Below are 115,343 nucleotides of genomic sequence, written 5' to 3' on the forward strand. Positions count from 1 at the left end.
GCTGGTGCTGGTGCTGGTGCTGGTGCTGGTGCTGGTGCTGGTGCTGGTGCTGGTGCTGGTGCTGGTGCTGGTGCTGGTGCTGGACTTGGACGGGGCGTCGGTGCTGGTGCCGGTGTCGGTGCCGGTGCCGGTGCAGGTGCTGGTGCCGGACTTGGGGAAGGAGCTTGACTAATTGCGCAGGAACCTAAATTAGCCTCGTTGTTGGGATATCCGGTAGCTATATACCCTTTTACGGGAGCGGTAATTTGAATCCAGAGGCGGCCGTCGGAGGCTTTAACAGAACTAGCGCCTTGGAACAGCGTTACCTGAGTATTCATTGCTACACCGCCAACTCTCGCGGATTTGGGGTCTGGGTTCTGGCGAACGGTCAAACCTTCTTTGGGAGTGACTTTGCGGCAAAGGGTCTCAGCTTGGGCTATTTGAAAGGTGGCGCTATTTTGAAAGGAAATATTTTCAGCATCCTGACTGGTAGTGGATGTTGGTGGGGTCGCAACACCGATCGCAGTCGCCTGCACACTTCCGGCTACGATCGCGATCGCGCCCAGCAATGCAGCGGGTTTGTTCCAGCAATTCAAATTTTTCATCCGTTCAACTCCTCATCTAATCAAAACCATTATCTTTATTGCAGGTCAATATAGCAAAAAAATCGATTTGTCTTCCAGAAAAACTCTTATTACACGATATTGCCTGTGCGTCAAGTATTATTTATATAACTTAATGCTTCGTGAGATTTAAGCGAGGAAAAATTAAGCTCCTACGCCTGTAAATTGCTCGTTATGGTAGAGCGGGGGAGGGTGGGAGAGTCAACAGTCAACAGTCAACAGTTGAAATGCGTGACAGTCGATCGACATAACTTAAAATTATAGTTTCAACATATTCTCTTGAATGCAAGCGCTCCCGACATCAACCTCAACTTGGAAAATACCAGAGTTTTGCTTTTTTCTCAACCTCGTACTCTATTGAAAAATCGGCTTGCTCCCGTAAATTTTACAGTGACAATTCACAAAAGTTAAAGCCCCCTCAACGCGACTGTGGATTCAAATCTAAAATCTAAAATCTAAAATCTAAAATCGACTGACGTTTTTTGTTTCAATCTATCAAAAGACGGATTTTTTTTTACCGCTCGTCGCTGGATAACCTCTATCTAGAGAATGGTTCAGCCGATCGCGCAAATCGAGTAAAAATAGAATGTCATATCTCATTTGGTATTCTATGAAACTGAATTATTTTACCAAACGGCTTTCGACTGTCGGGCGCTGGATGGCTGCAACTGTTCTTTGCTTGTCAGCGATGGTCTTCGTTTGGTCTGGTGCATTTTTCTCGAACACCGCAGCGATGGCCTCTCCTGCTGTAAACTCGATCGCAGCAGCAGATATGGGCGATGGGGTTCAAGAAAAAGCTAGCAAAGATGCTGGACGAGCCAAGAACTTCATCCGAGATACAGAAGAGAAGGTTAAGGAAACAGCCAAGACAAACGCTGCTAAAGTCGATCGAGCATCAGAAGATGGTAGTGTAGTCGAGCGCAAAGCCAAGAAAGATGCCGCTACAATCGAGAAAAGAGCAGAGGAAGATTCAGCTCGCACTCAGAAAGCAGTAGATAACACAAAGAATGCCGTCGAGCGGACTGTTGACAGCATCAAGGGTGCTTTTAGCAAGTAGAAAATAAATCATACCAAGTAGGTTTGATCGTTCGGACTTTAGTCGTTCTTTTCCCGAGGACTAAAGTCCGAACGATCAAACTAATTTTTTTACAGGTTTGATCGTTCGGACTTTAGTCGTTCTTTTCCCGAGGACTAAAGTCCGAACGATCAAACCAAGATTAGCACGCTCGATCTCTTCGGACAGGATATTAGGTTTTTTTGCCCTTGTCTGCTCGATCGAAACTCAAAACATCGATCGACATTAACCAAAACCTCTAGACAGAGCGTGAAACCGACCCCAAGCCCTTCTTTAAAATTGTCGCAAAAAGCGCAAATCGCTAGCATAAACCCGGCGAATATCGTCAATTTCATAAAGTACCATTGCGAACCGCTCCACACCAAAACCGGCCGCAAATCCAGTATACTTTTCTGGATCTAAACCGACTCCTTTAAGAACGTTCGGATCGACCGTACCGCAGCCCAAAACTTCCAGCCATTTGCCGTTCCACTGCAAATCAACTTCAGCAGAAGGTTCTGTAAACGGAAAATAGCTCGTGCGGAAACGGATCGGCAAATCTTGCCCGAACATTTGCCGCAAAAACTCTTTAATCGTGCCTTTCAAGTCAGTAAATGTCAGCCCTTCATCAATTGCTAAAAGTTCAATTTGGTGGAAGACTGCCGCGTGAGTAGCATCGACAGTATCGCGGCGGTAAACGCGGCCGGGTGAGACAATCCGAATCGGCGGTTTGTGCTGTTCCATGTAGCGAATTTGCACCGATGATGTCTGAGTCCGCAGCAAGTCGCCACCGGGCAGGTAAAATGTATCTTGCATATCCCGCGCCGGGTGATCGGGCGGAGTGTTGAGCGCCTCGAAGTTGTAATAATCTGTTTCCATTTCCGGGCCGTTGGCGACGGTGTAGCCGAGCCCGACAAAGATATCGAGAGCGCGGTCTATGACGGCGTTTAAGGGGTGAACGCGGCCTTGGGGGCGAAAAATCCCCGGCATGGTGACATCGAGGGTTTCTGAGGCTAATTTGGCTTTAATTTGGGCGGTTTGGAGGGCGGCGCGCTTGTCTTCTAAGTCGGCTTGCAGGGCTTCTTTTACAGTATTGGCGATCGCGCCTACTTTTGGCCGCTGGTCTGGCGGCAGTTTGCCCATCATGCCTAAAATTTGAGAGAGTTGGCCTTTTTTGCCGAGGTAGCCGACGCGCAACTGTTCGAGTTGTTCGAGGGTATTGGCAGTTGCGATCGCACTTTTGGACTCTTGGCCGAGGGTTTCTAGTTGAGTTTCAATGTCGCTTAGTTGGACAGTCATCTTGATTTTAGATTTTAGATTTTAGATTTTAGATTGATGGCGGTTTTGGGCCAAGCTGAGTGTAGCGCAATTTGGGCTCGACTGACTTGTAGATTTTTGATTTTAGAACGAACAGGGGAGGATCGGCACTGCGGGCGATCGTTGCTACTGTTTGTACCGAGAGCATTTTGGCGATCGATCGGGCGATCGCTAAATTTGAGAACGCTCGCTCATCAAGATTCCGGCTAAAATAATGAACTGCATTTATATCCAAGCTTTTCCAAATTTTTCCAATTCATCAACTCAATAGTTTCCAACTCAGAAAAACTCAACTCATATTGCCAAGCATTAATTCCCTTTACCCCAACAGGCTCTAGAGTATGTGGATGCCACATTATTTGACTGGGCGGAACCAAACCTTCAGCAGCATTTTTTTGATAAAAATCCAGCATCGCTTCCTGAAAATCCACCCCCAACCACTTGCAAATTTCAGCCAACTGTGCTGACGGCTCCCTCACCAAATCTTCGTAAGAAACCAAATAAAACTGCTCCCATTTTTGATGGTATTTGTCAATAATTTTAACAACTTGATTCCACTGGTGCGTCAGTCCCGCTACCGTTTTTATCCCCGGCCACACTTCCCCCCTTTCCTGCTCTTTTGCCACTAACTTTTTTACCGAACTGTAACAAGCCCGAAAATCTCGCACAATCAGAATCACCTTAACTCCCGGAAAATATCTCCTGATTTTCCCTAATTGATAAATGTGAAAAGGATTCTTATCTCCCCAAATCGAAGCTGTCGGGTCAAACTGCTGGCGGTAAGTTTGATAAACTGTAGAAACAGCTCTCTGGTAACTCAACTGCTGGTTGTTTGTCAAGTTATTTAATAAAAGCTGTCGATCGACATTCCACTCCCCAAACCTGTGAAAATCGTTATTGTAAAGGTCATTTAAAAAATCTTCGATTTGAGGCAGCAAGTCGCTGACAGCGCCGTATTTAGACTCTAGGGCAACAAAGAAAAGACTTTCAGGGGGAATGCAGATAGCTGGATGCGCTGTTAGCATTAAGCGCAGGAGGGTTGTCCCAGAACGTTCGGCCCCGAGGATAAAAATCGGACTTGATGCGGTTGATGGGTTGCTGTGTCGATTTGTGCGATCGCCCGAAAATGTGATATTATCTATTTTGCGATCGACCTGCTTTGGACGCAAGCGAAATTGACCGACAAGTTCCACTCCCAACTCCAATTTATCATCAAGTTTGCGACGCACGAGCGCCTGTTCGACAGCGGTGCGGCACAATAATATCTGCTCTGCCCGATGCTGGCGAGAAAAATTCTGCTGGTGGATGCGATAATAGTAAAGCGGTTTGTTGAGTTTTCTAATTTCTGAAACTTCACTCAGTCGCAGGCACAATTCGTAATCAAAAGCACTGGCAAATTTGGGGTCAACACCGCCACAACTATTGTAAGCCGAACGGCGGATGAGCCGGAAGTGAAAAACGATCGGATATACTAACAGTTGCTCTGGCGAATAGGGGATTTTGCAGAGTTCACCTTCGCCGCCAACGCAGTCATTTTCGTCGATGGTTAAATAGTTAGTGTAAACAACTCCAACTTGAGGATTTGCATCTAAAATAGGAACTGTTTCTGCTAGTGCTTTCGGCGCAAGCAAATCGTCGCTATCCACGCAGCCGAAGTAGGGAAATGCGGTTTCTCTAATCGCGGCCATCAGGGAATAGCTGACTCCTCGGTGTTCGGCGGCGAGGGCCTTGATTCTGGAGTCGTGTTTGGCGTAGCTGCGGGCTATGTTGAGAGAGTTGTCTGTGGAACCGTCGTCCCAAATTATGAGTTCAAAGTTGGGATAAGTTTGGGCGAGAACGCTTTCTATGGCAGCTTTGAGGTAGCGTTCTCGGTTGTAGACAGTCATGACAATGGAGATGGGAGTCATGTGTAATAGTTGAGAGTTGAGAGTTGAGAGTTAGCGAGGGGTTAAGGAAGTTGTCTAGATTGTTTTGATATTCGATCGCTCGTTTTGAGAGTTGGTCGCTCGTTCCGAGGTTCGGTATATCATTTTGATATGCGATCGCTCGTTTTGAGAGTTGGTCGCTCGTTCCGAGGTTCGGTATATCATTTTGATATGCGATCGCTTGTTTTGAGAGTTGGTCGCTCGTTCCGAGGTTCGGTATATCATTTTGATATGCGATCGAGCGTTTTGAGAGTTGGTCGCTCGTTCCAGGAGTCCGACAGGGGTTGAAAACCCCTGTCTCATAGCTAAAGTCCTCTAAAAGAGGACTAAAATACATCAGAATTTCTCTCGTAATTAACAGTCGTCTTCAGACGACTTTCGCTATGAGGCAGGGGTTTAAACCCCTGCCGGACTGTTGGACTGCGGGTTGAATGTCCGACTGCGGGTTAAATCTCTTTACAGGTACAGGCAGGGATTTTTCAGCTTGTCTTAGCAAAGTTAATATTTTACCAAAAAATAGGGTTGTTAGATTAGCCCCGCCTCCGACATCCCAAAGTTTTTTTATGGCGATGTTTAAATCCACATCTTTTTCAGCGAACATCAGCCAACCGGAGAGGGAAAAATTACCAATTAGATAAAAATGAAACAGTAAACTACCAACCTGTATGCTATCAACTATCAACTATCAACTATTTTCTGCTGGCGTTTATACAGAAAAAACCGACTGACGATATCTACTTCTAACTCAAATCTATCACTCAATCCGCGCCTGTGAATTGCTTGTGCAATAGCTGACTGAGATTCAACAATTTGAGCGAGTTGCTGTTCGACTGTATGCTGGGAATGTTTGCGGTAATAGTAAAGGGGTTTGTTGAGGTGATAGAATTGGGTAATTTCTGAAAGTCGCAAACAGAAATCGTAATCTTCCGCACGGTTGTATTCGGAATTGATGCCACCTATCCTATCGTACAATTGATAGCGAAATAGGCGGAAGTGAAAGGTCATAAAATCTACTAACAGTCTGTCTGGAGAGTAGGGTATTTGGCTGCGGTGTCCCAGTCCTTTTACTTGGTTTTTTTCATTAATCATTAAATAGTCGGTGTAGACTGCGCCAATTTCTGGCCGTGCGTCCAATACGGCTGCGGTTTCTTCGAGGGCGGTGGGTGCGAGCAAGTCGTCGCTGTCGAGCCAGCCGATATATGTTCCTTTGCAGGCTTTGTGAGCGTTTTTGAGGGCGATACCTCGGCCTTGGTGGGGGGCGGCGATTACTTGAATTCGCGTGTCTTGCTGTGCGTATTTGCGGGCGATGGTGAGGCTTTGGTCGATCGAGCCATCGTCCCAAATTATCAGTTCAAAGTTGGGGTAGGTTTGGGCGAGAACGCTTTCTATGGCGGCGCTGAGGTATTGTTCTCGGTTGTAGGTGGTGGTAATTATGGAGATTGGGGAGGTCATTGGGGATTTCCAAGCCGTCGGGCGATCGAACTAGAGGTAAAATGTTTTGATATTTTGATGCGGAAGTTTTAAGGCAGATTTTAGGGTTAAATAAATGTTAGCACTTGTTGAGAGAAATTGATTGTGCGATCCAGTGCGAAAAAAACTGGGACTGGTATAATTAAAGGAAGTGCGATCGCCTTACTCGTATTGAAATTCCCTAGCAGATGACATTATGGCTGATAACACCTCTCTCACAAACAATATTCAAGAACCACAAAATATTCCGTTTTTAGTTCAGCAGTTGCGCGCCACTGAGGATAGCACAGTTCTCAAACAAACTGCTAAACTTTTAGGGGCGATCGGTGCGGGCAATTCGGATGCTATTAATACCTTAATTCACCTAGTCCGCACTACGCCTGACGAACCAACTCGTTGGGTAGGAATTCAAAGTTTGGGTGAAATTGGTACTGGCAATAATGAGGCAATCCAAACTTTAATCGAACAACTCAGTATTGTTCGCGTACCTACTCGCAGGATAATTGCTCAAAGCTTGGTAAAAATTGCTGTTGGGAACCGACAAGCAATTACTACTCTAGGTAATTTAGAGAAAAGCACCTCAGACGAAATTACTCGCGAAGCAGTTGCTTGGACTTTGGGTCGAATTGGTAAAGGCGAGAATGATGCAGTTAAAGCTTTAATTGATGCAATATACCGCAGTTGTGATGATTATACTCGCCGCATATCTATTGTTAGTTTAGGGCGCACCGAAGATAGAAGCCAAGATACTATTAATGCTCTACTTCATGTTGTACAAACCGCAAAAAGTCATGAAACTAGGAGTGTAGCCCTTAATGTTTTGGAACGAATTGCCACCGGCAATACCGAAGCAGTTCATAAATTAACGGCAATGTTGGAGTCGGGAAAGTTCGACGACCATCGCAGTGATTACTCAATTGCCATAACTCTCGCTAAACTTGATGCTAATACTATAATTAAGCTGGCAGAATACAGCCAGAATAAACATTTGTGTCAGGTTGTTGCTGAGAGTTTAGGCTATGTTGATGTCGGCAATGCAGGTGCAATTAACGCACTCATTAAGCTGCTGCATAGAAGTCAAGATGAAGCAATACTACTGATACCAGCTATCTCCAGCTTAGAGAAAATTGCTGTTGGCAATCCTGATGCGATCGCCACTTTAATGGAAATGCTGCCAAACAAGCAGATTTGGGACTGTGCGGCTGTTATTCGAGGCTTAAGTAGAATTGGTGGCGATCGCCCGGATGTTCTGAATGCTTTAATTGATTTAGCTTGCACGAGTCAGGATTTAGAAGAATGTCGTGCTGTAGCTGAAGCTTTTGGAGAAATGACCGTTACTAATTTACAGGTTATTAATGCTTTGATTTATTTACTGCGAACTTATGACGACTTCAATTTACGGTACTTTGCAACAGAAAGTATGAAGGTATTAGGTATTAGTAATGAATGTAAAGTTGAGGCTATCGTTGCAGTGTTACCCACTTTGAAAAATAGGGATTGTTATTGGGACATAGTTAAAATATTAGGAGAAATTGGTGTCGGTAATTCCCAGGCTATGGGTGTTATTACAAAAATTTTACAAGACTGCCAGGATGAAAATTGCTGTCTTTTAGTTACCAATTTTTTGAAATAAATAGCATCAAATTAAACATAGATGTGTCTAGATAGGAAATTCTAAAGTGCTGAATATTAATTGCTCCATCATTTCTGCAAATGAACGATATCGAAAGATACCGAAAGCCGTTGAAAAATTACAACACCAAGCTTCCCATTCGCCGGATTGTAAAATAATTCGAGGATTGAGTAAAAAGACCACACCGTTGTCTTCACAACTAATCTGTAACGCTGTTTGTAGATATTCTGGACGAAATTTCAAATCGTATTGAATCTCACTGGCATAAACAAAATATTCTTCGTCTGTTACTGGTTCAGGAAAGATTTCTATGATTTCATCTACAAACTCCGGCGCGGTCAGAACATACCAGTCTACCTCTTCAGTTGGATAAAATTCAAAGTAAAAGCCATTGTTGGATGGAGAATGTAATCCATTAGAATTTGTGAGAAACTGTCGGTAAGAAGGCGGGAAAGTCACGCCCAAACGAGCTTCAGCCGCAATAATTTGCTCTTCAGTCGCCCCTGGATAGCCTAAATAGCCTGATTCAATAATTTCTGGAGGTAACTCTTCTTTTTCTGACTCAGTGAGGCATTCTATCCGTTTGCAACTCCATTCTCGAATCTGGCTTTCCCAGTCAAAAGTTTTCATGGCCTGCAATTTGTTGTATATTTTCGTTTCTCTCAAATTCACCCATTAAATAAAACAGTTAAGTCTAGTCAAAGGAAGGGTCTGTATACCATTTCTCCATATTTTCGTACCATTGCCGTGCTTGCTGGTATTCCTCAATTAACTCAGGGCTGGCTCCTTCTTTTTGGTAATCTAGGTACGAATCATTGTGCTGAAATTCACAACTAACGTGATAGCCTTCCGGTAAAGTCTTCCAATAAGTTGCTTCCCAGGGTTTGAGGACATTCCATTTTTCGGTTCCTGGGATGTGTCGCTCCTTAAAAATCAAGTGGTCTAAACTCAACAATTGCTCTATAATTTCTCTCTGGGTACTGAGAATTCCATATTCATAATAAGGGAACGCCCCACGAAAATTCACAATAAAAAACTTATTCCAATCAGGATGAGCCATTGCTTCCCATCTAGCACCACCTTGAGGAGTTAAATAGTAGCTTGCTACCAGTCTTCCAATTAAGTGGTCTTGAATTCCTGCCCTGGTTAAGACAACATCTGAAGCTGGTTCGGTGTCGTATTCATCGGTAAGCACCATTGCTTTAATGTCCCCTCTCTGAAACAAAGAATCCGCTGCAAGAACTACTTCAGCCTGAGATAGATGCTCTGAGTGTGCAAAACTGATTAGTGCCTCCCATTTGCATATTACAAACTTAAGCATCAAGTATTCGATTTTGAGATTCGGACTTTTTGCTAATGCTGTGGAATAGTTAAGTTCTGCTTCACACTGCTTAAAGTAGTTTGTATACCATATTCTAGTGCTAGAATACCAGTTATTTGCTTGTTTTTCTTGTTCAATTAACTTAGGATCGCGCTTAGCAGATTCATCAAATTCAACGCTTCTACTTTCATACCGAACTTCGTAACCAATAGGAAGTGTTTTCCAATAAGTAGCTTGCCAAGGAGTCAATATTTCCCATGATTCAGTGTCAGGGATAATATAGGCACGGGTATTTCCATGATCTATTAAATGGTATAAGGCTAAATATGCTTCTAATAATTTACGGTCAGCGCAGCCAAGGAAACCATTATATCCTGTCCAATACAAATTCCAATTAGGATGAGAGACAGATTCCCATTTGTTCCCTCCTTGACTTGTCAAAAAGTAGAAGAGATTTATTTTTTGGTGAATAGCCAAGTCAATTTCAGATTTTGAAGGGATAAAACCTCTATTAACGCCGTACTCATCCAAATCTGATGGAGTAATTGCTAGCAAGTCTCCTTTTTGAAAGAGACCGTTTAATACATCAGTAATTTCGGCTACGGTGAGATTGAGGGGTGCGCGATTGATGGCCAGGTATCCGTATTGCTCATCAGGAACAATCCAACTGAAACCAATCACTTCTGTAACAGCAGTATCTAGGAACCAATACTCTAATTTGTTCATTAGAACCCTCGATTGTAATATTTATTACCTGCTTTATCTTTAATGTTCAGAATAGCAAATCGGTTTACTAAGTCGGGAGGATTTCCTTCTTTACAACATTTACATTCAGCTATAGAGCCAGCACTTTTCTTTGGGAGAAGGTCTTTGATGTAAACGTTGTAATGATTAGAACCTGTAGGATTTTTACATTTAAACTTATCCGCTGGGTCGCCTTTTCCCTCTTGACGCTCAAGCTCTCTATAATCTTTGATCAGAGGATGCTTTCCTCTAAAGTTCTGCATAGCTTGAACAGCAGAGTTAATAGTTGTATCTTTATACCCTCCAAAAGGCAAATCATTTGTCACCAAATCACTACACTTATCATATGAGCTGAATGGGGGATCGTCACAGGTTGGACAATTGCTACCTTTCTTTTTGGGTGTTCTAGTTGGAGAGGCTGACTTTGGTGCTGACGCAGGGGCTGGCGCAGGGGCTGTCTCATCGGGTCGTGTGGGCCTAGGATTAAGCACAGGATTAGGCTGAGTTTGTCCCTGAGGCCGAATCAACCCCCTGCGCAGCCTCTCCTGAAACAGTCGATCGTCCTGACCAGCAGGAAGAGGATTAAGCAACCCACCACCACCAGGAGGCGCAAGTAATATACCTGCACCACCCAAACCTCTCAAAAACGGAATCAAACCTCCCGCAGGTGGCGCAGCCACAGGCGGTGCAGCCACAGGTATCGCTGTAGGTATCAACTGTCCCGACGGGTCTGTATAATTCGTAGGACTATTCCCCACATACCGATACAAATTAGCATCCCCACCCCCAAATCCGATCGTATCCTCACTAATAAACCTCCCCACCTGCGGGTCATAATACCTCGAATTATAATAATAATTCCCCGTCTCAGAATCCAACTCCCGGCCCGTAAAACCAAAACGGAAACCCACACTCGAATTAGTTTGACTCCTCACCTTCCCAAAACTATCGTAACCAATCCGATTCTGAATCGCCCCACTAGCATCAACCAAATCCCGCACAGTTCCCAAATTATCAGTCAGCGGCCACAACACGCTACCGCCAGCACTTTCATCCGCTAAAATTTCGTCGGTTTGCACCCCATACAAATAACGATGCGTTTGATTTCCACTCCCATCAAACGTCAAAGCAATCTGCTGTCCGTCGTAAACCAAACGATCGAATTGAGACACCGCACTACCAGCACCATCCGCATCAACCTCCTTAACAATGCGGCGATTCAAACCATCATAACTATACTTAGCCGACTTAATTACAGAACCGCCACCATTCTTACCAACAACCTGAGTTAAACGATTGCGATAATCCCAACTGTACTCAGTCACCTCACCCGTCACAATATCAGTCCGCTTCGTGAGATTACCCTCACCATCGTACTGATAATTATAAACACCATCAGACTGCAACTGATTGTTACTTCCAGTCTGATAACCAGAACTATTCCGAGTCCCATTATCATCATAACTGTAACTCTCATCACTCCCAGAACTGTAATCTGCCCCAGTCAACTGGTCTCGCTTATCGTAACTGTAACTAATGTTGCCCGACGGCGAAGTCAATCCAGTCACCCGATTGGCAAAATCGTAAGTCCAAGCATAATTAGCTAAGATTGTATTCCCCTTACCGTGACTCAACTGAGTTAAACGACCACCACGGTCATAAAAATACTCACTTTTTGCCACCAAACCAGTCCCTGACAAATCGCTGTAACGATTCATATCCTTAACTTGACCCGCAGCATCGTAACCCATATCCACCCGCTTGGAACTGACTCCATTTCCGCTTTGAGTAATTCGAGTCACCCGATTCGCATCATCATAAGTAAAAGACTTAGTTCCCCGCAACTGACCGTTAACTGTATCGGTCACAGAAATCGGATTATTAACATTATTGTATGCGTACTTCAACAAGACATTTGGCACATTTGGAGTTCCTAAATTATCAACCGTCTCCAAATTCCCAGCCAAATCGTAAGTCAAAGCATAACTTGCATCCGGGTCGTTAATATTTTTAAGTTGACCTGCTGCATCGTAAGTATTGCTAATCGTGCGAATCGGAGTGTTAGCTGAATTCAGCCATTGTTCCTCTTTGGGACGGTTAAGTTGGTCGTAAACAAACTTGCGAGTGCGGTTATTGCCATCTTTGGCAGTTAGCAAATTACCTACGGGGTCGTAAGTGTAGCTGCGAGTTCTGTTCAGAGGTAGATTAGTCTCAGTTTTACGGCGATTTAATTCATCGTAGCTGAAACTCGTTTTGTTATTTAAGGGGTCAGTAACTGAAGCAATGTTGCCGACATTATCGTAAGCGGTAGTCGTGGTTTTATTGAGAGCATCAGTAGCTGTAGTTTGACGGTTTAAAGCATCGTAACCGTAGCGAGTGGTATTGCCCAAACCCTCAGTGACAGCACTAACATTGCCGTTAGCATCGTATTCTGTAGAAACTGTGTTACCTACGGGGTCTACAACCGAAGTAGTTCGGTCTTTTTTATCGTAAGTATATTTGGTTTGTTCTGCCAATTCGTTAGTGAATGTGAGGAGGTTGCTGTTGGCGTCGTAGGTAGATTTTGTGGTGTGATTGAGAGCGTCAGTGGTGCCAGTTTGGCGATTTAGACCGTCGTAGGTGTATTCGATGGAGTGATTGAGAGCATCGGTAACTTTGGTTTTATTGCCTGCTTTGTCGTAGGTGTAGGTAGTAGTATTGAGTTTGGGGTCGGTGACGGTTTTTTGGCGGTTTAAAGAGTCGTAGGTAAAGGATGTTTTGCGGAGTAGCGGGTCGGTAACTGCTTTGAGATTGCCAGTGGGAGTATATTCAAAGTTGGTAACTCCGTTTAAGGCATCGGTGATTTTGGTTTGACGATTCCTGGCATCGTAAACATACTGAGTCTTGTTATTATTCCCATCAATTTCAGCAGTAACGTTGCCAACCTTATCGTACTCAGTCTTGCTCGTGCTGGCAACAGTCGATGTTGCTCCCTCAATTACAGTATTTCGTCTTCCCAACTCATCATACTTGTACTCAGTCCGATTATTATTCGCATCAACTTGAGCCTTTAATTGATTGGCGGCATCATACTCAAAACGAGTAACTTTATCGGTAGGGTCAACCTCCCGAATTAACCGACCCCGCGCGTCGTAAACCTTATTTGTCCGATTCCCTTTGGCATCTAAACTCGCAGTCTGATTATTATCCGCATCATACCGCATCTTCTCCACAGTACCGTCAGGATTCACCGTCTCAACCAACCGATTCCGACTGTCATACCGATACTCAGTCCTCCTACCCAACGGGTCAAGCATCCACACCTGATTCCCATTCTTATCGTAACCGTAACTCGTCACCGGAGAACTCAGCGGCCCGCTGCCATCCGGGTCGGGTGCAATCTGTTTTACGAGATGATTCATCACATCATACTGAGACTCAGTTCGGTTCCCTTTCTCATCAATAACCGCCGTCTGATTCCCATCACCATCATACTCAAAACTTTGTGATGCCTCATCTGTTGTTCCCTTCGCAAAAGTAGTCTTTTTCAAGAGATTCATCGCATCGTACTCGGACTCAGTGCGGATGTTATTTTCATCAATTACCGCCGACTGATTGCCCGCAGCATCGTACTCGAACTGCTGCACAGCTTCATCCACAGTTCCCTTAGCAACAGTGATTTTAATTAACTGGTCTTGAGCGTTATAATCGTAATCTGTCACCCGTCCGTTGGGGTCAGTTTCAGTGTCAATTAGATTCTTGTTGGTGTAGGTATAGCTAGTAACCACATCATCAGTGCCGCCAACAGCGCCTACTACTTGCGTCATCTTTCTGCGATTCCCAGTAATCGGGTCAATTTCGTAAAGAGTTTGGCGACCTAATTCGTCAGTTTCACTTGTTACTTGATTGAACACTGGGTCGTAAGTATAACTGCGCTTGCCAGTACCGCCTCCCTGTTCGTTTCTCACTGTATTATTGAGACTGACAGAAACGTTATAATTACCCAAGACCATATCCAAGTCGCCATCTAAGTCAAGGTCTTCTAATGCGACAGATGGCTGGTAGTCGGAGTACCAAGAGCGATTATCAGTGGGACTTGATAGCATACCACTGCCATTATTTAACATGATACTTTCTGAACCGTAACCGCTGCCAGAAACAACTACATCTAAATCGCCATCTAAATCCAAGTCCCCTATAGCTATGGATTCAGGATAAATATTAGACCTAAGTGGGTAATCAGTCGCCGCAGCGAAAGAACGATTGCTATTACCCAATAATACAGATGCAACAGAGCCGTTTCCGCTGCCTGAACTAGCCGTAACGATATCATTTCTGCCATCTTTATTGATATCTCCTACAGCTACACTCTTCGCCCCATAACCTACTGCATAATTAGTTTGAGCAGCAAAAGTGCCATTACTATTACCCAATAATACTGACACACTGCCATTGGAATTAGTCCCCTAGCGACTTATAGTAATAATATCTAAGTTGCCATCCTTATCTAAATCGTTCAAAATTATAGCTTCCGGCCCAGAATTTGCAGAATTTAGCGGTATATCGGTTCGGGAAAAAGAGCCGCTGCTGTTACTCAAAAGCACTGATATATTGTTGCTGCTATAAGAATTTGCCGTGACGATATCATTTTTACCATCCTTATTGATATCTCCCACGGCTACAGATACGGCTCCATAACCTACTGTATAATTGGTTTGAGTACCGAAATTACCACTGCCATCGCCTAATAATACTGATACTCTACCGGTGTAGGGACTCGTATTCCCACCATCATAAGGACTGGCAGTAACGATATCGTTTTTGCCGTCGCCATTTACATCACCTACAGCTACAGATTGTGACTGGTTTGCCACTGGGTAATCTTTTTGGGTAGCAAAAGTACCGTCGCCATTTCCAGGTATTACTGATACATTACTATTATAATTGGCAATAATAATATCGGGAATTGCATCATCATTGACATCTTTGATTGTTAGTGCTGCACCATAATATGCTTGATAGTAAGTCTTAGCAGTAAACAACTGACCGTTGTTAATTGGGGGTGTTTGAGGTGTTCCAGAAAGGGAATCAGAAATGCTTTTGACATTACCCTTAGCATCGTACTCGTAAGAAGTAGTATTTCCCCGCGCGTCAGTTCTTTTCGTCACCAACAAATTCTGATTTCGCTCAAAAGCAGGCTTATTTCCCCCTGCATCTTTTGCCGAAACAACTTGCCCAGTTTGGTCGAGAATCTGAGTAACTACCCCACCGCTACCATCAGCATAACTCGCTTCTACCGCACCTAAAGGCTTAGCTACAGGCGCATTCAAAGGATTAGTTGTATCCTGTTCCCGATAAAGTCCTTGCACCTGTACCGGTGCCACCTGCAACTGCGAACCGTCGGAGCGAATTCCCCCTGTTGCCCTACCCGCAAAGTCGTATAATGTTTGTTCGGAAAATCCCCGTTTGTCTATCTCTTTTGTGATGTGACGCTGCGCGTCGTAGCTAAACGTCCGCGCTTTGGTATCCGGGTCAACAATCTTTTGTAGGTTGCCCGCAGCGTCATATTCTAACTTTGTCAACCGTCCGGCTGGGTCTTCTATTTGACTTACTTTGCCGTTGGCATAGGTCAACTTGGTAATCAACCCTGCTACGTCGATGATTTGGGACAACTCACCTGATGAATTGTAAATATATTTGGTCTCGTTGCCGTTAGCTTCTTTGACTGAAACCAGGCGTTTGCCAGTATTGAAACTGTAAACAGTTTTGTCATTTAACGTGCGGCTAAATGTGCCGTCTGCCAGTTTCTCGAATTTGGAGAAATCCCCGGGAGGAGATACGTACCCGGACCCTGCTGCTGGGGATTTGTCGAATACTAATTCGCTGCCGTCTCCGTCAATCAGCAATAATGAAGAGTCGGAGTTTTCTACTAATTCTTGCCATCCAGCAATCCCCCAACCGCTGCCGAAAGGACTGTTGATTGTATTGACTGAAATCAACTTATCCTTCGTATCGGTTGATGAACCGGCAAATATACTGCCTGTAAATCGGCGGATGCCGCTGTTAATAGTATAGTCGTACTGACCGGAAGGCAAGGCACTCATATCGACTTGCAACGCGGCGTCAATTGAACCTCCATTCGAGGGCATTGACCAGAAGTGTTCGCCTCCCGTTAAACCGTATTGGTTGCCGGAATATCCGGGTATTTGATACTGAAATTTTCCTGCGTCTACGGTGAGTTTAGCGACTAATTTTTGGGCTGTATCGGCGGGCGCGTTATTGTAGCCGAAGTGGACGATCGGTCTGGGGTCTGCCCTGAGAGAATCGTAGGTTAGGGTTAAACTGTGGCTTTCTCCCATCGATTGATAGGGTACGAGGTTGTGAGTTTCGATTACTGCCCCGGAGTGCATTTCTACTTCAGAGGTTAAGCCTCCTTTGGCTTTGCATTCGTTGCATTTGTCTTTGGGGTTGCGGGGGTCTTGACCCGGATTTTTTGGCGCAGGCGCAGGCGGGGCGAAGAAGTGCCAACTGCTGTTGCGGATGCCTCCTGAAACCGTTTCGATGGCGGTGCCGTCGGCGCTGACTTTGCCGGTACCTACGTTGTCGAAGAAGCCTGTGGTGGGGTTAATCGACCACAAGTCCATTGTGGTAGCAGGTGCGTATCCGGCGCGGTTGGGCAAGGAGAGTGGTGCCGGAGTAGTAAACACCATATCCCCGGGCTGGATGGTAACTACCAAATCGGTGTGTAAATTGGGCGGCAGGGCGGCGGGAGTTAATTCGGTGGGAACTTCGGTGATGCTGAGGTTTTCGGTGTAGGGGTTGCCTTCGGTGTCTTTGATGGTACCTGCTTTGACGAATACTGATGCTTTGGGTATGGCTGCTGTGGTTACTGTGGTGTCGGCTGCTGGGTTGATGGTTTTGCCGTTGGCGGTGTCGATCGGCGGCAGGTAAATCGGACGGGTGATAACATTATTAACGTTGGAGTAAACTTCGTGTCCCAACAACAGCGGCAGTTTTTCGGCAATGTAGGGATAGTTGTCTTCTCCTGTAATGCCGTCTCCGTAAATTTGTAGGGTGTTTGGCGGCACTATGTCGGGAAGCCCCACCGCAGCTAAACCGGGAAATTCCAGCCGCAGAATTTCAAAGGAACCGTCGGCGGCGGTTATTTCCCGCGCATCGCCGAGTCCTACCAAAACACCTGCTAGGGGTTCTTGGTTGGTGTTTTTAATCACTCCTGAAATGCGGGTGCGGCCGGGAGTCGAAGGGGTGACATTAACTGTAACCGATCGAGTTGTTTCTAACTCTCCGTCGCTGGCAACCAACGTAAAGTTGTAAGTGCCTATTTCTTCGGGAGTGGGAGAAATTTCTAAAGTACCGTTGCCGGTGATTTTGCCCGTGGGTAAGGCAGCGGACGATTTGACAGCAAAGCTGATGGGGTCGCCGTCGGAGTCGGTGCCGGTGAGGGGCAGTTTGAAAGTTTCTCCGACTTTGACGTTGATGGTTTGAACCGCCGATAAGCTGGGGGCTTGATTTGCCCCACCGGCAAGGGCGGTGGCGGTGAGGGAAAATTTCTGGAAGTTGGGGTTGTTGATGGTGATTTCTACGGAGTCTGAAATCGCCCCGGCATCCAATCCTCCGGCGGGAATTGCACGGCGTAAATTGATGTAGGGTTTGCCGCTGCTGTCAGTGCCGCTGGGATTTTGCAGGGTTACTCCGGCTGGCAAATTCGGGAAAACTACTGCGACGCTGCGGCTGACTGGGTTGCCGTTATTTTGTACCCGTACAGATGCTTTGTAGCTGCCCGTGGCGGGGTCGAACTGTACCTGAGAGAAGTTTACTTTTAAATCGGAGGCTGCTGTCAGGTTGCTGGTATCGAGGCTGCCACCGCTGGTGGCTTTGTTCTGCGCTGCAACAAAAACCGGACTGGTAGTACCTTCTTCATCGACGGTATTGGTAAGGTTCTTGACTTCTACACTACTGCCAGTATCAGTGTCGCTGTCAATTAACTTAAACAGCAAATTGCCGCTGCTGCTGTTCGTCACGCCAGTCAAATCGATTTCTACGATGTCGCCGCTGTACCGCACCCGTCCGGGTACGAATTCGGCTTTGCTGCCGGCTAGGGAAAATAGCGGTGTTCCGGGGCTTCCTCCATCCAGTAGGGTTTGGCTGGGATTGTTTGGGGAAACTAGGTAAATTTGGAACAAGTCTTCAATTGCCGATGCTGTATCTGTTTTGTCGAAGTCGGCTTTGAGTTGGAACCGCAGGGTGCGGCTGCCTTTGGCTTGCCCTAATTGCACGGGAACTACGGCTTGGACGAGTTTGCTGTTGCGTTCGGCCAAAAGTACGGTGTTTGTTGATGTTGCTGCCCAGCCCGTACTGCCATTGGGGGTGACGGTGAAGTTGCTGGCGACGGAGAAGTTGGCAGTTTGAGATATTTGGTTGCCGGCGGTATCTGTTGCTGTAATGGCAGCGGTGTGGCTGCCGGTTGCTAGTGGCGAGTTGGGAGGCGGGGAGTCGAACTTGCCATCGGTTCCAGGAGTCAAAGTGTTGGGGCTGCTGCCATCGACGGAGGATTGCAGGTTGGACAGATTTGTCCCGGTGTCGGTTGCGGTGCCGATGAGTCGGACTGTATTGCTGTGGTTGCCTCCGGGAATTGGCGTCACCAAGGCGGTTTGGGGTGCGGCGGTGTCGAGGGTAAAGCTGAGGTTGAAGGTGCTGGATGTGTTGCCGGCGGTGTCGGCGGCAATCAGGCGGAGAGTGTAGTTGCCGTCTCTGAGGGGATTGCGGCGGATGGTTTCGAGTTGGGCGCGACTGAGGGTGAAGCTGCCGTTGTTCAGGAGGGAGGTAATGTCGGTAAATTCGGCTGTGGGGGTGTCGTCGAATCCGGCGCGGAAGCTGGCGATGCTGCTGCTGTCGGTGACGGTACCGCCGATCGCAGGATTGTTTGTGATACGATCGCCATTAGATATTCCAGTATCGTTGGTTAAGGTGGCTGCAATAACAGGCGCTGTCGTATCGTTGGGAACTAAGCTGTTGGCGTAGTCAATAATTTGCTGGCCCAGAGGGGTGGTGCGCCATTCTTTTGCTGGGTTGATGGCGGTGCCGATTGCGGGGGCATTGCCGCTTGCGCCGGTGAAAGTGAAGATTAAATCGTTGTAGTCGCCGTCTGCTTGAGCCGCCGGCACGTCTTCTATTGCTATAGTGTTGCCTGTTCCTGTAACATCTGCGATCGGCATTTGGTACTTGCTGTTTGCAGAATTAGCTGGCACGATGGAGAACATGGGCCGGTGTTCGGGGAATAAATCCCACAGCCACTGGTTGTTGTAGGATATCTGTACCGTGCCGTTGGGAACCAGCATGACTCCAAAAGTATCTCCCGGTGTCATGGTGAAGGTTTTGGCACCAGTGTAGGGCCCGGAGCCCCAATTGTATTCTCCCGGCATCGAACCGCTAAATTTTGCGCCTTCAGTAGAGTCGCGGAGTACGACGTAGCCTAAGGTGGAGTTGGTAAGAGCCCTGCGGGATGCTTCCAGGACGAAGGCTTCCGAACCGGGGACTAAAGCGGACATCCCCGAGAGGCTGAAAACGGCTAGTTCGCCTTGGTAGTAGCCACCGTCAAACAGGTAGTCCGCACTGACTTGCCCGCTTGCACCGACTTGGAAAACTCCGATGGGCAAATTGCTGTTTTTTGCCTGCCGAGCGGGGGCAGATGTGTCGGGAAGCTGGCTGGCAGCAATAGTGCCCGTTTGTGTTGCTATTTTTTCGCCGGTTAAGGTGTCGCTGTTTGTGGAGGCTGAGGGCGAGGTGTTTGGGACTGCACCCAAGAACTGCGGTTGTATTAAAAATTGTGCAAAACTCTTGCTCTCTTCAACTTTTTGTGATGTGAAAAAATTGCCCCCTGCTGTTTGTGAAATTGGGGCGGGAATGCTGTTGGAATTGCCAGCGGTACGGCCCGAAGTGAATAATTTTTCCGGCGCTAACGGGTTCGTTGCGGTCTTCTCTGAGTGAATTTCAAATGGCTTTTTCAGAGGCAACAAATTGTCTTGAAAATTATTCATATCCCCTCACACTTTTTGACAGTACACCCGATGGCAATGAGTTTTAGTTTGAATTCACCTGCGATGATAATTCGCCTGCAATTAGAATTTCTTGCGATGAGAATTCCCTGTTCGTAGTGTGGAATGCGAGTCCGCTATTTTTTGCGGACTCGCATTCCACACTACAAACCGTTTTTGTTATTGTATTTGGTATAAGAGCGCGATCGATCGTTTGCCCGCAATGACTGTGCTTTTACAGCAAGATTTGTTGGCATTTTATTAAGGACGATCGATCGGACGCGCTCTAACTCATTGTTCGATTCGATTTTTATACCGCAAATTCTCTCACGTTTTTGTGTTGTTTGTTCGCGCCATTTGTTAATTTTTTTTGAAGTATATTATTTATTTTTGTTAATCAATCTTAAATTATGTATGTTACGCGCTCTCAAATCGCCATTGGGGTGAAAATCGTTGGAAAATAACGAACAACTGGCAACCAAAGTGAAATAATTAAGCCGAACGAATCAATCAATCAATCAATCCCGGACACAAAAAGAGGCTTGACACGCTACTTGTAGCGGTAAGGTGTGCGCTGCCCTAAACAAGCTGTCAACTTTCTCTTGTCCGCTGTCAACTCTAAAAACGGAGATTTAAATCCAACTACTAACTGTTAACTGTCCGCTGTAAACCGTTAACACGGGGATTTAAACCCAACTATCAACTATCAACTGTCAACTATCAACTATATGACTGCGACTCTAGTTTCTACAAACTCGGCTGGTGAAATTGCAAATGCTGCTTCTTTGTTTCTCTCTATCTCTCCCAACGGACGGTTTGTAGCGTTTGATTCAGCCGCCACCAATCTCGTAACAGGTGATACGAATAACACAGCAGACATTTTTGCTCGCGACTTGTCAAGCAATACCACAACTCGCCTTTCTCTTTCGGGAACTGGCGAACAGGGAAACGGTATTTCTTCGCTACCTGCTATTTCTAATAACGGACAATTTGTAGCTTTTCAATCCTTAGCATCCAACCTCGTAACGGGCGATACGAATAATCGGGCTGACATTTTCTTGCGGAATGTACAAGCCAATACTACTACTCGCGTTTCTGTTTCTGGGACAGGAGAACAAGGAAATGGAAATTATGTTTCTGCCCCTGCTATTTCTGGCACTGGGCGATTTGTGGCTTTTGTTTCAGATAGTTCCAATTTAGTGCCGGGGGATGCGAACAATCTGCCTGATGTTTTCGTGCGGGATTTGCAAGCGAATACTACGAATCGCGCTTCTGTTTCTGCCAGCGGCGGAGGTACTGATTCTTTTGAGGTTCCTGCTATTTCTGCTAGCGGGCGATTTGTGGCTTTTGAGTCGGGAGTCTCCAGCTTAGTACCGGGGGATGGAAATAGTGTCAGCGATATTTTCGTGCGGGATTTGCAAGCAAATATTACAAATCGCGTATCTGTGTCTGCGACAGGGAGTGAGAGAAATGCTGGTTCTTTTAGTCCAACGATATCTGCTAGTGGCAGGTTTGTTGCTTTTGAGTCTGCTGCTTCTAATTTAGTAGCGGGAGACGGGAATAATAGTCGGGATATTTTTGTGCGGGATTTGTCTGAGAATACTACTGTACTTGTTTCTGTGTCCGCAACGGGCGATCGCGCTAACGGCGATTCCAAGCGTCCCTCTATTTCTGATGACGGCAGGTTTGTGGCGTTTTCTTCTGAAGCTTCTAACTGGAGTTTAGACTAAAAAATTACGATCGCACGTGGCTAATTACGATCACCCCAGCAAACTCGAAGGGGTTAGAGAGTGGACAACAGAGAAAAAAATACCGGGTCAGCTCATGCCTGAGTTGACCCGGATGACGGAAAATGGGGGAAGTATCACCAACCCCGATCGACCGCTATGAATGTTGTCACTCAATTGCAAGAGTTTCGTCAAGCAATCTACAAGAATCTATGTGTATTGCGCAAGATGCTACCTTTGAATTAATGGATGCACTCTTGCTCACGAGAAAAGCTCAAAGTTTAGCTGATTTATCGTCCAGATTGCGTCTTTCGTCGCCAATGGTCGAGCGTTTACGAAGCACTGCAAGATACTCGTCCCGATCGACAACAGTTAATGAAGCTCTACATCGCACAAATCCCTCAATCAGAACCAATTGTACTCGCAGGCGATCGCACGAGTTGGTCGAGGCCGTTTGCTAAAACCCTTCAAGAACGCACCTACGAACATTCCCCATCGCAATTGGGAGGTCGTCCGGTGACGCCAGGGATATGGCTACAGTACCTTGGCATGGATACCTGAAGCACAGGGGAGTTGGGCAGTGCCACTGTTACACGAAAGAATTACCAGTTGGGACAGTCCGATTTCTCAAGCAGTCCAGCAATTATCGAGTGTGAGTGCTCACTTGCCATCAAGAGCGCTATCGTTGTGGGACAGTGAATACGGTTGTGCACCCTTCATCAATCAAACAGCAGAGCTTCCTGTAGATAAACTGATGCGTCTGCGCTCAAATTTATGTTTGTGGGGTACACCTGCTGCCTACGGTGGTCGGGGTAGACCCAAAGTTCACGGCGATAAATTCAAACTCAACGACCCTACAACTTGGAGAAACCCAGCACAAAAAATTGAGGTAAATGACCCTGATTTGGGTCAATTGCGGGTGCGGGTTTGGCACAATTACCATTTTCGTTTGTCCCCCTCTCATCCGATGTCTGTTCTACTGGTAGAACGACTGACTCCTGATGGTTGTCCCAAAATTTCCAAGCCGATGTGGTTGGCATTTGTGGGATTAAAAATGCCTCCTGCCTGTGAAGTTTGGCGGCTCTATTTGCGACGATTTGCGATTGACCACTGGTATCGTTTTGCCAAGAATCGTCGACCTTGGACTGTTCCTGTGTTAAGTACACCTGTTCAATGCGATCGCTGGAGTGATTTAATGCCGATCGTCACTTGGCAATTATGGTTGGCTCGTCAGCTTGTGGTACAGCGTCCTCTGCCTTGGCAGAAATCTCAGGTCAAACTTACCCCTGGACGGGTAGCTCAATCGTTTGGAAGTATTTTAGCCGTGTTAGGTACACCAGCTCGACCTCCTAAACTGCGAGGTAAATCTCCCGGTTGGATTAGAGGGAAACAACGACGACGTAGAATTCGATATCCCGTCGTCAAAAAAGGGTTTTCTAGAGCGAGAAAACCCGACAAAAAGTCCCCTTAAGAAGAATTTTTTGAGTGAGCATTTTTGAGTGCATTCAATTTACAGTAATGCACCTTTTTCTTCTGTCTTAGTCTAAACTCCAGTTCTAACTTGGTTCCGGGGGATACGAACAACCGCAGCGATATTTTTGTGCGGGATTTGCAAGCTAATACTATTACTCGCGTGTCTGCGGATGCTGCGGGGGAGGTTGCTAACGGTATTTCCCTACTTCCTGCTATTTCTAATGATGGCAAGCGAGTGGCGTTTTTTTCGCTGGCTAGCAATTTGGTGCCGGGGGATACGAATAATGTTTCTGATATTTTTGTTTTTGACTTTGACAGCGGTTCTAATACTGTCACCGGTACTCCCAATAATGATACTTTGACTGGCAGCAATGACAGCGATATTATCAACGGTTTTGGTGGCGATGATGTGTTGGCTGGTTTGCAAGGCAATGATGTTTTAAATGGGGGTGCGGGCAACGATATTTTATCGGGCGGCAGGGGGAATGATTTTCTCAGGGGCGGGGCTGGAAATGATACTCTCTTTCTTAGGGGCTGGCAGGGATACTTTTGTGTTGGGTTTGGGGCTGGGGGTTGATACGATTGTTGATTTTACTAACGCTCAAGATTCGATTCAATTAGCTAGCGGTTTGAATTTTGGCAAGCTTTCCATAGCAGCCGGAAATAATGCTACGTTAATTAGGTTGGCGAGCAACAATCAATTGTTGGCTGCGATCAATGGGGTTGAACCTAGGGCTCTGGGGCCTAAAGATTTTAATTCAGTTGAGTTGTGAGGTGTAAAAATTATTTTTTTGAGGTGGTAAGTGTTGGGAAAACCGGATCAAAGAAGAGAACCCATTTAATATATATGATGACTAGCTACGCTCAGAAACAAATGCTATTAAATTTACGAAAAAAGTGGTTTGATATGCTCTTATAGCGGTAACGTACTCGGTGCGCAACCAGCCAGCTCAAGCGCAATCAACCTATTTGCCTGATTGTAGGCCTTGTTCGTTGAGAACTGCTATATTTATAGCTAATCGTCGATCGCGCGCCAGAAGATTTATCGCCCTTACGCGATGACAAGCAACTTGAAAACCTTGCTATACAAGAGTTAACGGGACTCAAATATTTTCTAGCCCCTAAAGTGGCCCAAAACCTCTCTGGAAGAATGTACAGAGGTCGATGCCCGAAAAATGCCTGAAACTATGCGTAAATACTGGATTAATGCCAATTAGAGCTAAAAGTCTCTCTCGGTCTGGGTTTTAAGCCTTTTTCGTCTCATTTTTTGTTTGAGTCCGGTTAAACCATTGTCTGCAGAATTGATGTTTAAAGGCTTCGCGATCGCCCTACTTGAATCTAGTTTAAGATTATTCTCAGGCCTCTAAAAATTTCAATGAAACTTTTAATTAGCAACGACGACGGCATCTTTGCCCAAGGCATCCGCAGCCTCGCCAACGCTCTCACCGCCGCCGGCCACTCTGTGAGCGTAGTTTGTCCCGACAGAGAGCGCTCCGCTACCGGCCACGGCCTTACACTGCACCAACCCATCCGCGCCGAAATTGTCGAATCTGTTTTTGACCCCGCCGTCACAGCTTGGGCTTGTTCGGGTACTCCCGCCGACTGCGTGAAACTAGCTTTGTGGGCTTTACTTGACAAACCGCCAGATTTTGTCCTTTCCGGCGTCAACCACGGGCCGAATTTAGGCACGGACATCCTCTGTTCGGGCACGGTTTCAGCGGCGATGGAAGGAATCATGGAAGGCATTCCCAGCATTGCTTTCAGCCTCGCCAGCTATACTTCCCAGGAATTTGGGCCGGCGGTGGATTTCGCTGTCACCTTGCTGCGACAGTTGGAAAAACAGCCAATGGCCAAACCGACGCTGTTGAATGTCAACATACCACCAGTCTCACAAGCAGAAATTACCGGAGTTGCGATCGCCCGTCAAGGCATTCGCCGCTATTTCGACATATTTCAAAAGCGCACCGATCCGCGCGGCAAAACTTATTATTGGCTGGCTGGGGAATTGTTAGAAGATGTGGAAGAAACCTCCGAATCGGCAGTGCCGCATGATATTCCTACAGATGTACAGGCTATTGGCGACAACAAGATAACCGTTACTCCGCTGCAATACAATCTCACCTGTGCTCCCGACTTGCACTCGTTGCGAGATTGGCAATTTGAAGGTTTTCCCAAGCAGTGAGCTCCGATCGACCCGATCGCCGCTGTAAACTAGGAATTAAGGATAAAGTGCCTATGAAGGTATATGCCCTAGGCGTTAACGCAGGCTCTCAATTGGTTGTTGGTTTTTTTACTCTAGAAAAGCAGTTATGAACGCTCCCACCTATAACACTCATTCTGTCACTTGCCCGATTTGCCACCGTTCCAGCGTCGTGGGCCCAGTCGGAATGGTCAGCGGACTATTCACCTGTCCCCACTGCCATTCCCATATGGTAATTAGCTGGAGCGGTCATTTTGTCCGCGATCCTTTTAGTCTCAAACAACTCACGGTGGGAAAGATGCTCAGGCGCGAGAGCAGGCCGCTAGCTCGCCTCCAGCGGGACTTTGGGCGGGGCTTGCATTTCCCGCTGCTGGCGATTTTGGGAAGCGTGGTGTTTTTGGGATGTGCGATCGCCGCTACGGAACAATCGCTGCCCCGACAGAATTCAGTTCAAGGATTTTTAGAGTGGGTGAGCGGAACAGGCAATTCCCCAGATGTCTCGCGTTAACATTTCTCAACATAAATTGTGACAGATATTCCGTGCAAATATCTATTCCTTTAGGTAGAGATAACAATAGTTTAGCTTGCTCCCATCTCGATCGGCGGGTAAAAACTTAGTTATTGTAGGATACGAGCAAGGGCAGATATGTCTGGCGCGAGCCGGGAAACAATGAGTGGGGCGGGCTTCGACGCCGCCCGACAAGTTAAATTTAAATGCCGCAACAGCTTATTAAATGGAAAAAAGCCGATCGAGCGATAGACTTATTGCATAAATCTTTGGTAATTGCGGAAGCGGATGTCAGGCAGATGCAACGCACAGAAACGCAGATAATTTCATCAAGAGCGAGGGAATGCCTGCAATCTCGATCTAATTGAGAAATTCCGCAATTTTTCTAACTGCTGTTTCCAAAATTTCTGGCGGCTCGACTAAGGCAAATCGCACGTAGCCTTCTCCTGATTTCCCGAAACCGGCACCGGGGGAAGCTGCGACTCCTGTACTCTGTACTAGCTGAGTGCAAAATTTCACCGAATCCGAGGCCCAAGGTGCCTGCAGTTTCGCCCAGACGTACATCGTGGCAGGGGGTACGGGTACTTGCCAACCGATGCCCTGCAGCGCGTTTACAAAGGCATCCCGCCGTTTTCTGAAGGTTTCTACACTGGTGGTGACGGTATCTTGGGGGCCTGTTAATGCGGAGATCGCTCCGTTCAAAATCCCTAGATATTGGTTGAAGTCCACTGCGGCTTTTACTTGTCGCAGGGCTGCAATTAGTTCGGGATTGCCGATCGCGTATCCGACTCGAAAGCCTCCCATGCTGTAGGATTTGGATAGGGTGAAAAACTCGATCGCCACGTTTTTTTCTCGATCGGCTTGAAAGATTGACGGCGCCATCAATTTGCGGTTTTCCTCGATATCTGAGGGCCCGCACGGGGACACCGCCCCTACGGAATTGCCAAACACCAAATCCACATAAGGGAAATCGTGCACTAAAACGAGCTGATGTTCCCGACAAAAAGCCACAGCTTTCTCGAAAAAAGCCAGCGGGGCGATCGCAGTTGTAGGATTGTGAGGATAGCTCAAAACCATCATCTTCGACTGAGCCAGCACCGGCAGGGGAATATTTTCAAATACTGGCAAAAACGCATTTTCTGCTAATAGCGGCATCGGATAAATTTGACCGCCCGCCAGATAGACACCGCCCGCGTGGGAAGGATAGCCCGGATCGAGCAGCAAAGCAAAATCTCCGGGGTTGAGCACGGCTAAAGGCATATGCGCCGTGCCTTCTTGGGAACCAATTAACGGCAGCACTTCTGTTTCTGGATCGACTGAAATTCCAAATTTTTGCTCGTACCAGCAAGCTGCCGCTTCCCGAAAATTTCTTGTCCCGTTAAACAGCAAATAGCCGTGGGTGCTGGAGTCAGACAAAGAACGGGCGATCGCATCTGTAATGTGAGCAGCCGCCGGCAAATCGGAAGAACCTAGAGACAAGTCTATCACATTTTGTCCGGCGGCCCTGGCGAGGGATTTTGCTCGATCCATATCGGCAAATACATTAAATTTCAGGGGTTCTAAACGTTTGGCAAATTGCATATTTTTTGTATTTTTTTTGATATTAATCAATTATTTTAAATTGCTTAAGACTGATTATTTTTGATGTTTTCCAGAGATTTTTTTAACCGCAGAGAGCGCAGAGGGCGCAAAGGAAGAGAGAGATTGAAGAGAAAGGAGAGATGTTGAAAATTTATTGGGATGGCTCTAGTTGTGAGTGGGGAGTTGGAAACTCCCGAATCATTTCAAAATTTTATAAGTGACCTTCTAGCAAACCGAGCAATGTTTGTTTGGTAATAGCTCCTTCGTGGGAAAGGACTACTTCGCCATTTTTAAACAGTCTGAGTGCTGGGACTCCTTCGACTTTATACTGCTTGACAGTATTAGGATTGGGGTCAATTTCCATTTTAACCACTTTCAGGTGGCTGTAGTTGGCCGCCACCCAGTCTACCGAAGGCGCGATCAGTTTGCAAGGCCCGCACCAAGTAGCCCAAAAATAAGCAAGCACTGGTTGCTCTGCTTTCAGCACTTCTGTTTCAAATTTTTCGTCGTTGATGACAATTACACTGTTGCTCATGATTTTACGATGATTTTTCCTGATTATTTATAAAGCACGGGCGCGCTTGAAACTTGCACTAACTTAGAAGGCAGGCACAAAAAACTGTTACTAATTTTAAAACATTCTGCGAATTATTGACTAGAAACTGAGGACTGGGGACTGATGGCTAATTCTGTTTGGCGTTTAATTCCGCTGCTGTCGGCGTCTGGTAAGGTGCAGATGGCGATCGACCAATGGCTGCTGCAACAGCATCTAGCGGGGAAAAATCCCCCAACTCTGCGATTTTACACCTGGCAACCGGCGGCGATTTCCTTGGGCTACCACCAGCGCCGGTGGCCGGAGTTTTGGCAGCAGCTATCTTGGCAGGGAAAGCCTGTGGAGTTGGTGAGACGCCCCAGCGGCGGGCGCGCTGTGCTCCACCAAGGGGATTTGACTTATGCAGTTGTGGCGTCGGGATTTGGCGGCAGCCGCCTGAAAGCTTATCACACTATATGCGAGTTTTTGATTGAGGGTTGGCGGGCGATCGGTGTGGATTTGCACTACGGGGAAGCTGGGCGCGGTTACATTCACAATCCCAATTGTTTTGGTACGGCGACGGGTGCGGATTTAGTGACTGCTGATGGCTGCAAGTTAATTGGTAGCGCGCAATTGCGCCGGGGCGATGCTATTTTGCAGCACGGTTCGATGCGTTTGCAGCCGAATGTTGGTTTGTTTTCTCAGGTTTTTGGGGAGGAATTAATTCCTGTGAAATTACCTTTATCTGAAGGTGGAGATGATTTGATTGCAACTGTAATTGATGCTTTGAGTGCGGCGGCTTGTCGCTGTTTTGATATTGATTTGGAGGTGCGGCCGCTTTCGGAGGAGGAATGGGAGGAGATTTGGGAATTGACTAGAAAAACTTCTATTTGTAGGTAGGCCCTGCCAAGTATATCAAGGTAGTGCGATCGATCTTTGGTGATTGTGGCTGGTATCATATTGACAACGTTGGGTGTTCGTGGTTGGATAAGAAGTAATGCGAAAACTTGCTGTCTTGTAGTTCGTATTCAAATACGCTAAACTACCCCGTTGGGTTGGATCTCCTAACAAGAAGGAATGAATGGCTAGAAGCATCTCTACAGTCGATATATTTTGTGGCGCTGGAGGACTAACGCATGGGTTTGAGCAAGCAGGTCTGACCGTTAAAGCTGGATATGATATAGATCCCGCGTGTCAGTTTCCCTACGAACACAACAACAAGGCAAAATTTGTATTGCAAGATGTGGAAAATATCAGCGGTTTTGATTTAGCAGAACATTTTTCTGGAAACAGTATTAACGTATTAGCAGGATGCGCTCCTTGTCAGCCATTTTCAAGTTATTCAAGACGTTATAACGATCGACAGTCAAAGTGGAAACTCTTGCAAGATTTTGCTCGTCTGATTTTAGAATGCGAACCAGAAATTATTTCAATGGAAAATGTAATTCAGTTAAAACATCATGCAGTTTTTGAGGAATTTATCGCCCCGTTGAAAAAGTTAAACTATTGTTTTGAGTCTTATGAGGTTAACTGCTTGGAGTATGGAATCCCTCAATCTCGAAAGCGCTTAGTCTTACTTGCTTCAAAATTTGGCAAAATTAGCCTGATTTCACCAACACATAACCCAAATAATTATCAAACAGTTAGACAAAGTATTGAAAATCTAGAACTCCTGTCAGCAGGGCAATCTTCCAAAACAGATTGGCTGCATAGATGTAGTAAGCTTTCGGATCTCAATCTGCGCCGCATTCGTGCTTCCCAACCTGGAGGAACTTGGCGAGATTGGCCTAAAGACTTAATTGCGAAATGTCACTTAAAAAAGAGCGGTAAAACCTATCCAGGAGTGTATGGTAGAATGGAATGGGATAAACCTAGTCCAACTATTACTACTCAATGTTTTGGTTTTGGTAATGGTCGGTTTGGTCATCCCGAACAAGACAGGGCTATTTCTCTGAGAGAAGCAGCTTTATTACAAACTTTTCCAGCAGCATATCAGTTTGTAGCCTCTGATGAACCAGTAGCGATCGATATAGTAGGGCGATTAATTGGGAATGCTGTTCCTGTCAAACTAGGTCAAGTAATTGCTCGTAGTATACTAAATCATATTGAACAGTTTAGTCAAGGAGTTCCCGATGTGGCTGAATCTAAGTAGTCTTGATTTGATAAATATTGTTCAATATTTTGCAGTATTTGCCTTAAATATCTGACTGTCTTATTCTTAATTGCGAATAACTCATCTGCTGTTTTATCTTTTCCTACCTCTGCGAAAGATTTAACGCCGTGTGCTAAATCATTCCTATTTGACTTAATTATCAGCAAATCGTTTCCATCACCTGTTTTGGCATAGTCAGTCAGATGTGAAAATCCATACTCAGTTGCCGTCGTTCTTATTTTTCTACCGTCCAGGTTTCCCGAAAAAAGATCTTCTTTATCAAACCCAGCATTAATAATATCGATAGAAATAGCTGTTATACTTGACAATATTTTGTCAGGATCTCGCTTTTTGAAGTTTTTGAGGACAATTTTCTTGAGTTCGGGTCTAATTTCGTCGTAGCCAATACCTTGACCTCGTAGTTCATCAAATATTGCTTGAATCGCGTTTCGCATTGTTGATTCAACTAGGTTATAGAGCAACAGAAAACCACTAGCTTTTAACGTCTTGAATAACTCAGCATCAATTTCTTTTATTTTGGGTACTCCTCCCGTAGCATCCATAGTTAATTTGGTAGTTCCCTGTTCCAAACTCTTCAAAAACATAAAATATTTGCTCACTTCCCTAGAGCGTTCATTGAAGTCATGAAATAATGGGCTAGTCATGATTTACCGAGAAGTTGATCGCGAACATATTCGATACGACGAATTACTTTAGGTTTAGAATTGCTTGCATCTGAGGTAGTATAGTCCTTGAATTCTGGCGAGTCGAGCCACTTGATTGACTTTGGTTCAAGATCGCTCTTTTTCCTTAAAGCAAGGGCCACACCTACAGAAATTGCCTCAAATCGAATTCGAGGTGTTTTTACATGACCTTTTGCTTTACTAAATCCATTGGGGAAGTATTTCTCAACAAAGTCTAGCATTTTGTGAAATTCAGAGCGCATATCATTTTGGTTAATTCCATCATGATTATGTTTTTCCAGATATTCATTGAGAAACTCATTGACCCGTTTCCCAAAGTTCTGATAGTTGTTTAAGTATGCAAAAAAACGTAACACAAACTCTTCTGGTTCGCGTTTGCGGACAAATGGATCTGGTAAGGGGCATAGTTTAATAAATTTGGGAGTTTTGGCAAGTTCTTCAAGAAGATCGACAAACGGGCCAGGAGATATGCCTCTACGCTTCTCCATGTCATTTAGTTCGACGCTACCCGTATTGATGCGTTCAAACATATCCCGTCGCGTTTCTTCATCAGCTTTCTCAGTCAGCACAATCATGCGAATGGTGGCACGGTTGAATCGTCTCTATCTTGCTAGCGGCAAATCGCTGAATTTGAAGTTGTTAAGCTTCTTGAGTTTTTCTAGTCCACATAACTTTAAATCGTTATGGATAAATCTGTCTAAAGTGCGGATACGTTGAGTTCCATCAACAATTTCTAACCGAGCTAAATCATCCTCATCATCTTCTTGCTTGGGTCGCAAATCAGCAACAAAAATAAAGGGTATAGGTAGTCCTAGCAAAAGAGATTCAATAAACTTTGACTGCCGGGTTTCTTCCCAAATCATATCTCGTTGATAGTCGGGTATATACAACTCACTGGTGTCTTCATCCAACCCATCTCTGTATTTCTGGACAAGCACTTCCACTGGATATTCTTTTGTGTCATAGTCAACGGTTTTTTGTTTTTCCCGAATTTCGGCTTCTGCAGCTTCTCTTTGTTCATCTGCAATCTCGGATTGCGGTGGTATTTTTGGGGCTTTTGCCATTTTAATCTCCTGTTCTGAGAGAATAAGTGTAATAGAATTACAGAATAGTCAAAGCACAGTACAAAGATATAGCAGTTCTCAGAAAGATAAGGTACGTTGTTGGGATGAGAGCCCTCTAAAGATTTGTTATATAGCAAGGTATGCGCCTAACAACTCCATTTACAGTCATACCTCATCTATCCGATCGAGGCTATATATTTTATAGCACTAGATTAAAAATAAAGCATCTCATCAGAAATGCGATCTACAGTCTGCTACACCTCTTGGAGCAATTATGGCCGATCTAAAAGTGATGCAGGCAAGAGCAGGTTTAGGGTACAATATCAAATAAACGTTGGTAGCCCTCGCACTTGGGGATAGAAGCCCGATCGCCATTATAGAACGATCGCTTTCCAGGAGCTATGCGCGAGCGTATCCAGTATATTCTCGTACTTCGGGAGGATGAAAAGCCAGGACAATGCAATCTTTAGGTACTCCAGCAGCAACAAGTTCACCCGTAATCCCATCTTCAATTCCGTCATAGTGAATCCAGATTTTGTCATGGCGAATTTGGGCATGGACGATACAGCCATGAACTCGCAGGTTATTTTCCCAGCCTTCATCTACCAGCATAAAATGGTTGCGATCGCGGCTGACAATAAAATAAGTGTTCACCTCACCATAACTATAAGGAAGATCTGCATAATATTGGAGAATTTTCTCCATAATTTCACGCCATTCGTCTAGGGGTTGATTTGCGGTTTCCATTGAATTATTTCCTCACTTATGAAGTCAAAAACTATCAGGCTAAAATCAGGTTCTTCTAACAGAAGTTGTCCAGCTTCCTCTTGGAATAAAGTCTCAAAGATGTTGCGGCTGACGGCTAGATAGAGACGACGCTCTGGATCTTTTTTTCGGAGTGCTCTAGCGTACAGAAAGAACTGTCCCCAAGCATTTTCGAGGTCATTGATGGGAGAAGGACTAAGAAAGCTTTTGATTTCGACGGCGATTTTTTCCGAATCTCGTTCAGCAGCAATGAGTTTTTCAGCCCCCAGATCGACAAATGTGGATCGTTTTCCTATCTTGAGGATAAGCGGGTCATCAGTAATTGTCCAACCGTCTTTGATGAGGGCAGTGCGGACGGTATTATGATAGAGGTCTTTGGCGGGCATACTGTTAATCTAGGAGAGTTGGTGAGCGATGCAGTAAAACGTCAAGAATATAATGCACGATCGCATTACCCAATTCCCTCGGATCGGTGCTTATGCAATCTCTCCCCATACACGCGCCCCTCACCCATCAGTGTCTCATCATCCATGCGATCGCCTTCCCTATTTAAACTACGCTAAAAGATATATTTTCTAGCACTACATTAGGGATATTTCCTGCACCTAAAACCTGTGTAGCATCTAAAACTTCTATCCCTACTAATAACTCATTTTCACCCATATTTAAAGCAATTTCATCAGTTAACTGTAAACTGCGACACTGATGCTTACCTTCTACAAGTCTAATGTAGAGAGCATCAACTTCTGAATCATAACTAATCTTCATAAAGTTTTACCTCAACAATAAAAAGTATAGACCGTGATAACGACTAACTCAGTATCAGTTTCGGCAACAATTGGTGCTACTTTCTTGAGAGAGTAGAACTTACCCTGCCTATCATTATTATACTGAAAGGTGGCTTGATATTTGTATCTACCATTTTTAGCAGGTTGTCGATTACCTGTAAGAATGGTATCAACAATTTATGCGACCTTTGTACCTCTTTCAATCGCTTGTTCTTGGGCATGATTAGTTAATCTAATGGGTTTCACTTTTGCTTGTCCAATAAATTAATCGATCGCAGCCGACTCTTGACCGCTAAAATGAGAGCGATCGCTACTTTTTTCTGATTCTACGATTTTAGATCGCAGTTAGATACTTTGTTAACGAGAGACACAATTTCTGTTATTTTTACTGAAACAATGAGTGGGCGGGCAGACAAACCCGCCTAAAAAGTTAAATGAAAATGCAGTACAGCTTATGGTTGCGGCTGAATTTGGACGATCGGCTCTTTAGCAATTTTGCCCAATTTCACTGAATCCAGCAAGCTTTCCCAATCAGCCTGCAGCACTGCATCCGAGGGCTTAGCGCGGCGAGCGGCAGCTAGATTGCTGAGGGCATCTTGCCAAATCCCATTTTCAGCATAAATAAAGGTTTTCTGGCGCGGATCTGCCTGCTCTAATTGACGGAGGATATCTGCACTTAGTTCAACTCGCTGTACAGTACCGGTTTCGAGCTGATCGGCCGATCTGTCTTGAGGGTTGCAAATCACTGTAAAACTCCAACTGTAACTTTTTCCTGCTTCCAAGGGAGGCACATTTTTGTTAGCGGGGATACTAACGCCGATCACCCCTGATAAATTGGTAACTGTGAGAGTCTGTTGATAAATCTGGTTGCCGCTTTTGTCTAGTAGGATAAATTCGGCTAATTTCGCTTCTGTCGCTTGTGTCGCTTGTGTCGCCTCTGTGGCTTCTGTCGCTTCTATTTCAGGCAAGTAGAAAAAGAAGGTTGGATAGTCGGAAACAGTCTGTCCGATTTTATTTTGAGGGACTAAGGCTGTGAGATTTATTGGATTTAGCGGATTGTTTTTGGTGCAACTGCCGCGGATCGTTCTGGGCGCTGCACTGGGCGGCCGATCGATATCTTCAGGAGGCTGAACGAAGCGCGGCCCTCCCGACTCACTGCGCGGCTTGCCCCTGCCCCCCAACCCACTTGGCAGATCCTGTCCCAGACCTACAAATTGGCAAGTGTTAAATGCTCCTATCAATAATATGGAACCAAATGCGATCGCTTTTAGCCGAAATTTAATCATTTTTCCCATCGGAGTTACCTAATTTTTTCAAGTTATTGTGTGTCTTTTTACTTTGCCAATATTTCTCCTCCCAAGACGCGGTAGACATTAACTTTTTGCTGCCTCCCTTTTAAGGGTAAAGCTCCCCAAGATTCTACCTCAAATTTCCCTTCCAGATGCACTAAAGTTTCTTCGGCAATCAAGATCCGGCAGGTGTCCTCTTGCCGATCTTTTTCGCAGCTTTCCAGGCGAGAAGCGATATTTACACTATCGCCGATTACTCCATATTCTAAACGGGTTTTACCGCCCAAACTGCCCACCACTATCGGCCCTGTAAAAATTCCGACTCGCATTTTTGCCGACGGTAAACCGCGAGCGAGCCAATTTTGATTCAGGGCTGGCAAGCGCGAACTTATAGCTAGAGCGCAAGATACTGCAAGGCGAGCATCTTCGGCAATTTCTTGGGGAGTTGTGCGGGGAATGGGCACGCCAAATACTGCCAGCATTCCATCTCCGGTAAATTTATTAATCACGCCTTGATGTTTTTGCACTTCCTGGGCCATTGCTGATAAATATTCATTTAACCAAGGCATTACTACTTCTGGCGGTAGTTGTTCGGAAATCGTGCTAAAACCCTGCAAGTCAGTCATTATCATTGTAGCAGTCACTCTTTGCCCGGGCAATAGCCCCGACTGGAGGAGATGGACGCGCTCTTTCCACAGGGCATTGGCGATCGCCGGTGAAGTTTGCTGTCCTAACAGTTTCATGACAATTTCTTGCTGCTGCTTTGACTGTTGGTACTTGTATGTGATAATAACTGCCGGAGCGATCGAAAATGCCAGAGTCGGGGCACTCAGAGATATCCAGCCCTGTTGAGTAAATAAAAAAAATGTGAATCCCCATAATATGCCACCAAGTGCGATCGCGCTGACCATGAAACCGAGCGTATTTTCTAGCCGCCAAGCTAAACAGCCGCCAACTCCTGCCCAAACAGCGATCCAAAGGATTTCTTGCCATTCATCCCAAAACCAAAATAGCTTTTTGCCGTCTAAAACTGCGCTGAGAATTTGGCTAGTTGCCGTTGCGTGAATCAATACCCCAGGCATGAGGCGGTTATCGCTGGCAGTAGCGCTGTAAGGAGTAGAAAAGATATCTTTTACAGTTCGGGCTGTAATCCCGACGAGCACTATTTTATCCTTCACCAATTTGGGGTCAAGTTTTCCCTCCAAAACTTGAGTTAGTGTCACGGTTTTTGCGATATTTTCAGCAGAGCGGTAATTCAGCATGATTTGATAGCCTCGAGCATCAATTGTCTGATACCCTCCTGAGTTCGCTCGCAGTAGCGGAAAGACTGTTTCTCCTAGCTGAATTTCTTTATTTTGTGTGACTTTTGTTGGCGTTTTTTGGGCCGCCAAATATTTAAAAGCTAGCAGCATAGCAAATGAGTTAGGAGTCGATTCTTCATCGGGAATAAACATCATCTGTCGTCGAATTGTGCCGTCTGGATCGAGGAATAAATCGTTAAATCCTATCTGTTTTTTGGGTATGTTGGGAGGTGGGGGAGCTCGATCGTACTCAGAGTTTCCGATGAAGGTAATGGCGATGACTTTGGGGTTTTTAAATTGAGCAGCCAATTCTGCGTTTCCCGGTTCGTAGGGGATATCGCGAACGATATCCAGGCCAATAGCGACGGGTTCGAGACGCGCTATGGAGGCGATCGCACGAGCTAAAACGCGATCGGAAATTGGCCATTTCTTAAAAGCATGAATGTCCTGTTCTGTGATTGTGACTACCAGCAACCTCGGGTCAGCACCCGGATCGGGGCGCAACTGTACCATCAGGTCAAAAGCCTTTAATTCCAATGGCTGCAACCAGCCTAAATGTCGGACTCCTAATAGAGTTCCCGTCACGACAAGCCAGGTAATAGCCAGAGGTTGCAAGTCAGCCAAGGGGAAGGAATAAGTTAAGTTTTTCCAACTCCAACGTTTCTCCCCCAGTTTGTTATAAATTATCTTAAACAATTTGGGCATAATTCTTGTTTGAAGCTTCCTTGAAATTTGTGCGCAAGCTTTTGTAGTGCGAGCGTCCCCGCTCGCTTTCGGTTAGACAACACTGGCGAGCGGGGACAGCACTCAAACAAAAACGCTTTTTACACTCCCCAGAGATGCTCCCGTCTGCTACATCTTAACTTGTCAGTAATCCGGATTGCGGTGCCCAATGTTTAATTTTCCTGTGCGGTTTTGGCGATCGCACTTAACTGCAATCCCTGCGGATAAATGTTTTCTTCTTTGCTGCGCTTGATGTCGGCGTCGGAAATCTTGGGTTTGAGGTATTTTGCCAAAACTTTCACCACGTCGCCCCGATCGATCGTCCCTACGACTGAACCAATGGGCGAGAGCACGATGATTCGCGGGAGTTGGCGGGCTTCCATGCTGTTAATTACTTCTGCGATGGATGCTTTTTCTGAGACTGTGGGGGTTTTTCCCAGGGGTTTCAAAATGTTGTGCAAAGTTTGGAGTTGCCACTGACTGCGCTCTGTGCAGCGGATATCGTCGATCGACACTAACCCCAAATCCCGCCCGTTGGTCGCAGCAATGTAAAATGGAAACGGATTGACTTCTAACAAATAGCGATCGGCAAATTCTCGCAGACTCAAATCTGCATCTACCACTCGAAACTCGCGGCTCATCGCATCGGCGGCTTTTGTTTTTAGCAGGGCTTCTTGCAACGAAGTAAAGCGGCTGTATGCGCTAGCATTCCGAATCGCAAAAGAGCCGATCAGCGCAATCCACAAGCCGCCGTACTGGCGCGCTAACAAACATAAACTTACACCGAAAGCAACGGCCAACCAACCCAAAACTTGTCCTGTTTTTGCCGCCCAGCGCACGCCGGCAAATCGAGAGCCGGTGATTTTCCAAATAGCTGCTTTTAAAACTTGTCCTCCGTCCAAAGGCAGACCGGGAATTAAGTTAAATAATCCCAAAACAAGATTGATTACTGCTACCTTTTCGGTGACAATTGCCAGCAAACTTGTCGGGGGGAAAACTTGAGAACCCAAACCGAGGATTAAAAACAGCGCCAAGCTGACGAGAGGGCCGGCAATGGCTACTTGAAAAGCTTGACCGGGAGTTTTTGATTCCGAGTCGATCGATGCAACTCCGCCAAATAAGAATAGAGTAATAGAATTAACTTTAATGCCTTGCGATATGGCCGCCAAGCTGTGTCCGAGTTCGTGCAAGAGTACGGAAGCAAACAGCAGCAGAGCTATGGCCAACCCGGCACTCCACGAGAGCGCTGGTCCCCACAAGCGGTAACTGCTGGCGTATTCGCGCGTTGCGAGGGCTAAAATAATAAACCACGAATAATCTATCAGTAGCGGGATGCCAAATAAAGAGCCGATTCGCCAACCTGTCTGCATGAAATTTTCCTGGGAAAGGAGAGCAAGAAAGAGTTTCTATTATATCTTTTCTGACCCTTGCCTTTCCCCTTGCCCTGATTTCTAAAGAACTCCGGCGTTACCCAAGCCCAAGATTACTCCAGCCCCGAGCAAGTGGCCGAAGCTGGTTGTGGCCAGCAATTCTGGGATGCCGAAGCCTTTGAACATTCCAGGGACTGCAACGGGTAAAGCTGGGCCTTTGCCTCGGTTTTGCTTGTTTATGCCGTAGTAGCCGATCGCGATCGCCAGCAAATTGCATAAAATCATTGTCAGTCCTACCAGTGGCGACCACTCAGGCGTTGAGGGAGCGGTAGCTTGTACGGCTAACAGCAAAGATGAGTTAATCACGTTTATATGCTCCTGATTTCACAGATTAATTGATTTAGAAAATTATAAAAAGTATTTTGCATTAAACTAAGATTTGTTTTAATAGTTAACAATTCGTTGATATTTTGATACAAATTCAGCACAGAGGAAAAAGAGTGCGGGTAAAAATTTGCGGAATCACTAAATTAGACCAGTCCAGGGCGATCGCCCGTTTGGGAGCCCAAGCTTTGGGGTTTATCTGCGTGCCGGCTTCCCCGCGCTATGTCAGCCCCGACACAATTCGCCTGATTGTCGAGCAGTTGCCGGAAAATGTCGATCGCATCGGAGTTTTTGCAAATACCACAATAGAAAATATCTGTCAAGTAACGGCCGAGTCAAATTTAACTGGGGTGCAGTTGCACGGAGATGAAACACCGGAATATTGCGATCGGCTGCGCGAGTTTTTGCCGGGAATTGAAATTATCAAAGCTTTGAGAGTTAAGACTCCTGAAACTTTAGCAACCGCTGCTATTTACGCTGTTCGCGTCGATACTTTACTGCTGGATGCTTACCATCGAGAGCAACTCGGCGGTACTGGCAAAACTATAGACTGGATGATGTTAGCAGAGTTTAAACCGCCGTGTCCTTGGCTGCTGGCGGGCGGCTTAACACCCGATAATATTTTAAATGCAATTGATAGCGCGATCGGCCCTAACTTCAGCGGTGTTGACCTTTCTAGCGGCGTAGAAATAGCGCCGGGAGATAAAGATTTGACCAAAGTTGCTCAGTTGTTTGCTAACTTAAGTCTACTTACTAATCCTAGGTAATTGGTAATTGGGAAAAAGGTAATTGGGAAAAAGGTAATATCATGTCCGGTCGAGCACCCTAACAAAAACGGTTCGTAGTGCGCCCGAAAGTCTGCAGCCGGAGCGGACTTCAGTCCGCACTACAAACCAATATTATTGTGGTCAATTCACGCCTACATGATATAATTGGTAATTGGTAATTGGTCATTGGTAATACAGATTTCGTGCTTTTTATTCCTTTGATTCTTTAGTCCGCTTGGAGTGGACGAAAGTTTGTGTAGTGGGGTTTCAAGATCCGATTCCCATCTACTAATATCTGTTAAAAACTTTTAATGCTAAATTTGATTATGTTAAATTTTAGTGCGATCGCACTGTTGGAGTTACTCGCGCGCCGCCTCACCCACGCTTTTTCAACTATTCCCGATTTCACCGATTGGCTGGTTGCAGCCATGCTCGCGCTAGTTTACAGTGCGATCGCGCTTCCCGTCGGTTTTTGGTCGGGATTTCTGAAAGTAGACGTGCCAACCTCTCGGCGTACAATTGCGGCAGTGCTGATTGGCTGTTTGTTAAGTCCCGGTATCACCGAGGAAGTATTTTTCCGCGTGTTAATGCTGCCGCATCCCTTCGAGAAGGCTTCTGGGTTAATGCTGTGGTTTTGGGGATGCTTGAGTTTGGCGCTGTTTGTAGTTTACCACCCGCTGAACGCGCTGACTTTTTATCCCGTTGGTCGATCGACCTTTATGAATCCAGTGTTTTTGCTGCTGGCGGCTGTTTTGGGGGTAGCGTGTTCCATCGCGTACCTGCTCATCGGTTCCATCTGGCCTGCGGTGGCTGTGCACTGGCTGGCTGTGACAGCTTGGCTGCTGCTATTGGGCGGTTACAGGAGGCTGTATGGTTAAATGTACACAGTCCAGCATAACTATATTGTCGGGAGGAACTCAATCGTGGGTATCATAGGAGCGATCGTAGGTTTTTTGGCAGGGATAGCAGTTGCTTACTGGTTAGTAGAAAAGCGGTTGCACAAGCAAAAGCAAGAACACTTGCAGCAAACTCGCAGAATAGCTCAGGATATAGAACTAGCTCAGATATCTCGGATGCAGCAAAATGCCGAATCCCAGCACCCAGAAGGGGAAGAACGGCTGAGAAAAGCTACTGTCGAACACGAAAATTTACTCAGACAAGTTACAACCCAATACGAAAATCAACTCCAACAAGTTACCAATCAATACGAAAATCAGCTCAAACAAGTTCTCGCAGAACGCGATCGGCTCCAACAAGTTGCTGGCGCACACGAGAATCAGATCCGACAAGTCAGCGAGGAATTAGAGGCCGCTAACAATGCTAGGTTGCAGCAAAATATACAATCTTTGCAAGCAGAACACGAACATCATTTACTCACAGTTGCTGACGAACTGCATCACAATTATCAAGCTCAGATGGAGCAACATTTGCAAAACCTGCAAAACGAGCACGAAATTCGATTGAGACAAACTGCCGAGGAATATGAGAACCGCGAAGTAGAAATGCACTTAAGTATGCAGGCTTTGCAAGAGCAATACGAGAGTCAGTTGCAAGCAGCAAACTCGCAGTTGCAAGCTCACGAAGCTCAGATGCAAGCTACTATCAGGTCTTTGCAACAGCAGTACGAGAGTAATGTACAACAACAAGAAGTCCCGGATCAGCAGTTCAGTCAGTTAAATCAAACAGAATTTGGAGAAGATTTACCACAACAAGAAGTTGGGCAAGAACAGTCAAGTGAGTTAAATCAAACAGAAGTTGAACAAGAGTTAAATTACACAGATTTTTCGGAACCAGAATCACTTGATTTACATCAACCAGAAGTCGAACAACAGCATCAATTTTCCAGACCAGCACCAAGCTACTCATCGGTGGCGCAGTTGATGGGATGCGTTCAAAGTCAGGACACAGAAACCCGCAAGTTTGCAGCGTCTGCTTTAGGTAAAATGGGTGCTGCTAATGCTTTGAGAACCGACGGTCAGCGAGCAATAGAAACCTTGGGAAAATTAGCTCAAGATTTTCACCCGGAGGTGCGGGAAGCTGCTGTGGAAGCACTAGCAATGATTAAATCGGAAAAAGTTATTCCGCTGTTGCAAAAAGCTTTGCGAGATACAGATAGCGGTGTGGCGGTGGCGGCAAGTGCTGCGCTGAATAAGTTTAAGTTTTATCCGCGCACTCCGGCGGCTAAACCGAAAATTGTTGATATCAAGAAACCAAAGCGTTAAGCAGTTACTGCAACAGCGTAGGGACACCACAATGTTCATTGGTGTCAACAAACAGGTCAAATCTATTGTCAGTCTTCGGTCTGGCGATTAAGGCCAGATCCCCCCTAGCCCCCCTTAAAAAGCTATGCCTTACTCACATCTTTCTTAACATTTCCCGAGCGATCGCTCCTGTGCGATCGAACTCTGATTCTGCCATAACCTGTTCTCAATAAACTCAAGTTGTTCTCAACAAACATAATTGTTCAATTGTCAAGGGTTGTGGCTGGAATCGAGCTTAAAAGCTTTGTCAAACAAGGGTTTGAAGATTGTTACAAAATATGTGAGTAAGGCATAGCCTTAAAAAGGGGGGGATAAGAGTCTTCTCTTTCGTCAACCCCTACTCCCCTTCTTAATGGGGATGCGAGGGGGATCGGGCCTCCGCTATAAACGAGAGATACAAGGGTTTTCATGATAAAGTTGACACCAATGAACAATGTTGTGCCCCTACACTGTTGCTTACTGAGTTTATTTATGGCAGGTTTGTAGTGCGCCCGAAAGTCCGCAGCAGGTTTGTAGTGCGCCCGAAAGTCCGCAGCTTTTTGCTTTTTGCGGACTCGCATTCCGCACTACGAACTAATTTTATTGTGGTTAATCGATCGCACGCGATATCACAAACATATAGCAATTTTCCATGGCCGACAATACAGGACACAACAATGTTTTGTCCCTACCCAGTAAGGTGCGCATTGCACACCCTACGACTCATGACATTACGGACTTTAAAATCGCTGCTTTGTACCGAGTACAAATTTGATGTCGCCGCCGTCGCTGACACCTAAATCTAAGCGAATTAATCCCAAGGACGATCGCACCCTGACACCCAAACCAACACCCGCCCCAGTCCCCGGTTTATCCCTGACTACCGCCGGTTTTCCCAACACGCTGTCACCCGTACCCAAATCCGACGCAAAATCAGCAAATATCACGCCCCCGACATCCCTGCCGACAGGAAACCGATACTCCCCGGAAGCCAAGAAATAACTCCGCGCGCTACCGATATCCCCACCGTCGTAGCCCCGCACAGAATTGCGGCCGCCGAGTCGAAACGCTTCCGTTGGCGGCAAATCCCCGATTACCGTCCCCGCTTGCAGGTTAAAAGCCAGCATTTCTGGCAAGGCTTCGGACTCGCTGATGCCGAGCCAAGTTAAGGGTACATATTGTATATAATTTGCTAACAGGCGGTTGCTCACAATGTTGCCTCGCCCGAGAGGTATCGACTGCTCGGTGCTGAGGCTGAGAATCGAGCCGCTGGTGGGGTTGAAGGGATTGTCCCGCCGATCGCGCACCGCGCCAAAAGAAACAGTGTATAAGTCGTCAACGCCAGAACCGCTGAATGTGAGAGGATTGCCGAGTTCGTCGCGGCGGGCAATATTCAAGTTGCGATCGCGCGTGCTGATATTTGTATAATTGAGTCCCAAAGTTCCGCGCCAATCGCCCAAAGGTCGCGTAAATGCGAGATTTCCGCCCATCCGAATTTCCCGAACTCGATCGCCGTTGGGCAAATTGATATCCTTGTTGAAAATTTCCGAGATTCTGCGATCGCCAAAAGCTCTCACACTGTATCCCAAACGGTTTTGGGCGGCAACGTAAGGGCTGACAAACTGGACATCGTACTGGATACCTCGGAGGCTGGGCTGAAGTTCCACCGCCAACCGCTGCGGGTTGGTGCCGAAAGTGCGATCGGTATACGAAAGAGGAACAGCAACGCCAACATCATCGCTAATGCTAGCACTCACGCCAAACGATCGAGCCGATCGCTCTTGAACGTTGTAAATTACATTAATATCCGTGCCCGCTTCTTCAGTAGAAACCGTCACCTTGTCAAACAATCCCAACTGCTGCAACTGCTGCAAATCCGATCGCACAACTTGCTGGCTGTAATTATCCCCCGCCTTGAGTTTGAGTTCGCCTCGGATAAAATCTTCCGAAATTCTGCCCTGAATCGGATTCCCTTTTTTATCAACAGCTTCGCCTCTGGAATTAACAAAACGAATTTTCACCTCCCCAACGTAAACGCCCTCAGGATTTCTCCCTTGACTGATTGGTAGAGTACCGCCTAGCTGTCGGGCGTTGCGGTTGACAGATTCCGGGATTTCGGCAATGGTTGCGATCGTCCCCCCAGTTGCGAACACAGATGTAAAATCTTTATGGCGATCGGACTTGAGTGAGGGCGATTCCCTACCCGATAGCTGCGCCGCGCCTACTTCCACCGCAACTGCGAGCTCATCGGATGCTGGCAAATCCCGCACAGTTGGACTCACCCGATCCGATTGGTGACAATTTAAGACTGGAACCGATAACAAATGTCGCTGGTCGTCCAGTCTAGATCCCCCTAAATCCCCCTTAATAAGGGGGACTTTGAGAATATCTCTTGTCCCCCCCTGATTAAGGGGGACTTTGAGAATATCTCTTGTCCCCCCCTGATTAAGGGGGGTTAGGGGGGATCGAGACTCGGCTACAAACAAGAGAGACGGTGGGTTTGACGTTAAGTTATCACCAATTACCTCATCCTCCTCCCTCTGCGCCTCTGCGGTTCCCTCTCTAAACTCCGCCTCAGTCGGTACGACAGTCTGATCGATCGCCCGCGCCGCCAATTCACCACCAGCCACCGCCGCCAAAGTCAAAAATGCAATAATCGGAATTCGCATAAACATAAAACTCAAGCATACTCAACGCATATTACCGAAAACCGGGTCTCCTGCCTATTGCCCGAAAAGAAACCCGGTATTTTTGAAGATACCGGGTTTCTGCGATGCCGAAAGTTGCGAAAAGATCGATCGCGTGCGATCGTAAATTGGGGAAACCGAAAATTTATTTAAAGAGATTGTCGGGAAACACGCTTCTCAAAATGAGCCTGAGTCTGCTGCAACAGTTGTTCGCGACTGTCCTTAGCAGTGGTAATAGTAGGGAGCAAATTGCGAGCTTGTAAAGTCATGTGAAGCTGTAGGTGTGCTACGTACTCACTGACATCTTCGCGCAGCGAGCAAGCCGGGTAAGGTTTTAAAGTAGAGTTCAAAGTGTTCTCCTGCTTTGATTTGGCAGTTATTTCTAATAATATTAGAGATTATCACGGTCTACTTCTAATTGTGTACTCCTTAATGAAGTTTAACCTTTGGACTGCTGTTTTGTTACAATTGTTTACATATAAGATTTTTTACGCATCAGGAGTCGATCGCCCATGCAGTCTCAAGCAGTAGTAGCACACAAGCACACATTAAATACATTTGTCAATAGCAGCAACCAAACAGCAGCCTACCTCGACATCGGGCGCGGCCGACCTTTATTGCTGCTGCACGGTTTCTTCGGAGAAAAGACTTGCTGGCTCCCATTAATTGAATTATTGCAATCTCAATTTCGGTGCATCAGTTTAGATATGTTGGGTTTTGGAGAATCCAGCAAACCACAAATCCAGTACGACGTAGCTGTAGAAGTTGCCTTTGTGCGACAAGTTGTAGAGCAACTAAACATCGAACCCTGCTGCATCATCGGACATTCTTTTGGCGGTTGGGTAGCCTCTGCATATGCCCTAAAATATCCTAATTCTGTCAGCAGTTTAGTGTTAGCAGCACCTGCGGGAATCCGGGACGACAGTTTTTGCGGTCAGTACGATGCTTTGCGACCCTTGCTGTGGCAAACGCCCGCCGTCGATTGGGCCTTGCAGTTGGCAAAACCTTTTGCTAGTTTAGCCGGAAAAAGTGAGAAATTGCAGGAAATTTCCGGGTGGCGGCGCGAGTTAATGTCTCAACCAGTAGCAAGGTCATTTTTAATGAGCCGGATGCGGCCGGAAGACGCAGTTGATACAGTAGAAAAAGAAATTCACAAATTGCAAATTCCTACCTTAGTCATCGCAGCTATGGGCGACGAAACAATTCCTCTATGGCACTGTGAAACCTACGCCAACGAGATACCGGGGGCTGAGTTAGCAATTATTCCCAATGCCGCTCACGGGTTGCCGCAAACTCAACCTCAAATAATGGCAAAGTTGATTGGTAAATTTTTGGATAATTAAGAAAAACTGTGCAACCAGCAGAATTCCCTAAAATGTGATAAGCAACCAATAGAAACTAATTGTGTTTTAGTATACTACTTCAAGAGGAAAGACAGAATATATTGCTTACTGTCTTGTAGAATTTTTTTTATGGCGATCCAATCTTGTGTCAGCACGAGCCACAGACATTTACTTGATTCGAGGTTATTACGAATGGCGGCACTGAGCAACTATTTTAATCTGGAAGAAATTACGACAGCAAGAAAAGTTAGTGCTGCGGTAATTAATATCAGCGGCCGCCAGCGAATGCTTTCCCAGCGTGCGGCATTTTTTTGCATGAGGTTAGTTGGCTCTGTGAATGCCGCAGAAAGAGCAAAAATGCGGGGGAATTTGTTAGAGGCGATCGCTCTTATGGAAAAATCCCACCGCGATTTAATTCATACTGACAGCAGCATCAACTTATTAAGTCCCCCTTCACCCGCTGTCAAAGCAATGTATTTTGAGGCGCCGCTGTATCTAGACAAACAAGTGCGCGAATATATCGATCGCATAAAAGCATTAGTGCAAGTTCCCGATCCCGAACTAAGCCTAGAAAATCCCCATCTGCGGTACATTGTCCAAGCTGCGGACGGCGAATTGCTAGCAGCTTTCGATGCTGTGGTGAGTCAGTACCAGCAAGAAAGCGAAATCGAACAATTTGAAATCGACCTCAAACAGGTTGAACTGTATCAAGAAAGCTGTGCTGCTACCTCGAAAGCCGAAGCTCAAGCGGCCCAGATCGATCGCGCACTTCGCGAGCTCAAACAAACTCAAGCTCAACTCCTCCACAGCGAAAAAATGTCTTCGCTGGGAGCCCTAATGGCCAGTATCGTCCACGAAATTAATAACCCAGTTAGTTTTATTTACGGCAACTTGAGCCATGCCGAAATTTATACTAAAGATTTGCTGCACCTGCTGCGTCTGTATCAAGAACACTGTCCCAATCCCTGTGCCGAAATCAAAGCTCAAATCGAAGAGATAGATCTCGATTTTCTAGTTGAAGACTTGCCAAAAGTTATGTCTTCCATGCAAATTGGTTCCGATCGCATTCGCGAAATTGTCAAATCTATGGGCAGCTTTTCGCGAACAGATAACAGTAAGATGACCCTGTGCGATTTGCACGACAGCATAGACAGCACCCTGTTAATTTTGCGCAACCGTCTCAATTCTAAAATAGACCGTCGAGACATTCAAATAGTTAAAAATTATGGAAAACTGCCTGCTGTAGAGTGTTATGCCGGACAGCTAAATCAAGTATTTATGAATCTAATTAGCAACGCGATCGATGCTTTGGACGAGGCAGCCAAAAATCAGCCCAAAGCTGCGCTAAAAATATCGATATCCACAGAACTAGCAGGGTTCGATCGCGTGAGAGTGCGGATTGCTGACACGGGATCGGGAATGACAGCAGAGGTAAAAAAACGGATGTTCGAGCAGTTTTTCACCACCAAGGAAATTGGTAAAGGTACGGGTTTAGGATTGTCTATTGTCTACAAAATCTTAGTCGAAAATCACCGAGGAACGCTCAGGTGCGAGTCTGAACCGTCCAAGGGAACCGAGTTTATCATTGAACTGCCAGTGCAGCAAACTTAAACAGTTGATAAATTGTGGCCAGGGCATCCGGCTTGTATAAATAATTGTGGCACGGGCGTCCCACCGGTGCAAATAATTGTGGCACCGGCGTCCCGCCTGTATAAATAATTGTGCTTAAAAATTACCAGAAAGAATTGGTTGAAAGCCCCAAGCCTTCTAGGGAGAAATTAAAAGAAGACTATTCATTACTCCAATCCTCTTCCTTCTAGGTAGAGGTCGCCCTCCGAAGTCAACTGTCCTTTCGTCAACTGTCCTTTCGTCAACTGAAACATCCTCTACTCCAATTCTAGCTTCAAAGTTGGCAACAGCTTTTCTAAATTCTTGAGAGATTTCTGTTGCCAAGGAACATCATTTGAACCCAATACCAAAAGTTGAATCGTTTTCTTTTTCCGAACACTAATGACAAACTTAGACAGCATACTGATACCAGAACTGTTAACAAATTCCAATTTTTTTAGGTTCAAGGTAATAGCAGGCGGTTCGTTCTGGGCGACCTCATCTAACAAATCAACTATTGGTGCATATTCTGATGGCCCGCCCAGGCTGAGTTCGCCTTGAAAACAGACTGTCACCGATTGGGGATCGTACTGAATGCTGTAGTCTTGACCTTTAATTTCTTGAATACCCATTGTTTTTGGTTTCCTGACTGAACTATGGCGATCGCCTATCGGAGTAAATATTGAAATGGTTTAAACTAGACCGTAATTTGAACCACAGTCGTAACAAAGATCCTATCAGGACTGTCTCGCCTTGGCTCGAATTTCCAACCTATCTTAGCTGAACAGCCATTAATCATCGTCAGCAATCCCAATCCCGAGGTTTCGCTTTCAGATTCAGCATTCTTTTCAAGATGCAAATTTAGAAATTAGGCGCGCGGCGTTATCAAAGAAGAGAAATGGAAGTCGGAAAAAGCAATCGAGAGTATTAGTAGCAATTAAGAACATCCTAACCGTCTTGGCTGTTGCCGCAGACAAACCGGGTTTCTTTTAGTTAAGGCTTAATTCTGAGAGATGTCGCCCTGTTTCTTCAATACTACCAAAGTAATATCATCAAATACTTTTTGCGCTCCAATAAATTCTCGCAGGTCATTAATTGCCGCTTGCTTGATTTCTTCGGCGCTTTTGTGCCAGTTAATAGAAATTACTTCACAAAGGCTTTCGATTCCGTAGAATTGTTTGCTGGTGTTTCTGGCTTCCGTGATGCCGTCAGTGTAAAGCACCACCCCGTCCCCCGGCTCTAACTTTACTAAAACATGGCTGATGAAATCAGCAATTTCTTCATCTAAGCCGATGGGAAATCCTAAATCTATTGTATCAATTCGTTCAATTTGACCGTCTTTTCTGACCACGAGAGTTTCCTCGTGCTGGCCGCTAATGCTAATTCTGCCGTCTGCGTAGTTGAGGAGAGCCAGCGTCAGGTTTTTGTCGGAATTCATGCGCTGAATATTTTTGTACAGGGTGCGGTTGAGAGTATCTAAAAAGCGCACCGGATCGGATTCTTGCATTTCCTGAAGAGTGCGCACGGCAGTTTGAGCCATCACCATCAAAATGCCGCTTTCTAGTCCGTGTCCGGTGACATCGCCGATCGCAATCGTTACAACCCCAAGAGTGCAAAGTACATCGTAGTAATCGCCGCCAACTTCATCGGCTGGTTCCATAAATCCGGCAATATCCAAATCTTCAATTGCTGCGAGTTCAGCAGGTTTGGGCAGAATCAACTGCTGCATTTGTCTGAGCATACCGAGTTCCGAACTCATGCGCCGGTTTTCCGCTTTCAGCCGCTGGTTGAGAGCAGCAATTTCTTGATTGGCTGTGGCGAGTTCCGAGGTGCGTTCTTTAACTTTATCTTCGAGAGTTTCAAAGGATTCTTTGAGTTGTAGCGCCATGCTGTTGAAGGAATGAGCTAAGGTTTCAACTTCAAAAATTCTGCTAGAATCAACGTTCTGCTTGAGAGCGCCACCTGCGAGATTTTGAGAAGCTTTAGCAATTTGCAAAATCCGGCGAGCAATCCTGTTAGCGGTGAGAAATCCAACTCCAACCGAGGCAATTAGAGCCGCAATACAAAGCAAGATGGTGTTGCGAGTGTTAGCATAAATTTGCGCCATAAAGTCGGCTTCGGGAACCACAACTACAATCAGCCAGTTGAGACCGTACTTGTCAGTGAGCGGAGAAACTTGGAGAAATTGCCGCTGACCGTTGAGCTGAAAATTGAGTTGAGCAGTTTCTTGAATGTCTTGCAAACGGTGGAAGCGATCGAGCAAATAAACCACACTTTGGCGCATCAGCAGGTTGCTATTTTCTTGTGTTTTGAGCCGCTTTCTGTTTTCGCCTTCTCCCAGCGACAGAGGCTGATTTTTTACCGAACTGGCGATTAACTCGCCGTTGGGCTCAATGATAAATACTTGACCGGAATTACCCACGCTTAAGGTTTGCAGGAAACCGCGAATTTGATCCAGCCCCATCTGGCAAGTCAGCACGCCAATCAGTTTGCCTGCGGCATCATAATAGGGTTGACTGGCATTAATTTGCAGCGTACCGTAGCCAAAATTAATGTAAACGTCGCTCCAAGCTGCTTGTTTTTTCTGGACAACCACTGTGTAAAAGGGGCGGTTGCGAACGTCATAATTAGGTTGAGACCTCTCAATTTTGGTCGGGTTTCCATCACCGTCAACGTCGTAGTAGAGCAAGTCGCCACCCCCGGGACTCAGTTGCTGGGCAAGCTGAGGTTGCTCGGCTCCCGCCAGTCGGTTCACCCAACCAATTCGCAGGTACTGACCTTTTTCGTTGGCAATTCCCGCGTAACCGATCGAATTAAAGCGCAGAACTTGTTTCCAGAGATAGGGTCGAGAGCGCTCCAAATCCTCGAAGTCCAACACCCTGAGGGGTAAAGAATCTTGATTGATTTGATTGACTAGCAGCGGAGCTTCCAGGTAGTTTTGGACGCGCTCGTAAACTCTCGCACTGACGGAGCGCTGCAACTGACTGGCTAGATCGTTGACTGTTTTCTCTCCGTTTCTGTAAGAGAGATAGCCAACCCAGCCAACAGCAGCGACAATTTGCAACACAAACGGAACCACCAGGACGCCGCGGAGACCGACTTTGCCCCTCCTGTGGACGATCGCGCGTTTTTGAGAAACCATTGTTAAAATCACTCCCCAGGGCTGTTGGCGTTGTCTCAGCATTCTGTACAAAAGACACTCCAGCTTGAGACTGGAAAATAGGCGATCGCGACTCACGAATCCGCTCGATCGCGCGATCGTTTCCCAGTCTCAAGCTGCTGAAATTATATCAAATCCGCCACAAAATCCCCGCTTTCGGCCCAGCGGTTCAAACACTCGCTACACGCACACAAAACCCGCGATTGCCGGTTAATTTAGCAAAGTATTTTGCTACAGTAATCGCTCCGATCGAGCATCTTTTGACTTGTTCTCAGACAATACGCGATTGTTAACGTTTTTTGTCATTGTTCGCGCTGTGCAAGGGCGAAGCAATCTCATACCTATTATGAAAAATATTGCTACTACCGAAATTAGAGGTTCTCATCTGTAGGGAAACGGCACGGTGGAGTGTCCGGCGGGGAGTTATAGCAATCGCCACAGCGGTGAGGACATAAATAACCTCATGAATAGAGCCTATAGCCCATAGCATAAACCGTTTGATTTCCGTACTGTGCAACCCAACGATCGGCTGTTCTGTCAACTGTCAAGCGGTCAACTGCTATATGCTATAGACAGATAATTTCAAGACAATTAATAACTGTAGCAATATTTTTTTAAACGGGTATAATTTGCGTAACAGCTTACTCCAATTCTAGCTGCAAAGTTGGCAACAGCTTTTCTAAATTTTTGAGAGATTTCTGTTGCCAAGGAACATCATTTGAACCCAATACCAAAAGTTGAATCGTTTTCTTTTTCCGCACACTAATGACAAACTTAGACAGCATATTAATACCAGAACTGTTAACAAATTCCAATTTTTTTAGGTTCAAAGTAATAGTAGGCGGTTCGTTCTGGGCGACCTCATCTAATAATTGAACTATTGGCGCATAATCTGGCGCTCCATCTAAGCTGAGTTCGCCTTGGAAACAGACTGTAACCGATTGTGGATCGTATTGAATACTGTAATCTTGAGCTTGAATTTCCTGAATATCCATTGTTTTGTGGTTTCCTGAGTGAATTATTGCGATCGCACAACAGAGTCAGTCGATTAAAGAATTGAAGAATTTTAGATTTTAGATTGACTCGCCTTGATAAATCTGGGAGATTCAACAAAAGCGTTGCCCGCTCGCTTGTCGAAGAATCTAAAATTTTGGGATCGCCACGACTCCTGGCGGGGGCTTATATTCGTTTTTGGGTGGGAGTAAATATTGAAACAGTTAAAACTAAACGCTAATTTGAACGATCGTCGTAATAGCCAGCAGGTGGGGACTATCAGGCATCGTCTCAAATTTCCAACCGATTCTAGCTGAATAGTCATTAATCATCGTCAGCAATCCCAGTCCCGATGTTTCGCTTTCAGATTCAGCATTCTTTTCAAGCTGCTGTAAATACAGCTCATCCGAGTCAGAATCCAACAGTTCTGTAATGAATTCCTGCAATTTTTTAGCCGCTGGTTCCTGCACGCAGTTAGTGGCAAAAATCACCGCGATCACATCAGATTCTCCTAGAAAGTGTATCCCAAACTTTACCTTATGATTGCTATCATCATCAGTAAACTTTATAGCATTTTCTAACAGTTCATTGGCAATGTAGCTCACGGCTCCCTTGCTTTGTTTAATCCGTTTTTCGCTGCTAGCATCCTGCTCGTCCACCGGGAGAAAACTGGACAAATAATCCGCGACAAAATGAGCAGATACCCTATTGTTGCGCCAGCGCTGCTTGATGGGGCGAGAACTGGGCGTAAATGTAAGTTCTAACGAGTCATGTTCCGGTGGAAATTGATCGATGAATTCTCCAAAGATTTGTGTCACAGTTTGTAAGCTTCCAGATATCATTATTTTTCGACCTCCAATTCATGTTTTGATTTCACTTCTGGGTAAATTTCCACACGCCATTCCAGTTAGCGGGAATACTATTTTCTAACAGTGATTGGATGCGTTTTAGGTAAATTTGGCTGGGTTTGTCAGCGGGATTTAGCGCCACTATCTGTTCAAAACAAACTTGGGCATTAGCAAAATTTCCCTGACAATATTGTTCGAGACCCTCCTCAAAAATAGGCAAAGTTTGAATTTTGAGCGATCGCACAGGTTCTACTTCAACATCTAACACCTCACAAACAGTAATGGCTTCTTGTCGGCCTTTGACAATTGCCCGATCCAAAAATCGAATATGATACTTTTCGCGTTGACTCAAACGTTGTACCACATCTCCTGAAATTAATAAAGATACCCCATAATACTTAGTTAAACTTTCCAGGCGAGCCGTGAGATTGACATGATCGGACAGCGCATCGGCTTGCATCCGATTCGCGTCTCCAATAATCCCAACCATCGTATCACCGACATGGATACCAATGCCAATATTCAGCGGTATCTCCCCATTTATTGTACGGCTTTGATTGAATTTTTGCAACTGTTCAAACTTCACAATTCCCGCCTGAATAGCATCATCAACGCCGTCGGGAAAAACTGCCATCAGTCCATCTCCCATATACTTGACAATAAAACCGTTGTGCTTGCGAATTTCGGGACTAATTTGCTGTAAATAGGTATTGATGAAGTTAAAGTTTTCTTGAGGAGTCATTTGCTCCGCCATTGTTGTGAACGAACGCAAATCGGAAAACATGATAGCCATCTCTTTCCTCACGTGATCTCCAAGCTGGAAATCAACAATGCTCTGCTTTCCCAGAAATTGGAGATATTCATCGGGAACAAAACGTCCGTAAGCCTGCAAAAGTTTCTCTAATTCCTGTTCCCGCGCTTTCACCGTTTGCACCATATGCGAGAATACCTGTGCCAATTCTCCCAGTGCATCACTCCGCGCCGCCACCTCTGACAATATCTGGGGTTCAAAGCTGTTGTTTTTCACAGCAATAGCTGCATCTATCACCTTTTTCACCTGCTGGATGTAAGTCTGCATCTCTCGATTTTTATGACGGATCTGGTTTTCCAGATCCGTGGAGTGTTCCGTGATAATTTCTACTAAGGTTTCATAGCTATTTTTTTCGTCTTCGACTTCCTCAAGTTTTTGCATCAAATCCTGTAGCTGGGCATTGAGTTCTTCTGGAGATTTAAATTGTGCTAAATTTATTTTGGGTTTCATAATTTATACTCCCGAATCTGGGAACGCAAAATTGTTTCACTCGCTCGCTGTACATTACTAGAACTTACACGGGCGGCAGCTCAAAATCCGGTTTCTGCTTCGAGGAGCCGCCACTAAATCCAAGAGCGATGTTAGAAACCGGGTTGATGACCGTCAATCATAAATTATGCACAATATTTCCCTGTTGCTTCAATACTAGCAAAGTAATGTCATCAAATACCTTTTGCGCTCCAATAAATTTTCGCAAATCATCGATTGCAGCTTGCTTGATTTGTTCGGCGCTCAAATGCCAGTTTTGAGAAATCACTGCATAGAGTCTTTCGAGACCGTAGAATTTTCTGTGGATATTTCTAGCTTCGGGGATGCCGTCAGTGTAAAGCACCACGCCATCCCCCGGCTCTAAGTCTACTAAAACATGGCCTATCCAATCTGAAATATCCTCATCTAAGCCGATGGGAAATCCTAAATCCATCATATCAATGCGTTCAATTTGACCGCCTTTTCTGACTACGAGAGTTTCTTCGTGTTGACCGCTAATACTAACTTTAGAGTCGGCGTAATTGAGGAGAGCTAGCGTCAGGGTTTTGTCGGAGTTCATCCGCTGGATATTTTTATAAATAGTGCGGTTGAGGGTATCTAAAAAGCGCAAGGGGTCAAGTTCTTGAACTTCCTTTAGAGTGCGAACAGCCGTTTGAGTCATCACCATCAAAATGCCGCTTTCCAGTCCGTGTCCGGTAACATCGCCAATGCAGAGAGTAACCACACCGTCATTAAAAAGTACGTCGTAGTAATCGCCACCAACTTCATCGGCTGGTTCCATAAATCCAGCAATATCTAACTCTGTAATTGCTGCTAATTCCGCAGGTTTGGGCAGAATTAACTGCTGCATTTGTTTGAGGATATCGAGTTCGGCACTCATGCGAAGATTTTCGGTTTTGAGGCGCTGGTTGAGGGCAGAAATTGCCTGATTAGCTTGAGCTAGTTCGGCAGTACGTTCTTCTACTTTATCTTCTAGAGTTTGATAGAGCAGAGCATTTTCGATGGAGATAGCAGCTTGGGAAGATAGGATTTTTAAGACTTCCAATCTGTCAGCAGTAAATGCACCTGTGGCGAGACTGTTTTCTAAGTAAAGAATGCCGATCGCCTGACCTTGGTTAACAATGGGAGTACACAATACGGATTTAGGTTGGTGCTGAATAATGTAGGGATCTGCTGCAAAGATATTTTCTGTGGCAATATCGTTAATTACCAAGGTTTCTCTGGTACGCCAGACGTAGTTAATGGCTGTGATGGGGAGATGTTGGCTTTGAGAAAGTGCAATATTTGGCAAATAGCAGTGTTCGTCTAAACATTTAGCAACAATCAATAATTCACCATCCCTTTCTAAGATGAGAGAGCCTTTTGATGCGCCTGCATTTTCGATCAAGATTCGGATCAAAGTTGATAGCAATTCCTCGACGTTGATTTCTCCTGATATGGCTTGAGAAGCTTTGATTACTGTTTCTAAATCGAGAAAATTGGCAAGACCTTTGTTTGTGGAAGTGATGCCGAGCGCCATTGTTTCAGCAATTGTCTCTCCTGTATAAAAACTGTTTTGTTGTTGGAGAATTGGGGCGAGTAATTGGGAATATTTTTGTTCGAGATCGTGGATTTTTGCCTGAGCTCCCCAGCGAGCATAAGCGTAGTAAGCGTCGGTTAGATAGACGCGGGCAATTTTATCTTTACCTAATTCCAGGTAGAATTTAGCTGCAAGTTCGCTGAAAAGTGCTTCTTCTTGGAGGTATTGGTTTAATGAGGCTGTCGCAATGGCGCGATCGTACAAATCTCCTGCTTCGAGCCTGTCTCCCAATACTCGTGCTATTTCTGCTGCTACTAAGTCATACTTGTGTTGATAATTCATCGGTGCGTGGAATGCCCAGGTTTGCATTTTTTCCTGATTGGCTCTGACTTGGTTCAAGTATTGCGATCGCGCGAGATCCTCAGCATCGGGATACAGCGCCAGCAGGGCTAGGGAATGGTAAAAGTTGTGCTGGGGCACCATCATCAGCGAAGCGACACCAGCGACATATTGCTCTGCTAGCTGGGCATTTTCCACGGCACTTTCGATCTCGCCAAACAAATAATTGACAACCAATTTAGCAAAATAAACTCCAAAGATGGAAGAGACATTATTTGCGGCTAGCAAAACAGGCAGCAGTTCATCTTCATTAAAACTCTCGCCAACTAACCGATATTTATCCTCGGCTAATCCTTGCAAATTTAATGTAAGCTGTCGCCATATTTTGGTATAATACGTCTGATATTCTTGTTTGGAATTAACCATTAATTTAAGATACTGAGCGTATTTTTGGTCTACAGATGTTAAATCTTCACCGCTAAAGAAGCTGTAGATGCAAAGATACATAGCAGAATAGCAAGCATACTCGATATCGCCACTTTCCAAACCGCTTTGGACTGCTGACAGCAAAGACGGTAGGGTCGATCGACTATGTTCTTTCCAATGTCTCACGCCAGCATTGTAGACCATCAAAACTTTAGATTCAAATTCTTGGGTTGGGAATTTATCTAAAACTTCCAAAGATAGTTGACCGTATTGATAGCCTAATTCAATTTCTCCCATTACTTCACACATCAAGCTGCAACAAGCATAGGCATAACTAGCCGGTGCAGAGTTTCCGTATTTGCTGCAAATATGTGCCATTGTAAAGACAACGGCTGGGTAAAGTTCTGGACTAGCTAGATAAGCGGCAGAAGCGATCGCACATAAAATCCTCAAAGCAGCAATTTTATAGGCATCATTAATTTCTGGCCCCTTAGCTAAGGCGGATATCTCCACCACCGCCGGCAGTTCTGTTTCCAAAGTAACACCCAGCATTCCCAGAACTTGCAATCCACTATCTACTGCCGATTTCATCTGATTTTGGGCAATATAAGACTGAATTTGCGCTTCGTAAACTCGGAATTGATCGAGGAGATTTTGCGATCGGGATAGAACTATTTGGGCCAGTTGGTGCGACAAATCGAAATTGGTATTCAAATATTCGGCTTCAACCGCTTCTACATACAGATCGATAGTCAAGTCGTATAAATTCGTCCAGCTATCATCTGGTAGCAGATTTCGGCCCCTAGTTAAGTAATCAACAGCAGCAGCATAAGCTGTAGAAGTTTTAGCTTTGCGCCCAGCAATTAAATTTAAGGAAGCTAGTTGATGTCTTTCCGCGCGATCGACAATTAATTGCACTCCAATATTCAAGTGATTGACAATATCAAATATCTGCTCTTCTTTTTCATGTTCAGGGGTATTGCTCAACAGCAACCTACCAATTTTCAGGTGAGTTAACTGCTTGGCATCGTCTGGAATCAAAGAATAGGCGGCTTGTTGAACGCGATCGTGCAAAAATTTGTAACTTGGCAATTGACAATCGGTAACAGCTAATTGTGCAGACTCCCCATCATCTGCAAAAAATTTGTAAACTTCACTTTGCGGTAAAATTAGACCTTCTTGCAATGCTTTCCACAAGGAGGCTGCGGTGTCTATTTGAGAATTTTCGCAGACAACCGCTAAAGTTTCTAAATCAAATTGGCTGCCAATACAAGCCGCTAATTTTAAAACATCTTGAGTAGCGATCGGCAATTTCTGCAATTGATTCGCCATAAATTCGACGACATCATCGCTGACTGCCAATTCTCTGATTTTAGTAATATCGCACTGCCAACCACCCCTTTCTCCCCCTGACAGCGGGGTAAAATCGAAATAGATTAACTTATCTTCGTGTAGTTTCTTGAGGAATTGATTGCTAAAAAAAGGATTACCCTTAGTTTTTTGAAAAATTAATTCTGTCAAGGAAAGAGAGCGGTCGATCGCACAACTTAAAGCATCAGCAACCAGACGATTCAAGTCAAATTTTGAAAGGGGCGCGAGAGTAATTTGATTGATTGTAGAAACCGAGCGATCGATACCGCAGTTTTGTAGAGAAGATGAACCCGCACCTTGATTGCGAATCTCTGATAAAGTCAGCATTAATGGATGAACGTTGGAAACTTCATTATCTCGATAGGCGCCAATTAGCAGCAAATGTTGACCTTGTGATTCGCCGAGCAACAATTGCATTAATTTCAGAGATGCTGAATCGGCCCATTGCAAATCATCTAAGAAGATGACTAAGGGGTGATTTTTGGTAGCAAAGACACGAATGAACTTTTGAAATAACAGATTGAAGCGATTTTGTGCAGGACCAGGTTCTAATTCAGAGACAGCAGGTTGCTTGCCAATCAGCAGTTCTAATTCTGGGATAACCTCAATCATTACTTGAGCCTTATCGCCTAAAGCGGAGAAAATTTTGGCTTGCCACTGCTGAACTTGAGCAACACTTTCTGTTAGTAATTGCCTCAGGAAACTTTGCAGAGCTTGCACCCATGCCCCCAAGGGAATATCGCGCCTGAATTGATCGAATTTCCCTTTGATAAAGTATCCCCGCTGCTGAACGATCGGCTTGTGAACTTCGTTAACCACAGCGGTTTTGCCAATCCCCGAAAAGCCCGCTACTAGCATGATTTCGGTAGTAGCTGTACGGGGGATTCGATCGGGATCTAGGCTGCTAGGAGAGGATACCTCGAAATCGGCGGCTGGGGAATTTTCCTGGGGACAGGCGATGCGCCCGAAGGCTGCTAATAAGGTCGAAACTTCGGTTTCTCTGCCGTAAAGTTTTTCGGGAATGACAAAGCGTTCGGAAATGTCTGTGCTGCCTAATTCAAACAGTGGAATAGTCCCACGATCTGAGTATTCTTTTAAGCATTGTTCTAAATCGTGTTTGAGGCCAAGAGCTGTTTGATAGCGTGCTTCCGCTGTTTTTGCCATCAGTTTTAGCACTATGTCATTCAATACTTGGGGGATGGCTGGATTTAGGGCGTTCGGGTGAATTGGCTGGCGAGCAATGTGACAGTGAACCAATTCCATCGGCTCCTTAGATGGGAATGGCAATTGTCCTGTCAACAGTTCGTAAAAAGTTACTCCTAGCGAGTAAAAATCGGTGCGGTAGTCAATCCCGCGATTCATTCTTCCAGTTTGTTCGGGAGACATATAAGCTAATGTGCCTTCCAAAGCATTGGGGTTTTTAATTTCTTGATTTTCTCTATGCAACTGCGATGAAATACTAAAGTCTATGAGTTTAATTTCTTGAGTTTTAGGGTTAATAATAATATTCTGGGGTTTGATATCCTTGTGAATAATTCCGCTGTGATATATGTCTGCTAATGTCGAGCAAATTTGAATAGCCACCTGCAAAAAATCGGCTAGGCAATTGGTAAATTTTCCCTGAACTCCAAAAGCATCATTGGTGATGTATTCAGCCAGAGAAATGCCGCCAAAGTCTTCCATCACTAAAGCAAAACCGTTACGGTATGCTTCCAGACTTAAGTGTTTGACAATACCGGAACTTTCAATGTTTTTGGCAATGGTGTACTGATTGCGAAACTGCACCAGTTCGCTGAAAGTCGGATACTCAGACTTGAGCAATTTGATGACGACTGGTTGATTGTCAGATTCAGAATAACCTCGATAAACCAAGGTTCTGGCGCCGGAGTAAAGTTGTTCGACCGTCCGGTAGCCGGGAATTGATATTTGGAGCATAGTTGCTAAATCCTAGTCAGCTTTTGGTTTAAGAGTCCTGGACGCACTGCCACCAAAAAAACCTGGTTTTTTACCTGATCTGCTGGCTACAACCTCTGTCTTGTCGTAAAAAAAACCGGTTTCTGGCTACCTGCGCGTCCAAAACTGTTTAAGCAATATCAAACAAGTTTGTGTTCATTAGTTATTAGTTTACTACTGCTCACAAGGTTTCGGGAAGATTTGACAAAAAATAATGATATGTCGATCGCTAACCGATCGCGACATCACATCAATTTTGTTAAAAACCTCTTCAAGCTTGAAGAGCGCGAGCGAGATCCTGTTCAAGTCACATCTGGGATATTCAGGTTCCTGCGTGTTAAATTCCGTACAAATTTATTTAAACTATTAATGCAGTAGTAAGCTAAATTTAGTAATTACTCTGTAAAGTCTTCGACAAGATATAACAGGATGCTGCCCCTTTTTCCCAAACTGCAAATAAAATTAATATTTAGGCTTAACCGCTCGTAGCTTTTGCACCTTTAGATGTAAGCTGCTACCCCAGACTGATTTTCTGTTACGTTGGAGGGGGAGAAGGTGAGAAGGGGAGAGAGGGAGAGGATTTGAGGATTTTAGCTCAGTTCAATAAATATAAAATTTAAATGCAGTACAGCTTACAAACAGCAACCAGTTATGTTATCATAAAATCTGCGTCTATCCGCGTTCATCTGCGGTTAAAATAAAAAAGATATTAAAATAAATGCAAATTACTCACGCCCTCCACGCCGCCGTAGTTATCTCCAATCTAGAAAAATCAGAACACTTTTACAGCGGAGCTTTAGGACTGCAAAAAGTAGACAGAAAATTAAAATTTCCCGGAATTTGGTATCAAATAGGCAGTTTTCAAGTTCACCTAATTCTAGCGGATAGGATTGTACCCGATACCACCGATTCGGAAAAATGGGGACGCAACCGACATCTAGCGTTTTCTGTGGCCAACTTAGAGGCAGCCAAAGAGCAATTAATTGCCCACAACTGCCCGGTACAAATGAGCGCGTCAGGTCGATCGGCATTATTTACCCGAGACCCCGACGGGAATATCATCGAACTCAGCGAACAATAGATAAGAGTTGGCGGTTGAAACTGCGTATCGAGTCAAACTTTCGTCCTAGCAGAGGGGGACTAAGAAATAAAGCCGGATTGAGTAAGTTAGGTTCTTCAGTAGTTACTAAAAACCTTGCTTTTATTGCTTCTTCCTTCTTCCTTCTTCCGACTTCCATCGGACTTCTTCTATAAATGAAAATCATCGCCTACTCTTACACCGAACCGCTGCTAGAACCGGCGCGGGCACCCGAAATTTGGGGCCAAGAGGTCGATCGCACATATCAAGACTTAGGAGGGCGCCAGCAACTCCAGCAACTCCTAAAAGACTGCCAAACAGAACCAGTCAAATACCTGCTAATTCAGCGCTTTGAAGAACTCGGCGACACAGTACAGCAAGTGTGCGCCCACCTAGAACAACTAGAAAACCTCGGCATCCAACTAATTGTCACAGACGAAAAACAAACAGAAAACAGAGCAAACTTGCTCAAAATCCTCGCCGAACTCCAGCGCAGCCAACACAGCCGCAGCATTCGCAAAGGACACGCCCGCAACCGCATCAAATCCCTTCCCCCACCCGGAAAAGCCCCCTACGGCTACCGGCGCGGCAAAGACAAATATGCGATCGATAAAACCGCTTCCCCCGCCGTCAAAGACTTTTTTGAACACTTTCTCATCTACGGTTCCCTGCGCGGTTCCGTGCGCCATTTAGCCAAGAAATACAACAAAAAAATCTCCGTCAGCACAGGCCGCCGCTGGCTGACAAATCCCGCCTACCGAGGCGATTTGGAATATCAAAACGGCCAAGTAATTTCTAACACCCACGTCCCGATTATTTCCAGAGAAGAAGCCGCCCAAGTAGACAGATTGCTGCGGCGCAACAGTCGCCTTTCTCCCCGCAGCGCGAGCGCCCCCCGTTCCCTCGCAGGTTTAGCAATTTGCGCCGAGTGCCAATCGCCCATGACAGTTGCCAAAGTCACAGCCTACCGCAAAGACAAAGAATACCTTTATTTGCGACCGATTAACTGTCTGTCACAGCCTAAATGCAGCAGCATTTCCTACGAAGAAGTATTGCAATTAACCATAGCAGGAATTTGTCATAATTTGCCCGATGCAGTCGCCCGGTTGCAAATGCCGGACATGAATGAAATTAAAGCAGGAATTGCCGGGGCGATCGGCTCCAAAAAACAAATCCTAGAGCAACTTCCTGCCTTGATTGAAAGTGGCATCTTAGACACAGAAACGGCTGATTTGAGAGCTTACAAAATCCGCACCGAAATTGCCGAACTGCAAAGCAAATTAGCGAAAATGCCCCCCGTAAATTTGCGAGAAACTGCTCGAACTGTTTCTCTTCCCCAATTTTGGCTGGATTTGTCCGAATCGGAACGCAGGTTTTATTTTCGAGAATTTATCGATCGCATTGAAATAGTACGAGAAAATACAAATTGGAAACTGCAAATTATTTTCATTTTTTAACAGTGGACAATTGAGAATTGACAATTGTCCATGAGCGGGTTGAACAGCGATTTACCGTTGGGCTCTTTCGGGTTTATGAGATTGTGAATTTTCGGCAATTATTGGCAGGTTTACCCGCCCCTACAGGAATTATGGTCAATTGACCAGACACCATATCAACTATTAACTGTCAACTGTCAACTGTTAACTGTTAACTGTCAACTGTCAACTGTCAACTGTCAACTGTCAACTGTCAACTGTCAACTGCCAAACGATTTTAGATTTTGGATTTTGGATTGGGGATTGGGGATTGAAGATTTTTGATTGTCAACCTGTTTGCTGTCAACTGTCAACTGTCAACTGTCAACTGTCAACTGTCAACCTGTTTGCTGTCAACCTGTTTGCTGTCAACTGTCAACTGTCAACTGTCAACTGTCAACTGTTTTTTAGCCTTGAGCCAATAGGCGATCATATCTCCTTTACCTTTAACCGCGATCGCACCCTGTTCCTCAAATAAATACCGATCTTTTAACTGTTCGTAAATAGCAGCAGTAACTTGAATATATCCCGGTAATCCCTGTGATTCCATCCGAGAAGCAACATTAACAGTATCTCCCCACAAGTCATAGATGAATTTTTTAGTGCCAATTACCCCAGCAACTACTGCGCCTGTATTAATGCCAATCCGAATTTGAAAGGGTTCCCCTGTGTCGGTTTTAAAATCAGCGATCGCATCCTGCATATCCAACGCCATATTTGCCATCGCTTCTACATGATCTGCCCTCGGCACAGGCAGCCCCCCCGCTACCATATAAGCATCTCCAATTGTTTTAATTTTTTCCAAACCGTGTTTTTCAGTTAGTTCGTCAAACTTGGAAAAAATCTTATTTAGAAAATTTACCAATTCTAGTGGTGAAATTCTGGCAGCAAGAGACGTAAAATCGACAATATCAGCAAAGAGGACTGTTGCTGACTCAAACCTCTCAGCACTAGAACTCTCGCCTGTTTTCAAATTTTCAATAATCGCTGCTGGTAAAATATTTAGCAATAAATTATCCGACTTTTGTTGAGCAAGCCGTAAAGCTAGCTCAACCCCCTGCCGCTCTTTAATTTCGTTTTGCAAACGTTCCACAAGTTCTTCTAGTTGCTTAGTTTGCTCTTGAAGTAGCTTTTGCTGACTTTGAATTGTTAACTGATTTGCCACTCGTGCCAATACTTCTTTATCTTGAAAAGGTTTAGTAATATAGTCAACTGCTCCCACATCAAAGGCTTTCACCTTATCTACAACGTCATCTAAGGCGCTTAAAAAAATCACAGGAATCGAACTGGTTTTTGGTGAAGCTTTCAACTGTGCACACACCTCATATCCATTCATCTCTGGCATCATCACGTCCAACAGAATTAGAGTCGGCGGAAACTCCTGCACTGTAGCGATCGCCCTAGGCCCGTTCAGCGCTTTACGAACCTGATACCCTTGTGTACTTAAGATTGTAGATAAAAGCCGGACGTTATCTGGCTTATCATCAACTATCAGAATGTTGGCGGGAATTGTAGGAGATTGATTGCTGTTCATGTGAGCGCGGTATTTTTTTAAGAGAAAAGATATTAAGACTGACGTGCCGTAACTGCCGATTTCGCTAGCTCTATAATATCGTCAAATAGGAAATTCTGCGCTAAAGTAGTTAAATTTTGTGAAGCCGAAGCAAATTCTGTAGGCATTTCCTCAATCAACTGGAAAATTTTATCGTCGCAACATTCATAAGCAGCATTATATATCTTCTCCACCCACTCAAGAGGCATTTGACCGAGTTGTGATTCTACAGATTGATTTCTGGCTACTGGGCTAAATTTGCTTTCATTTTCTTGTTTTGTCTCAACAGGTTCCTCGTAAATATAGCGGACTCCTAAAAGCTTTTCCATTTTGGCAAATAATATCTTTGCCTCGAACGGTTTACGAATGAAATCATCGCAGCCTGCTGCTAAAATGGTTTGGCGTTCCGCTTCAAAAGCGCTAGCAGTAAGCGCAACGATTACAGTTTGTTTTCCGAGAGGATGAGCTTTAATTTTTCTAGTGGCTTCATAGCCATTCATAACAGGCATCTGCATATCCATCCAAATCAGGTGCGGTTGCCAATCCTCCCATACAGCAATAGCTTCTTGACCATTTCTAGCTTCTCGCACGACGATGCCTAGCGGTGACAATAATCGCTCTATGACTAGACAGTTATCAGCGCGATCGTCAACCACTAAAATCCGGTATTCTGATTGATTCGGTTCTAAACCAATTACTTTTTTCTGTGGTTGAAGCATTTTAACATCGCTAGGAAGGGCAAGCCTGAGTTCAATATCAAATGCAAACTTACTTCCCAAACCCGGTATACTGAGCGCAGTAATATCTCCTCCCATCATTTGTACAAATTTGCGACTAATTGGTAAACCTAATCCAGTCCCCTCTTGAGATTTACGACCTGTTTTTGTTTGCTCGAAGGGTTCAAATAACTTATTCATCTCTTCTGTGGCAATGCCAAGACCGGTATCTTCAACTTCAAACTGAAGGGGAATGGAAGAAGAAGAGGTATTGTCTTCTGCCTTCATTGTCACTCGCAAGGTAACGCTACCCCTCTCTGTAAATTTAATCGCATTTCCTAAAATATTGATCAAAATTTGGCGCAATTTACCTTCATCTCCATTAACAAAGTGCGGTATGCCATCAGCCACTTCAAAAATTAGCTGCAATTTTTTAGATTCAGCTTTCAAGCGGAACATCTCTTTCAAGGTTTCTAGCAAGCGGATTAAATTGAAACTGCTTTCATTAAGCTGACTTCTGCCTGCTTCTATTTTAGACATTTCCAAAATGTCATTAATTAGGGACAGCAAATGTTCCCCAGCGCGATTAATAATTTCTAGGTGTTGCTGGTGTTGATTGTTGAGAGATGAATCGCGCACCATCACCTGACTAAATCCCAGAATTGCATTCAAGGGAGTACGCAATTCGTGACTCATAGAAGAAAGGAATTCACTTTTGGCGAGGTTAGCAGCATCAGCCACCACGACAGCTTTTTGCAGCGCTGCTTCTGCCAACTTGCGCTCAGCAATTTCTGTTTTCGCTTGTTCAAATAGCGTGCATTGCTGGATGGCGATCGCAAGCTGCACGGAAATTTGCTTGAGAGATTCTATCTCAGAAGAGTTCCAATGTCTTTGACTGCGGCAGTGATGAGCAATTAGTAAGCCCCATAAAATTTCCCCTTGCAAAATAGGAACAACAAGGTTAGCTTTAATGTGAAACTGGCTGAGTAAATTAATGTGGCACTCTGAAATACCAGCCGTGTAAATATTGTCGATCGCGCGAATGTGTCCCTCCTCATAAACAGAAACGTAGCCTTCCCTAAAACAATTGTCATTGATGTCAATTCCCAAAATCGGCATCACACCTCTTGCTACTGATTCGACAGCTATAAATCCGCTCCAATCGGGATTGAAACGGTAAATAACTGTCCTATCAGTTGACAAAAACTGGCGCACTTCTTCCACAGCCCTTGTCAGAACTTCTTCTAGGTTAAGAGAAGAGCGAATTCGCTCTTGAATGGCATCTACAAGCCGCTCCCTTTTTAGTTGCTGCTGCAAAGCTGCTTCTGCCTGTTTGCGAGCCGTAATATCTACTCCATAACCAACACACTCCACAGGTATGCCACCAGCATCTTTGACCAACTTAACCTCATCGTAAATCCAGCGATAACTACCGTCTTTGTGCCGTTCGCGGTATTCGTAGGAAATCGATTCTTTTTCCAATAGGCGATCGAATGCAGTATCTACAATTTCTCGATCTTCGGGGTGAATGAGGCTATGCCAATCCAAGGAACCCTCAAAAAATTCTCGCGCTTCGTAGCCAATCAGTGAAACAATGTTCTCGCTGACAAATGTTACGTCATAATTTCCACCTAATTTGCAGCTAAAAATAACCGCCGGACTCACCGCCAGCAAATGTTGCAAGCGTTCGGTAACGGAGCGCAATTCTTTCTCAGCTTGCTTGCGTGCAGATTCAGCAGCAATTCTTTCCCTAATTTGCGCTTCTAAGTGAGCGTTGGTTTCTGTCAACTCAACTGTGCGCTCTTGCACTTTAAGTTCTAAGTCATCATAAGCGCCGCGCAGAGCTAATTCTGCATCTTCACGGACGGCGATTTCCCGCTGCAACTTGATATTAATTGCTTCTAATTCTTGGGGAGTTCTTAATGATAAAAACTGGGGTAGTAGCGTGATCATCGATCCGGCAGTGTAGCAGGAAACAAGGGCAGTAATTCCTTTTTCAATTCCTGACAGCCAATAAGCGGAATGCCACAGCGTCCAAATGTCTAATAAGTGACCCGTACCGCAAAGAATAATAAATGCACCAAATAAAGCAAATATTCCTAAAAAAGGAACGTCGCGCCGCTTAAAAACAAAATAAATCAGCATCGCCGGAATTGAATAGTAAGCGATCGCGATTAAAAAGTCGCCGGTGATGTGCAGCCACACCAAAGGCGTTTGCCACAGATAGCAGTGACCGTGCGGCATATACTGAGTTGGAGAAAAGATATTTTGGATTATTTGCCACATAATGTTTGCTTGCCGATCGTATTGAGTGGAACGCTCTTCTTGTTCTTATGATGGAGCGGGCCGAAGAACTCGCCCTATCTTTGAGTTGGGGCGGGCTATTCGACCCACCGCACAAGTTGATTTACAAAAACTGGATGCTCCCAATTTTACAGCTTTACCAAAACTTTTTCAGAGCAAGTTGCTTGTTTCTGAGGTTTTGATTTCAACGGAATTTTAATAATAAACTCAGTACCCCTCCCAACCTCGGAAGTGCAGCGCAAATAACCTTCATGGGTTTGAATAATCTGATAAGAAATCGCCAAACCCAGACCCGTACCGTAACCGATAGGTTTCGTCGTATAAAACGGATCGTAAATTTTAGCGATCGCGTCAGCATCTATGCCGCTGCCATTATCAGCAATGTGTATCTGCACCCACTTGCCGTCAACTAAAAGCGTGCGGATGTGAATTGTTAGCAGTTGGCAATAGGTATATTGTAAGTGGTCAGGTAAATTATTTGGCCAATAGCCTTTAGCCGAATGTCCCTGCTGCGCTATCTGTTCTAAAGCATCAATAGCATTAGAACAAATGTTCATAAATACTTGATTAAGCTGTCCTGCGTAGCATTCCAACTGTGGCAAATCTCCATACTCTTTAATCACTTGGATAGGCGGACGGTTTGGCTGTTCTTTCAAGCGGTGAGCCAAAATCATTAAAGTGCTGTCGATACCTTCATGGATATTTACCTTTTTCATATCGGCTTCGTCTAAGCGGGAGAAGGTTCGTAAAGATTTAACGATATTTTTGATGCGCTCTGCTCCTATTTTAATCGAACCAAAAATTTTTTGCAGGTCTTCTAAAATAAAATCGAGTTCGATGTTGTGAATCTTGTCGGCAATTTCCGGCGCAGGAGCGGGGTAATAAACTTGATAAACCTTAATCAATTCCAAAAGCTCTTTAATGTATTGCTGGGCCGGATTCAGATTCCCATAGATGAAGTTAACAGGGTTATTGATTTCGTGAGCAACGCCAGCTACCATTTGCCCCAAAGACGACATTTTTTCAGTTTGCACAAGTTGAGTTTGGGCGTCTTTGAGTTGTTGCAGAGCGTACTCTAGCTGCTGAGTTTGTTCTCGCAGTTTAGCTTCAGAGCGCCGCAATGAATTTTCAGCCAAGTAGCGATCGCGATTTTCCTGTTGCAAAAGTCCATTAGCAACTTCTAAAGCTAGCGTCCTCTCAACAACCCGTTTTTCCAATTCCAGCATTAATTGGGAGAGTGCTTCCTGAGCTTGTTTGCGATCGCCAATCTCATTTTGTAAAGCCAAATTTGCCACCGCCAATTGATCTGGACTGGGGATAGCCAAGATTTTTGGGATTAGTTCCACCAGCACTGCTGCTGTAGATAGCGAAATCAGCGCCGTAATCCCTTTAAGAAAACCAGAGAACCAATAATTAGGATGCCACAGCGTCCATATTTCCATAACGTGGGTAATGCCGCAGCAGACAATAAAAGAGCCAAACAACATGAAAACCCAGTCAAAAGGCACGTCTTTCCGCTTCTTGACAATATAAATCAGCGTGATGGGTATCAAAAAATAAGCAACGGCAATCAAAGCATCGGACAAAATGTGCAGCCCCACTAATCCAGGCTTCCACAAGTAGCAATGGCCGTGAGGAATAAAATAATTAGGAAACATTTTATGAACCATTTGCATCACGTCAACTCGGTTATTTGCTAATATTTTTCAGAGGGATTACAGAAGGATTGAAAAACCTGCCGACACAATAATAATTAGGCTGTGGGACTTAACAATTGTGATGAGTAGATGCAGCGATATGAAATTACTTTTAATTAAATTAACATCAATCGACTAAGCTTTAGCAATGTCAACTGTCACATTTTTAATTGTGGCTTCACGGCCAACTGTGACACCTGCATGACATTTTGGCCAACGAGGGAGAAAAACTGAGCGCTGCTACCTGAAAGGGAGCTCTGCCAGAACGTCTTGAAATTGGGTTATGCCGCTAAGTGACCACTGAACCCTTTATTGAGATTGGTGCGCTTCGGTGAGATTTAACGGATTTGACCTGTTACCCTTTGAAAAATGTCCCTACAGGCTCGCGTCGCCATCAAATAGGCGATCGGCTTTACAGTCAATCAAAAGTGATAATATCAACTATACACTTACGGGATAATTGCAAATTATGACGATAGATGAGGTAGTACAGCTAACTCGTGCCCGATCGCAAAAAGATTTGCATCCCGTACAAGAAATCCTACTCCGCCAAGTTTGGGAAGGAAAAACTTATGCAAGCATCGCATCGGCCTCTCATTACGGAGAGCATTACCTGAGAAACATCGCCTCCGGCTTGTGGCAATCTCTCTCTGAAATCTTGCAGAAGCCTATTAGCAAATCAAATTTTCGCTCCTCTCTAGAATCGCGTTCCCTGACAGTAGAGGAACGAGAATTAATTCAAGAATTCACCCGCAGCCAATGCCTAGCAACACCTTTAGAATATCCCGGCTCTCCAGTACCCCTCGGTTCGCCATTTTATATCCATCACCCGCTAATTGAAGAGCTTGCGTATCAAGAGATTGGCAAACCTGGAAGTGTTCTGCGGATTAAAGCTCCCAGGAAGATGGGTAAAAGTTCCCTCCTGCTACGGATTTTAGATCGCGCTAATTCTCTTGGCTGCCGAACTGTAAGTTTGGATTTTCAGCAAGCCGAGGAAGCTGTTTTAGACAATCTCGATAAATTTTTACGGTGGTTTTGTGCCAACATCAGCCGTTACCTAGGATTGCCACCTTTATTAGATGATTATTGGGATGAAGATATGGGGAGCAAAGTAAGCTGTACCATCTATTTGCAACAATATGTATTAGCAGAAATAAAGAGCCCTCTTGTCTTAGCTTTAAATGAAGTCAATCGAATTTTCGAGTATCCCAAAATAGCCCGAGAATTTTTGCCGCTGCTGCGAAGCTGGCATGAAGAAGCAAAGCGGATTAAAACTTTGGAAAAACTGCGGTTAATCGTCCTTCACTCCACAGAAATTTATATTCCTTTAAAGCTCACTGAATCGCCTTTTAATGTCGGTTTGCCACTGGAATTGCCCTATTTTACAGAAGAGCAGATACTTGCTTTAGCCCAGCGTCACGGACTGGATTGGACAGATAGGCCCGATGCCGAGCGACTGATGGCAATGGTGGGGGGACATCCTTATCTGGTCCGGCTCGCTTTTTACCACCTCTGTCTAAACAGTATAACGCTAGATCAGCTACTAGAAGAAGCTCCCACAATAGCAGGAATTTATAAAGATTACTTGCGGAGTTTTTGGGTGACATTGCAAGAGTATCCCGAACTTGCGGTTGCACTTAAACAAGTGGTAAAATCTGAGCAAGGCGTGGAATTAGATCCGATAATAGCTTCTAAATTAGTTAGTATGGGGCTGATTCATATCGATAACAACCGCTGTACGCTAAGCTGCGAGTTGTACCGCCTGTATTTTGGTTCGCACAACTTTATTTAGTTATTGCCCCACCTGAAAAATCTGTTCTGCTGTTAAGTTTAAATCGGGGAACGCAAGCGCTCGCACCACATCATCACCTCTAAACTGATTCACTACATACTCACCGTCAACCAATTGGTTGACGGAAATAGTTGGTTGCTTGGGGTTGCCAATATATCTTCTGCCGCCTAACCCCAAATAATCGACTATCCAGTATTCAGGAATTGCTAACTTTTCATATTCTGCTAACTTTATCAAGTAGTCATCTTGCCAATTCGTACTCACGATTTCGATGACTAAACGGATAGTTTCACCTCGGGTAATAGTCGAGCGCTTTTTCCACATCGGTTCCGTTTCGATTTGTTGCCAATCTAACACCATCACATTTGGGCTGTAGCCAGACTTATCAGAATCAATAGCCTTAATAATTCCTTGGCGGGGAATGAAATAGGGCAAAGCCAAACGTTCAATCTGAACACCGACTTTGAGGGCTAGGAAACCCCCCACCTGTTCGTGAGTTCCAGTTGCTTGCATTTCGATAACGGCTCCATCATGTAGTTCAAAGCGACCTTGACCCTCTGGATACCAGTCCAGAAACTCGTCTAGGGTCATTTGTTTAGACTGGGCTGGTTGTTCTTGAATGAGCATATTGATTCTCCTTGTTTGCTGTTAATTTCAATGTCAATATAAATTTACAACATTAGGCTATATTGTATAATAACTTCTAGTTGTTACTTTGTCAATTTTATTATAAAAACAACTACTTGGGAAACCTAAATTTTACCGAGGGATTATAATTCTGTAGAGATGGTGACAAAAATAACGCTCTGACTGCCTCTTTTTATACTCAACTTTCACTTTTAAACCAACCCGTAAACGGCATGACCAAGGTTACATACCAAATTGGCGGCAGTCTCGCCAGTGATGCGCCTACATACGTAGTGCGGCAAGCAGATTCCGAACTTTATGAAGCATTAAAAGCTGGGGAATTTTGTTACATCCTCAACTCGCGGCAAATGGGCAAATCTTCCCTCTTAGTCCGCACGCTGCACCGACTGCAAGCCGAAGGTTTTCAATGCAGCACTATCGACATGACCCGCATCGGCAGCGAAAATATTACCCCTTTACAGTGGTATAAAGGAATGGTCGCCGAGTTGTGGCGCGGGTTCAATCTTTTAGGACAAGTTAATATTAAAACCTGGTGGCGCGACTCAGAAGATGTCTCGTTCCTGCAAAGATTGAGTCATTTTATAGAAGATATCCTACTGGTTCAATTTCCCCAAGAACGCATCTTTATATTCATCGATGAAATCGATAGCATTCTCAGTTTGGATTTCGCTGTGGATGATTTTTTCGCCCTAATTCGGTTTTGCTACAATCAGCGAGCGATTAATCCCTCATACAACCGCATTAGTTTTGCAATTTTTGGAGTAGCTACGCCGAGCGATTTAATAGCTGACAAAAATCGAACTCCTTTTAATATCGGTCGTGCTATAGATTTGCGGGGTTTTGAACTGCCGGAAGCCCAAATATTAGTTAAAGGATTAGAGACGGTTGTCAGTAATCCTGATGCCGTTCTCAAACAAATATTAGCTTGGACTTCAGGACAGCCATTTCTCACCCAGAAAATTTGCTATTTGGCCTATAGAGCCAGCCGGGAAACGGTGGACGGATTAGTAAAAATTCCCCCGGGAACAGAGGCATTTTGGGTCGATAGTTTGGTGCGATCGCATATCATCGATAAATGGGAATCGCAGGACGAACCGGAGCATTTGAAGACGATACGCGATCGCATCTTGCGAAACGAACAACGCGCCGGAAGATTGCTAGGCATTTATCAGCAAATTCTGCAATCAGAACCCCCCCTAACCCCCCCTTATCAAGGGGGGGGACAATCAGAACCCCCCCCTTATCAAGGGGGGGGACAATCAGAACCCCCCTTATTAAGGGGGGCAGGGGGGATCTGTGCCGACGACAGCCGCGAACAAATCGAACTGGTGCTATCTGGATTAGTCGAAAAAAAAGCAGGATTACTCAAAGTTAAAAACCGCATTTATGCAGAAGTTTTTAACCTCGAATGGGTAGAAAAACAATTAGGAAAACTACGTCCCTACTCCCAAACTTTTGAAACTTGGATTGCAGCCAAACAAACAGATTCTTCCCGACTGTTGCGAGGACAAGCTTTGAAAGACGCTCAAGCTTGGGCGCAAGGCAAAAGTTTGAGCGATTTGGACTATCACTTTTTAGCTGCTTCTGCTGAATTAGACAGGCTGGAAATGCAGCAAGCAATGGAAGCAGAAAGAGTTAAAGAAGTCGAAGCGCGACTGGTAGAAGAACGCAAGCGCGTAGCTTATGAAAGAAAGACAGCACAGCGACAGCGCAAGTTTATTGCAGCGTTGAGTGGGTTGCTGATAGTTGCGATCGCATCCGCCATTTTCGCCCTCTGGCAATATTACCGCGCCGCCACCAGCGAAATACAAGCCCTCAGCATCTCCTCCACAGGGCAATTCGCCTCCCAACAGCGATTAGACGCCCTCGTCACTGCAATCATTGCCAGACGCAGGCTCGATGGCCTCCCTAATTCGGGCCCCCAGTTGCGATCGCAAGTTCGACAAGTGCTGCAACAAGCCATCTACGGAACCGCAGAATTCAATCGCCTGACGGGGCATTCCAGCCCAGTTCTGGGCCTTGATGTCAGCCCAGATGCCCAACTCATCGCCACTGGCGGCACTGACCGAACAGTTAAGCTGTGGCAGCCCGACGGTGCGCTGCTGCACGCGCTGCCACACCCGGCTGCTGTCTTCGGGCTCAAATTCAGTCCCGACAGCCAGCGCCTGGTCACATCCAGTCTCAACGGCAGCATTTATGTGTGGGATCGGGACGGCAAGCTCCTCAAAACCTTTCAGGGACACAGCGCTGCGATATGGGACATTGCCGTCAGTCCGGGCGGCGCGAGCATTGCCACCAGCAGCGAAGACAGCACGATTCGCCTGTGGGACTTTGATGGCAAACTGCTCGAAACACTGAGCGGACATCAAGGTGGGGTTTGGGGTCTTGCCTTCAGTCCCGATGGCAACCTGCTCGCCTCTAGCAGCACCGACGGTACGGTCAAGGTCTGGACCGAGGACGGCAAAGGAGTGAGAACTCTGGAAGGGCACGCGGGTGCCGTTTGGGACGTTAAGTTCGCCTTCCTCGCAGACAGTGACGGCACAAAACGTCTCGCTATTCTCTCTGGCAGCGCTGACAACACGGTTAAAATCTGGCAACTCGACGGGACGCTGCTACGAACTCTCAGGGGTCACAGTTCGGAAGTGTGGGAAATTGCCGTCAGCGATACAGGCGATGTCATTGCTTCCGCCAGCGCAGACGGAACCATCAACCTCTGGAAGCCGGACGGGACGCTTTTGAAAGTCCTCAAAGGGCATCAATCTGGAATTCGCGGCGTTATCTTTATTCCCAACACTCAAATCGCTGTCTCCGCCAGCGACGACAATACCGTCCGGCTGTGGAACCCGACAAACCCTTTCTCGAAAGTCCTGTACGGACATAGCGGTGTCATTTGGGATGTGGACTTCAGCCCGGACGGTCAGATGCTCGCTTCAGCCAGTTCGGATGGCAGCTTCATAGTGTGGGCAAAAGACGGTACGTTGCTGAAGTCTTTTGCGGGATACAAGGCTCCCCTTTACTCGGTTGGTTTCGTTTCTCCTGCGAACTTTGCCAAAGATGATATCTCGCCTGTAATCGCTTCCGCTGGTACAGATAAAACGATCAAACTCTGGCAGTTCGACGGGACGCTGCTGAAAACCATAACAGGACATGGGGCGAGCGTTTGGGATGTCTCCGTCAGTCCAGACGGTCAGTTCCTCGCTTCTGCCAGCGACGACAAAACCGTGAAACTGTGGAAGCCAGACGGCACTTTGCTCAGAACGTTCGCAGGACATCAGGCTAGGGTTTCCGATGTGGACTTTACCCCCGACGGAAAGAAGCTCGTTTCCGGCAGTGCAGATGGCACAGTTCGGTTGTGGAGTTTGGACGATCGCTTGAACAAGACTTTGAAAGGTCATCGCAGTGGAATTTGGGAAGTTGCCATCAGTCCAGACGGTCGAACTTTGGCAAGTGCGAGCATGGATGACACGATTAAACTTTGGACGATTGACGGCACGTTGCTGAAAACCATCAAGGGAAATACTAGAGGCATGATGGCGGTCGATTTCAGTCCAGACGGTGAAATGCTGGTGGCGGGAGGCGCATCTGGCGCAGTCAAACTCTGGAAAATTGACGGCACCCAAATAACGACGCTCACCGGACATGAGGGGAATGTTTGGGCGGTGGCGTTTAGTCCCGATGGCAAACAGATTGCTTCTGTTGGGGACGATCGCACTGTGATTTTATGGGATCTAGAGCGTATTCTCAAATTAGATGAACTGGCTTATGCGTGCGATCGCGTCCGGGATTATTTGCGAACTAATGCTGAAGTGAAGGAGGAGGACAGACATTTGTGCGATCGAATTACCAACAATACTCCCAAACAGTGATTTATTTACTAAATAATTAAAAATTATCCCGCTCCCTACTTACTATTACCTATGACCGAAATCACCTATCAAATTGGCGGCAGTCTCAATACAGATGCACTCACTTATGTCAAGCGAAAAGCTGATTACCAAATCTACCAAGCCTTAAAAAACGGCGAGTTTTGTTACGTCCTCAACTCGCGACAAATGGGTAAATCTTCCCTGTTAGTCCGCACGCTGCACCGACTGCAAGCCGAAGGTTTTCAATGCAGTACGATCGACATGACGCGCATCGGCAGCGAAAACATCACTCCTTTACAGTGGTATAAAGGAATGGTCGCCGAGTTGTGGCGCGGCTTCAATCTTTTAGGACAAGTTAATATTAAAACCTGGTGGCGCGACTCAGAAGATGTCTCGTTCCTGCAAAGATTGAGTCATTTTATAGAAGATATCCTACTGGTTCAATTTCCCCAAGAGCGCATCTTTATATTCATCGATGAAATCGATAGCATTCTCAGTTTGGATTTCGCGGTCGATGATTTTTTTGCCCTGATTCGGTTTTGCTACAATCAGCGAGCGATTAATCCAGAGTATAACCGCATTAGTTTTGCAATTTTTGGAGTAGCTACGCCGAGCGATTTAATAGCTGACAAAAATCGAACTCCTTTTAATATCGGTCGTGCTATAGATTTGCGGGGTTTTGAACTGCCGGAAGCCCAAATATTAGTTAAAGGATTAGAGACGGTTGTCAGTAATCCTGATGCCGTTCTCAAACAAATATTAGCTTGGACTTCAGGACAGCCATTTCTCACCCAGAAAATTTGCTATTTGGCCTATAGAGCCAGCCGGGAAACGGTGGACGGATTAGTAAAAATTCCCCCGGGAACAGAGGCATTTTGGGTCGATAGTTTGGTGCGATCACATATCATCGATAAATGGGAATCGCAGGACGAACCGGAGCATTTGAAGACGATACGCGATCGCATCTTGCGAAACGAACAACGCGCCGGAAGATTGCTAGGCATTTATCAGCAAATTCTGCAATCAGAACCCCCCCTAACCCCCCCTTATCAAGGGGGGGGACAATCAGAACCCCCCCCTTATCAAGGGGGGGGACAATCAGAACCCCCCTTATTAAGGGGGGCAGGGGGGATCTGTGCCGACGACAGCCGCGAACAAATCGAACTGGTGCTATCTGGATTAGTCGAAAAAAAAGCAGGATTACTCAAAGTTAAAAACCGCATTTATGCAGAAGTTTTTAACCTCGAATGGGTAGAAAAACAATTAGGAAAACTACGTCCGTACTCCCAAACTTTTGAAACTTGGATTGCAGCCAAACAAACAGATTCTTCCCGACTGTTGCGAGGACAAGCTTTGAAAGACGCTCAAGCTTGGGCGCAAGGCAAAAGTTTGAGCGATTTGGACTATCACTTTTTAGCTGCTTCTGCTGAATTAGACAGGCTGGAAATGCAGCAAGCAATGGAAGCAGAAAGAGTTAAAGAAGTCGAAGCGCGACTGGTAGAAGAACGCAAGCGCGTAGCTTATGAAAGAAAGACAGCACAGCGACAGCGCAAGTTTATTGCAGCGTTGAGTGGGTTGCTGATAGTTGCGATCGCATCCGCCATTTTCGCCCTCTGGCAATATTACCGCGCCGCCACCAGCGAACAGCAAGCCCGCATCAGCGAAGTTCAAGCCCTCACCTCCTCCTCCTCCGGACAATTCGCCTCCCAACAGCGATTAGACGCCCTCGTGAGCGCCATCAAAGCAAGACGCAGGCTCGGCAGTCTCCCTAATTCGGGCCCCCAGTTGCGATCGCAAGTTCAACAAGTGCTGCAACAAGCTATCTACGGAACGGCAGAATTCAATCGCCTGTCGGGGCATTCGAGCCCGGTTCTGGCAGTTGATGCCAGTCCAGACGGTCAGCTAATCGCTACCGGCAGCGGCGACCAAACGGTCAAGCTTTGGCAGCCCGATGGCACCTTGCTGCACACTCTCCAGCATAAGGTCAGCAGCGTCTACGCCCTCCGTTTTAGTCCCGACAGCCAGCGCCTAGTGACATCCAGCGTGGACGGCAGCATTTATCTGTGGAGTCGGTTCGGCAAGCTGCTCAAAACCTTTCAGGGACACAGCGCTGCGATTTGGGCGATCGCCGTGAGTCCTGACGGTCAGCGCATCGCCTCCGCCAGCGAAGACAGCACCATTAGCCTGTGGAGTGCCGATGGCAAACCACTCAAGACTCTGAAGGGACATCAAGGTGGGGTTTGGGGTGTTGCCTTCAGTCCCGATGGAAACCTCCTCGCCTCTAGCAGCGCCGACGGTACGGTCAAGGTCTGGACTTTAGACGGTGAACTGGTGAGAACGCTGGAAGGACACAGCGCTGCCGTTTGGGATGTTGAGTTTGCCTTACTTGCAGACAATAGCGGCACCAAACGTCCCGCCATTGTCTCTGCTAGCGCTGACAACACTGTCAAACTCTGGCAACTCGACGGAACGCTGCTACAAACTCTTAGCGGTCACAGTTCGGAAGTGTTTGAAGTTGCCGTCAGCGATTCAGGCGATGTCATTGCTTCCGCCAGCGCCGACGAAACCATAAACCTCCAGAAGCCGGACGGGACACTTTTGAAAACCCTCAAAGGGCATCAATCTGGAATTCGCGGTCTTACCTTTGTTCCCAACAGTCCAATGGTTGTCTCGGCTAGCGACGACAATACCGCACGAGTCTGGAACCCGACAAACCCTTTCTCGAAAGTCCTTCACGGACATCGCGGGACGATTTGGGATGTGGATTTCAGCCCGGACGGCAAGATGCTAGCTTCAGCCAGTTCCGATCGCAGTTTCAAAGTTTGGGCGCGAGACGGCACGTTGCTGAAGTCTTTTGCCGGAGAAAAGGCTGGTGTTTACTCTGTTGCTTTCGTTGCTGCTACTAACGTTACCAATACGGAGAACGCCCCCATCCTTGCTGCTGCGGGTGAAGATAAAACGGTTAAATTCTGGCAGTTCGACGGGAGGTTGCTGAAAACCCTAACAGGGCATGGGGCAGGAGTCTGGGATATCGCAATCAGTCCAGATGGCCGGCTATTCGCTTCTGCCAGCAACGATAAAACGGTGAAACTGTGGAACAAGGGTGGCGCTTTGTTGAAAACCTTCCAAGGGCATCAGGCTAGGGTTTACGATGTGGACTTTACCCCTGACGGACAGAAACTGGTGTCTGCCAGTAGCGACAGCACTGCTCGGTTGTGGAGTCTTGACGGTAAGTTTTCCAAGACTCTAAAGGGCCATCGCAGCCCGATTTGGGAAGTTGCTATCAGTCCAGACGGTCGCACTTTGGCAACTGCCAGCAGGGATGACACGATTAAACTCTGGACAAGCGAGGGCACGTTGCTCAAAACTCTCAAGGGAAATACTAGAGGGGTGATGGCAGTTGATTTCAGTCCAGACGGTCAAATGCTGGTGACTGGAGGCTCAACTGGCGCACTCAAACTCTGGAAAACTGACGGTACAGAAATAACGACGCTAACGGGACATGAAGGGAACGTTTGGGGGGTGGCGTTTAGTCCCGATGGCAAACAGATTGCTTCTGTTGGGGACGATCGCACTGTCATTTTGTGGGATGTGCAGCCAATTCTCAAACTCGATGAACTGGCTTATGCGTGCGATCGCGTCCGGGATTATTTGCGAACTAATGCCGATGTGAAGGAGGAGGACAGACATTTGTGCGATCGTATTAAAACGGAATAATATCAAGTCCGCTTTATTAGGAATAATAGATTAATATGTGTGGCTATAGCATCTGAAGATTAGAGGATATTTATCATGCTTGGCTACTTTTTATTGAAATATGCTATAATACTAAATCCGGCTTAACTACTCCCTTTATCTCTCAGTCTGCAGAGGCGGACTTCGTTTGTTTAGTAGCGGTTTCCACCGCCGAAGGATACGCAGAACGATCGAGGGTATAGACAAACCGGATTTAGTATAATAACTACAGAGTAATGAAATCGCTAGCAGTCAGAATACCGGGTGTAATACCGTTAAGCTTCGCCAACAATTGATTGGTGTCCGTCACAGTAATCAAAGTCTGATTGTTGCTGGAAGTAATACTGAGTTGATTGAAACTCAAACCAGAATTCAACCCAAATAAATCCTCTCCCTTGCGGAAATCATTAATGATGTCGCTACCCAAACTTTGATTTAGCAGAAATACATCATTTCCCGAACCGCCAGTCAAAGTATCATCTCCTGCATCGCCGGAAAGGAAATCAGAACCAGCACCGCCACCGAGGATATCGTTGCCTTGGCCACCGTAAAGCGTATCGTTACCGATGTCGCCGCAGATCACATCATTTTCATTGTTACCAAAAAGCCGATCGTTACCGTCGCCACCATCGAGACTGTCATTACCATCGCCGCCATCGATACTGTCGTTTCCTACCTTACCAAAAAGCAGGTCTGCACCTTCATTGCCGAACACAATATCGTTGCCGTTGCCAGCATTAATTGTGTCATTTCCTAAGTTGCCTAACAGGTAGTCGTCAGCATCTTCACCGAGCAAGATATCGTCATCTTTGCCGCCAAAAATCGTGTCGTTGCCGATACCGCCGGCAACAGTATCTTTGCCCAAATCTCCCCTTAAAAAGTCGTTGCCATCGCCGCCAACAACAGTGTCATTATCTTTGCCTGCGTAGATGGTATCGTTGCCGGTATTACCTTGGATGAAATCAGTACCTTCATTGCCGAAGAGCAAGTCGTTATCCGCACCCCCGTCAATGTTGTCATTGCCGCCCATGCCGTAGATAGTGTCGTTGCCGGCAAGTCCGTTAATCGATTCGGGGATGCTGCCGCCCACGATCAAATCGGCACTGTTACCGCCGTTGAAAGTTTGTTGGACGGGGTTGGGAGTAATGGTAGCAGAGTTTAATTCCGGGGCGCTGACGCCATTGAACAGGCAATCATCTGTCCCCGGTATGGGCGTCGGAGTCGGCGCGGGTGTGGGAGTCGGTGTCGGTGCGGGTGTCGGCGTCGGAGTCGGTGCGGGTGTCGGCGTCGGTGTGGGTGCGGGTGTCGGAGTTGGTGTGGGAGTCGGAGTCGGCGTGGCTGTAGTGGTGAATTCAAAAGCGCCGATATCGACGATCGCACTTCCGTTATTATCACCATCAGCCGGGCGAGTCACACCGCGCTGATCCTTAGCTGGCGCGCCCGCACCAGTACCGGTATCAATGGCGGGACTTCCTGCTAGCAGCGGCAGCACGAAAGCGCCGTTAATATTTTGCAAAGGGCCGAGTTTCGGATCTGCGATCGTCACCTTTGCCGTAACGTTATTGTCGTTAGGATCGCCCGCCGTCAGTTTCGCGGGAAACTGAAGATTATTCCCCCCATCAATTAGTTCTCTTCCAGTTTGGTATTTAACTTTATAAGGATTACCAGCCGTATTGCTATCAAAAATCGAATTCTTGACAGTAATTGGCTGGTTCCCAGGATTGTTAAAAGTCGCAATACCTCCCGAATACTCCCCAGCGGTGTTCTTGGCAAAAGTCGAATTGACGATGTTAGTCGAAAAGGAATCTTTGTTGCCGACAACCATTCCTCCGCCTTGTTTAGCAGCGGTGTTGCCGGAAAATGTACTGTTAACAACGCTGACGTTGCCCTCTTCTCCCAACCACAAACCGCCGCCGTTATCATCGGCTGTGTTGTTGGTAAAGGTAGTATTTGTCACAGTCAAATCGACATTACCGTGGCGGACGCCGCCGCCAGAACCTCCTTGACCCGCTGCATTCTTGACAGCTTTGTTGTTGATGAAAGTGCTATTTTCTAAGGCAACTTTATCTTGGGAATAACCAAAGAGAAAGGCTCCCCCTCCTTCTCCTGTCCCGATATTGCCGTCGAAAACACTGTTGCGAATAATGATGTTGCCACCGATCGCATCGTTAATTAATTCGCTAGCGCCATCGACGTAAACTGCCCCGCCAACGCCTTTATCTGTGCGGTTGCCAGTGAATTTAGAGTTTTCGATCGTCATGCTGCCCAACAGGTTATTCACAGCTCCGCCGTAGCTGCCTTTGTTGTTGGTAAATTCGCTATCTCTGATAGTTAAAGAACCGCCGCTTTTAGTGGCGATCGCCCCGCCGCCGCGTTCGGTATTGCTAGCCAAAGAACCGTCATTACCGCTAAACTTGCTGTTAATTACAGTAGTCGTGCTGCGGAAACCCGTGTAAACGCCGCCGCCGAAACCGGCAACATTATTGTTGACTTGGCAATTTTCTAAAGTTAAAGTGCTGTTACCGCCTGTTTGAATGCCGCCGCCGCTGCTAGTCGCCTCGTTATTCGGATCGGTTCCCGACACTTTGCCGTTGGCAACAATCAGGTTTTTCAGAGTAACATTTGTTGAACCTTCGGTGAGGATTACCCGCGAAGTGTTGTTGCCACTGATGGTTAAATTGGTAGCACCAATTGCATCAATTGTCAAGTTTTTGTTGATGACAAGTTGACCGTTCGTGAGAGTAATTGTTTGATTGGCAAGAGTGGAGGCAAATTGAATGGTATCGCCGGCTGCTGCGGAGGCGATCGCACTTCTCAAGGAACCGGGCCCGCTATCATTAGCGTTGGTAACGGTAATCGTCGCTAAAGTCCCTTGGTAATCCGCCATTACCTCTGGAGTCAAGGCAATGGGTGCTTCAATATCACCCTTGGTAAACTCCAAATTCCAGTTACCACCGCGGCCAGTGCGATCGCTAGATGCGGCAATATCAGCCCCGGTTAACTCCGAAAGGCGATCGACAAAATCGCTACCCTCACCCGCAGCAACATCGCAACCGTAAAGCATAATATCAGCTTTGTCGCTCAGCGCAGTGCGCCACCCTTGCAACTGGCTTTCATACTGCGGCAAACTATCCGCATTCAACGTCGCCGAACCTAGCTGCAAACTGCCAGAATTCCCGTGAGAAAAAATGTGAACTTGGTCTAGAGTTGAGCCCGCCCCAGCAATTGTTTGCAGTTTCGCAGTAATTTGCTCGACTCCGTTGCCATTTTTATCTAAAATGATGACTTCAGCATTCCCGATCGCGCCGCCCGCAAGAGTTTGATAGTCATCTAAGTCGGAGTCAATGAAGACAATAGATTTAGAACGAGAATTGCGGAGAACAGATTGTGAATCAATACTGGCAAAATTTGAACTCATTTCGCATATCCTATGAGAATGTTTACTATTTGCTGGTAGATTCACCTTGAAACTCGAAGGATCTCTGATGCTGCCAACAGCCGGCCGAATTAAAACCTCCGCGATTAATCGGGGGGATTCCAATTAAGGAGAAAACTTGGTTTTCCTCCATGATTGAAATCCGGGAAGTGCATCCGAATACAAGTTTTGGTATGTGGCGATTGCTTTGATGTCAATTAACCGCAGAGGATGTAATTTCAATCCAGAAAAGAGATGCTGCGGTTCCGAATTACTGAGGATTGCTCTAGCGCTAGCGAGCCATACATTCGTCTTACCTAGAACCAGAAAATCTGCACTCCTGCTAGGTCAATCTCACCTGGAAAGCCCAAAAAAATCCGAAATTTAGGTCAATACGCGATTGTTAAGGGTTGTCCGAAGAGAGGAACGAAGCAATCTCCGTGTCTATTTTTCACATCGTGAAAGCCTCTCTTGACGGTCTTAACAATCGCGTATTGAAATTCAGGTAACTAACCGTAGGGTGCCGGGCGGGATAAAATCCTTGGTCTTTCGTCAAAACATTCAGCCCGCCGGCACCCTACCCGATGTTTTGCCGGTAGTAAGGTGCGCGCCCGGCATCCTACTATCGGCAGTTAGATTGTTACCTGAGTGAAATCGCTAGCGCTGAGAGTACCGGGCGTACCGTTAAGCTTCGCTAACAATTGATTGCTACCCGTCACGCTAATCAAAGTTTGATTGTTGCTCGAAGTAATGCTGAGTTGATTGAAACTCAAACCGGGAGCCAAGCCAATTAAATCCTCGCCCTTGCGGAAATCAGTAATGATGTCGCTACCCACACTTTGAGTTAGGAAAAATACATCACTTCCCTCACCGCCAGTCAAAGTATCGTCCCCAACATCGCCGGACAGGAAATCGCTGCCAGCACCGCCGGTGAGGAAATCGTTGCCCTTACCGCCGTACATGGTATCGTTGCCGGTGTTGCCGCCGAACAGCACATCGTTTTCATTGCCGCCGAACAGCAAGTCGTTGCCAACACCGCCATCGAGACTGTCGTTTTCTTTGCCGCCGTAAAGCGTGTCATTTTCCGCCCCACCAAAAAGCAGGTCTGCACCTTCATTGCCGAACACAATATCGTTGCCGTTGCCAGCATTAATTGTGTCATTTCCTAAGTTGCCTGAAATGTAGTCGGAGCCATCTTCACCGAGCAAGATATCGTCATCTTTGCCGCCAAAAATGGTGTCGCTGCCGAGGCCGCCGGCAACAGTATCTTTGCCCAAATCTCCCATTAACAAGTCGTTGCCATCGCCGCCAACAACAGTGTCATTATCTTTGCCGCCACTGACGGTATCGTTGCCGGCGCCGCCTTGGATGAAATCAGTGCCGTTATTGCCGAAGAGCAAGTCGTTATCTGCACCGCCGTCAATGTTGTCATTGCCGCCCATGCCGTAGATAGTGTCGTTGCCGGCAAGTCCGTTAATCGATTCGCTGGTGCTACCGCCCATGATGAAATCGGCAGTGTTACCCCCGCCCTGAGTTTTTTCGACGGGGTTGGGGGTGATGGTAGCAGGGTCGAGTTGCGGGGCGTTGAGGCCATCGAGCGGGGAACCATCCGCAGCCGGAGTGGGAGTCGGCGCGGGCGTCGGAGTCGGCGCCGGAGTCGGTGTTGGAGTGGGAGTCGGCGCGGGCGTCGGAGTCGGCGCCGGAGTCGGTGTTGGAGTCGGAGTCGGCACGACTCCACTGGTGTATTCAAAAGAGCCGCTGTCAACGATCGCACCTGGAATGATATCACCATCAACCGGGCGAGTCACGCCGCGCTGATCCGTAGCGGGTGCGCCTGTGGCAATCCCTTTATCAATTGCGGGACTTCCTATCAGCAGGGGCCTGACTAAAGCGCCGTTGATGTTTTGCAAAGGGCCGAGTAAGGGGTCTGCGATCGTCACACTTGCGGTCGCATTGTAATCGTTGAAGTTAGTGGTTTTTCTGACCGGCCACTGAAAATTGCCTCCTAGGTCGGTCAATTCGCTGCTGGTGTGCTGCTGAATGCCAAAGGGATTCCCGGATGTATTATTGGAAAAAATCGTGTTTTTGACGGTGACAGGATTGCCATCGGCGGCTGAGATACCTCCGCCCACCCAGCCGGCGTAATTGTCGGCGATCGTCGTGTTGACGATCGTTGTGGCTGAATAAAGAGCCATTGCACCGCCGACATTGCTATAGCCATCAGGCTTAGTAGTAGTAACCGAGTTGCCAGAAAACGTACTGTTAGTAATCGTAGCAGGCGCTTTGAGTGCCCACAGGGCGCCACCTTGACTGGGGGCTTTGTTGCCAGCGAAGGTGGTGTTAGTAATGGTCAATCCCTGGTTGCCGCTGTCACTCAAAGTCGTTACCGCGCCACCGTTTCCAGCATTTCCGCCGTTGGGTAGCGCCAGAATTTCGTTATTTTGGAAGGTGCTGTTTTCCAAAATCACCTTGTCTTGGCTGCCGGTGAACAGATAAGCTGCACCTCCTTCACCTCGACCTTTATTGTCTTGAAATACGCTGCCGCTAATCCGAATTGTGCCGGAAGCTTCAGTTAGAGAACTGGCTCTGTCTGTGTAAACTGCGCCACCAAAACCCCTTAAAAAGGGATTACCTTGGCCTGTTGCGTAAACGGCGGCGGTGGTGTCGTTGCCGATGAATCGCGAGTTTTCAATTGTTAACTTGCCCTGAAGGCTGTTAATTGCCCCACCGTTAATTCCTTTGTTGTTGGTGAAGTCGCTGTTGGTGACAGTAAAAGCTTTGGAGCTCAAAAAGCCGATCGCACCTGCACCGCGTTCGTCATTACCTGCTGTGGCTATGTTGCCGTTGAATTTACTGTTCGATACTGTCAGGGTATTGTTGAAATTGCCGAAAATTGCCCCACCACCTTTATCGGCAACGTTGTTATTGAACTGAACATTGTCTACTGTGAGATTTACTTCGTCAGTTGTACCGATCGCGCCGCCGTTTTCAGCGGTTTTGCCGTTGATAATCGAGAGGTTTTTGACGGCAAAACTCGTAGCAAAGTCAACGTTTGCATTGACAAAAAAGGCACGGGATGCGTTGTTGCCGCTGATGGTTAAACCAGCGGCGGCGGCGCCGTCAATGGTGATGTTTTTGCCCGGGGGAATTTCGAGTTGACCGCTGGTGAGGGTGATGGTTTGCCCAGCCAAACCAGGAGCGAAGGTAATTGTATCGCCAGCTACAGCGGAGGCGATCGCAGCCCTCAAGGAACCTGGCCCGCTATCGCTATTGTTGGCAACCACGATAGTAGCTAAATCACCTCGGTAATTTGCCATCGTGTCGGGCCCCAAGGCTAAGTCCGATTCAATTTGACCCTTAGCAAATTCCAAATTCCAGTCGCCATCTTTGCCGGTGATGTTGGTGGATGCGGCAACGTCTGCCCCGGTTAATTGGCTGAATTTGTCAACGAAATTAGCGCCTGTACCTGAGGCTACATCGCAGCCGTACAGCATGATGTCTGCGGATGGGGCGAGTTTAGTTTGCCACTTTTCCAACTGGCTTTTGTATTGATCGATGTTGTCTGAACCCAGAGCGGTATTGCCGAGTTGCAGGCTGCCAGAACTGCCGTGAGAAATGATGTGAACCGAGTCGAGCGCCCCGTTGGTAGAGGCGTAGTTTTCAATTTCAGAGGAGATTTGTTCGATGCCGTTTTTGGTGCGATCGAGTATTACTACCTGCTGTCCCGGCAGCACTCCCGCTGCAATTGACTCGTAATCTTCCACGCCGGAATCAATGAAGACTAAGGAACGCGGGGGCTGTTTTTCCCCAGAAGATTGTGAGTGAGTTTGAGCGAATGTGGAACTCATTTTTGCTACTCCATTAAGGGCCTTACTGGTAGATACAGCCCTGAAGTAATCTCATCAGCCTTGTTTGATTACATCTTAACACCCATCTGGAAAATAGTGCAACATTTTCCCTCATTTATTTAAACTATATTTTTTCCTGATTGTACTTGTGGCTGCTTGTAGTTACTCGACTTTATTGTCATAATTGTTGGCAATATCTAACAAATACTTTGGGAATACTCAAAAATATCCAGCTTTTTCAAGCCGGATATTTTTAGCCTTATTTGGCGATAAATCTCCATAATTACAGGCCTTTGGAAATGGGTGTAACGGTAATTTCCTACTGAATAACCCCTCTAAATTAGATTTAGCATTGTTGATTTGACTCAGATAGTTTGCGTAGATGAACACGGTTTTGCCGTGTTTATACCTGTATTAGATATAATTTTGAAATAAATTATATAATACATTTTGAATAATTCAGCCAATTAAAACAAAGAATGCAACTGTAAGCCCGATCGAAATTACGAGCGACCTCAGTCATTCTCAATTTAAAAATCTACAATACTCTGAGATATGGTATTGCGCTGGCTAGATTTGTGAGACACCAAAATACTGATACCAAGTTGGTTTGGTGGCATTTACTAACAGTCAAAATCCTCTGATATTAAGTGCCGATTAATCGATCGCAATTAAGTTGTTTGCGCCAAGAGTGCGTGCGCTTTGAGGACTTGGGCCATCACCACAAACGTTATGAGAATTATTGAGCCCTAGTTGATACGATCGATCGCACATTCAGTCAGATCTAATCGTCGATTGCGATCGCCCCAGATACCGCTAATTACCGTTATATTCTGGCCAATCGCCGTGTTTCACGCTCCACAGCCTCAATTACATCACTCTCCTTATTAGCAAACAGTCGATCGCGCCTCCAGCCGTTGCTGAGTGTGTCGGTATCTCGATCGGCATAATACGAACCCAGTCCGCTTTTGTCACCCCGGGAACTGTGCGATTTTGGTAATTGGCTTTTGTATGCTTGGAGGTAATCTGAAGTGCCACCACAAATTATGCAAACTTTGTCAATCTCTCCAAGGATAGAGGCATATTTTTGAAGTGCCGAGGTAAATTGCTCGATGCCATCAGAGGTGGACTTGACTAAAATTACTGCAACCGCAGCTAAAATCCCAGAGACAAAATATCCGCCGTCATCGATGCTGGAGTCATTAAATGCAAAGCTTCTGGATGGGGCATTTTGATATTCCGAGGCGGGATTGGTTTCCGTCAAAGAAGTAAACATATTCCTTCCTCCAAAAGGGTATTGACTGGTAGATGCACCCTAGGAGTCAGACCGCAGGAAACAGGCAGAGACCTTGTTTGTTTTGCTCGCGCCCATTCAACCCACCTATCAGTTTCGCCTATTTCTGCGGTGCTGCCATCCGCGATCGCACGGAATTTATATTTTCCGTGTTTTCCCCCAACCGCAGGTCGGCCCGTAATTACCGATCGATCCTGTATCATGTAGGTGACTGCTTCAAAAAAGAATCTAACTGCCGGCTCGCGATCCAAACCCCGATCGTCATCCGTCATACCCATCTAAAATCTCAAATGGTATGACAGTTAGTCGCGAGGCGGCGCAACAGTACCGCTCAAGAGTCTGTAGCAGAGGGCGGTTTCTTCCCAGCATTGCGAATATTAATAATCTTGTTGAGCGCCTCGAACCAAAAACCAGCTCCCATAGAAATAGCTACGCCGCTCAACATCCAACCAAACAATTTTCCCATCAAAGCCGGCAACAATACATTCCCCTTAGCATCTCGCTCTAACCGGTTCGGTTCGCTCCAGCCAAAAGGCAGAGCTACTTTATCCAAAGCTCGATCGACCTCATTTTGAACTTTTGTGAGATTGGTTAAATTATCTAATTTAGTGTTAGCGTTTTTTTCCACCAACTGCTTAGCGTACAAATTAACAGTCGATCGCAGCATCGAATCCTTCGACAACCGATTAACAATATTCAGAGTATCAGCATTAGCAGCCAGGGCGATCGCAGTTCCGATCAAAATCGCCACCCCTCTAGCATTCCGCTTGTAAACCCCTGAAGCGCGCTGCATAGATCGATCGAACCAAATTTCAATTTCTTGCTGAAACCGCTGCAACTGCTGTTGAGTATCTCCGCCGCCTGTTTCAGCGCGCTGCGCTAAAATATAAAGGCTGCGTTTCAAAGATTCTGGCATACTGTCCAAGGTTTCTTGAATTTGTTTGTAAATCGGACTGTCCTCTTTCTCATCCATAATTTGTGCTACCGCATCCTGACTTAAACTAACTTTCCTAACGGTATTTAACAGATTGCTCAAACTCGGTTGCAGTTGCGCCCGCAGCGCCGCCCGCTCAAATTCGCTGTCAAAACTCGCCTTAATAAAAGCCATCTGCCTCTGAAATTCTCTCCCTCCCACCTCAGTTTCTGGCAGATAAACCTGAGAATCCTTAATATAAAAACCCAACTTTTCCGACATCCGATCCAAACTGTTGTTCAAACTTCCCAAATCGTTTTTATAATCTTCAACAACTCGATTGAACTCCGCAGTCAGCCAGCCAAACTCTTGCTCGATAATCGGTTTAGTAGACTCCGGCAGATTCAGACCCTCTCCAATCACTTGAATTTGTGCCAACTGTAAATCTTTAAATCTTTCCAATCGGCTTTTAGAGAGCGCTTCCATCAAACTAGAAATTTTTAAAGTATCCAAAAGGCTCGCAGCAAAACTATCTGCTGGAATATAAGACGGCCCAGTTGATTTATTGCCGAAAACATTCTTAGTGCCAGTCATTCGGCGGTAAAAATCTCCCAGCCGGTGCGTAAAAGAGCGAAATCCCTGTGATAAAAGCCCTTTCGCTCCCTGATTCAAATCCTTGATAATCGGATTGGCGTAAATCGAATTAGCCAACTGTCCGACTCGCTGAAATTGCAGCGGATCTTTCGCGCCTTCGCTGCCTCCAGAAATCAGCACTTCGATCGACTTCTTTAAATGTTGGGCCCGCCACTGCAAAACAGTAGCAATCAGTTCCTGAATTTCGGAAGCTAGCAAGCTTAAAGTCAGGTAGATAAACACTAAGCCAATGATAATATCAATAATTACAGGCAAGTTCATGGTATTTTCCCGATCGCAAATAACTGATGTCTCAGTTTACCTTCTGTTTGGGACGCTAAAAACTCTATTAACACCAGTTTCCCAAAAGCATCCAACCGCAGGCGGGCGATCCAAACCCTTAATTCATAAGTCATTCCCAATTCTTCAATCAAAAATCTAAAATAGAAAATCTAAAATGGTATAACTTATGTCAGAAATCTTTCCATTCCCGGGGCGCAAACCAAAAACTCGCTTCAATGACAGCTTGACAGACAAACTGTGGATGCTGGCTTTTCTGTTGGCTGCGGTGCTGATTTTTGGGCTGAATCTGGGCGGCCCGGCGTTGCGGGATTGGGATGAAGGGATTGCAGCCCAGGTAAGCCGCGAAATTTGGCGCGGCTTAAATTGGCTGTATCCGACGATCGGCTCCATGCCTTATTTGAACAAGCCGCCGCTGGTACACTGGCTGATCGGGCTGTGTTTTGCCAACCTCGGCGTCAGCGAATTGACGGCGAGGTTGATACCGGCGATGCTGACAGCGGCTTCAGTGCCCCTGCTTTACGCGATTGGGCGCGAGTTGTTCCCGCAGCGCTCGAAATCCATTTTTTCGGCTCTCGTTTACCTGACGCTGCTCCCGGTAGTGCGGCACGGACGTTTGGCGATGTTAGACGGAGCAGTTTTGTGTTTTTTGCTGGCATCCATGTGGTGTTTGCTGCGATCGCGCCGCGACTTGCGCTACGCTTTGGGGGCGGGAATGGGGTTCGGACTCATTTGCCTCACTAAGGGCGTCATGTTGGGGCTGCTGCTGGGCGCGATCGGCTTAGTTTTCCTGGTTTGGGATACCCCGCGACTCCTCACTTCTGGGTATCTTTGGGGCGGATTGGCGATCGGAACTTTCCCCGTAGCGGCTTGGTATTTTGCCCAATGGCTGCACTACGGGCAAGATTTCATCAACGCTAATTTAGTTAACCAATCTTTCCGGCGCATTTGGGAACCCGTAGGCAATCACAAAGGCCCGCCCTGGTATTATCTTTTAGAAATTTTAGAATCAGCTTGGCCGTGGCAGTTATTTTACCTGCAAGGGCTGCGTTTTAGTTGGGAAAATCGCAATTTTCCCGGTCCCAAATTAGTATTAGTTTGGACTGGAGTATATCTGCTGGCTATTTCTGTGATGAATACCAAATTGCCTTGGTATGTTTTGCCAGTTTATCCAGCTTTTGCTCTTGCCGTTGGCAGCTATCTCGCTGAAGTTTGGGAGCAAATGTCGGTGCCGGGAGAACCCGTAAAAGATGAAGTCGAAGAACATTTTAATGCTATATCTTTGTTGCCTCATCCCGCGATTTTGGGATTGCTGGCTGTAGTTGCTGTCGTCGGTTGCGTGTACTTCACCGGCTTGGTACGGCTGGGCGGACAAATTGTGTCCCCCCAGCGAGATTTGCAGTTAATGCTGATGTTTGTAGCTTTGACAATGACACTAACAGCCGTGTTACTGCACCGCCAGGATCGGCAGTTTCTATTAGTTTTAATTTGGGGAACTTACGTCGCGCTGTTAGTATTTGTCGCTTCCGATAACTGGGTTTGGGAACTAGCCGAGGATTATCCCGTTAAGCCGATCGCCGAAATTGTCCGCACAGGAACTCCGGCGGGTCAACAGGTGTTTACTTCTCACCGCTTGGGCCGTCCCTCGCTGAATTTTTATAGTGAACGCCAAGTTATTGTCGCCGACGCGCCGACGCTCAAACAGAAATGGCAATCTCTTCCTCAACCTTATTTTCTGTTAGAAAAACCCGTGCTAAAACATTTAGCCTTAGAGAATGCTGAGGTTGTCAAAACAGCCGACGATTGGGTGTTAGTAACTAAAAAATCAAAGGGTTTGTAGTGAGGACTAAAGTCCTCAGTTATTGTAGGGTGCGCCACCAGCTATTTGATGAATCTATCAACTCAACTCATCAATCAAATATCTCGCTCGCTCTCCCTTGATGAGTAATCCCACTTCGAGATCGGGGAAATTCTTGAACTCAATAATAACCCCTCGATCGGTTTCCTCGATCGCAACACCTGCAACTGTGTCTGTCGTCGAAATATGTGTATAGCAACCGCCACATCTGGCGCGGACATAAATAACCTCATCAATAGCTCCCTGAAACCGCTAGCATAAACGGTTTGATTAGGGTACTATGTATAGCAACCGCCACATCTGGCGCGGACATAAATAACCTCATCAATAGCTCCCTGAAACCGCTAGCATAAACGGTTTGATTAGGGTACTATGTAACTGTCACAGGTCACAGGTCAACTGTCAACTGCTATAACTGTCAACTGTCAACTGCTATATAAGCGATATCTCTTACCCAATATTTCGTGTACGAGAATGTAACGTTTGGATAAGACAACCCAACAACCTTCCATTCTTCTGAGAAAACCTCATAGGGAGGATGATCGATGGAAAATATTTGCCCGATTGTTAGCCCTTCAGTGATGTCCATAACCTTGCCCAGCTCCCCATAGGCCCTCATTCCTAGATAGCACTCAGTTCTCCCTCCATCAACAGCTAACAATAGACCAATAGCAAAAGTCCTTTTAATCAAATTTAATCAAATAGGTAGGACGGGCTATTTTTGGAAGAGGTCTAATGATTGATTGGAAACAGCAGTTTCCAGCATGGCATTTACTAAAGGGCTTTGCAGGTACCACAGTTTGATGGTTTTGTCACGGCTAGCCGAAGCCAACGTTTTGCCATCGGGACTCCATGCGACGCTATTGACCCCATCGCTATGGCGGGAGAGGTTCGCGAGCTCTTTTTGGGTTTCCAGGTTCCACAGTTTGATGGTGGAACCTTCAGCCGAAGCCAAAGTTTTGCCATCGGGACTCCATGCGACATCCAAGATGAAATTGCGATGCCCGGTGAGGGTAGCGCTCAGTGTTTGGGTTTCCAGGTTCCACAGTTTGATGGTTTCGTCACCGCTAGCCGAAGCCAATGTTTTGCCATCGGGACTCCATGCGACGCTCAAGACTCCCTGGCTATGCCCGGTGAGGGTAGCGAACTCTTTTTGGGTTTCCATGTCCCACAGTTTGATGGTTTTGTCATAGCCAGCCGAAGCCAAAGTTTTGCCATCGGGACTCCATGCGACGCTAATGACCAATTTACTATGCCCGGTGAGGGTAGCGAACTCTTTTTGGGTTTCCAGGTCCCACAGTTTGATGGTGCGGTCATCGCTAGCCGAAGCCAAAGTTTTGCCATCGGGACTCCATGCGACGCTAGTGACCGCACTGCTATGCCCGGTGAGGGTAGCGAGCTCTTTTTTGGTTTGCAGGTTCCACAGTTTAATGGTGTTGTCACCGCTAGCCGAAGCCAAAGTTTTGCCATCGGGACTAAAAGCGACGCTCTTGACCCAACTGCTATGCCCGGTGAGGGTAGCGAGCTCTTCTTGGCTTTGCAGGTTCCACAATTTGATGGTGCGGTCACCGCTAGCCGAAGCCAAAGTTTTGCCATCGGGACTCAAGACGACGCTCAAGACTCCCTGGCTATGCCCGGTGAGGGTAGCGCTCAGTGGTTGGCTTTGCAGGTTCCACAGTTTGATGGTTTTGTCATAGTCACCCGAAGCCAAAGTTTTGCCATCGGGACTCCATGCGATGCTACTGACCGACGAATAGCTATGCTCAGTGAGGGTAGCGCTCAGTGGTTGGCTTTGCAGGTTCCACAATTTGATGGTGGAACCTTCAGCCGCAGCCAATGTTTTGCCATCGGGACTCCATGCGAGGCTACTAACCGAACCACAGCCATGCTCAGTCAGGGTAGCGAACTCTGTTTGGCTTTGCAGGTTCCACAGTTTGAGGGTGTTGCCATAGCCACCCGAAGCCAAAGTTTTGCCGTCGGGACTCCATGCGACGCTATTGACCGATTTGCTATGCCCGGTGAGGGTAGCGCTCAGTGTTTGGGTTTCCAGGTTCCACAGTTTGATGGTTTTGTCATCGCTAGCCGAAGCCAAAGTTTTGCTATCGGGACTCCATGCGATGCTATTGATCCGATCGCTATGCCCGGTGAGGGTAGCGCTCAGTGTTTGGGTTTGCAGGTTCCACAGTTTGATGGTTTTGTCATCGCTAGCCGAAGCCAATGTTTTGCCATCGGGACTAAAGGCGACACTGCTATGCCCGGTGAGGGTAGCAAGTTCTTTTTGGTTTTGTAGGTTCCACAGTTTGATGGTGGAACCTCCAGCCGAAGCCAATGTTTTGCCATCTGGACTAAAGGCGACGCTAGTGACCACACCGCTATGCCCGGTGAGGGTTGCGTTGTTGGCTGGTTTCGGTGCAGCTATCACTTGTGGTCGGATGTCTTGTGTCGTCTCGCCTAAAGCATTTAGCTGTTTGAATCCTCCGTTCGGGTTTTCCCGCAGGTCTTTAAAGGTCTGTTCAAAACTAAACGAGCGATCGGAAACAGCAGTTTCCAGGATGGGATTTGCTAAATTATTAGTTTGATACAGTTGCTGATTAGCTGGATTGACTCGCTTCCCGCTAAAAAAACAGGCTCTAAACACCATGAACAGAGCCACCGCACCAACAAACGATCTCACAGTTCTCATGTTTAATACCTTTGGCTGTAGTTGATTGAGCCTCTGATTCCCCTCTGTTAAATTTTGCTTTAACTCAGGTGGGCTGTTGATTATTTCTACTGGAACTGGTAATTGTTTAACTATACTCACTAAACTGCTCGTATTCTTGCTCTAGGGCGCAAAAATAGCGAATCTGACACTAACCGCGTGCGACATAAAGTCATCTACTGTCATTGGAACATCATAAGCTGTTGTGCTTTTAAATTGTATATTTCAATAGACCTCTTGCAACAGTCCTTTTAATCAAATTTTCGGACGGGCTCAGAGGCCCATCCCACAAGAAAAAATAATTTTTGTGGGATGGGCGCTCTTGGCCGGTCCTAGCTATTTTTGCACTCTTGTCTAATGACCTATGACCTATTCGTCAAATCTTTTCCCCCTCTCCCCTTTTCCCCCTCTGGAACATAACAGGAAATCTATCTGGGCAGTAGCTTACTCCCTTTCTATTTTCAAGGCCGTTTCGACCCTTTGATACTCGTCCTCAACCTGTTTTAAAAGCCCGCAGGAGTGCCCAGATAAAGGCTGGTTTGCATTTGTCCCCATCCGGCCCATGATTTCGAGTTCCTCGCACAGCTCAAACAAGCGAAAAGCACCGAGAGTACCGCTAATCGACTTCAAAGAGTGAGCAGTTCGCCGCAAAGCTAGCGGATCGCCGTTGCTCAGGGCCATGGAGATGCCTCGCAGCAGTTCGGGAGCTGTTTCGAGGTAAATCTCGATCGCCTCGTCCAAAGCTTCCACATCTCGCAGTCCCTCTATAATCTTGGCACTCAGGCAATCGCGGCTATCTGACTGTGCCCGATCGAGATTTGATGCAGCCCACCCGACGGCTGCGGGCGAATTGGGAATTGTCACTTGTTGATTTCCCGCAACAGCCCCATTCGATCGCACTTCTAATTTAGTCGTTTCTGGGATCTGTTCTGCCTGTGAGTCAAAACCAAAAATCTGCCCGCTGCGATCGAACTGGGCGTGCGATCGAGATTTACAAGCCTTCAAAGCTCGAACCAACTCCTCAATTGCGATCGGCTTGCTCAAATAGTCGTCCATCCCTGCAGCCATGCACTCTTCGCGATCGCCCTGCATCGCATTTGCCGTCATCGCCACAATCCAAGGCCTCGTCCATTTTAGATTTAGGATTTTCGATTTTCGATTGTTAGATTGCTCCTGGGTTGATTTGCGAAAATCGATTTGCGAAAATCGATTGTTAGATTGTTCTTCCTCTGTTTCTGAAACTTCTAATTCTGTGCTGAGATTTTCTGTCGAAAATCGATTGTTATATTCCTCGTCAGTTATTGAAACTTCTGATTCTCCCGTGGGATGTTCTAAGCCGAAATCTGCTGAAAATTGCTCGCGGATGCGGCGGGTAGCTTCCAAACCGTCCATGGACGGCATTTGCACGTCCATCAGCACCACATCGTAAGGCTGGCGGTGCAAAGCTTCGAGCACTTCGATACCGTTTCCCGCCACATCCGCGCGATACCCCATCCGCTGCAAAATTTGCAAAGCCACCTTCTGATTCACCAAATGATCGTCAGCCAACAGAATCCGCAGGGGTAAGTTCTCGGCCAGCACGGGTATGCTTTGCAAGAAAGGCCTGCTGGTGCGCTGCACTTTAATTTCAGTTGCCTGTTTCCCAAAAATATTGATTAAAACATTGTAAAGCTGAGATTGTTTGATCGGCTTGTTCAAAAAAGCAGCAAAATCCACCTCAATCGCAGGGGTGTTAATTTCTTGCCTGCCGATCGAAGTTAGCATGACTAACGGCAACTTTTGGCAATCAGGATACCGACGAATTTGGGCAGCTAAAGCCAACCCGTCCATGTCCGGCATTTGCATATCCAAAATTGCCAAGTCAAACACCTCTTTAGCCGCGAGCCAATCTAAAGCCAAACGAGCCGAAGCTGAAGCCCTAGGCACCATTCCCCAAGACTGAGCTTGGAAAGTCAAAATTTGGCGGTTGGTAGCATTGTCATCGACAATTAAGACTCGCTTGCCAGCTAATTCAGGTTGAGAATTGCTCAAGTTAACTGGCAATGAACTGTTGCAGCCAGAAACGATCGTGCTGAAATAAAAAGTAGAGCCTGCGGATTTGGGATTTTGGCGGCTCTGCTGGCTGCTGAGTACAGATTTGGGAGAGCAATATTTTTCGGCAATTTCGCAAGATTCTCCACCTTCGACATCTAAAACTGCCGCTTTAAAATCGGCAGGAGGATTGCCCGCAACACAACCCATACTTTCCACCCACATCCTGCCGCCCATCATTTCGGCCAAACGCTTGCTAATTGCCAAACCCAATCCGGTACCGCCGTAGTGTCGGCTGGTTGAAGAATCCACCTGGCTGAAAGATTTAAACAGCCGATCCATGCGATCGCCAGGAATACCGATACCGGTATCTTTGACCGCAAATTGTATTTCGTATGCTTGGTTGATTGCTGGCGGTTCATTAGCGTTTACCTGCTGCAGTGAAATCTGTTTGGCCGTCGCCGAAACCACCACTTCTCCAGCTTCGGTAAATTTAACAGCATTGCTGAGCAAGTTGATTAAAATTTGCCTCAAGCGGGCGCTGTCGCCGATCGCCGTTGCCGGTACGGAGCGATCGATCAAGGAACCCAATTCCAGTTTTTTTTGTGCCGCCTTGGCAGCTACCAAGTCGAGAGATTCCTCAATGCAAGTGCGGATGTCAAACGGATGTTCCTCTAAATCTAATTTGCCCGACTCAATTTTCGAGAAATCTAGAATATCGTTGATCAGCGTCAGCAAGGCATCGCCGCTGCTGCGGATAGTTTCTACAAAATCGCGCTGTTCGCGAGTTAAGCGGGTATCCAGCAGCAAACCGGTCATGCCGATGACTCCATTCATCGGAGTGCGAATTTCGTGGCTCATGGTGGCTAAAAATTCGCTTTTGGCTCTGGTAGCCGCCAGTGCTTCGTCGCGAGCTTTTGCCAAATCTACGCCTGTTTGCTGGCGATCGAGTTCGCTCCCCACCCACTGAGCCATCAGTTTCACCAACTCTCTGTCTACAACTCGGAACGGTTCTGTCAGAGGAGTCCCAGAAAAGAAGCACAGAGTGCCGTAAACTTCACCTGCCACCGTGACGGGAATGCCCATGTAAGCTTCGACGTTGAAGGCAGGATCGTCGCTGTTGAAGCACAAACCCGAAAACCTCACCGACTCAAAGTACATCGGTTCTTTTGCCATTGCTGTAGCTACGCAGAAGGTTTTTTCCAGATCGTAGATTTGTGAAGGGGCGATCGAGCCGTCGGGACACTCAACAGCCATTATTTGATAGTTGTCGCCTTGAATCCGCGACAAAATTCCCACCGACAGGCCTAACTGCCGGCATCCCATTGCCAGCAGTTCTTGGAGCCGCAAATCAAAGGTAGAGAGGCGGCCGAGCGGGTCTGTACGGGGAGCCGAAATCACTTGGTACAAAGCTTTAATTGCAGCTTCGCTTTCTCGCAGTTCTTGTTCTGTTTGCTTGCGCACGCTGATGTCGCGGGAAATGCCGATAATTTCTTGCACTCCACCAGTTTGGGGATCGCGGATCGTGCGGCTGGTGGTTTCAAACCAAATGTATTTGCCGTCTTTGCGGCGGATGCGGTAGCTGAGGGTGTAAGTAACTGGCAGCGCCAGCACTTTCGAGTGAGCTTTGGCGACGGTTTCTAAATCGTCGGGGTGAAAATAATCGTTGGGGAGGCGGCCGATCAGTTCTGAAGGTTCGTATCCCAGCAAAGCACGGCTGGCGGGCGAGACGTAAACAAACACGCCTTTGGGGTTGTGTCTGGTGATCATGTCGGTTGAGTTTTCCGCCATCAACCGATAGCGGTCTTCGCTTTCGTTACGTTCGACTTGAGAATTGCCCAATGCTTCTAGCATTCGGTTGATGTCGTCTGCCAAGCTTGCGAGTTCATCGGCTCCTGGCATCTGAACGCGCAAGCCGGAGTCGCCGTTGGCTGCGATGTTGCTGACGCTGCTGCTCAAGTGGGCCAATCTCGCCAATACTAATTTTTCTAGCAACAGCAGGGCGATCGCGCTAAATACTAAACCTACTGCCAGTATTGATAAGGTAAAGAAATTCAAGGTAGCCTGACCTTGGCGGTAGATTACTCGGTCTACTTCTACTCGCAGCAGCAGCGCTAGCTTGCCCCGGATGTCGCGAATCAGGGCGTATCCTGCGACTACGCTGTCGCTGAGCGGCTCGACTAAAATTTCTACTGATTTGAGGTTGGAAATTTTGAGTTTGAGATTGTCCAAATCTTGCCTCGAGCGAGCGAGCGCCTTAGCGCCCTGCCCGGAGTAGTTCGCGGCTCCCACTTTAAAATCTAAACTCGGCAATCTAAAATCCACTGACAGGTGGGTCAGTTTTGAAAGCAAACCGATTTCGGTGCTGTCGAGGTAGCGTGCCAGGATCAGCGTCCCCCGCGGCGGGCCTTGGGCGTTGCTGTCGAAGATGGGCTTTGAGGCAATCAGCAGCGTGGCTTCTGGCAGGGTAATGACGCCTGTTTTGGCAGCGCCTCGATCGTCAGAACCTGTCGGGGACTCTAGCAGCTCGGAAATCAAGTGTTGTTTTAAGTTTGCCGGAATCGGCATTTCGGTTTTGGATTTCAGGTCGAAACCTTTGCTGAAGATCGTCTTACCGTTGGAGTCCAGCAGCACCAATAAGTTTAATCTCAAGTAAACAAATGTCGAATCGACGAAATTTGACTTGACAAAATCCTCGTTCCGTGTATCGACGTAAGAGTAAGTATCATCCCACTCGGCGTAATCTTGGGCGCTGGTGTCTAAATTCGACAAGTCGTCATCTAAGGCGTCCAAAGCCCGCGCGACATCCTGGCGGACGTATTGTGCCTCCAGGTTGTTAAAATCGTGCAGCAAAATGGTTGATGCAGTGGCATAGAGAACCACAATCAGGCTGATTAGCGCTGCTGCGATGATTAATAGTGTTTTTTTTCGGAGTTGCATGGCGTCGCCCCCCTCACGGTGCTACTAGGCAACTAGCCTGGGGAGGTTTGAGACGTAGGTGGTTTAGCATTTGCGATCGAGTCGGGCCTGCGTATTTTGACTGTTGTGGGCTGACCAAAGAAAAGCCCTCGGTATGTCCAAGGTATCGGGTATGTAGCCCCCCACAGTCAGTGTAGTATTTTCACATCTTTAGTTCCCTTCATTATGCACAACCGATCGCTTACAAGTGATGGCCTGAGCGCGATTTTCAAAAGAAACGGGCGATCGCGCCACAAAACAGTTCCCGTTTGATACTGACCGAGCCCGCAGGCGGGCGGTTGGGAGAACAGGCGTGCGGGGTTGAGATCCCTAAATATTACCGAAAAATTGGGTCGATCGTTCCGAATGCAAGTCCTCTGTCGTTTGATGAGGAATGCAAGTCCTCACTACCAACCAATTAAAATGTATAAATTCACAGCTTATCTTAAAAAAAAACTTCTCTAAGCGGATTTACACAAATATTAAATAGTGCCAACAAATGCAAATAAATTATAGCAACCGCCACATGGCGTGAGGGCATAAATAACTGCCGTGAATGGAGACGAGAACCCACAGCATAAACGGTTTGATTCCCGTACTGTGTAACTGTCAACTGTCAAGCGGTCAACTGTCAACTGCTATAAATAAACTCACCCAACATAAAATCCTTTACTAAAATTAATGCCTGATGTCAGTAATAACTCACATCAGGCACTATTTGCAATTCGATCGCAAATTAAGTCTTTTTTACCGGATGACGGCTAAAGCACCAGCGCCCGCAGCCGCAGCGGCCGAGGTAAGAGCCGTGAAAAACAGCCACCAAGATGCAACTTCCGCTGCTTTCCGGGTTTCTTCAGCTTGTTTTTCAGCTTGCAATTTGATGCTTTCGAGGCGAAGCTGCGCTTCTTGCTGCAAGCGTTCTGCTCTTTGCAAGACGCTGTTGCGGCTTCTTTCAATTTGGTCGATCAAGCGGTTGGCATCTGCTTCGGAAATGTCCTCGCGCGAACTAATTAGGGCTACTAAAGTATCGCGGTTGAAATGACCGAGGCGATCGCGCAAAGCATCAAATCCGGCTTGCGGATCGTCAAACAACTTGCGAACGTCCCGCGTAATGCCTTCGTAATTGAGCTCCGGGCGATCGAGCGAATTGAGGTAATCCCGAACTTTTCCTAGAATCCCGTCAATTACCGACTGAATGCGCTCCTGGATTTTCTGGATTTGCTGTGCGAATTGGTCGCGCACCGACAAAATTTGATCGACAATCCGAGCAGCTTCTGCTTCCGAAATATCCGGCCGCTGGGACAGCAGAGAAATCATAGTCGCTCGATCGATATGCGACAGCCGCTCGCCCAAACTGTAAGCGCCGACTTTTGGGTCGTGCAGCAGCAGTTGCAAGTCGCGCTTGATGGCTTCGGGATTTAATTCTTCCTTGCCCGTATTGCGCAAATAATCCTCTAAAACGCTCTGAAAATCCTGGACTTGGGTTTGCACTCGCTTTGCCAAACGGCGCGGCGCTTTCACGATCGATCCTAGAGTTTCCTGCACTTGGTCGATAATTTGATTGACTTGTTCCTCGGTCAAATCTTCTCTCTGAGAAAGCAGCTTGACCAAAGTATCGCGATCGACCTGAGACAGGCGGCCCCGCAGCGCTAAAGCCCCTTCCTTGGGATTTTCCATCAGTTTCGTCAAATCCCGCTTAATCCCTTCAGGATTGAGTTCTTCCTTGCCAGTCTTGCGGAGGTAATCTGCCAGGGCGGTAGTAGTTTGGTCGTACTGATCCTTGGCTTTTTCAGCCAACTTTTGCGGTGCTTCCAGCGCGCTGTGCCAAGTTTCTTCGGCGCTGTCGAGAAGCTGGTTTACTTGGTCTTCGCTGAGGTCTTTCCGCTGAGATAGCAATTTTACCAAAGTTTCGCGATCGAACCGAGAAGCTCTAGCTCTCAGCGCCCACATTCCCGCTTCCGGGTTGTCCAGCAGCGTTTTAAAATCGCGCTTGATGCCTTCGGGATTGAGTTCTTCTTTGCCCGTAGACTTCAAGTATTCTTGTACTTTTTGCCACTGATTGTCTAGTCGGACTTGCGCTGCTTCTTGCAGACCTTGAGAATCTGCTAAAACTACATCTCGCGTCCTTTCCAACTCTTTAACAATCTGTTCTACTTCTTGGAAGCCGAAGTTTTCGCGGCCTCTGAGGATTTGCACGAAACTGTCGCGGGTGTAAGGAGCAAGCCTCGCGCGCAACTGTTCGTAACTAGCGTCAGAATCCTCTAAGATTTTTTTGAAATCGCTCCCGATACCTGCTGCTGTCAGTTCTGCTTTCGGCGTCAGCTTCAAATAAGTTTCCACCCGCCACTGCAAATCCCGAGCTTTTTCTTGCTCCTCGGCAAAGATGACGGTTTGTAAAACTCGCTGTCTTATTCCTTCTAATTCCTGGGAAATTTCTTTAATTTTGTCTTGGGTAAAAACGCCTCGACTGGCCAGGATTTCGGCAAAATTAGACTGATTGAGTTTTTCTAATTCGCGGCGCACAGTTCCCGGATCGGCGGTTGGATCGTAGAGCACGTCACGAAATTCGCGCTCGATCGCGGTAGGGTTCATCTGCCACGAATAAGTGTTGAGCAAGTAGTTTTCTACGTCAGCGCGAATTGGGCTGTAAGTTTCTGGTTCGCCTTTGACTTGAGCGGTAACTTTATCAGCTTGCTGGCTAACTTTGTCTTTAGCTGCTTTGAGCTGACCGACTACTTTTTCCACATCTAAGTCAGAAATATCCGTGCGGCCCAAAACTACTCCCATTAAAGCATTGACTGCCATTGTCGTTGCTTGGGACATCATTGTGGGGTTTTGTCCGGAATTTTGAGTACCCAGATTGCCGAGAACTTTTTCTACCCTACTTGTCAGCGTATCTGAGAGCAAATCTCCCGATTTTGCTGATTTGAGATAATCTATCAATTGGGCGATGCCGTCTGATTTCTGGTCTTGTTTTCCTACTTGTTTCCAAGCATCTTGGAGTTGGTCTACAATCCGGTTGACATCGCGTTTTGACAAGTCCGATCGCGAACTTACTAAATCTACAAGAGTTTGGCGATCGAGATTCGGCAAATTTTCGCCCGCAATGCTTTTGAGTTGCGGATCGTTGAGCAATTTTTCAAACTCGCTGCGCATCCCTTTGATGTCTAATTCCGGCGGTTTGAGGCTTTGAATGTAGTCTTCAACGTTTTCTCGCAAGCTTGTGGGGTCGATCGCGCTACCGAGTTCGTGGCCCACTGCGGCGGCTGCTGCTTTGGCTGTGGCGACTACTTGATTGCTAGCTGCTTTGGCGCCGAGGGCTGCGGCTGCGGTGCCGAAAATGGCTTGAACGCCTGATGTCGCGGTGTTAACGACGGAACCGATCAGGGAACCGACGGTGGTGGAGCTCACCCAGACGAGGAGTGAGAAATAGGCGGCCCAGACGACTAAACCGACGATCGCACCTAAACCGGGGCTGCTAATCAAGCTGAGCTTAACTGCTAGCAAGCAAGCGAAGAATAGGGCGACGGTGACGGTGATTAGCGTCCAAGTGCCGACTTTGCGGCCGATGTGGCGGACTGGGGGGCTGTTGCTATCCGACGAGTGGTGTCCGTCGTCGTGGGATTGTCCGATGTAGGAAAGGCCCGCGGCTACTGATAAATTTGTTAGCAAGAGTTGGAAAGCGCAGGCGAGCACGACTCCAGCTATCAGGGCGATAAAAAATTGCGGCCCGGAATAGAGGAGTGCTGCGTCTTCTACTCTGTTTGTTGTTGTAGTCTGCTCTACTGGCACTTGAGCCAGCCAGAACCCGATGTTATACAGTTGTGGATTTATTGGCAAATTTTGATACATAGTATATTCCTCGTTAAAGGGTGGGTGCGCGCGATCGCTGGCGCGAGCTGACTAATGTATAGTTTGAGACTCATGCCCCCAATGGCAAGCATCGCTTTATTGACGAGCTAAAGCATCCCCCTACAGTCGGAAGTGTATAAATATGTCTGCGGCCTACTGTTGATTGAGAGATAATTGTGCTATGCCAATTTTGTTTGATTTGTGAATTAGACTTTTTTTAACGCACCGAAACACTTGTAGGGGCGGCTTTCACTAACAGTCTTTGAGACACATTCACAATATCTACAGTCCCGGACGCAACAACGTACCTTCTTGTGATAACCGGGAATTCAACGGACATGGTATTAGTTATTAGCCTTCAAACAAGTGCTTGTCACAGATGCGAAAGTTGGTCAAGCATTTTTGGAAGTTCTGCACATGATTGAGCCGCCGGCGGTACTTTTTAATCCTAGAATTGCGGTAAAGGCGATCGGGCAATTATACCATTTTAGATTTTACAAGTAGGGAAACGGCATTGCCGTGTCCGGCGGTTGGTTCGCCGAATGGAAGATAATTTGTATACAATTTAAAAATCTAGCAATAGTTTGTTGAATTGGTATTAGTTCGCGATCGCACGGGGTGGTCAGAAACCGGGTTGATGGACGAAAATCTTTCGTTGTAGTCCGCAGATTCGCCAACCAACCCGGTTTCTTTGGGCTGATGCGTCCAGGACTGGGTATAAATTATGATAGCAATTGCCAAAGTTTTTTGCAGTCATAATTTTAGCACTTAAACATTGGGCTTTAAGGACTGAAGTCCGAACGATCAAACCAAATTGTCTAATTGTGCTTGCATTTGATTGGTAACTAAATCGAAACAAGCATCGACATAATCGCGATCGCCCGCAGCTTCCTTACCGTACCTCTCAAACACGATCGGTTTGCACACGCGAGTCCGAATTTGCACGGGAAAAGGCAGATTTGGCAAAGGCCCAATACTCAGTCCCCACGGCAATCCCAAATACACCGGAAATACCACCGGATCGATGCCCAACAACCACGGCATCCCCCATTCATGCAATTGCTTAACTTCTTCGTAAAAATCTGCCAAAACTATTAGAGTATCGTGGGCACCGTGGGATATAATTGGTACAATTGGCGCTTCTTCTCGCAATGCTAACTTAATAAATCCCTTGCGTCCCGCAAAGTAGATTTTATCGCGCAAGTGGTGGGGGCGAAAAACATCTTGGGCGCCGCCCGGATAGACGAGAACAGGGGCATTTTTGCGCAAAGCGGCGATCGCCATTTTCGGATGTGCTTTGAGGGCACCGCACTGAACCGCCATGCCAGCAATATCAGGAGAAACTTGCCAAATCGTCGGGTGCATCAATCCGTAGGCCGATCGCTCCGTACCGTACCTGTGGAACCATTCGTATAGGAACATAAACATATCGGGAGCGGCGATTCCTCCGTTGTGAGAGCCGACAACGAGCATTTTTCCGCTCGCGGGGACGTGGTGCCAGCCGTCGCTTTGTACGCGAAAATAGTAGCGGTACAGCCATTCCCAGACTGGCAGCAAAAGTTTAATGAAGTCGGGATTGCGATCGTCTAAGGATAATCCGTCAAAGCGAGATGTTTGGCTGTTGTTTCTGGGGCTGGATGCGGAATGTTTCATTGATTGGTGCTGAAGTGCGATCGATCGCAAAACAAGGTAATCTTAGCATTGTAAGTTATTTGAACAGATGCAAATAGTCAGAAACTGAGTTTCCAGTGAAAGGTGCGGATCTATGAGATATGGCATGAAATTGAGGGATTGTTCTCGTGCGACACACCCTACGACTACTGTTGCACGATGAGAGGAAAAATGGTATAACATCGATTAACCGCAATTGCTGTAGGGGCGGGTTCGCCGATATCTTCGATACAAATCCGAGATGAGTGTAAACCCGCCCCGGCCGGGATATGATAGTCGATCGATCGCACAATAGGCGCGGTACAATATTCCCAAGAGCAAAGTATTTGGGTCGCAGCGATTGAGCCACATCTGATTATATCAATTTGATGACTCGGCGGTTGAAACCGCGTCTATACAACCAAAGTCCGCCTGCGCGGACTAAGAAATAATGGGATATTTAACATCGATCGACCGTAATTGGTGCAGGGGCGGGTTCGCCGAGATTTTCGAGACAAATCCGAGATGAGTGTAAACCCGCCCCGGCCGAGATATGATGGTCGATCGCACGCACAATATCTGACAAAAATATTGCGCGAATCCAGCTTGAGTTACAACTCTTTAATATACTGCCTCAATACAGGTGGCAAAGAGTACAATTTTCCTGTTTTTTCAATCAAGCACCGCCGCGATAAAGATTGCAGCGCATTGAGCAAATCTGGCGATCGCACTGTGCCATATTCGAGTAATTTTGCCAAGTTGACTGGCTCGCTTTCCCTACACAACAAAGATAGAACTTGTTTTTCTATTTCCGATAAGCGGCTGAACTGCTGCTGTAAAACATCTTTCAAATCTTCGGGCAACAATACGGTATCATTTAATAATAATTCATTTGCGTCAATTCCCAACTCTTGAATCAGAGTCGCCACGCTTTTTAACCATAACGGATTCCCTTGGTAGCGGTGAATGAGTGCTTCGCAGTTATCGATTTCTGCTAATCCTTTATCTCTGAGAATCTCCCGTGCGGCCGGGATATCTAAGCCTGTGAGTTGTAAAATACGAATGGGAGTATTTTCGCTGGTAAGTTGAGGAACTTCTTTGGGTGGTTCCCAACCGATTAGCAGGAAGCAACAGGGATGGGATAATTTTTCTATTTGTTTAAATAAAGAGCGATATTCTTCGTATCCCGGTTTATATTTTCCTGCTAATTCGCCGCTGCTGAACAAATTGTGAACGTCATCTAAGACTACTAAACACCGATGTTTTTGTAAATATTTAATTAAGGGTAATACTTTCTGGTTAGTTATCGGTAAATCTTGCTTTGCTGACTGGGAGAAAAACTGGATTAAGTTGGCTTCCAATTCAGGGAGAGTGGGGGATGTGTAGAGATTGCACCAAATGACGTATTCAAATTCGTCTTTTATTTGTTGTACGAGTTGTATTGCTAGGGATGTTTTGCCGGTGCCGAGTCCGCCGGTGATGGTTGTGAGGCGGCTGTTTTGTTGTAGAATCGAGGTTGTGAGGGTTTTGAGTTCGAGGGTGCGATCGTAGAAAGCACCTAATTCTGGCATTTCGCTTAAATCTTGATGTGATGTTTCTTGATTTGGTGAATGTGAGTTTGGTATGTTTGGCGGGTGTCTAGCTTCTCCACAATAATTAACTAAGCCTATTTGCACAGAGTCTTGTGCAAAATGTGAAACTATTGAGACTTGGAATCTCTGCATTGCAGAGCGAAAAGTCTTTTTATTAACATCTTCTGCTAATTCCTCTGAAAGTATTTGCCATAACTTTGAGCCAACATCCCTAACATAACTCTCGTTACAGTGAATCTCCTCGGCAATTTGGGTGTATTTCTCACCTTGCATTGTTCCCCGCAGAATCGCCTCTTGTAAGTCATCAAGGTGTTCACCCGTCTTGGCAAACACGATATCGTCAGCCATTTTTAACACTTCCTCAAGATTCATGCGGCATCGCAGATGTTGTGATTTTCCGTATTATACCTAACTTTTTCCAACATTTTCTGGCATTTGCCAACATTTTTCATGCGGGGGAGTTGGAGTAGCAAGCAAAATTGCCAACAAAATTGAGCTTTTTTGGCTAGAAAAAAGATAAATTATAAGGAATAATATAAATCAAATCTACATAATAAGAGTAAATTAAATTAACTTAATATACTTTGTAGTCAGCAGTAATTATGTTTTTAAATTAATATGGAAACGCCAAAAATTAATATTGCTATCGCTGGTCGCACCAACGTAGGAAAAACCACTCTAATCAGAACTTTTATGAAAGCGTCTGTTGGAGATGTGAGAGATTCACCAAATGTTTCGCCGAGAGAAGAGGCATATTATTTTGACGGAATACAAGCAAACTTTATAGATACTCCCGGCTTTCAAAATGCTTCTGCTATGGGGATGTACCTTGATATGCTGGATGAAAATCCTAACTCTAAGATGCTGGATAAATGGCAAGATGATATTACTTATGATGCAAAAGCGATAAAGGCACTGGAAAAGAGTAATTTAGTGCTTTATGTTGCAAGTTTAAGCTCTGTTCCTGATGACAGTTTTAAAGCAGAAATTTCTCTTATTAAACGCAAATGCTCAAAAATTGTAGCTATTATTAATCAATATGAAAAGGAACTTAGAGCAACTAACGCAACAGAAGTCGAAAATCGGGTAGAACAATGGAATATCTTCTTCAAAGGACAATCTGTTAATAGCGTCATTATGTTCGATGCTCACTGGGATAATCCTGCAAAAATAAGTCAAATCTACGATGAAATTGTCAAGATTCTTGATTCCGAACAGCGATCGCAGTTTCTGGAAGGGATAAAACGATATAAGGAAAGACAGTTAGAGATAACACGAGAGGCTTGCGATATGCTCGCTTCTCTGATCAAAGATTGCGAAAAAAACGCAGCCGATATTATTTCAAAAGGAGATTATAATAAACAGCTAAAACTTGAAGAAGCTAAACAAAGAGTAGCGCGTAAGATCAATGGCTCTCTTGCTGAATTTGTCTACTGTGTTTGCGATCTCTACAAAGTAGCAGCAGAGCATCCGACAACTTCAAGAGATGAATTACTTCTGCTGATGAAGCCAAAGGCTAACTATGCTAACAGAATAACTACTGGGAGCGGGGCAGCAGCACTTATAGGAGGTGTTAGTGCGTTCATGGGAGCCATTTTGGGAGGTGTAATCACGGGAGTTCTAACGGGTGGAGTAGGTGCTTTACCCGGTGCGCTGACTTGGGCACAAATTGGAGGGACAATAGGGGCTGCTATGGGAAGTATGTTCGTCTTCTCTGATGATGGTGATACTGTCACGATCAATATCGACGAAGAGCAGATGAAAACTCTTTCAATTAAAGGTATAGCTATCATCTGGGGATTATCAAAGAATGGCTATGGACGTGCAAAAGAGCTTTCATCTGATGAGGCCAAAAATATTGAAGAGAAAGTTCGTCTTCAACAAGCTTTGTGTCGTCAAATAAATTTGGCTAGTTCTAATAAGATAGACATACTTCAATACTGTGAGAAAATTCTTGACTTGCTGGAACGGGAAAGCACATAGCAGAGCGATCGCCCTTGTTATTGTTTCCGATCGCATCGATCGCCCCAACACGCATTAAGGGCGATCGCCCTTTCTTGTTTCTGATGAGCTATAGTTGAAAATGAAAGAGCGCTCGCCCTTATTATTGTTCAACCCGGAGCGAGATCCCCACCGAGCGTCAAGAGCGAGATCGCCCAAACCCCACAAATATCGCAAGATTTAGCGCGATCGCTTACAATAGAAAGTATAATCAACGCCCAAAATCAGTCGCCATGCCTGTAATTTCAATGTTTTATGGTGTCATCGTCAGAATGTACTACTTTGATAACCAAAAACATCAATGCCCGCACATCCACGTCAGCTATCAAGACGATGAAGCCGTATTTGCCATCCCTAATGGCGATATGCTTGAGGGGCAACTACAAAGATCTAAACTCAAGCTGGTTCAAGCCTGGATCGAAATCCATCAAGATGAACTGATGGCGGATTGGCAACTCGCAGTCAATGGGCAACAAGTCTTCAAAATCAACCCCCTCCAGTGATTCGGAGTAATTATATGTCTCCCAAAGTCATCAAGGTCGAACCCTTAGAAAACTATCGACTTCGCCTCACCTTTAGTAATGGCGAAATTCGTCTCTTTAATGTCACTCCCTATCTCGACAAAGGAATATTCACCGAACTTCAAAATATCGAATATTTTCAGCAAGTCAAACTTACTTTTGGCAGCATTCAATGGCCCCACGAGCAAGATTTTAGTCCGGATACCCTCTATCTTACCAGTCAACCCGAAGAAAAAACAGTAGAGTCGATATCGCCTTCCCCAGCCCTACGATAGTAATGTCTCAAATAAAAAAACGATGATTGTGGTCATAAAGAAGGCAGCGATCTCCCTTATAAATTATTTTGAAACAGGAGCGATCGCCCTTCTAATTTTTGCCCACAAGAGCGATCGCACCAACACGCATCAAGGGCGATCGCCCTTTCTTGTTTCTGATGAGAGATCGCCTAAAATGAAAGAGCGATCGCCCGAAACTAATGCAGCCATTACCTGTTGTCCTTTGCATTACGATTGCTCCGTCTGGAGGCATTTCTCGATCGACAACTACCAACCCCACACCGCAGCGATTTGCCGCTTCCGCTAAGCGGGTATCGAGTGTGGCGATCGGCAATTCCAATCGTACTGCTAACTCTAAATAAGCTGCATCATAAGCAGCTAAACCTTCTTGTCTTCCTAGTACCAGAGTTGACGAGAGTGCGTTGCTATCCGTAGCTTCATCAACCTGAATTAAAAGTGATTGTAACAAAGCAATCGCCATTTCAGATTGCTCAGTCGTCATGCGGTTTCGTCGCTCAGCAACCAGGAGAGTATTAGCAACTTCTAGCGACCAAATGCCTGGTACAAATGCTTCGCAATCCGGCATCATCGCGAGTATAGCATTGGCATAATCGTTATCTTCATCGACTAAGCACCAACTGATTGCTACAGAACAATCAAGTACAAACTGCATTAAAACCTGCGCCCTTCTTCAATCATGGAACGTATTGAATTTTTATCCAAGGCAATTTCTTTACGCAGTTGTAGCATTTTAGTAATTGCTGCTTGAATTGATTTTTTAGTAGTTAGCTTTCCCCAAGCGTTATACTTCGGTTTAACTTCCTCAGATGTTAGAGGCTGTACAACTACTAGAACTTCAACAGAAGTATCTTTAAACTCAGTGGGCATTTGGAGAAGCAATATACCATCGGTTCCAATATGCGAGATCAATTTCATTGTTTCCATGTCAGACTCCAGAAACTTTGAGCAATTATAGTTTACCTCGAAGCTCTTGACCTTGACCAGTATCTTGACCGATCGTATAGGTACAGAGGAATTGGCTCATCGAGCGCACTTCGTACAATGACCAAGCAGTGTGATGATTAGACTCAAGCGTGCGATCCCAACCCTTCCGTAGGTTAACTTTCCTCCCTCAACCCAACATTCATCGGCGTTTAATCTGACTTTGGGAAAGATCGAGATCCCTTTCCTACATATTCCATTAACCCTCGCGTCACCCCAACCTCTGTTTCCACTCACAATCCGATCCATTTCCACCATCTCAAAGAGCGATGATTGCACACAAGGGGACGCGCGGCATAGCTATCCTGTAGGGATCTCGCCACAGCAAAAAAGTGCGATAGCCCACAAAAATATAGAATATTGCCTAACTGAGTGTTTGTACCACCGAATTACCTGTAAGGTTGGCATCAACTGTAGCTAATATTAACTCATAGTAAATAGCTGTGGCGGCAATAAATCGGTCTCCTGGGTCTTGATGGGGTAGTGCAATCTCGCGACTTAAAATGGCAATGGCAGGATTCATTGGGGCTTCACGAGTTTCCAAAGTTTTTAAAGCTAAATTAACCCATGTAACCGGATCTGGCTGTAAAGATATCCGTCCTTTTTCTGCAAGGATGAGCGTCTCCCAAATGCTAATTGGACTCAACCAAAGTTCATTATCAGAATCGGAAATAGCCGTTTGAAGTTGGAGCGATAGGCGTTCGTCACCGAGTAAATACCAAAGCAAAATATGGGTATCGACTAAAATTTTCATTCTAAAACCTCCCACATTTCGGCAACAGGAGCAATTAAATCTCCTAATATTTCACCGCTTCCTTTCATTGTGCCAAACGCGGGGCGTAGGGTTTGGGTAGTGGCAGGATAAATAATCACTAATGGTTTCCCTTCATGGATGATGGTGAGGGGGGTTTTAGTACGTTCGACCTCTATAAATAGAGTCTGGAGGGTTTGGGGTAATTCAGCCGTGGTAATTTGTATCATGTTTCGACCGTAAAGAGTTTTTGATAGTTGATATCTGAGCCTGAGCAATCAGCAAGCGTTTTTATAAAGCATTTCAATCTCTCATATCGAATGCTGCCAAAATATCTTTTGGCAAAGGAGCGTTAAAGTCCTCTGGTACAATAAATCTCCCTCGATCTTGCCCTAAACTAGCTCGTCGATTCGATGAATTACGAAACGGAACTAACTTCGCTATTGGGATAGATCCGTTTGAAATAATAATTTATTCTCCAAGTTCCACACGCAACAATAGTTAGGAGAGATTTGTCTTAGCTCGATCGATATTTACAGTTTCCATAATCTTAAAAAACTAAGTTTATAAACTAAGTTTACTCCGATTGTGAAAGTTATGCAAGTTGGTAGCTTTCCCCTTGAGCGAGATCCCTTTCCTACATATTCCCTTAACCCTCGTGTCACCCAACCTCTTGTCCCGCTTACAATTTTATCCATTTCCACCATTTTAAAGTGCGATGATTCCACGAAGGGATCTCGCCCCAGCGAAAAAAAGGTCGATCGCCCGTGCTTGTTTCTGATGAGCGATCGCCTAAAATAAAAGAGCGAGATCCCAAATGATTCTCCTTGACACCAATCATTGTAGCTACGCTATCCTCGGCAACACCCAGGTACTCGATCGGCTCTGACTGAATTAACAGCAGAACAAGCAAGCCTTTTACCTGCTACTCTGAGACAGAGCTATATGGTTATGAGGAATGGACTTGCCAACTGCCGAACAAGGCATCAGATGTGTCATACTATGTCAATCCTTGACCAATACATTCACACCTATTTTCGTTGTCCGCCTGGACGAGCGAACAGGGAATGTGTTTATATTGGCGGGAGATAACATAGAAATAGAAATCTATCGCGGTCTGTGGAGGTTTTTGTGATGAAGCCTGACTTTAATAGCATGACTAAAATTGAGCTAAGAGCTTATGTCATTGCTCACCCCGATCAAACAGCGTTTCATGCCTTTGTTGACCGCTTTACTTCTGAAGCCTCGACCAAAACTTTTGACATCCCGAAATCAATTGCTGAGGTTGAGGAAGTTGATATCTCGATCCGACAAAAGTTAGAACAACTGAAGACGACTTAGGGCTTAAACATCGGCTGATTTTTTAGGATAGCGGTAGTCAACAAGTTCCGTTTACGTTAGCGAAATGTGCCAGAGACTATATGAGAATATAATTATGAGTCATCCGAGAATTTTTGCCGACTTCCACAATGCAGATGAACAAGGTCGCCTTCGTCCCAATTGCGTTGGGACGATCGAAGATTTGAGAATCCAAAATATTAAGTTGCAAAATGGTAAATTGCTCACCATCTATAGCGAAGAATTAGAAGTAGATGGCGCGGTGCAATATTCCCAAGAGGAAAGTATGAGGGTTGCAGTAATTGATTGGAAGCTTTTTAGACAGGTAGACGATATTATTCTGAGCAATTCTAGCTTACCTGAGAGCGACATACCTCTACCAAGATCCCGATCCTGACAAGCAATATAGGTGTAGAGAAAGGCAGAAGCGAGCGATCGCACTTCTGAAAAATACCAAATATTGCCATGATTCTACTCGCCTGCGTGCAGCCTAGCTATCCCGCAGGCGATCGCCCCAGCAAACAAAAGGGCGATTATCCTGAGAACGCGAGGCAAGGAGGCTAAACTAGATATGTATAATCTTAAACAAACGATATGCCTCTGGGCGAACTTTTACCCACCGTTAGCCAACTATCTCATCTTGATAAACTGCGACTCATTCACTTTCTCCTACTTGCAGTTGCCAAGGAAGAAGGATGCAGCCTAGAACCTACAGAAGAGAATCATTCAAAAAATATACTCCTGAATCAACTAGCATCAACCAGCGCAGTTGTATGGTCTCCACAGGCAGATAGTGAAGGAGTTAAAGCATTATCAGAACTTCTAGTTGCCGCCCAGGAATCAGTCAATGCTTAATGGTCAAAGGTTTTCATAAACGCGAACGAATTGATAGCCTCGGTCGATCGAGCATTCTGCCATATTTGCCCATCACACTCTCCAACGGCCGCAACTCTGTAGAAGTGATGGCATTATTGGATACGGGCGCGAGTGTCAATGTCCTGCCCTATGAGATTGGTCTACAACGCCGGGGTAACATGGGAACAGCAAACAGTTCCTATTGAGTTGAGCGGGAATTTGGCTAGCAGCGAGGCCAGGGGATTGGTGGTTTCAGGTACAGTTGCTCAATTTTCGCCGATCTTACTTGCATTTGCCTGGAGTAGATCGACAGACGCACCCGTAATCCTCGGACACCTCAACTTTTTTGCGGAGTTTAACGTCTGTTTTTTTCGTCACGAGTTAGCTTTTGAGGTTTACCCAATAGAGAGATGAAGAGAGGTTGCACAGTCTTTTCAATGCGATCGCCCCACCAAAAAAAGGTCGATCGCACTTTCTGTCAACTTCTGACAACTTGCACTGTTTGCTCTACATCCAATTCGCCCTCACCTAAAATGTCAGCAGAAGAATTCCGATCGATAAATTCATCTAACAGTTCAAAAAATTGATCGAGTGCTTTACTTTCGTCTTCAGAATAAAAAAGAATGATGTTAGCCCAAGATTGGCTAGTCTGCACGTTGAATCTTTTTCGTATCCATTCAGGAAACGACATAAAATCGCTGTCTTGTTTTGTTGGCTGTTCTCCCAACTCATGTTTAGCAACGCTGTAACCCGATAAAAAAGCCTGAAGGCAAATAATTGAGTGTCTTCCCAAGTACATTGAAGGAGCTTTCTTGATTTTCTCAATCAGCGTATATAAATCGTGCATTATCCACCTCAATATTTTTCAAAAGTTTGTCAGCTTTGCCGCTCAAAATTCCTCTTCTATAATCTTAAAACTTCCCATACCCAGTTCCAGAGTAGGAGATGTTAAATTTTGTAGCCATTCCGGCCGATTTACGCCACTACGATCTATATTATCAAAAACAATTTCCTCTTCGTCAACTGTAATTGATATCCCGATGTGGTAGCCATTAGTAGCAATTTGCTGCCCTCGTCGTAAATCATAAATCACTGACCAAGGTAGGTCTTGCCTGCCTAAATCGAGCTTAATCTGCTTACCGTGCACCTTTCTGATTGTCAAGAACTCTTTGATTGCCTGACTACATTCAACACATTGAAAAACTCCATAAAGGCTAGCAATTTTAGCTATCTCTTGACGGATATCATCTAAACTACTCGGCTCTAAACTCAAAGTGGAAAGTTTACCTCCTACGCATAGATAAAAGTATATCTCAAAACAATTCCCATTCTGTATTTGCTGTTCGTGCGAATAACTCATAGTCGCGGACGGTATCAAGTCTTCTCGTCTGCGTTTTGAGATTTCGCGCCGTCGCTCAATTTCACCGTTATTCTCGATCGCACTCTGGTTCAAGTGCACTTGCAAAGCCCTCGGTTGAAATGTACGCGCGGCGTAGCTATCTCGACCGGATTCGCCCCACCGAAAAAAGAGCGTGAAGCGAAGTTATCCCTCGGGGTGAATCGCCCCTGACACCAAATACCAAACACTGCGATGATTCTACAAATTGCGATCGCCAATTCCCTACTCATAGCGATCGACACTCGTTACAATCAAAGTATCAATCCTCCACCAGATGCCGCGATGACCATCAAAGAACTCCTGATCCAAGAAATCGATAGCACCCCTGACGAACACCTCGCCGATATTCTTAGCTTGGTGCGATCGCTCAAATCTACTCCACACCGCCAACTCAATACCTACGAACAACTGTTGGAGCGAATCGACTACCTCGAAACCATTATCGGTATCCGCAAAGGACTCGAAAGCTTCGATCGAGGTGAAGGAATCCCAGCCGAGACAGCCATGAAAGCGCTACAGCAGGAGTTCAACATCCCCCCCGTCTATGACTTATCAAGTCCTAATTCAACCACCCGCCTTTGCAGAAATTGAAACCGCCTACCGTTGGATGTGCGATTATCTGGGCACTGATGCAGCAAACAATTGGTATTACGACCTCCAAGACGCGATCGCCTCCCTGCAACAGTTTCCTTACCGTTGTTCAGTTGCACCCGAAGCTGCCATCATTGGTCGAGAGATTCGACAACTGTGGGTTGTTCATTCAGTTGACAGTTGACCTGTGACAGTTGACCTGTGACAGCAACCTCTACCTGGAAGGAAGAGGATTGAAGTAATGAATCGTCTGCTTTTAATTTCTCCCTAAAACGGAGAGGCTTTCAACCAATTATTTCTGGTAAAGCAAGAACCTATCGGATTCTGTTTGTGGTGGAGGGCGATACCGTCGCAATAATACACATTCGTCACCGCCGCCTGTGCCCCTCTAGAGTAATCGTATCAAGTAGTCAATAAAAAGCGAGATCCCCTGACACCAAATACCAAACAGTGCGATGATTCTACAAGTTGCGATCGCCATGACTGTTTTTTCCCACAATCACCCAACACACCCAACCAAGTCAAAACCATAGGAATCTAATCACAATTCAGCATAAAAGTCAACACTGTTTCATCAATTCCCTTCAGTTGCAGCGACTTATATTTAACAATTCGATCCTCCTCAACATAATCTGCAACCGCAGCCGAAATCAGCACAGAATTTGGTTCCGCCACCTCTTGCAAGCGGGCGGCAATATTCACGCTCGGCCCGATCGCAGTATAATCCGATCGGTCCGGGCCGCCAAACATCCCCACCACCGCAGTACCCTGGTGAATACCGCAGCGAAACCGCACCGCAGGAACCCCATTTTCCCCAACAATTCCCTGCTCCAACCAGCGCTGGTTAAGCTCCTTGAGAGCTCGCAGCATTTGGCCAGCAGCAGCTATAGCGCGGCGGACTTGCTCGTTAGGAGTTAATTCCTCCGGCGCGCCAAAGAGAGCCATTACCGCATCTCCCACAAACTTGTCCACGGTACCGCCGCTGTCAAAAATAGCTTTAGTCATTGCCGCCAAATATTCATTCAACAGCTCAGCTACCCGGCGCGATCGCAGCGTATTTGCCATTTGAGTAAAACCGACAATATCGCTAAACAAAATAGTAATCAATCGCGGTTCCGGGCGCAAATCCAGGGCCAAATCTCCAGCGGCTGCGGCCTTCACCATCGAGGGCGGTAAAAATCGGCGCAGCACCGACTCAGTTAAATAACTGTTCAACTGCTGCACTCGCCGCTCGTTTTGTTTTAGGGCGATCAAATTCCGCACTTCCGCCAACAATTCGCGATCGTTAAAAGGCTTCGATAAATAAGCATCAGCACCCCGTTCTACTCCTTCAATCCGAGTATCTGCGTCAGCTTTAGCAGTTAGCAAAATTGCCGGAGTTCCCCGCAATTCTTCATCCTCCCGAATCATCCGAATCAAATCCAAACCAGAGATTAAAGGCATCATCAAATCCGTGAGAATTAAATCCGGGCGGCGGTTTTTGGCCA

At 46.2% G+C, this 115,343-nt stretch carries 84 protein-coding genes (1 of these 84 running past the window's edge); 33 read left to right on the top strand and 51 right to left on the bottom strand.

Annotated elements, in window-relative coordinates; genetic code table 11:
• The first annotated feature begins 245 nt into the window (after window positions 1-245).
• Together QUB63_RS10510 and QUB63_RS10515 are read left to right on the top strand one after the other, a co-directional pair.
• Window positions 246-638: a hypothetical protein gene (locus tag QUB63_RS10510; protein ID WP_332944980.1), complete on the top strand. Its 393-nt coding sequence runs from the start codon at window positions 246-248 to the stop codon at window positions 636-638.
• Between the two features lie 550 nt (window positions 639-1,188).
• Window positions 1,189-1,659 (top strand): hypothetical protein, encoded by a 471-nt coding sequence (locus QUB63_RS10515; RefSeq protein WP_332944981.1) that lies wholly within the window; start codon window positions 1,189-1,191, stop codon window positions 1,657-1,659.
• 291 nt (window positions 1,660-1,950) lie between these two features.
• Here QUB63_RS10515 and pheS read toward each other — a convergent pair whose 3' ends face one another.
• The 4 genes from pheS to QUB63_RS10535 form a co-directional block, all read right to left on the bottom strand.
• On the bottom strand, window positions 1,951-2,955 hold the full coding sequence (pheS, locus tag QUB63_RS10520; protein WP_332944982.1) for a phenylalanine--tRNA ligase subunit alpha: 1,005 nt from the start codon (window positions 2,953-2,955) through the stop codon (window positions 1,951-1,953).
• 28 nt (window positions 2,956-2,983) lie between these two features.
• Window positions 2,984-3,208, bottom strand: a complete 225-nt coding sequence (locus QUB63_RS10525; protein ID WP_332944983.1) for a hypothetical protein — start codon at window positions 3,206-3,208, stop codon at window positions 2,984-2,986.
• Window positions 3,180-4,880: a sulfotransferase gene (locus tag QUB63_RS10530; protein ID WP_332944984.1), complete on the bottom strand. Its 1,701-nt coding sequence runs from the start codon at window positions 4,878-4,880 to the stop codon at window positions 3,180-3,182. The genes QUB63_RS10525 and QUB63_RS10530 overlap by 29 nt, the downstream gene beginning before the upstream one ends.
• Before the next feature lie 696 nt (window positions 4,881-5,576).
• Window positions 5,577-6,350 (bottom strand): glycosyltransferase, encoded by a 774-nt coding sequence (locus QUB63_RS10535; protein ID WP_332944985.1) that lies wholly within the window; start codon window positions 6,348-6,350, stop codon window positions 5,577-5,579.
• A gap of 214 nt (window positions 6,351-6,564) precedes the next feature.
• Here QUB63_RS10535 and QUB63_RS10540 point away from each other — a divergent pair, with 214 nt between their 5' ends.
• Window positions 6,565-8,001: a HEAT repeat domain-containing protein gene (locus QUB63_RS10540; protein ID WP_332944986.1), complete on the top strand. Its 1,437-nt coding sequence runs from the start codon at window positions 6,565-6,567 to the stop codon at window positions 7,999-8,001.
• A 27-nt stretch (window positions 8,002-8,028) separates the two neighbouring features.
• Here QUB63_RS10540 and QUB63_RS10545 read toward each other — a convergent pair whose 3' ends face one another.
• From QUB63_RS10545 to QUB63_RS10560, 4 genes are all read right to left on the bottom strand, one after another.
• The gene (locus tag QUB63_RS10545) at window positions 8,029-8,631 is read right to left on the bottom strand and encodes an SMI1/KNR4 family protein (protein ID WP_332944989.1); all 603 of its coding nucleotides are present in this window, start codon (window positions 8,629-8,631) and stop codon (window positions 8,029-8,031) included.
• 64 nt (window positions 8,632-8,695) lie between these two features.
• Complete coding sequence (locus tag QUB63_RS10550; RefSeq protein ID WP_332944991.1) at window positions 8,696-10,048, bottom strand: hypothetical protein; 1,353 nt, start codon at window positions 10,046-10,048, stop codon at window positions 8,696-8,698.
• On the bottom strand, window positions 10,048-14,490 hold the full coding sequence (locus tag QUB63_RS10555) for an RHS repeat-associated core domain-containing protein (RefSeq protein ID WP_332944993.1): 4,443 nt from the start codon (window positions 14,488-14,490) through the stop codon (window positions 10,048-10,050). Before QUB63_RS10555 ends, QUB63_RS10550 begins: the two co-directional genes overlap by 1 nt.
• A 21-nt stretch (window positions 14,491-14,511) precedes the next feature.
• Window positions 14,512-20,103 carry an FG-GAP-like repeat-containing protein gene (locus QUB63_RS10560; protein ID WP_332944995.1) on the bottom strand — a complete coding sequence of 1,864 codons (5,592 nt, stop codon included), beginning with the start codon at window positions 20,101-20,103 and terminating at the stop codon, window positions 14,512-14,514.
• Between the two features lie 725 nt (window positions 20,104-20,828).
• On the opposite strand from QUB63_RS10560, the gene QUB63_RS10565 reads away from it, so the two are divergent.
• The 7 genes from QUB63_RS10565 to QUB63_RS10595 all read left to right on the top strand — a co-directional run bounded on the left by QUB63_RS10565 (window position 20,829) and on the right by QUB63_RS10595 (window position 26,008).
• Window positions 20,829-21,830 (top strand): TolB family protein, encoded by a 1,002-nt coding sequence (locus QUB63_RS10565; RefSeq protein ID WP_332944996.1) that lies wholly within the window; start codon window positions 20,829-20,831, stop codon window positions 21,828-21,830.
• Window positions 21,831-22,202: 372 nt separating this feature from the next.
• Entirely contained in the window at window positions 22,203-22,388 is a 186-nt protein-coding gene (locus QUB63_RS10570; protein ID WP_332944997.1) for a hypothetical protein, read from the top strand.
• A gap of 19 nt (window positions 22,389-22,407) precedes the next feature.
• A complete protein-coding gene (locus QUB63_RS10575; RefSeq protein ID WP_332944998.1) occupies window positions 22,408-23,298 on the top strand; it encodes a transposase in 891 nt (296 codons plus the stop codon).
• A gap of 90 nt (window positions 23,299-23,388) precedes the next feature.
• Window positions 23,389-23,877, top strand: coding sequence for a calcium-binding protein (locus QUB63_RS10580; RefSeq protein ID WP_332944999.1), 489 nt, complete (start codon window positions 23,389-23,391; stop codon window positions 23,875-23,877).
• Window positions 23,852-24,073, top strand: coding sequence for a hypothetical protein (locus QUB63_RS10585; RefSeq protein WP_332945000.1), 222 nt, complete (start codon window positions 23,852-23,854; stop codon window positions 24,071-24,073). Before QUB63_RS10580 ends, QUB63_RS10585 begins: the two co-directional genes overlap by 26 nt.
• A gap of 602 nt (window positions 24,074-24,675) precedes the next feature.
• On the top strand, window positions 24,676-25,482 hold the full coding sequence (gene surE / locus QUB63_RS10590; RefSeq protein ID WP_332945001.1) for a 5'/3'-nucleotidase SurE: 807 nt from the start codon (window positions 24,676-24,678) through the stop codon (window positions 25,480-25,482).
• Window positions 25,483-25,609: 127 nt separating this feature from the next.
• A complete protein-coding gene (locus QUB63_RS10595; protein WP_332945003.1) occupies window positions 25,610-26,008 on the top strand; it encodes a hypothetical protein in 399 nt (132 codons plus the stop codon).
• A gap of 360 nt (window positions 26,009-26,368) precedes the next feature.
• Here QUB63_RS10595 and QUB63_RS10600 read toward each other — a convergent pair whose 3' ends face one another.
• Both QUB63_RS10600 and QUB63_RS10605 read right to left on the bottom strand, forming a co-directional pair.
• A complete protein-coding gene (locus QUB63_RS10600; protein WP_332945004.1) occupies window positions 26,369-27,589 on the bottom strand; it encodes an LL-diaminopimelate aminotransferase in 1,221 nt (406 codons plus the stop codon).
• 211 nt (window positions 27,590-27,800) lie between these two features.
• Window positions 27,801-28,124 (bottom strand): thioredoxin family protein, encoded by a 324-nt coding sequence (locus QUB63_RS10605; protein WP_332945005.1) that lies wholly within the window; start codon window positions 28,122-28,124, stop codon window positions 27,801-27,803.
• A gap of 144 nt (window positions 28,125-28,268) precedes the next feature.
• Between QUB63_RS10605 and QUB63_RS10610 the strand changes: the two genes are divergently transcribed.
• Together QUB63_RS10610 and QUB63_RS10615 are read left to right on the top strand one after the other, a co-directional pair.
• The gene (locus QUB63_RS10610; protein WP_332945006.1) at window positions 28,269-29,021 is read left to right on the top strand and encodes a lipoate--protein ligase family protein; all 753 of its coding nucleotides are present in this window, start codon (window positions 28,269-28,271) and stop codon (window positions 29,019-29,021) included.
• 181 nt (window positions 29,022-29,202) lie between these two features.
• Entirely contained in the window at window positions 29,203-30,273 is a 1,071-nt protein-coding gene (locus tag QUB63_RS10615) for a DNA cytosine methyltransferase (RefSeq protein ID WP_332945007.1), read from the top strand.
• Here QUB63_RS10615 and QUB63_RS10620 read toward each other — a convergent pair.
• The 10 genes from QUB63_RS10620 to psaK all read right to left on the bottom strand — a co-directional run bounded on the left by QUB63_RS10620 (window position 30,240) and on the right by psaK (window position 38,643).
• Window positions 30,240-30,938, bottom strand: coding sequence for an MAE_28990/MAE_18760 family HEPN-like nuclease (locus tag QUB63_RS10620; protein WP_332945008.1), 699 nt, complete (start codon window positions 30,936-30,938; stop codon window positions 30,240-30,242). The genes QUB63_RS10615 and QUB63_RS10620 overlap by 34 nt on opposite strands.
• Window positions 30,935-31,552 (bottom strand): hypothetical protein, encoded by a 618-nt coding sequence (locus QUB63_RS10625; protein WP_332945009.1) that lies wholly within the window; start codon window positions 31,550-31,552, stop codon window positions 30,935-30,937. Before QUB63_RS10625 ends, QUB63_RS10620 begins: the two co-directional genes overlap by 4 nt.
• A 27-nt stretch (window positions 31,553-31,579) precedes the next feature.
• Window positions 31,580-32,041: a DUF262 domain-containing protein gene (locus QUB63_RS10630; RefSeq protein WP_332945010.1), complete on the bottom strand. Its 462-nt coding sequence runs from the start codon at window positions 32,039-32,041 to the stop codon at window positions 31,580-31,582.
• Between the two features lie 399 nt (window positions 32,042-32,440).
• Entirely contained in the window at window positions 32,441-32,788 is a 348-nt protein-coding gene (locus tag QUB63_RS10635; protein ID WP_332945011.1) for a XisI protein, read from the bottom strand.
• Window positions 32,764-33,192 (bottom strand): element excision factor XisH family protein, encoded by a 429-nt coding sequence (locus tag QUB63_RS10640; RefSeq protein WP_332945012.1) that lies wholly within the window; start codon window positions 33,190-33,192, stop codon window positions 32,764-32,766. The genes QUB63_RS10635 and QUB63_RS10640 overlap by 25 nt, the downstream gene beginning before the upstream one ends.
• A 163-nt stretch (window positions 33,193-33,355) precedes the next feature.
• Window positions 33,356-33,574 carry a DUF2283 domain-containing protein gene (locus tag QUB63_RS10645; RefSeq protein WP_332945013.1) on the bottom strand — a complete coding sequence of 73 codons (219 nt, stop codon included), beginning with the start codon at window positions 33,572-33,574 and terminating at the stop codon, window positions 33,356-33,358.
• A gap of 472 nt (window positions 33,575-34,046) precedes the next feature.
• Window positions 34,047-34,880, bottom strand: coding sequence for a DUF928 domain-containing protein (locus QUB63_RS10650; RefSeq protein ID WP_332945014.1), 834 nt, complete (start codon window positions 34,878-34,880; stop codon window positions 34,047-34,049).
• A gap of 47 nt (window positions 34,881-34,927) precedes the next feature.
• Window positions 34,928-36,889, bottom strand: a complete 1,962-nt coding sequence (locus tag QUB63_RS10655) for a CHASE2 domain-containing protein (RefSeq protein WP_332945015.1) — start codon at window positions 36,887-36,889, stop codon at window positions 34,928-34,930.
• 191 nt (window positions 36,890-37,080) lie between these two features.
• Window positions 37,081-38,277: a site-2 protease family protein gene (locus QUB63_RS10660; RefSeq protein WP_332945016.1), complete on the bottom strand. Its 1,197-nt coding sequence runs from the start codon at window positions 38,275-38,277 to the stop codon at window positions 37,081-37,083.
• 81 nt (window positions 38,278-38,358) lie between these two features.
• Window positions 38,359-38,643 carry a photosystem I reaction center subunit PsaK gene (gene psaK / locus QUB63_RS10665; RefSeq protein ID WP_332945017.1) on the bottom strand — a complete coding sequence of 95 codons (285 nt, stop codon included), beginning with the start codon at window positions 38,641-38,643 and terminating at the stop codon, window positions 38,359-38,361.
• A 134-nt stretch (window positions 38,644-38,777) separates the two neighbouring features.
• Here psaK and QUB63_RS10670 point away from each other — a divergent pair, with 134 nt between their 5' ends.
• The 3 genes from QUB63_RS10670 to QUB63_RS10680 all read left to right on the top strand — a co-directional run bounded on the left by QUB63_RS10670 (window position 38,778) and on the right by QUB63_RS10680 (window position 41,650).
• Window positions 38,778-39,428, top strand: coding sequence for a phosphoribosylanthranilate isomerase (locus tag QUB63_RS10670; RefSeq protein WP_332945018.1), 651 nt, complete (start codon window positions 38,778-38,780; stop codon window positions 39,426-39,428).
• 311 nt (window positions 39,429-39,739) lie between these two features.
• Window positions 39,740-40,306, top strand: a complete 567-nt coding sequence (locus QUB63_RS10675) for a CPBP family glutamic-type intramembrane protease (RefSeq protein ID WP_332945019.1) — start codon at window positions 39,740-39,742, stop codon at window positions 40,304-40,306.
• 45 nt (window positions 40,307-40,351) lie between these two features.
• The gene (locus QUB63_RS10680) at window positions 40,352-41,650 is read left to right on the top strand and encodes a HEAT repeat domain-containing protein (protein WP_332945020.1); all 1,299 of its coding nucleotides are present in this window, start codon (window positions 40,352-40,354) and stop codon (window positions 41,648-41,650) included.
• 758 nt (window positions 41,651-42,408) lie between these two features.
• On the opposite strand, the gene QUB63_RS10685 is transcribed toward QUB63_RS10680, so the two are convergent.
• Entirely contained in the window at window positions 42,409-44,337 is a 1,929-nt protein-coding gene (locus tag QUB63_RS10685; protein WP_332945021.1) for a BamA/TamA family outer membrane protein, read from the bottom strand.
• A 167-nt stretch (window positions 44,338-44,504) separates the two neighbouring features.
• Window positions 44,505-44,705 carry a hypothetical protein gene (locus QUB63_RS10690; RefSeq protein ID WP_332945023.1) on the bottom strand — a complete coding sequence of 67 codons (201 nt, stop codon included), beginning with the start codon at window positions 44,703-44,705 and terminating at the stop codon, window positions 44,505-44,507.
• Between the two features lie 162 nt (window positions 44,706-44,867).
• Here QUB63_RS10690 and QUB63_RS10695 point away from each other — a divergent pair, with 162 nt between their 5' ends.
• Window positions 44,868-45,698: an alpha/beta fold hydrolase gene (locus QUB63_RS10695; protein WP_332945024.1), complete on the top strand. Its 831-nt coding sequence runs from the start codon at window positions 44,868-44,870 to the stop codon at window positions 45,696-45,698.
• Window positions 45,699-45,890: 192 nt separating this feature from the next.
• Window positions 45,891-47,309 (top strand): ATP-binding protein, encoded by a 1,419-nt coding sequence (locus tag QUB63_RS10700; RefSeq protein WP_332945026.1) that lies wholly within the window; start codon window positions 45,891-45,893, stop codon window positions 47,307-47,309.
• A 275-nt stretch (window positions 47,310-47,584) separates the two neighbouring features.
• On the opposite strand, the gene QUB63_RS10705 is transcribed toward QUB63_RS10700, so the two are convergent.
• The 6 genes from QUB63_RS10705 to QUB63_RS10730 form a co-directional block, all read right to left on the bottom strand.
• Window positions 47,585-47,938, bottom strand: coding sequence for a slr1659 superfamily regulator (locus QUB63_RS10705; protein ID WP_332945028.1), 354 nt, complete (start codon window positions 47,936-47,938; stop codon window positions 47,585-47,587).
• 368 nt (window positions 47,939-48,306) lie between these two features.
• Window positions 48,307-50,490, bottom strand: a complete 2,184-nt coding sequence (locus QUB63_RS10710; RefSeq protein WP_332945029.1) for a SpoIIE family protein phosphatase — start codon at window positions 50,488-50,490, stop codon at window positions 48,307-48,309.
• Window positions 50,491-51,107: 617 nt separating this feature from the next.
• Entirely contained in the window at window positions 51,108-51,461 is a 354-nt protein-coding gene (locus tag QUB63_RS10715) for a slr1659 superfamily regulator (RefSeq protein ID WP_332945030.1), read from the bottom strand.
• A gap of 228 nt (window positions 51,462-51,689) precedes the next feature.
• The gene (locus QUB63_RS10720; protein WP_332945031.1) at window positions 51,690-52,301 is read right to left on the bottom strand and encodes a DUF6272 family protein; all 612 of its coding nucleotides are present in this window, start codon (window positions 52,299-52,301) and stop codon (window positions 51,690-51,692) included.
• A gap of 31 nt (window positions 52,302-52,332) precedes the next feature.
• Entirely contained in the window at window positions 52,333-53,568 is a 1,236-nt protein-coding gene (locus tag QUB63_RS10725) for an adenylate/guanylate cyclase domain-containing protein (protein WP_332945032.1), read from the bottom strand.
• Window positions 53,569-53,725: 157 nt separating this feature from the next.
• Complete coding sequence (locus QUB63_RS10730) at window positions 53,726-59,197, bottom strand: SpoIIE family protein phosphatase (protein ID WP_332945033.1); 5,472 nt, start codon at window positions 59,195-59,197, stop codon at window positions 53,726-53,728.
• A 736-nt stretch (window positions 59,198-59,933) separates the two neighbouring features.
• On the opposite strand from QUB63_RS10730, the gene QUB63_RS10735 reads away from it, so the two are divergent.
• Window positions 59,934-60,296 (top strand): VOC family protein, encoded by a 363-nt coding sequence (locus QUB63_RS10735; protein ID WP_332945034.1) that lies wholly within the window; start codon window positions 59,934-59,936, stop codon window positions 60,294-60,296.
• Between the two features lie 173 nt (window positions 60,297-60,469).
• Window positions 60,470-61,750 carry a recombinase family protein gene (locus tag QUB63_RS10740; RefSeq protein WP_332945036.1) on the top strand — a complete coding sequence of 427 codons (1,281 nt, stop codon included), beginning with the start codon at window positions 60,470-60,472 and terminating at the stop codon, window positions 61,748-61,750.
• 400 nt (window positions 61,751-62,150) lie between these two features.
• On the opposite strand, the gene QUB63_RS10745 is transcribed toward QUB63_RS10740, so the two are convergent.
• The 3 genes from QUB63_RS10745 to QUB63_RS10755 all read right to left on the bottom strand — a co-directional run bounded on the left by QUB63_RS10745 (window position 62,151) and on the right by QUB63_RS10755 (window position 68,016).
• Complete coding sequence (locus tag QUB63_RS10745; RefSeq protein ID WP_332945038.1) at window positions 62,151-63,302, bottom strand: adenylate/guanylate cyclase domain-containing protein; 1,152 nt, start codon at window positions 63,300-63,302, stop codon at window positions 62,151-62,153.
• A gap of 32 nt (window positions 63,303-63,334) precedes the next feature.
• A complete protein-coding gene (locus QUB63_RS10750; RefSeq protein ID WP_442921777.1) occupies window positions 63,335-66,280 on the bottom strand; it encodes an ATP-binding protein in 2,946 nt (981 codons plus the stop codon).
• 188 nt (window positions 66,281-66,468) lie between these two features.
• Window positions 66,469-68,016 (bottom strand): sensor histidine kinase, encoded by a 1,548-nt coding sequence (locus QUB63_RS10755; RefSeq protein ID WP_332945041.1) that lies wholly within the window; start codon window positions 68,014-68,016, stop codon window positions 66,469-66,471.
• Window positions 68,017-68,506: 490 nt separating this feature from the next.
• Here QUB63_RS10755 and QUB63_RS10760 point away from each other — a divergent pair, with 490 nt between their 5' ends.
• Entirely contained in the window at window positions 68,507-69,829 is a 1,323-nt protein-coding gene (locus tag QUB63_RS10760; protein ID WP_332945042.1) for an AAA-like domain-containing protein, read from the top strand.
• Here the strand turns inward: QUB63_RS10760 and QUB63_RS10765 are convergent, their stop codons facing one another.
• A complete protein-coding gene (locus QUB63_RS10765; RefSeq protein WP_332945043.1) occupies window positions 69,830-70,456 on the bottom strand; it encodes a Uma2 family endonuclease in 627 nt (208 codons plus the stop codon).
• Window positions 70,457-70,689: 233 nt separating this feature from the next.
• Between QUB63_RS10765 and QUB63_RS10770 the strand changes: the two genes are divergently transcribed.
• Complete coding sequence (locus QUB63_RS10770) at window positions 70,690-74,343, top strand: AAA-like domain-containing protein (RefSeq protein WP_332945044.1); 3,654 nt, start codon at window positions 70,690-70,692, stop codon at window positions 74,341-74,343.
• Window positions 74,344-74,394: 51 nt separating this feature from the next.
• Window positions 74,395-78,060: an AAA-like domain-containing protein gene (locus QUB63_RS10775; RefSeq protein WP_332945045.1), complete on the top strand. Its 3,666-nt coding sequence runs from the start codon at window positions 74,395-74,397 to the stop codon at window positions 78,058-78,060.
• A 244-nt stretch (window positions 78,061-78,304) separates the two neighbouring features.
• Here QUB63_RS10775 and QUB63_RS10780 read toward each other — a convergent pair whose 3' ends face one another.
• The 6 genes from QUB63_RS10780 to QUB63_RS10805 form a co-directional block, all read right to left on the bottom strand.
• Window positions 78,305-81,496, bottom strand: coding sequence for a DUF4347 domain-containing protein (locus tag QUB63_RS10780; protein WP_332945046.1), 3,192 nt, complete (start codon window positions 81,494-81,496; stop codon window positions 78,305-78,307).
• A gap of 629 nt (window positions 81,497-82,125) precedes the next feature.
• Entirely contained in the window at window positions 82,126-85,341 is a 3,216-nt protein-coding gene (locus QUB63_RS10785) for a DUF4347 domain-containing protein (protein WP_332945048.1), read from the bottom strand.
• A gap of 826 nt (window positions 85,342-86,167) precedes the next feature.
• Window positions 86,168-86,617 carry a DUF4347 domain-containing protein gene (locus QUB63_RS10790; RefSeq protein ID WP_332945049.1) on the bottom strand — a complete coding sequence of 150 codons (450 nt, stop codon included), beginning with the start codon at window positions 86,615-86,617 and terminating at the stop codon, window positions 86,168-86,170.
• Complete coding sequence (locus QUB63_RS10795; RefSeq protein WP_332945050.1) at window positions 86,602-86,913, bottom strand: hypothetical protein; 312 nt, start codon at window positions 86,911-86,913, stop codon at window positions 86,602-86,604. Before QUB63_RS10795 ends, QUB63_RS10790 begins: the two co-directional genes overlap by 16 nt.
• 53 nt (window positions 86,914-86,966) lie before the next feature.
• Window positions 86,967-88,463: a hypothetical protein gene (locus QUB63_RS10800; RefSeq protein WP_332945051.1), complete on the bottom strand. Its 1,497-nt coding sequence runs from the start codon at window positions 88,461-88,463 to the stop codon at window positions 86,967-86,969.
• Window positions 88,460-88,597 carry a hypothetical protein gene (locus QUB63_RS10805; protein ID WP_332945052.1) on the bottom strand — a complete coding sequence of 46 codons (138 nt, stop codon included), beginning with the start codon at window positions 88,595-88,597 and terminating at the stop codon, window positions 88,460-88,462. Before QUB63_RS10805 ends, QUB63_RS10800 begins: the two co-directional genes overlap by 4 nt.
• Window positions 88,598-88,650: 53 nt before the next feature.
• On the opposite strand from QUB63_RS10805, the gene QUB63_RS10810 reads away from it, so the two are divergent.
• Entirely contained in the window at window positions 88,651-90,321 is a 1,671-nt protein-coding gene (locus tag QUB63_RS10810; protein WP_332945054.1) for an ArnT family glycosyltransferase, read from the top strand.
• A gap of 733 nt (window positions 90,322-91,054) precedes the next feature.
• Here QUB63_RS10810 and QUB63_RS10815 read toward each other — a convergent pair.
• The 5 genes from QUB63_RS10815 to QUB63_RS10835 form a co-directional block, all read right to left on the bottom strand.
• The gene (locus tag QUB63_RS10815) at window positions 91,055-93,142 is read right to left on the bottom strand and encodes a WD40 repeat domain-containing protein (RefSeq protein ID WP_332945056.1); all 2,088 of its coding nucleotides are present in this window, start codon (window positions 93,140-93,142) and stop codon (window positions 91,055-91,057) included.
• 342 nt (window positions 93,143-93,484) lie between these two features.
• Window positions 93,485-98,011: a response regulator gene (locus tag QUB63_RS10820; protein ID WP_332945057.1), complete on the bottom strand. Its 4,527-nt coding sequence runs from the start codon at window positions 98,009-98,011 to the stop codon at window positions 93,485-93,487.
• 765 nt (window positions 98,012-98,776) lie between these two features.
• Window positions 98,777-101,881: an MFS transporter gene (locus tag QUB63_RS10825; RefSeq protein WP_332945058.1), complete on the bottom strand. Its 3,105-nt coding sequence runs from the start codon at window positions 101,879-101,881 to the stop codon at window positions 98,777-98,779.
• Between the two features lie 804 nt (window positions 101,882-102,685).
• Window positions 102,686-103,534 (bottom strand): glycerol acyltransferase, encoded by an 849-nt coding sequence (locus QUB63_RS10830; RefSeq protein ID WP_332945059.1) that lies wholly within the window; start codon window positions 103,532-103,534, stop codon window positions 102,686-102,688.
• Between the two features lie 608 nt (window positions 103,535-104,142).
• Entirely contained in the window at window positions 104,143-105,495 is a 1,353-nt protein-coding gene (locus QUB63_RS10835) for an NB-ARC domain-containing protein (protein WP_332945061.1), read from the bottom strand.
• Between the two features lie 246 nt (window positions 105,496-105,741).
• On the opposite strand from QUB63_RS10835, the gene QUB63_RS10840 reads away from it, so the two are divergent.
• The 3 genes from QUB63_RS10840 (at window position 105,742) to QUB63_RS10850 (ending at window position 107,920) form a co-directional block, all read left to right on the top strand.
• The gene (locus QUB63_RS10840; RefSeq protein WP_332945063.1) at window positions 105,742-107,106 is read left to right on the top strand and encodes a GTPase; all 1,365 of its coding nucleotides are present in this window, start codon (window positions 105,742-105,744) and stop codon (window positions 107,104-107,106) included.
• Between the two features lie 251 nt (window positions 107,107-107,357).
• Window positions 107,358-107,627: a DUF4160 domain-containing protein gene (locus QUB63_RS10845; RefSeq protein WP_332945064.1), complete on the top strand. Its 270-nt coding sequence runs from the start codon at window positions 107,358-107,360 to the stop codon at window positions 107,625-107,627.
• A gap of 14 nt (window positions 107,628-107,641) precedes the next feature.
• On the top strand, window positions 107,642-107,920 hold the full coding sequence (locus QUB63_RS10850; RefSeq protein ID WP_293196921.1) for a DUF2442 domain-containing protein: 279 nt from the start codon (window positions 107,642-107,644) through the stop codon (window positions 107,918-107,920).
• Window positions 107,921-108,011: 91 nt separating this feature from the next.
• On the opposite strand, the gene QUB63_RS10855 is transcribed toward QUB63_RS10850, so the two are convergent.
• The 5 genes from QUB63_RS10855 to QUB63_RS10875 form a co-directional block, all read right to left on the bottom strand.
• Window positions 108,012-108,593, bottom strand: a complete 582-nt coding sequence (locus QUB63_RS10855; RefSeq protein WP_332945066.1) for a type II toxin-antitoxin system VapC family toxin — start codon at window positions 108,591-108,593, stop codon at window positions 108,012-108,014.
• Window positions 108,593-108,865, bottom strand: coding sequence for a hypothetical protein (locus tag QUB63_RS10860; protein WP_332945067.1), 273 nt, complete (start codon window positions 108,863-108,865; stop codon window positions 108,593-108,595). The genes QUB63_RS10855 and QUB63_RS10860 overlap by 1 nt, the downstream gene beginning before the upstream one ends.
• A 421-nt stretch (window positions 108,866-109,286) precedes the next feature.
• Entirely contained in the window at window positions 109,287-109,676 is a 390-nt protein-coding gene (locus QUB63_RS10865) for a type II toxin-antitoxin system VapC family toxin (RefSeq protein ID WP_332945068.1), read from the bottom strand.
• Entirely contained in the window at window positions 109,673-109,903 is a 231-nt protein-coding gene (locus QUB63_RS10870; protein WP_332945069.1) for a type II toxin-antitoxin system Phd/YefM family antitoxin, read from the bottom strand. The genes QUB63_RS10865 and QUB63_RS10870 overlap by 4 nt, the downstream gene beginning before the upstream one ends.
• 452 nt (window positions 109,904-110,355) lie before the next feature.
• Window positions 110,356-110,586 carry a hypothetical protein gene (locus QUB63_RS10875; RefSeq protein WP_332945070.1) on the bottom strand — a complete coding sequence of 77 codons (231 nt, stop codon included), beginning with the start codon at window positions 110,584-110,586 and terminating at the stop codon, window positions 110,356-110,358.
• A 45-nt stretch (window positions 110,587-110,631) separates the two neighbouring features.
• On the opposite strand from QUB63_RS10875, the gene QUB63_RS35015 reads away from it, so the two are divergent.
• The 5 genes from QUB63_RS35015 (at window position 110,632) to QUB63_RS10895 (ending at window position 112,072) form a co-directional block, all read left to right on the top strand.
• Entirely contained in the window at window positions 110,632-110,808 is a 177-nt protein-coding gene (locus tag QUB63_RS35015; RefSeq protein WP_442921834.1) for a DUF6888 family protein, read from the top strand.
• Window positions 110,808-111,014, top strand: a complete 207-nt coding sequence (locus QUB63_RS10880) for a DUF6887 family protein (RefSeq protein ID WP_332945072.1) — start codon at window positions 110,808-110,810, stop codon at window positions 111,012-111,014. The genes QUB63_RS35015 and QUB63_RS10880 overlap by 1 nt, the downstream gene beginning before the upstream one ends.
• 94 nt (window positions 111,015-111,108) lie before the next feature.
• Window positions 111,109-111,408, top strand: a complete 300-nt coding sequence (locus QUB63_RS10885) for a hypothetical protein (protein ID WP_332945073.1) — start codon at window positions 111,109-111,111, stop codon at window positions 111,406-111,408.
• Between the two features lie 197 nt (window positions 111,409-111,605).
• A complete protein-coding gene (locus QUB63_RS10890) occupies window positions 111,606-111,866 on the top strand; it encodes a hypothetical protein (RefSeq protein ID WP_332945075.1) in 261 nt (86 codons plus the stop codon).
• Window positions 111,866-112,072, top strand: a complete 207-nt coding sequence (locus tag QUB63_RS10895; protein ID WP_332945076.1) for a hypothetical protein — start codon at window positions 111,866-111,868, stop codon at window positions 112,070-112,072. Before QUB63_RS10890 ends, QUB63_RS10895 begins: the two co-directional genes overlap by 1 nt.
• A 272-nt stretch (window positions 112,073-112,344) precedes the next feature.
• On the opposite strand, the gene QUB63_RS10900 is transcribed toward QUB63_RS10895, so the two are convergent.
• A complete protein-coding gene (locus tag QUB63_RS10900) occupies window positions 112,345-112,713 on the bottom strand; it encodes a hypothetical protein (RefSeq protein ID WP_332945077.1) in 369 nt (122 codons plus the stop codon).
• 42 nt (window positions 112,714-112,755) lie between these two features.
• The gene (locus QUB63_RS10905) at window positions 112,756-113,325 is read right to left on the bottom strand and encodes a papain fold toxin domain-containing protein (RefSeq protein ID WP_332945078.1); all 570 of its coding nucleotides are present in this window, start codon (window positions 113,323-113,325) and stop codon (window positions 112,756-112,758) included.
• A gap of 132 nt (window positions 113,326-113,457) precedes the next feature.
• Here QUB63_RS10905 and QUB63_RS10910 point away from each other — a divergent pair, with 132 nt between their 5' ends.
• A complete protein-coding gene (locus tag QUB63_RS10910; protein WP_332945079.1) occupies window positions 113,458-113,856 on the top strand; it encodes a hypothetical protein in 399 nt (132 codons plus the stop codon).
• Complete coding sequence (locus QUB63_RS10915) at window positions 113,810-114,040, top strand: type II toxin-antitoxin system RelE/ParE family toxin (RefSeq protein ID WP_332945080.1); 231 nt, start codon at window positions 113,810-113,812, stop codon at window positions 114,038-114,040. Before QUB63_RS10910 ends, QUB63_RS10915 begins: the two co-directional genes overlap by 47 nt.
• A 353-nt stretch (window positions 114,041-114,393) precedes the next feature.
• Here QUB63_RS10915 and QUB63_RS10920 read toward each other — a convergent pair whose 3' ends face one another.
• A protein-coding gene (locus QUB63_RS10920) for a response regulator (RefSeq protein WP_332945081.1) crosses the window boundary here: on the bottom strand, window positions 114,394-115,343 show its 3' end. 2,560 nt of this gene lie beyond the right edge of the window; only the last 950 of its 3,510 coding nucleotides appear in the window; its start codon lies off the right edge, out of view; the stop codon is at window positions 114,394-114,396.

This window comes from Microcoleus sp. ARI1-B5 (assembly GCF_036705795.1).
Classification (GTDB): Bacteria; Cyanobacteriota; Cyanobacteriia; order Cyanobacteriales; family Microcoleaceae; genus Microcoleus.

Excerpts from the sequence above, each read along its gene's own strand:
- QUB63_RS10535 (WP_332944985.1), bottom strand. The coding sequence starts at position 6,350 with ATGACCTCCCCAATCTCCATAATTACCACCACCTACAACCGAGAACAA.
- QUB63_RS10685 (WP_332945021.1), bottom strand. The coding sequence starts at position 44,337 with ATGCGAATTCCGATTATTGCATTTTTGACTTTGGCGGCGGTGGCTGGT.
- QUB63_RS10715 (WP_332945030.1), bottom strand. The coding sequence starts at position 51,461 with ATGGATATTCAGGAAATTCAAGCTCAAGATTACAGTATTCAATACGAT.
- QUB63_RS10745 (WP_332945038.1), bottom strand. The coding sequence starts at position 63,302 with ATGAACAGCAATCAATCTCCTACAATTCCCGCCAACATTCTGATAGTT.
- QUB63_RS10725 (WP_332945032.1), bottom strand. The coding sequence starts at position 53,568 with ATGAAACCCAAAATAAATTTAGCACAATTTAAATCTCCAGAAGAACTC.
- QUB63_RS10770 (WP_332945044.1), top strand. The coding sequence starts at position 70,690 with ATGACCAAGGTTACATACCAAATTGGCGGCAGTCTCGCCAGTGATGCG.
- QUB63_RS10840 (WP_332945063.1), top strand. The coding sequence starts at position 105,742 with ATGGAAACGCCAAAAATTAATATTGCTATCGCTGGTCGCACCAACGTA.
- QUB63_RS10835 (WP_332945061.1), bottom strand. The coding sequence starts at position 105,495 with ATGAATCTTGAGGAAGTGTTAAAAATGGCTGACGATATCGTGTTTGCC.
- QUB63_RS10630 (WP_332945010.1), bottom strand. The coding sequence starts at position 32,041 with ATGGCAAAAGCCCCAAAAATACCACCGCAATCCGAGATTGCAGATGAA.
- QUB63_RS10595 (WP_332945003.1), top strand. The coding sequence starts at position 25,610 with ATGAACGCTCCCACCTATAACACTCATTCTGTCACTTGCCCGATTTGC.
- QUB63_RS10615 (WP_332945007.1), top strand. The coding sequence starts at position 29,203 with ATGGCTAGAAGCATCTCTACAGTCGATATATTTTGTGGCGCTGGAGGA.
- QUB63_RS10795 (WP_332945050.1), bottom strand. The coding sequence starts at position 86,913 with ATGGGTATGACGGATGACGATCGGGGTTTGGATCGCGAGCCGGCAGTT.
- QUB63_RS10825 (WP_332945058.1), bottom strand. The coding sequence starts at position 101,881 with ATGTATCAAAATTTGCCAATAAATCCACAACTGTATAACATCGGGTTC.
- QUB63_RS10540 (WP_332944986.1), top strand. The coding sequence starts at position 6,565 with ATGGCTGATAACACCTCTCTCACAAACAATATTCAAGAACCACAAAAT.
- QUB63_RS10845 (WP_332945064.1), top strand. The coding sequence starts at position 107,358 with ATGCCTGTAATTTCAATGTTTTATGGTGTCATCGTCAGAATGTACTAC.
- QUB63_RS10655 (WP_332945015.1), bottom strand. The coding sequence starts at position 36,889 with ATGCCCAAATTGTTTAAGATAATTTATAACAAACTGGGGGAGAAACGT.
- QUB63_RS10860 (WP_332945067.1), bottom strand. The coding sequence starts at position 108,865 with ATGGAAACAATGAAATTGATCTCGCATATTGGAACCGATGGTATATTG.
- QUB63_RS10550 (WP_332944991.1), bottom strand. The coding sequence starts at position 10,048 with ATGAACAAATTAGAGTATTGGTTCCTAGATACTGCTGTTACAGAAGTG.
- QUB63_RS10900 (WP_332945077.1), bottom strand. The coding sequence starts at position 112,713 with ATGCACGATTTATATACGCTGATTGAGAAAATCAAGAAAGCTCCTTCA.
- QUB63_RS10780 (WP_332945046.1), bottom strand. The coding sequence starts at position 81,496 with ATGAGTTCAAATTTTGCCAGTATTGATTCACAATCTGTTCTCCGCAAT.
- QUB63_RS10710 (WP_332945029.1), bottom strand. The coding sequence starts at position 50,490 with ATGCTGAGACAACGCCAACAGCCCTGGGGAGTGATTTTAACAATGGTT.
- QUB63_RS10830 (WP_332945059.1), bottom strand. The coding sequence starts at position 103,534 with ATGAAACATTCCGCATCCAGCCCCAGAAACAACAGCCAAACATCTCGC.
- QUB63_RS10870 (WP_332945069.1), bottom strand. The coding sequence starts at position 109,903 with ATGATACAAATTACCACGGCTGAATTACCCCAAACCCTCCAGACTCTA.
- QUB63_RS10910 (WP_332945079.1), top strand. The coding sequence starts at position 113,458 with ATGATTCTACAAATTGCGATCGCCAATTCCCTACTCATAGCGATCGAC.
- QUB63_RS10645 (WP_332945013.1), bottom strand. The coding sequence starts at position 33,574 with ATGAAGATTAGTTATGATTCAGAAGTTGATGCTCTCTACATTAGACTT.
- QUB63_RS10775 (WP_332945045.1), top strand. The coding sequence starts at position 74,395 with ATGACCGAAATCACCTATCAAATTGGCGGCAGTCTCAATACAGATGCA.
- QUB63_RS10635 (WP_332945011.1), bottom strand. The coding sequence starts at position 32,788 with ATGGAAACCGCAAATCAACCCCTAGACGAATGGCGTGAAATTATGGAG.
- QUB63_RS10515 (WP_332944981.1), top strand. The coding sequence starts at position 1,189 with ATGTCATATCTCATTTGGTATTCTATGAAACTGAATTATTTTACCAAA.
- pheS (WP_332944982.1), bottom strand. The coding sequence starts at position 2,955 with ATGACTGTCCAACTAAGCGACATTGAAACTCAACTAGAAACCCTCGGC.
- QUB63_RS10740 (WP_332945036.1), top strand. The coding sequence starts at position 60,470 with ATGAAAATCATCGCCTACTCTTACACCGAACCGCTGCTAGAACCGGCG.
- QUB63_RS10610 (WP_332945006.1), top strand. The coding sequence starts at position 28,269 with ATGGCTAATTCTGTTTGGCGTTTAATTCCGCTGCTGTCGGCGTCTGGT.
- QUB63_RS10660 (WP_332945016.1), bottom strand. The coding sequence starts at position 38,277 with ATGCAGACAGGTTGGCGAATCGGCTCTTTATTTGGCATCCCGCTACTG.
- QUB63_RS10730 (WP_332945033.1), bottom strand. The coding sequence starts at position 59,197 with ATGCTCCAAATATCAATTCCCGGCTACCGGACGGTCGAACAACTTTAC.
- QUB63_RS10915 (WP_332945080.1), top strand. The coding sequence starts at position 113,810 with ATGACTTATCAAGTCCTAATTCAACCACCCGCCTTTGCAGAAATTGAA.
- QUB63_RS10885 (WP_332945073.1), top strand. The coding sequence starts at position 111,109 with ATGAGTCATCCGAGAATTTTTGCCGACTTCCACAATGCAGATGAACAA.
- QUB63_RS35015 (WP_442921834.1), top strand. The coding sequence starts at position 110,632 with ATGGACTTGCCAACTGCCGAACAAGGCATCAGATGTGTCATACTATGT.
- QUB63_RS10765 (WP_332945043.1), bottom strand. The coding sequence starts at position 70,456 with ATGCTCATTCAAGAACAACCAGCCCAGTCTAAACAAATGACCCTAGAC.
- QUB63_RS10865 (WP_332945068.1), bottom strand. The coding sequence starts at position 109,676 with ATGAAAATTTTAGTCGATACCCATATTTTGCTTTGGTATTTACTCGGT.
- QUB63_RS10605 (WP_332945005.1), bottom strand. The coding sequence starts at position 28,124 with ATGAGCAACAGTGTAATTGTCATCAACGACGAAAAATTTGAAACAGAA.
- QUB63_RS10820 (WP_332945057.1), bottom strand. The coding sequence starts at position 98,011 with ATGCAACTCCGAAAAAAAACACTATTAATCATCGCAGCAGCGCTAATC.
- QUB63_RS10850 (WP_293196921.1), top strand. The coding sequence starts at position 107,642 with ATGTCTCCCAAAGTCATCAAGGTCGAACCCTTAGAAAACTATCGACTT.
- QUB63_RS10625 (WP_332945009.1), bottom strand. The coding sequence starts at position 31,552 with ATGATTGTGCTGACTGAGAAAGCTGATGAAGAAACGCGACGGGATATG.
- QUB63_RS10810 (WP_332945054.1), top strand. The coding sequence starts at position 88,651 with ATGTCAGAAATCTTTCCATTCCCGGGGCGCAAACCAAAAACTCGCTTC.
- QUB63_RS10720 (WP_332945031.1), bottom strand. The coding sequence starts at position 52,301 with ATGATATCTGGAAGCTTACAAACTGTGACACAAATCTTTGGAGAATTC.
- QUB63_RS10705 (WP_332945028.1), bottom strand. The coding sequence starts at position 47,938 with ATGGGTATTCAAGAAATTAAAGGTCAAGACTACAGCATTCAGTACGAT.
- QUB63_RS10855 (WP_332945066.1), bottom strand. The coding sequence starts at position 108,593 with ATGCAGTTTGTACTTGATTGTTCTGTAGCAATCAGTTGGTGCTTAGTC.
- QUB63_RS10755 (WP_332945041.1), bottom strand. The coding sequence starts at position 68,016 with ATGCAAATGGTTCATAAAATGTTTCCTAATTATTTTATTCCTCACGGC.
- QUB63_RS10545 (WP_332944989.1), bottom strand. The coding sequence starts at position 8,631 with ATGAAAACTTTTGACTGGGAAAGCCAGATTCGAGAATGGAGTTGCAAA.
- QUB63_RS10600 (WP_332945004.1), bottom strand. The coding sequence starts at position 27,589 with ATGCAATTTGCCAAACGTTTAGAACCCCTGAAATTTAATGTATTTGCC.
- QUB63_RS10895 (WP_332945076.1), top strand. The coding sequence starts at position 111,866 with ATGGTCAAAGGTTTTCATAAACGCGAACGAATTGATAGCCTCGGTCGA.
- QUB63_RS10640 (WP_332945012.1), bottom strand. The coding sequence starts at position 33,192 with ATGCCCGCCAAAGACCTCTATCATAATACCGTCCGCACTGCCCTCATC.
- QUB63_RS10735 (WP_332945034.1), top strand. The coding sequence starts at position 59,934 with ATGCAAATTACTCACGCCCTCCACGCCGCCGTAGTTATCTCCAATCTA.
- QUB63_RS10750 (WP_442921777.1), bottom strand. The coding sequence starts at position 66,280 with ATGCCGCACGGTCACTGCTATCTGTGGCAAACGCCTTTGGTGTGGCTG.
- QUB63_RS10800 (WP_332945051.1), bottom strand. The coding sequence starts at position 88,463 with ATGAACTTGCCTGTAATTATTGATATTATCATTGGCTTAGTGTTTATC.
- QUB63_RS10620 (WP_332945008.1), bottom strand. The coding sequence starts at position 30,938 with ATGACTAGCCCATTATTTCATGACTTCAATGAACGCTCTAGGGAAGTG.
- QUB63_RS10805 (WP_332945052.1), bottom strand. The coding sequence starts at position 88,597 with ATGACTTATGAATTAAGGGTTTGGATCGCCCGCCTGCGGTTGGATGCT.
- QUB63_RS10530 (WP_332944984.1), bottom strand. The coding sequence starts at position 4,880 with ATGACTCCCATCTCCATTGTCATGACTGTCTACAACCGAGAACGCTAC.
- QUB63_RS10700 (WP_332945026.1), top strand. The coding sequence starts at position 45,891 with ATGGCGGCACTGAGCAACTATTTTAATCTGGAAGAAATTACGACAGCA.
- surE (WP_332945001.1), top strand. The coding sequence starts at position 24,676 with ATGAAACTTTTAATTAGCAACGACGACGGCATCTTTGCCCAAGGCATC.
- QUB63_RS10570 (WP_332944997.1), top strand. The coding sequence starts at position 22,203 with ATGAAGCTCTACATCGCACAAATCCCTCAATCAGAACCAATTGTACTC.
- QUB63_RS10785 (WP_332945048.1), bottom strand. The coding sequence starts at position 85,341 with ATGAGTTCCACATTCGCTCAAACTCACTCACAATCTTCTGGGGAAAAA.
- QUB63_RS10790 (WP_332945049.1), bottom strand. The coding sequence starts at position 86,617 with ATGTTTACTTCTTTGACGGAAACCAATCCCGCCTCGGAATATCAAAAT.
- QUB63_RS10760 (WP_332945042.1), top strand. The coding sequence starts at position 68,507 with ATGACGATAGATGAGGTAGTACAGCTAACTCGTGCCCGATCGCAAAAA.
- QUB63_RS10695 (WP_332945024.1), top strand. The coding sequence starts at position 44,868 with ATGCAGTCTCAAGCAGTAGTAGCACACAAGCACACATTAAATACATTT.
- QUB63_RS10880 (WP_332945072.1), top strand. The coding sequence starts at position 110,808 with ATGAAGCCTGACTTTAATAGCATGACTAAAATTGAGCTAAGAGCTTAT.
- QUB63_RS10890 (WP_332945075.1), top strand. The coding sequence starts at position 111,606 with ATGCCTCTGGGCGAACTTTTACCCACCGTTAGCCAACTATCTCATCTT.
- QUB63_RS10675 (WP_332945019.1), top strand. The coding sequence starts at position 39,740 with ATGCTAAATTTGATTATGTTAAATTTTAGTGCGATCGCACTGTTGGAG.
- QUB63_RS10560 (WP_332944995.1), bottom strand. The coding sequence starts at position 20,103 with ATGAATAATTTTCAAGACAATTTGTTGCCTCTGAAAAAGCCATTTGAA.
- QUB63_RS10565 (WP_332944996.1), top strand. The coding sequence starts at position 20,829 with ATGACTGCGACTCTAGTTTCTACAAACTCGGCTGGTGAAATTGCAAAT.
- QUB63_RS10650 (WP_332945014.1), bottom strand. The coding sequence starts at position 34,880 with ATGATTAAATTTCGGCTAAAAGCGATCGCATTTGGTTCCATATTATTG.